The following is a 115343-nucleotide window of genomic DNA, read 5'->3' on the forward strand; positions in this document are numbered from 1 at the left end:
CATTGCCTGGAAAACCCAGGGAAAATTCCGCTCGACCTGATTGAAGTTCGCTCAGGCTCGTATCTGGAAGAGGACGACATTGTGCGCTTCCAGGATCGCTACGGGCGAGTGTAACGCCTTCGCATCATGCCCGGTGGCGCTGTGCCTGCCGGGCCTACGAATGACAAAAATGAAATTGGCCATTACATGGTCAGGGCCAACTGTTGCCTGAAAAAAGGGGTCATCATGGAAAAATTAACCTGTTTTAAAGCCTACGATATTCGCGGCAAGCTGGGCGAAGAGCTGAATGAAGACATCGCATGGCGTATTGGTCGCGCGTATGGCGAATATTTAAAACCGAAAACCATTGTTCTGGGCGGCGATGTGCGTCTGACCAGTGCGTCACTGAAAAGTGCACTGGCAAAAGGGTTGCAGGATGCAGGCGTCGATGTGCTGGATATTGGTCTTTCCGGTACGGAAGAGATCTATTTTGCCACCTTCCATCTGGGCGTGGACGGCGGTATCGAAGTGACCGCCAGCCATAACCCGATGGACTACAACGGCATGAAGCTGGTGCGCAAGGGCGCGCGACCTATCAGCGGCGATACCGGCCTGCGCGACGTGCAGCGTCTTGCCGAAGCGAACGACTTCCCGCCGGTGAACGAGACAAAACGCGGCAGCTACAAACAGATCAACCTGCAAAAAGAGTACATCGACCATCTGCTTGGCTACATCAACGTGGCAAACCTCAAGCCGCTGAAGCTGGTGATTAACTCCGGGAACGGTGCCGCTGGCCCGGTTGTCGATGCCCTGGAAGCGCGCTTTAAGGCGCTGAACGTCCCGGTCACCTTCATTAAAGTGCATAACACCCCGGACGGTAACTTCCCGAACGGTATTCCTAACCCGCTGCTGCCCGAGTGCCGCGATGACACCCGTAATGCGGTGATCGAACACGGCGCGGATATGGGTATCGCCTTTGACGGCGACTTTGACCGCTGCTTCCTGTTTGACGAAAAAGGCCAGTTTATCGAAGGCTATTACATCGTTGGCCTGCTGGCAGAAGCGTTCCTCGAGAAAAACCCGGGAGCAAAGATCATTCACGATCCACGCCTGTCGTGGAATACCGTCGATGTGGTGGCGGCTGCGGGCGGCAAGCCGGTGATGTCCAAAACCGGCCACGCGTTCATCAAAGAGCGGATGCGTGAAGAAGATGCCATCTACGGTGGCGAGATGAGCGCCCACCACTACTTCCGCGATTTTGCTTACTGCGACAGCGGGATGATCCCGTGGCTGCTGGTGACGGAGCTGCTGTGTCTTAAAGGACAGACTCTGGGCGAACTGGTACGTGACCGTATGGCGGCATTCCCGGCAAGCGGGGAGATCAACAGCAAGCTGGCGCTGCCGGCCGAGGCGATCGCCCGCGTAGAGCAACACTTCGCCCTTCACGCGCTGGAAATTGATCGAACCGATGGCATCAGCATGTCGTTCCCGCAGTGGCGGTTCAATCTGCGTTCTTCAAACACCGAGCCGGTGGTGCGCCTGAATGTGGAATCGCGGGCGGATGTCCCACTGATGGAAGCGCGAACGCAGGACATTCTGGCGTTGTTGAATCAGTAAAACTTGCCCCCTCCCAACGGGAGGGGGATCCGATAACAGGAACAACGATGACGAATCTAAGAAAGCGCGAGCGAGCCAGAACGAATGCATCGTTAATCTCTATGGTGCAGCGATTTTCTGACATCACCATCATGGTCGGTGGGTTGTGGGTGGTGTGCCGGATAAGCGGACAGCCATTCTTCTACATGCATTTGCTGATGGCGTTGATTGCACTGGTGGTGTTTCAGATGATCGGCGGGGTAACCGATTTCTACCGCTCATGGCGTGGCGTAAAAATCACCACCGAGCTGCTGCTGTTGATTCAGAACTGGACGTTAAGCCTGATTTTCAGCGCAGGTCTGGTGGCATTTAGCCATGATTTTGACACCCGTCTGGTGACGTATCTTTGCTGGTACGTGTTAACCAGCCTGGGCATGGTGGTCTGCCGTTCCCAGATTCGCTACTTTGCGGGCTGGCTACGTAACCGGGGTTACAACACGCGCTATGTGGCGGTTGCGGGCGATTTGCCGGTAGGACAGGTGCTGCTGGACAGTTTTCGTAAAGAGCCGTGGCTGGGGCTGGAAGGGGTGGGGATCTACCACGATGCCAAACCGGGCGGCGTGCCTGCCGACTGGGCGGGCAACTTCGAGCAGCTGATTGACGATGCGAAGGCGGGCAAAATACACAACGTTTACATCGCCATGCAGATGAGCGATGAGTCGTACATTAAGCATCTGGTGCGTGAGCTGGCGGATACCACCTGTTCGGTGATCCTCATTCCTGACGTCTTTACCTTTAATATCCTGCATTCGCGTATCGATGAAGTGAATGGCGTGCCCGTTGTGCCGCTGTACGATACGCCGCTTTCAGGCATTAACCGCGTGCTCAAGCGCGTGGAAGATATCCTGCTCTCCTCGCTGATTTTACTGCTGATCTCCCCGGTGCTGTGCTGCATTGCACTGGCGGTGAAGCTCAGCTCTCCTGGCCCGATTATCTTCCGCCAGACTCGCTACGGCATGGACGGCAAGCCCATCATGGTGTGGAAGTTCCGCTCCATGAAGGTGATGGAAAACGACAAAGTGGTAACTCAGGCGACACAAAACGATCCGCGCGTGACCCGGGTGGGTAATTTCCTGCGCCGTACCTCGCTGGATGAGCTGCCGCAGTTTATCAACGTCTTTACCGGTGGTATGTCCATCGTCGGCCCACGCCCACATGCGGTAGCGCACAACGAACAGTATCGCTCGCTGATTGAGGGTTACATGCTGCGCCATAAAGTGAAGCCGGGGATCACCGGCTGGGCGCAGATTAACGGCTGGCGCGGTGAGACTGACACCCTGGAAAAAATGGAAAAACGTATTGAGTTTGACCTGGAGTACATCCGTGAGTGGAGTCTCTGGTTCGATATCAAAATCGTCTTTCTGACCATCTTTAAAGGCTTTGTGAACAAAGCGGCGTATTAAGGAACGGTCATGAGTTTACGTGAAAAAACCATCAGCGGCGCAAAATGGTCGGCAATGGCGACCATTGTCATCATTGGCCTGGGGCTGGTGCAGATGACGGTGCTGGCGCGCATTATCGATAATCACCAGTTTGGTCTGCTGACCGTGTCGCTGGTCATTATTGCGCTTGCTGACACGCTGTCTGATTTTGGTATCGCCAACTCGATTATCCAGCGTAAAGAGATTAGCCAGCTTGAGCTGACCACGCTCTACTGGCTGAACGTTGGACTGGGGATCTTCGTCTTTGTGCTGGTGTTCCTGCTGAGTGATGTGATTGCCAGCGTGCTGCATAACCCGGACCTGGCCCCGCTGATGCGCACCCTCTCTTTTGCTTTCGTGGTGATCCCGCACGGTCAGCAGTATCGCGCGCTGATGCAAAAAGAGCTGGAGTTCAACAAGATTGGCATGATTGAAACCAGCGCGGTGCTGGCGGGCTTTACCTTTACCGTGGTGAGCGCGCATTTCTGGCCGCTGGCGTTAACCGCGATCCTGGGTTACCTGGTGAACTCTGCCGTCCGGACGCTGCTGTTTGGCTACTTTGGCCGCAAGATTTACCGCCCGGGGCTGCATTTCTCACTGGCATCTGTGTCGTCGAACCTGCGCTTTGGCGCGTGGCTGACGGCCGACAGCATTATCAACTACGTTAACACCAACCTGTCCACGCTGGTGCTGGCGCGCATTCTGGGGGCCAGCGTCGCGGGCGGTTATAACCTGGCCTATAACGTTGCAGTTGTTCCGCCGATGAAGCTGAACCCCATCATCACCCGCGTGCTGTTTCCGGCGTTCGCCAAAATTCAGGACGACACGGAGAAGCTGCGCGTCAACTTCTACAAGCTGCTTTCGGTGGTGGGGATTATTAACTTCCCCGTGCTGCTGGGGCTGATGGTGGTTTCCAGTAATGTGGTACCGCTGGTCTTCGGTGAGAAGTGGGTAAGCATCATTCCGGTTCTGCAACTGCTGTGCGTGGTGGGGTTGCTGCGCTCTGTTGGCAATCCGATCGGCTCGCTGTTAATGGCGAAAGCGCGTGTCGATATCAGTTTTAAATTCAATGTCTTCAAAACGTTCCTGTTTGTTCCGGCGATTATTGTCGGCGGGCAACTGGCTGGCGCGATTGGGGTCACCCTGGGTTTCCTGCTGGTGCAAATCATCAATACCGTTTTGAGCTACTTCGTGATGATTAAACCGGTGCTGGGCTCCAGCTACCGACAGTACATCCTGAGCCTGTGGCTGCCGCTGTATCTGTCTTTACCGACGTTGGCGGTGAGTTATGGCCTGGGCGTGGTGCTGAACGGCCATCTGCCTTTAGCGGTGCTGCTGGCAGTGCAAATTGCGGCGGGTGCGCTGGCATTCGGCGTGATGATTGTGCTGTCGCGTAATGCGCTGGTGGTGGAGATGAAGCGCCAGTTTTGCCGTAACGAAAAAATGAAAATGCTGCTACGCGCAGGCTAATTTTAGAGGCCATTATGAAATTACTTATCCTTGGCAACCATACCTGCGGCAACCGTGGCGACAGCGCCATTCTGCGCGGTTTATTGGATGCAATTAACACTCTTGAGCCTGAGACAGAAGTGGACGTGATGAGCCGCTACCCGGTGAGCTCTTCCTGGTTACTGAACAGGCCAGTAATGGGCGACCCGCTGTACAGTCAGATGAAACAGCACAACAACGCAGCCGGCGTGATGGGGCGCGTAAAGAAAGTGTTGCGCCGTCGCTATCAGCACCAGGTCTTGCTGTCGCGCGTGACCGATACCGGAAAACTGCGCAACATTGCCATCGCTCAGGGGTTTACCGACTTTGTCCGTCTGCTGTCGGGCTATGACGCCATCATTCAGGTGGGGGGATCGTTCTTTGTCGATCTCTACGGCGTGCCGCAGTTTGAGCACGCGCTCTGTACCTTTATGGCCAAAAAACCGCTGTTTATGATTGGACACAGCGTGGGGCCTTTCCAGGATCCGCAGTTTAACCAGCTGGCTAACTATGTGTTTGGTCATTGCGATGCATTGATCCTGCGCGAATCGGTCAGTCTTGACCTGATGAAACGTAGCGAAATCGACACCTCTAAAGTTGAGCTCGGGGTGGATACCGCCTGGCTGGTGGAAAATCAGAACGAACATTTCCAGGCAAGCTATGCGGTACAGCACTGGCTGGACGTAGCGGCAAAACAGAAAACCGTGGCGATTACCCTGCGCGAGCTTGCTCCTTTTGATAAACGTCTGGGGACGACGCAGGCGGCCTACGAGAAAGCCTTCGCCGGGGTGGTCAACCGCCTGCTGGACGACGGTTATCAGGTGCTGGCGCTCTCTACTTGTACCGGTATCGACAGCTATAACAAAGATGACCGTATGGTGGCGCTCAATCTGCGCAACCTGGTTAACGATCCGTCCCGTTATCACGTGGTGATGGACGAACTGAACGATCTTGAGATGGGCAAGTTGCTTTCTGCCTGCGACCTGACCGTGGGGACGCGCCTGCATTCGGCGATTATCTCCATGAACTTTGGCACTCCGGCGATTGCCATCAACTATGAACACAAATCGGCCGGCATTATGCAGCAGCTGGGAATGCCCGAGATGGCGGTGGATATCCGTCATCTGCTGGATGGCTCTCTCGCAGCGATGGTGGCGGATACGCTGGGGCAACTTCCGGCCATCAATGAACGCCTGGCGGTGGCGGTGAAGCTGGAGCGCGAAAAAGGTATCGGGATGGTGAAATCCGTTCTCGACCGCGTCGGGGAGGGGAAATGAAGGTTGGTTTCTTCTTACTGAAATTTCCGTTGTCGTCAGAAACCTTTGTCCTGAACCAGATAACCGCGTTTATCGATATGGGGTATGACGTTGAGATTATCGCCCTGCAAAAGGGCGATACGCAAAATACCCATGCGGCGTGGACGCAGTACGGGCTGGAAGCCAAAACCCGCTGGTTACAGGATGAGCCGCGTGGGCGGTTGAGCAAACTGCGCTATCGTGCCTGTCAGACGTTGCGCGGTATTCATCGCCCCGCCACGTGGCGGGCGCTGAACATTTCACGCTACGGTGCTGAGTCGCGCAATCTGATCCTCTCGGCAATTTGCGGGCAAACGCCCCGGCCGTATCAGGCGGATGTGTTTATAGCCCACTTTGGCCCGGCAGGTGTTACCGCAGCGAAATTGCGCGAGTTAGGCGTTATTGACGGTAAAATCGCGACCATTTTCCACGGAATTGATATTTCAAGCCATGAGGTGCTGAACCACTACACCCCGGAGTACCAGCAACTTTTCCGCCGGGGCGACATGATGCTGCCGATCAGCGAGTTGTGGGCCGGACGCCTGAAAAACATGGGATGCCCGGGAGAGAAGATCACCGTTTCGCGCATGGGCGTGGATATGGAACGCTTCACCCAGCGCCCGGTCAAGGTACCGGGTAAACCGCTGCAAATCATCTCTGTTGCGCGTCTGACCGAGAAAAAAGGACTGCATGTGGCCATCGAGGCCTGTCGGCAGTTGAAAGAACAAGGGGTGGCGTTTCACTATCGCATTCTGGGTATCGGCCCGTGGGAACGCCGCCTGCGTACGCTTATCGAACAGTATGAGCTTGATGGATATGTCGAGATGCCCGGTTTCAAACCGAGTCATGAAGTCAAAGCGATGCTGGATGAGGCGGATGTCTTCTTGCTGCCTTCCGTAACCGGCACGGATGGCGATATGGAGGGGATCCCGGTTGCGCTGATGGAAGCTATGGCTGTGGGCATCCCGGTGGTATCGACGTTACACAGCGGTATCCCTGAGCTTATCGAACCTGACCACTCAGGCTGGCTGGTTCCTGAAAACGATGCATCTGCACTGGCCGACCGTCTGGCAGCCTTTAGCCATATCGCCCCACAGGAACTGATCCCCGTGCTGCATAACGCGCGGCAGAAAGTAGAGGCTGAGTTCAACCAGCGCGTGATAAACCGCGAACTGGCCTGCCTGTTACACACGCTTTAACGCCGAGGCTGTATGCTGAAAAAAATTACCCGACGCTCATTTATTTCGACTTGCTCTGTGCTGGCCGCTGTCCCGTTGTTCTCTTCTCCGGTGGCAAGGGCTGCCGGCAGCCGTACGGTGAACATCAACCAGTACAACAGTCAGGACTGGATCGCCGCGTTTAAGCAGGCATTTGCCGAAGGCGATACCGTAGTGGTTCCCGCCGGATTAACCTGTGACAACATCAATACCGGCATTTTTATCCCTGCGGGTAAAACACTGCTGATCCGCGGGGCGCTGACGGGCAATGGCCGTGGCCGCTTTGTGTTGCAGGATGGCTGCCAGGTGATCGGCGAAGCGGGGGGGCGCAGCGAGAATATTACCCTGGACGTTCGCGGGTCGAATTGTGTTATCCGCGGGCTGGCGATGAGTGGTTTTGGCCCCGTTACCCAGATTTATATTGGGGGCAAAAAGCCACAAATTATGCGCAACCTTATTATTGATGACATTACTGTGACGCAGGCGAATTACGCTATCCTGCGCCAGGGATTTCATAATCAGGTGGCAGGCGCGCGCATTACCAACAGCCGTTTTAGCCATTTGCAGGGGGATGCTATCGAATGGAACGTGGCCATTAACGACCAGGATATCCTGATCTCTGACCATGTTATCGATAACATCAACTGTACCAACGGCAAGATCAACTGGGGCATCGGCATAGGCCTTGCCGGGAGTACCTATGACAATGATTATCCTGAAAAGCAGGCGGTGAAGAATTTCGTGGTGGCGAATATTACCGGCAGCAATTGCAGGCAATTAGTCCATGTGGAAAACGGTAAACACTTTATTATTCGTAATGTCAAAGCCAAAAATATCACCCCTGATTTCAGTAAAAAAGCGGGAATTGATAATGCCACGGTAGCTATTTACGGCTGCGATAATTTTGTTATTGATAATATTGATATGGTCGATAGCGCTGGTATGTTAATTGGCTATGGGGTAATTAAGGGAGATTATCTTTCGATCCCGCAGAACTTTAAAATCAATGATATTAGCCTGGATAATAGGCAGCTTGATTATAAGTTGCGCGGCATCCAGATTTCATCCGGCAATGCCACCTCTTTTGTCGCCATCACTAACGTCAACATGACGCGCGCCACCCTCGAACTTCACAATAAACCGCAACACCTTTTTTTGCGCAATATCAATGTTATGCAAGAGTCAACTATCGGCCCGGCACTGAAGATGAACTTTGATCTCCGCAAGGATGTACGCGGGAAGTTTATGGCCAAAGAAGAGACGCTGCTGTCTCTGGCAAACATCAAGGCAGTAAATGAGAAGGGGCAAAGCTCGGTAGATATTGACCGGGTTGATCAGCAAATCGTGAATACAGATCGGCTAAATTTTAGGCTGCCACACGGTTAACCCAGCTTTTGCTATTTTGCGATAATTCCTGGTATGAATTCACGCGCTATTCAGAATGCAACTACTGTAATTTGTGATGGTAAAGCGTAATATCACCTGAAGGTTACGGTAAATCATGCTGGCGAAAACAGGTTAAAGAGCTATAATTCGTCAACCATTTTAAGGTGGAAGAAATAATGATTAATTTGAAAGCAGTCATTCCGGTGGCGGGCCTGGGTATGCATATGCTGCCAGCCACGAAGGCAATTCCTAAAGAGATGCTGCCAATCGTTGATAAGCCAATGATTCAGTACATCGTTGACGAAATTGTTGCCGCAGGGATCAAAGAAATCGTTCTGGTGACGCACTCATCCAAGAATGCCGTAGAAAACCACTTCGACACCTCTTACGAACTCGAAGCGCTGCTTGAACAGCGTGTTAAACGCCAGCTGCTGGCCGAAGTTCAGTCTATCTGTCCTCCTGGCGTGACCATCATGAACGTTCGTCAGGCGCAGCCACTGGGTCTTGGGCACTCCATTCTTTGTGCACGCCCTCTTGTGGGTGACAATCCATTTATTGTTGTTCTGCCGGACATCATTCTGGACACCGCAACCGCCGATCCGCTGCGTTACAACCTCGCCGCGATGGTTGCGCGTTTCAATGAAACCGGCCGCAGCCAGGTTCTGGCCAAGCGCATGAAGGGCGATCTGTCTGAATACTCCGTCATCCAGACCAAAGAGTCCCTGGATTCGGAAGGCCAGGTGAGCCGTATCGTTGAGTTTATCGAAAAACCGGATCAGCCACAGACTCTTGATTCCGATCTGATGGCCGTTGGCCGCTATGTTCTGAACGCCGACATCTGGGCTGAACTCGAGAAGACTGCCCCTGGCGCATGGGATCGTGTGCAACTGACTGACGCCATTGCAGAGCTGGCGAAGAAACAGTCCGTTGACGCCATGCTGATGACCGGCGACAGCTACGACTGCGGTAAGAAAATGGGTTACATGCAAGCTTTTGTGAACTACGGAATGCGCAACCTGAAAGAAGGGCAGAAGTTCCGCGAGAGCATTAAGAAGCTGCTAGAAACGCATGACTAAACGACCGTTGTTGATGGCGTAGTAAAACAGGAGACTACCCTGAAATTTCAGTGTGGTCTTTTGTCTTATATAAAGCATACAAACACGATTTCAGATTTTGGCATAAACGCTGCCAAATACCTTATTGTCAATCTCGCCTGCAACCGAACGACACATGTAGCCCGAGATAAATCAATTTCGAATATTGCTTCTGGTAGCGTAAGCCAGGGGCGGTAGCGTGCCTTTTTTACACACAAACCCGTATTGAGCAAAGCAGGAGAAGCAGGATGTTACTTCCAGTGGTGATCGCAGGAGGAACAGGGAGTCGACTTTGGCCGATGTCTCGAGAGTTGCAGCCCAAGCAATTCCTTTCATTCCATCAGGGGGGGTCAATGCTGCAAAACACGATCTCGCGTCTGAATGGGCTGGACGTGGCAGATCCGATTGTCATCTGTAACGAAGATCATCGTTTTCTGGTGGCGGAACAGTTAAGGCAAATGCACAAACTGGCCGGCAACATCATCCTTGAACCTGTTGGTCGTAATACCGCCCCGGCTATCACTCTGGCGGCCTTACATGCGCTGGAAACAGGGGAAGATCCTGTGATGTTAATTCTGGCCGCCGACCATTTGATCGCCGATACCGCTGCATTCCATTCGGTTATTACCGACGCAATTCCTTTCGCCGAAGACGGAAAACTGGTTACGTTTGGCATCGTGCCAACACAGCCTGAAACCGGCTATGGCTATATTCAGCGTGGCGAAGTGCAGCACGCGGGGAATTCAACGGCGTGGAAAATTAAGCGATTTGTTGAAAAGCCCGACCAGGCAACCGCAGTTTCTTACCTCGAAAGCAAAGAGTACCTGTGGAATAGCGGCATGTTCATGTTCCGCGCTTCTGCTTATCTGAACGAAGTGGCGAAGTTTTGTCCGTCGATCCTCGATGCGTGCAAAAATGCCATGCAGCAGCCTGTCAACGATCTCGACTTTATTAAACTCGATAAAGAGATTTTCAACTGCTGCCCTTCCGATTCAATCGATTATGCCGTGATGGAACATACTGAATTAGGCATTGTGACGGCAATGGATGCTGGCTGGAATGACGTGGGTTCGTGGTCCGCTCTGTGGGAAACCTCTGCCCATGATGCGCAGGGTAACGCGCTGATTGGCGATGTATTTACCTATGAAACGCGTGATTGTTATATTCGCAGCGAAGGTAAATTGACGGCGGCGTTAGGGGTTGATGACCTGATTATCGTGAATACCAAAGACGCGCTTCTGGTATCCCATAAAGATAATGTCCAGGATGTTAAAGTTGTTGTTGAACATCTTAAAGCAAATTCGCGAAGCGAATGTCGCGAACATACCACGCGCTATATGCCGTGGGGCCACGTAGAAACCCTGGTCCGTGATGCACGATATAAAGTGAATCGCGTGACTATTATTCCTGGCGGCGAGCTTTCTCTTCAGTTGCATCATCATCGTATTGAGCACTGGGTTGTCCTGACCGGGACGGCATTGATTGGTGTTGAAGGTAACGAAATTTATCTCACTGAAAATGAGTCAACGACTATTCCGGTTGGGAAAAAACATAAGCTATCGAATCCTGGAAAAATAAATCTGGAGATTCTGGAAATACAGTTTGGTAGTTATTTGGGCGAAGATGACGTACTAAGGATTTCGTAATGGAAGATAAAAATAATAACAAGTTAACCTGTTTTAAAGCCTATGATATCCGTGGGAAATTAGGTGAAGAACTTAATGAAGATATCGCCTGGCGTATTGGCCGCGCTTATGCGCAGTGTCTGGGACCAAAGCAGGTTGTCGTAGGCGGCGATGTGCGTCTGACCAGTGAGTCATTAAAGATGGCGCTGGCAGAAGGGCTGATGGATGGCGGTTGCGATGTGCTTGATATCGGGCTTTCCGGAACAGAAGAGATTTATTTTGCCACCTTCCATCTGAACGTTGATGGCGGTATTGAAGTGACGGCGAGTCACAACCCCATCAACTATAACGGGATGAAACTGGTTCGCAGCGGTGCCCGTCCAATCAGTGGTGACACCGGTTTAAAAGACATTCAGCGCCTGGCGGAAGCCAACGACTTTACCTCCCATGAAAGCAAAGGGAGCTACAGGAAGGTCACTATTCTGAATGAGTATGTTGATCATCTGCTGGGCTATGTGAACCTTGAGAATTTCCGTATCAAGCCAATGACGCTGGTCATTAACTCCGGTAATGGTGCTGCGGGCCACGTCATTGACGAAATTGAACGACGCTTCAAAACGGCAGGTTTGCCGGTGGAATTCCATAAAGTTCATAACGACCCGGATGGTACGTTCCCGCACGGCATTCCTAACCCTCTGTTACCTGAAGCGCGCCAGGATACGGCAAATGCTGTTTTAGCCACTCAGGCGGATATGGGCATCGCGTTTGATGGTGATTTTGACCGCTGTTTCCTCTTTGATGAAAAAGCAAACTTCATCGAGGGTTACTATATTGTGGGGCTGTTGGCGGAAGCGTTCCTGAATAAGGAGCCTGGCGCGAAAATCATCCACGACCCGCGACTGACATGGAACACCGTTGATATTGTTGAGACGGCGGGCGGTATCCCAGTGATGTCTAAAACCGGACATGCATTTATCAAAGAGCGTATGCGCACAGAGAATGCGGTCTACGGTGGGGAAATGAGTGCTCACCATTACTTCCGGGAGTTTGCCTACTGCGACAGTGGAATGATCCCGTGGCTTCTGGTCGCTGAACTTGTTTTAACATCCGGTCGCTCACTTGGCTCGTTGGTGAAATCACGTATTGCACGATTCCCTGTTTCGGGTGAAATCAACCGTAAAGTGGCCAATGCCGCAGCGTTAATCGCAGATATCGAAGCCCGTTATGCATCACAGGCGACCAATATTGATTATACGGATGGTCTGAGCATGTCGTTCCCCGACTGGCGTTTCAACATCCGTACGTCTAATACAGAACCGCTTTTGCGCCTCAATGTTGAAACGGATGCCGACTGGGATTTGATGGAAACAAAACGAGATGAGCTGTTAGGGCTGATAAATAGCTAATTATTACAGTGCTTAATCGCGTGGGAAAATAGTAATGATAGAAGTGTTATTAGCAGCGTTAGGTTTAATTTTCTTTTTTGTTTTCCTCGCGCTTCCCTTACACATCAGACTGTTACTGGTGCTGGTGTGCAGCGTTCCGCAGCTATATCTGGTGCAGCTGGGTGGGGCAGATGTCCCACTTGCGTTTTTGATCCCTGCACTGCTCCTGCCCGAGTTTATTATTAATGCAAACCGGTTCTTAGCTAAACCGACGAACATCGCGCTTATGGGGCTGATTTGTATTAGTACATTGAGTCTTGCGTGGTCGGTTGAAAAATCAATGGGCATTCGCGATATTGCTTACTTAACTGAGTTTATCGTGATCTCCAATGCCATCTATGTACTGGCATTAAAAGACCGGATAGCGCTCTATAAAACAATCAATGTGATGATATTTTTTATTTGCTTACAGGCAATTACCGTCATCATATTCAGGTTGAATGAGTCGCTTGAGTTGGCGATAGTCCTTTCTCCGGTAAGCAAATTTACCATGGGGATGAACACACTCCAGGGCCTGCTGGATGGTGTCAGGAATAACTTCTACGATCCGGTTAAGTCTGGCGGTGTATTGTTTGTGAACGCCAACGCAGCGGCATGTTATACGGGTATTTCATCCTTTATGGCATGGGGTATTTATAAAGCGTTGAAGTCCAAAATAACGCTGCTCATGGCGATTCTGCTCTGGGTGACGGTCTTCTTTACCGGGTCAAAAGCTGGCGTGCTCTTTGCCGTACTGATCCCAGCCTTCATTTTCTACCTGAAATTACAACGATCGACAAAGGTGGTTGTTGGCTCGGTTGGAGCCTCTTTCGCCATTATTTTAATTGCCATTAGCATCGTTTTCAGCGTTGTGGAGCAGAGCGGCTTTTTGCAGGAGTCAACCGACACCGCGGAAACGCGCTATCAAATCTGGAACTACGCGTTTAATGCATTTTTAAACAGCCCGCTGATGGGGCAAGGCTTTGGCGGCTGGGAAGTGGATTACAGCAAACACAGTGACTATTTCCTCCCACCCCATAACACCTTGATCTATCTCTGGTCGAAGTCCGGTGTCATTGCCTCCATCATGGGATTAGCGTTTATTCTGGGCAGCATCGGTATTGCATTACGCGCGATCAAAAATGCCAGTGAAGAACAGAAAAATATCGGCTTCTCGTTATTAATGGTGCTCTCCTGGCAGTTTGCCCACGGTTTTGGCGAAAACTTTGGCCTGATTGGTGAACAGCATCAGATGGTGGTATTGGCGGTCATGCTGGGGTTATGTATGGCAGGGAACGTACCGATAACTCGAAAAAATAAGGGACAAGAATGAAAACGGTCGGTATTTTCAGGAACCAGCTATTTAAAGGTTCAGAGGTTTTCATCCAGCAGCAGGCTGAGGCTATTCAGCATTTTGAAAAGTGTTATATCGGTCGGCGCATCATTGGTAAAAAACCTGAAGGCGCAATTGCCTGTGTATTAAATGAACGCGGGGATCTGCAAGGTAAAATGGCTGAGATGCTTAATGCGATCACCACTTCAGCCCTGCCTTATAAATCCGTCCTGAAAGAGCAGCCTTTAGATCTCATTCATGCACATTTTGCGATAGACGGGCTTTACGCGTTGAAGTTGGCACAACAGAAAAGCATCCCACTGGTGACAACCCTGCACGGGTTTGATGTGACTGTCAGCAACAAAGATCTTCTGGCATCGCGTTCGCCTGCATGGATTAACTACCTCATTCATCAACAAAAAGTTAAAAGCCAGGGCGATAAATTTATTTGTGTATCCGATTTCATCGCCCAGCAAGCCCTGCGCCACGGCTTCCCTGAAAATAAGATAGTCCAGCACTATATCGGTATTGATGTCGATAAATACCAGCCTCGTGAAAGAGAAGACGATCAGGGCATCATCCTGCATGTGGCGAGACTGGTTGAGAAAAAAGGGACGGCCGTTTTAATTAACGCCATTAAGCATGTTAAAGCGCAATATGCGGAAGCGAAACTGGTCATCATCGGTGAGGGACCGTTAATGTCAGGCCTGAAGGCGCAGGTTATGTCATTAGGGCTCGAGCAAAACGTGACCTTCACTGGTGCATTACCACACACAGATGTCATGGCATGGATGCGTAGAGCCAGTATGCTTGTTTTACCCAGTATCACGGCCAAAACAGGGGATGCAGAAGGTCTGGGAATGGTACTGCTGGAAGCGGCAGTAACGGGCGTTCCGGTGATTGGTACCCGTCATGGTGGTATCCCGGAAGCCATCATCGATGAGCAGACCGGCTTTTTGGTCACAGAGCGTGATGATAGGCAGCTGGCCGACAGAATTTCCTTCCTGCTGAATGATGAACAAAAACGCGCTGAAATGGGCAGAAATGCACGCAACTTTATCAGCAAAAAATTCAATTTATCGACGCAAACCTTAAAGTTAGAAAAAATTTATCAGGAACTGATTCATGGCTGAAGAAGTTATTATTTTTGCGCGCTCCCTTCCATTCCACCATCTTGGTGGAATGGAAGTCGTGGCATGGGATCTTGCTGTGCAGTTACAGGTAAAAGGGTTCGATGTTAAGGTTGTCACGACAGATTTTGATGCAGACGTTCCCGCTTCAGAACATCTTCCTGAAATCATTAAGATTAAAAATATTCCCAGGGCTGCGTATTCGAAAGGATGGTGGTCTGAAACCGAGAAGTTAGTTGAGCGCTGGAGCAATAAAGAAAATGTCCGCGCGGTAATAAGCATCAGTGCCGGCGCATTTAGTACGCTGAAGCATAAAAAGCTGTTCCCTGACGCGACGTTTATCATGCAGGCGCACGGGACCTCGGTCGGTGAATTCGTTTCCAAACTGAAAACCCGGCAGATTAAAAAAATCCTGTCCAGTGTAAAAAATGTTCTCGGTTTTTACTCAGATGCTAAGCATTATTCCCACTTCGACTGGATTGTGGCGGTGGGTGAAGCTGTCCGGGCTGATTTAACGAATTTCCCGACTCGTCTTGTCTGTGGCAAGAGCAAGGTGGTGAAGATCGAGAATGGCATTGATGAACAGCTATTCTCCGATGAGACATTGCAAAAACGCGCCTTGCGGGAGCAACTGGGCATCGCGCCTGATGCGCTGGTATTTTTGTCTGCTTCTCGTTTGCATGAGCAAAAAGGGGTAGATAAGAACATTGAACTGTTTGCTCTGGTCAACAAACTCAAGCCTGATTCAAAACTGCTGATATGCGGCAATGGTCCCTATGAACCGCAATTGCGTAAGAAAGTTAACGAGCTTTCGTTGACTCAACAAGTTGTGTTTATGGGCGCGAAGACCAGAAATGAATTAGCGACTCTCATGCAATGTGCCGATCTCTTTTTATTCCTGACGAAAAGAGTGGAAGGGTTACCCTTAAACGTGCTTGAAGCCATGAGTGCAGGATTGCCATTAATTATATCTGAACATCTTACATTTACCTCAGGTGAAAAGATTTTCAAATGCAATCCAAATGAAATTCCTACAGGACAAGTGCTTGCTTATATTGATACGGTTAGCAACATGGAAAGAGAATCATATATTCCCGTTAAAAACACACTGAGTTACGCTGTGGGTGAATATATTTCATTATTTCAAAGAATCTCTAAATGAAAAAAGCCATTAGCCAGTTGCTTGGCGGAAATATGCTCTCAAAAGTTCTTGGGTTGGTGCGAGAAGTTTTGATGGCGAAGTTTTTTGGTACAGGTGATATCAACGGGGCTTACCGAATTGCCCAGACTGGCACCTTAGTACCCATCAACTTCATGACAAGCGATAGCCTGAATTCAGCATTTATTCCGTTATATAAAAGGTATCTCACAGAAAACGAGTTTCGTGCGTCAACGTTCAAGTTGTGCATGTTTATGTTCTTTGCTGTGATCTCGCTGCTGTTATTTTTTATTCTGTTCTTCTTGTCTGATTATTGGGTCGGCATTATGGCGCCGGGTATTAATGGTAATGCCCGTGAAATGACCAATGAGTTGTTCAAAATAATGGCGATTTGCTGCCCATTCTATCTCTGTTCTGGGTTGATAAACTACATATCAATGGCGCATGGGGACTATAAACCCATGTCTATGCGTGCCTCTATTCAGAACGTGGGAATGCTGTTAGGGGTCGTTGCCGCCTATTACTATAATAATTATTTATTGCTGGCATGGGGATTCACAGGCAGTTACATCGTCTTTAGCTTTTGGGCGGTGATGAGAGCTAAAAAAGGCAATATTCTCAACCTGCCGGAACGGTTTGAAATGTCGGAAGTTAAGTCGGTGATGAATAGCTTCTGGATAACATTACGTCCATTGCTGTTGCTGCCCTTAATTCTTCAGGGAAACATCACGCTAGAAAGGGCGCTGGCGTCGTTACTCAGTATCGATGTGGTATCTGGTCTGGATTATGCCCGCTTTATTACCGACACCGTCACCTTCATCCTGTCGGTACCTATTGCTTTTGCTGGTTTGCCTGTCTGGTCCTCGCAATCGCCTGAAGTTGTCCGTGAGAAAGTAACGACGATATATAACTGGCTGGCACTGCTTTCGATGAATATGTCCTTCTTCATCTTTGTGTATGCCAGGGACATTGTTGTTCTGCTCTTTATGCGCGGTCAGTTTAATGAACACTCAGTAACCGTAACAACTGACATTATCCAGGGGATGTGTATCGGGCTCTGGGCACAGGTTATCGGCTACATTTTTATTAAAGCACTCAGCGCCCATCTTAATAATAAGCAGGTCCTGATAGTGATGATCGTGGCACTGTTGAGTAACGCGCTGGTAAACCTGGCCACATACAAGATTTGGGGCGCGTTTGGTCTGGGGATCGGTAACTCGATTTATGGGCTGGTCATGTTCGTATGCAGTGCCTGGTATCTTAAAATTGCGAAAGACCTGATACCTGCGGCATTGAAGATTGTGCCAGGGTTGATGATATACACATTACTGATACTGGTTTTAGATCATGTCATTGTTGAACCTGGTAATGTGATGGTCAGATTGCTGGTGAATGGCACATTATTCGTGATGTTTAGTCTGTTATGGGCAATGTTGTTCCCTATGTATCGAGAGGGTATTAAAGGGATTTTCATCAAAAAGGGACTGAGATAACATATTAATCTTATGAAAAACACTACAGACATTAAAGACATCGTCGTCTTATCGACAGCAGACTGGGACAACCCTTTCTGGACGAACAAACAGCATGTTGCCGTGGAGCTGGCAAACCGCGGGCATCGCGTGCTGTATATTGAATCTCTGGGTTTACGCCGTCCAAGCGTGAACAAGAAAGATCTCTCGCGTATTTTCCGTCGGGTATTAAAAGCGATTAAAGCCCCTCGTCAGGTGCGTGACAACATCTGGGTCTGGTCGCCAATATCGATCCCGTTCAATAATTATGCGTTTGTCCGTAAGCTCAACAAGCTGATCCTCAGCAGTGCGCTCAAGTTCTGGTGCTGGCGATTGAAGTTCAAAGATGAAACGCTTTGGACCTATAACCCCCTGACTACCCGTTTTCTTGAACCCAGTGATTTCGGTTACGTTGTCTATCATTGCGTTGATGAAATTAAAGCGCAGCCGGGAATGCCGGTAGATATCCTCCAGGATGCAGAAGAAGAGTTGGTTCGTCGCGCAGATATCACCTTTGTGACCTCCCTGACGCTGCTCAAATCAAGACAGAAATGGAGCGATGAGGTTTATTACTTTTCGAATGTGGCTGACTACAACCACTTTTCTACCGCGCTTGACGAGAATTTGCCTGTACCCGCAGACCTTAGCCAGTTCCCGGAGCCAAGAATTGGTTTCATCGGTGCAATCAGTGGCTATAAGGTTAATTTCTCGCTTCTGGAAGAAATAGCACAGGCGCATCCTGAATGGTCTATCGTGATGATCGGCGACGTCGGGGAGGGGGACCCTAACACCGATGCGACGCAGTTAACCCGTCATAAGAATATTCATCTGATTGGCCCAAGATCGTACCAGCAGCTGCCGGGGTATCTGAAAGGCTTCACGGCGACGTTGTTGCCGAACAATTTGAATGAATACACCGCCTCGATGTTCCCAATGAAGTTCTTTGAATATCTGGCTGCGGGGAAGGCGGTTGTGAGTGTGGACTTAGCGTCATTATGTGACTTTAAAGACTATGTTCGTATCGCGCATACGCCAGCAGATTTTATTTCAGCACTGGAAGATATTACGTCAGGTAACAGGATTTCTGTTGAGAAATGCCAGGAACTTGCCCAGCAGTATACTTACCAGTCACGTACTGAAAAAATGTTTAAGTTAATTGATGAGAAGCGTAATGAAAGTAGCAATCGTTCATGAGTGGTTCAGTTCCTATGCTGGTTCTGAAAAAGTAGTTGAGCAAATTCTGCGTTGCTATCCAGAAGCCGATGTATTTGCCGTATGTGATTTTTTAAAACCAAAAGACAGACATTTTCTGAATAATAAAAAAGTCGCGACGACCTTCATCCAGCGTTTACCTTTTGCCGCTAAAAAATTCCAGTCCTACCTGCCATTGATGCCACTGGCAATCGAACAACTTGATATGTCCGCTTATGATGTGGTGATTTCAAGTAGCCATGCGGTGTCTAAAGGGGTGATCACGGGTCCGGACCAGATCCATGTTTCTTATGTTCACTCACCCATCCGCTATGCGTGGGATTTCCAGCACCAGTACCTGCGTGAATCAGGCTTAAACAAAGGCCTTAAGGGCTGGCTTGCTAAGTATCTGCTCCACAAAATCCGTATCTGGGACTACCGTACCGCCGCGGGCGTAAATCACTTCATCGGTAACTCGCAGTTTATTGCTCGCCGTATCAATAAAGTCTATGGCAGACAAGCTGACGTCATTTATCCGCCAGTGAATACGGATAAGTTTGAATTTAGCGACAGCAAAGAAGACTTTTATCTGGCCGCATGTCGTATGGTTCCTTATAAGCGTGTCGATCTTATCGTCAGCGCGTTTGCCAAAATGCCGGATAAAAAACTCATCGTTATCGGTGATGGTTCAGAAATGGACAAGATTAAGCAACTGGCAACCAGCAATATCACCTTACTGGGTTACCAGGATGACGCGGCTTTGGTGGACTACATGAAGCGGGCAAAAGCGTATGTCTTTGCTGCGGAAGAAGACTTTGGTATCTCTCCTGTAGAGGCGCAGGCAAGCGGCACCCCGGTTATCACTTATGGCAAAGGTGGATGTCTTGAAACCGTTAAGCCACTTGGTAGCGAAAAGCCAACGGGCCTGTTCTTCTTCGAACAAACGGCGGAGTCCATTTGCGACGCTGTGAATACTTTTGAGAAATACGCGGATGAAATTAAGCCGGAAGATTGTCGCGAACATGCGTTGAGCTTCTCTGAGCAACGTTTCCGAGATGAGATTAGCAGTTATGTTGATAACGCCTGGGCTCAATACTCTGAGTCGTTGATTAATACTCAGGCTGCCAGAGTGCAGAACGACTATACTCACCCCGAGAAATAATGACCATGGGCATAAATCGAGTGATTTATGCCAGGGAATGAATAATGAAAAGTAGCGTATTTAAAGATCAAAAGAGAGAGTTTATCTGTCGGATCGCGTTAATGGCGTCCGATTTTTTCTGGCTTAATATTTCTTTAGGTCTGTCTTTTTTAACTATCATGTTTTTTATTGGCGATTTAAATACTTTTATGCCAATTCGTCAGATTGATGTCCGACTGCTGTCGCATTTTATTCTGACTGCATTATGTGTCTTTTGGTTTGGTGTTCGTTTGCGTCATTATGCGCAGAAAAAACCCTTTTGGTCTGAGTTAAAAGAAACACTGCGTACCATTGTCATTTTTTCAGTATTTGACCTGGCGCTGGTTGCGTTCTCCAAGTGGCACTTCTCGCGCTATATCTGGGCCTATTGCTGGATATATGCCATCATTATGGTGCCGGTATCCCGTGAAATAACCAAAGTCCTGTTGAATAAACTGGGCTACTGGAAAAAACGTACCGTAATACTAGGGGCAGGGCGTAATGCCCGTGAAGCCTATTATGCCTTGCAAAGCCATGAAGTCTCTGGTTTCAAAATTGATGCGTTTTGCGATTTTGATGCAACGGCAGATGTAATGGAAGAGTGTCCAGTCATTAAAGATGAAGCCACTCTTCTTACGCAGTACAATGCGTTTTCGACCCAGTTCGTTGTCGCTTGCGATTTTGATGAAAAAGATAAATTTGAAAGTTGGTTACGCTTCTTAGCCAAACATAAATGCCGTAACGTTATTATCATTCCTTCGCTGCGAGGATTCCCACTTTACGGTACCAGTATGTCCTTCATCTTTAGCCATGAAGTATTGCTGTTGCAGGTTCATAATAACCTCTCGAAAGCGACCTCGCGTTTTATCAAACGAACCTTCGATATTGTCTGTACGTTAGGTATTCTTCTTGTCTCATCACCACTGTTTGTCTACCTCTGGTACAAGGTCTCTCGTGATGGCGGCCCGGCTATCTACGCGCACAGCAGAATAGGGCGTCGTGGTGAAAAATTTGATTGCTACAAGTTCCGCTCAATGGATATCAACTCTAAAGAGATCCTCGAAAAGCTGCTTGAAAGCGACGCTGAAGCCCGGGCCGAGTGGGAAAAAGATTTCAAACTTAAGAATGACCCGCGCATTACGGCTATCGGCCGCTTTATTCGTAAAACGAGCCTCGATGAGTTACCGCAGCTATTTAACGTGCTTAAAGGCGAGATGAGCCTGGTTGGCCCGCGTCCGGTTATTCATGAAGAGCTGGAACGTTATGCTGATGATGTTGATTACTACCTGATGGTGAAGCCGGGAATGACTGGGTTATGGCAGGTGAGTGGGCGTAACGATGTTGATTACACCACCCGCGTGTACTTCGACTCCTGGTACGTTAAAAACTGGTCGTTGTGGAATGATATCGTCATCTTATTCAAAACCGTAAATGTGGTTCTGTTCAGAAAAGGTGCTTATTAATTTTCAGCGTAATCCACCGTTGAGAACGGCTGATGTTGGTATCAGCCTGTCATCGTGCACCTTTTGAAGGGAGACGTTATGGCATGGCAGGAAACCCCGGGTTTCTTGCGTTTGCTCCTGAGTCTCCTTTTATTAACTGACTGAAAGTGAATGAAATATGAAAATACTCGTAACAGGTGGCGCAGGATTTATTGGGTCCGCCGTTGTTCGTCATATTATTAACAATACTCAGGATACGGTTTGTGTCGTAGATTGCTTAACCTACGCTGGCAACCTTGAATCCCTGGCATCCGTAGAAAATAATCCTCGTTATTCATTTTCGCGTACGGACATCACAGATGCTAAAGGTATTGGCACACTTTTCAGCGAGTTCCAGCCTGATATCGTCATGCATTTGGCCGCAGAAAGTCATGTCGATCGCTCTATTGATGGCCCGGCTGCTTTTATCCAGACCAACGTGATTGGCACCTTTACGCTGCTTGAAGCGGCGCGTAGCCATTACGCGTCACTGGACGGTAAACAGAAAGACACTTTCCGTTTCCACCATATTTCCACCGATGAAGTATTTGGCGATCTGCACGATGCTGAAGGCCTGTTCACTGAGCAAACGGCTTATGCGCCGAGCAGTCCTTATTCCGCATCAAAAGCAGGAAGCGACCATTTAGTACGTGCATGGAATCGTACTTATGGCTTGCCGGTGGTGATCACCAACTGTTCCAATAACTATGGCCCGTATCATTTCCCTGAAAAACTGATCCCCCTGATCATCCTCAATGCGCTGGCGGGTAAACCTCTGCCGGTTTATGGCAATGGTGAACAGGTCCGTGACTGGTTATATGTCGAGGATCATGCCCGCGCACTTTACAAAGTTGCGACGGAAGGCAAAGAGGGGGAGACATACTGTATTGGTGGTCACAACGAGCGCAAAAACATCGACGTGGTGAAAACCATTTGCGCAATTCTCGATAAGATTATTGATAAAAAGCCCGCGAACATCCTCAGTTTCGCAGAGCTGATAACCTTTGTAGCCGACCGTCCTGGACATGATCTTCGCTACGCCATTGATGCCAGCAAAATTAAGCACGATCTCGGATGGGTGCCGCTGGAAACGTTCGAAAGTGGCATAGAGAAAACGATCAACTGGTATCTGACCCACGAAGGATGGTGGAAGCGGGTGCTCGATGGCTCTTATGCCGGCGAGCGTCTTGGACTGAGCAAATAATCGAGGTATAGCGCGATGAAAGGAATTGTATTAGCGGGTGGGTCAGGGACCCGTCTGTATCCAATCACACAAGGTGTGTCGAAACAGTTGCTACCGATTTACGACAAACCGATGATTTTCTATCCCGTGTCAGTCCTGATGCTGGCCGGGATCCGCGATATTTTAATCATCACCACGCCAGAAGATATGCCCGCTTTTCAGCGTTTAATGAAAGACGGCTCCCAGTTCGGCGTGAATTTCACCTATGCAGTGCAACCTTCGCCAGACGGCCTTGCTCAGGCGTTTATCATCGGTGAGAAGTTTGTTGGCAACGACACGTGTGCTCTGGTGCTGGGGGACAACATCTTCTTTGGCCACGGTTTCAGTAAGAAACTGGAAGATGCAGCCAGCAAAACCAAAGGGGCCACGGTATTTGGGTATCAGGTTCAGGATCCTGAACGTTTTGGCGTGGTGGAGTTTGATGAGCATTACAAAGCCATCTCCATTGAAGAAAAACCGCTGAAACCAAAATCGAACTGGGCTGTGACGGGTCTCTATTTCTACGATAATAACGTGTTAGATATGGCGAAAGAGGTGAAACCTTCTGCCCGGGGTGAGCTGGAAATCACGACCCTGAATCAGATGTATCTCGAACGCGGAGAGCTGGAAGTTGGGCTTCTCGGTCGTGGCTTCGCATGGCTCGACACCGGGAATCACGATAGCCTTATTGAAGCCTCCCAGTACATTCACACCATCGAAAAGCGCCAGGGAATGAAGGTGGCTTGTCTTGAAGAAATTGCATTTCGCAAGAAATGGCTGACGGCAGATGACATCGCTGTTCAGGCTGAAAAACTCAAGAAGACGTCATATGGTCAATATCTGGCAATGTTGATTAAAGAGTAACACCTACCTGCTCACTTATTTGCCCCATTTTCTTCTGTTGATAGCGTTAGCGCACCAAAGGCTATCCATAAGTAACAGGCTTGAGTTAACATCATAGACACATTCAAACTGCATCGCACCGCAGTGATTATCCCCAAGACAGGAGTATGTAATGTCCAAGCAACAGATCGGCGTTGTCGGTATGGCAGTGATGGGGCGCAACCTGGCGCTCAACATCGAAAGCCGTGGTTATACCGTGTCCGTTTTCAACCGCTCCCGTGAAAAAACCGAAGAAGTGATTGCCGAAAACCCAGGCAAGAAACTGGTTCCGTTCTACACGGTTCAGGAGTTTGTTGAATCGCTGGAAACGCCTCGTCGTATCCTGTTAATGGTTAAAGCGGGCGCTGGCACAGACGCAGCCATCGATTCCCTGAAGCCATATCTGGAAAAGGGCGACATCATTATTGATGGCGGTAACACCTTCTTCCAGGACACCATTCGTCGTAATCGTGAACTGTCTGCTGAAGGCTTTAACTTCATCGGTACCGGTGTTTCCGGTGGTGAAGAAGGCGCGCTGAAAGGCCCATCTATCATGCCTGGCGGTCAGAAAGAAGCTTACGAACTGGTTGCCCCAATCCTGACCAAAATCGCAGCTATCGCTGAAGATGGTGAGCCATGCGTGACCTATATCGGTCCGGACGGTGCGGGTCACTATGTGAAGATGGTGCACAACGGTATCGAATACGGCGATATGCAGCTGATTGCAGAAGCATATTCCCTGCTGAAAGGCGGCCTGAACCTGTCTAACGAAGAACTTGCTCAGACCTTCACCGACTGGAACAAAGGTGAGCTGAACAGCTACCTGATCGACATCACCAAAGATATCTTCACCAAGAAAGATGAAGAAGGTAAATACCTGGTTGATGTGATTCTGGATGAAGCAGCGAACAAAGGCACCGGTAAATGGACCAGCCAGAGCTCTCTGGATCTGGGCGAACCACTGTCTTTGATCACCGAATCTGTATTTGCACGCTACATCTCTTCTCTGAAAGAGCAGCGCGTCGCGGCTTCTAAAGTACTGTCTGGCCCGCAGGCGAAACCAGCAGGCGAGAAAGCGGAGTTTGTCGAGAAAGTTCGTCGTGCACTGTACCTGGGTAAAATCGTCTCCTACGCGCAAGGTTTCTCTCAGCTGCGCGCAGCTTCTGACGAGAACAACTGGGATCTGAACTACGGCGAAATTGCGAAGATCTTCCGTGCTGGTTGCATCATTCGTGCGCAATTCCTGCAAAAAATCACCGATGCCTACGCTGAAAATGCCGGTATCGCAAACCTGCTGCTGGCACCGTACTTCAAGAAAATTGCTGACGAATACCAGCAGGCACTGCGTGACGTAGTGGCTTATGCAGTTCAAAACGGTATCCCGGTTCCAACCTTCTCTGCCGCTGTGGCGTACTACGACAGCTACCGTGCTGCCGTTCTGCCTGCCAACCTGATTCAGGCACAGCGTGACTACTTCGGTGCGCATACTTACAAACGTACTGATAAAGAAGGTGTGTTCCACACCGAATGGCTGGATTAATCTGATTTAAACCAGTCTGATAGCCAGGCCCGGTGAAATCCACCGGGCTTTTTTTATCGCTCCGCCCCCTTGTTGACTTGCTTCGTGCAACAAGGCTCTCTCAACGCAGAATAAACCTCTGTATTATCTCACTCCTGTAGCAAGGCATTCGCCTTGACAGCTGATAAACATAAGAGGTAAAAACCTCAACAGTTGTTTATTGCGGTGGTGCGAACGCGCTTCCTGACACTCATACTTGAAGAAGTTGAACGATGAAAATAACAATCTCCGGAACAGGCTATGTTGGTCTTTCAAACGGTATTCTGATTGCGCAGAATCACGAAGTGGTCGCGCTGGATATCGTTCAGGCCAAAGTGGATATGCTTAATCAGAAAGTCTCCCCGATTGTTGACAAGGAGATCCAGGATTATCTTTCCAATAAACCTCTGAATTTCCGCGCAACGACGGATAAAGAAGACGCATACCGCAACGCGGACTACGTCATCATCGCTACGCCAACCGATTACGATCCGAAAACCAACTACTTCAACACCTCCAGTGTCGAAGCGGTGATTAAGGATGTTACGGCGATCAACCCGAATGCGGTGATGATTATCAAATCGACCATTCCTGTAGGCTTCACCAAATCCATCAAGGAAAAGCTGGGTATTGATAATGTCTTCTTCTCGCCAGAGTTCCTGCGTGAGGGAAGAGCGTTATACGATAACCTGCATCCGTCCCGTATTGTGATTGGCGAGCGTTCTGAGCGTGCTGAGCGTTTTGCTGCGCTGCTCCAGGAAGGAGCGATTAAGAAAGATATTGCGGTACTGTTTACCGATTCCACCGAAGCCGAAGCGATTAAACTCTTCGCGAACACCTATCTGGCGATGCGCGTTGCGTACTTCAATGAGCTGGACAGCTATGCCGAAAGCCTGGGTCTGAACACCCGTCAGATTATCGAAGGTGTCTGCCTGGATCCGCGCATTGGCAACCACTACAACAACCCGTCGTTTGGTTATGGTGGTTATTGCCTGCCGAAAGACACCAAACAGCTGCTGGCGAACTATCAGGCTGTGCCAAACAACCTGATCTCAGCGATTGTTGATGCTAACCGTACGCGTAAAGACTTTATCTCTGATTCCATCCTTGCGCGTCGCCCGAAAGTTGTGGGTGTGTACCGTTTGATCATGAAAAGCGGCTCTGATAACTTCCGCGCCTCTTCTATTCAGGGGATCATGAAGCGTATCAAGGCGAAGGGTGTGCAGGTTGTGATTTATGAGCCAGCGATGAAAGAAGATGAGTTCTTCCACTCCCGTGTGGTTCGTGACCTGGATGCCTTTAAGAAAGAGGCGGATGTGATCATCTCTAACCGTATGGCGGATGAGCTGGCAGATGTGGCGGATAAAGTGTATACCCGCGATCTGTTTGGCAGTGACTGATGGTTATTGCAGATAACGCGTAAAAAAATGCCCGGCACTGCCGGGCATTGTTGTTTTTAGACGTTGTAGAAATTGCGATACCAGTCTACAAAATTCTTAACCCCTTCTTTTACCGAGGTTTGTGGCTTAAAGCCAACCACATCCTGAAGGGGTTTGGTGTCTGCGCTGGTTTCCAGCACATCACCTGGCTGTACAGGCATCATGTTCTTTTTCGCTTCGGAGCCCAGGGCTTCTTCGAGTGCGGTGATGTAATCCATCAGCTCAACAGGCGCGCTGTTGCCGATGTTGTAAATATGGTACGGCGCGGAACTTGACGCAGGAGAACCCGTTTCAACAGTCCACTCCGGATTTGGCTTTGGGATGACGTCCTGAAGGCGAATGATACCTTCGACGATATCGTCGATATAGGTAAAGTCGCGCTTCATCTTGCCGTAGTTATACACATCGATACTGTTACCTTCGAGCATCGCTTTGGTAAACTTAAACAGCGCCATGTCCGGGCGACCCCACGGGCCGTAAACGGTAAAGAAGCGCAGCCCGGTGGTTGGCAGACCGTAAAGATGCGAATAGGTGTGCGCCATCAGCTCATTTGCTTTCTTGGTGGCCGCGTACAGAGATACAGGGTGATCCACTGAATCATCGGTAGAGAATGGCATCTTGCTGTTCAGGCCATACACGGAGCTGGAAGACGCATAAACTAAATGCTGAACCTGGTTATGGCGGCAGCCTTCCAGAACGTTAAGGTGCCCAATCAGGTTAGATTCGGCGTAGACATGAGGGTTTTCCAGCGAGTAACGCACGCCTGCCTGAGCAGCCAGGTGAATAACCCGGTCAAACTTCTCTTCAGCAAAGAGTGCAGCCATCCCTTCACGGTCGGCGAGGTCAAGTTTGCGAAACGTAAAATTCTCAGACGCCAAAAGATCCAGTCGGGCTTGCTTCAGGCTCACATCGTAGTAGCTGTTCAGGTTATCAATACCCACAACCTGATGGCCCGCCTTCAGAAGTCGTTCGCTGACGTGAAAGCCAATAAAACCAGCGGCTCCGGTGACCAAAAATTTCATACCAATCCTCTTCAGTAACAAATATCGCGATGCGCTATGCGCAAAAGATGGTGTGCATCATACCGCTAAGTGCCGGGTTAGCAAAACTTCACCAGTCAGCGGATAACTCATAGGATTCTTATAGAAAAATCGTCAGTACAGGATAAACTATACAAATAATATTTTTTTGTGCTTTTTACCTGTTAAGGATTGTATGACGCATAACAACAATAACGTGGTCAGCAGAAGCAATGACCCGGAGCAATTTGATTTACTTGATTTAGTAATGCAACTTTGGCACGGCAAAAAGACAATAGTCACCTGTGTCGTTGTTGCCATCGTACTGGCGGTTATTTACATCTTTGTCGCAAAAGAGAAATGGACCTCCACGGCAATTATCACCCAGCCAGATGCTGCCCAGGTTGCGACATACAACGGCGCGCTGAACATTCTGTATGGCAGTGCTGCGCCATCGTTATCGGATGTTCAGTCACGTGTAATCGGCCGTTTCAACGCGTCAATTTCAGCGCTTTCTCAGGCGCTTGATAACCAGCTGGTTCCTGAAAAATTATCCATTGAACCTGCGGTGAAAGGGCAGGCGCTGCCGTTGGTGATCACTTATGTCAGCAGTACGGCAGAAGGGGCGCAGAAGCAGCTGAATCAATATATTAGCCAGGTAAATGAACAGACAGCAAAAGAGCTGGGCGTTGACCTGAAAGACAACATTACACAGCAGATTTCAGCCCTGAATGACTCCCTCGAAAACCAGCAGAAAGTTGCTCAGGAACAAAAGCAGCTGCGTATTCAGCAGATCTCTGAAGCGTTAAAATTTGCGCAAGCCGCGAAGGTCGTGACACCGCAGATCCAGCAAACCCAGGATGTCACGCAGGAAACGATGTTCCTGCTGGGAAGCGAAGCGCTGCAATCGATGATTGACCACGAATCGACACGCCCACTGGTATTCTCGCCAGCGTATTACCAGACCAAACAGAACTTACTGGATATCGAGAAACTTCACGTTGATCCGTCCACTATCCATGCTTACCGTTATGTCATGCAGCCAGACCTGCCCGTGACGCGCGACAGCCCGAAAAAAGCTATTCTGCTGATTCTGGCGGTGCTGCTGGGTGGGATTATCGGTTCATGCGTGGTGTTGGTTCGTAACGCGTTACGCAGCTACACACCAAAAGCCTGATAAGCAGACAAAAAAAGACCGGGTTTCCCCGGTCTTTTTTTTATTTGTGGCGTTTACGCAGATTCTCAATAACCGCGGTTAAATCGAGATCCTGGTCTTGCAGTAGCACCAGCAGGTGATACATCAAATCCGAGGCTTCGTTAGTCAATTCTTCGCGGTCATGTACGGTCGCCGCCAGAGCCGTTTCTACCCCTTCTTCACCCACTTTCTGCGCAATACGTTTCGTACCGCTGGCGTACAGCTTCGCGGTATACGAGCTTTGCGGGTCCGCCGTTTTGCGTTCCGCTAACAGCTGTTCAAGCTGATACAGGAACAACCACTGGTGGCTAGCATCACCGAAGCAGCTGCTGGTGCCTTTATGGCAGGTCGGGCCAATTGGGTTTGCCAGGATAAGCAGGGTGTCGTTATCGCAGTCCGGCGTAATGCTGACCACGTTCAGGAAATGGCCCGAAGTTTCACCTTTGGTCCACAGGCGCTGTTTGGTGCGCGAGAAGAAAGTGACTTTACCGCTGTCGACCGTTTTAGCCAGCGCCTCCTGGTTCACATATCCCAGCATCAGGACTTCACCTGATACGGCATGTTGTACAACGACTGGCAATAATCCGTCAGTTTTTTCCCAGTCCAGCTGTGCCTGTTGTTGCTCTGTTAACATACCCTTATCTCCACGCCCTGATTTGCCAGGTACGTTTTTAACTCACCAATATTGATAATTTGTTTATGGAATACGGATGCGGCAAGCGCGCCGTCTACGGATACATCGCGGAAGGCTTCCAGGAAGTGTTCCATGGTTCCCGCGCCACCGGAGGCAATCAGCGGCACATGGCACACCGAACGCACTTTTTTCAACTGCTCCAGGTCGTAACCGTTACGTACGCCGTCCTGGTTCATCATGTTCAGTACGATTTCGCCTGCGCCGCGTTTCTGGACTTCCTGTACCCAGTCCAGCGTCTCCCACTGGGTTACGCGGGTACGGCTTTCGTCACCGGTATACTGGTTAACGTGATACTTGCCCGTTGCGTCGTCAAACCAGGTATCGATACCCACCACAATGCACTGCACGCCAAAGCGGTCAGCCAGACGGGTGATTAACTCAGGGTCTGCCAGTGCCGGTGAGTTGATGGAGATCTTATCTGCCCCGAAGGAGAGAATTTTGGCAGCATCTTCCGAAGACTTGATACCGCCAGCCACGCAGAATGGAATATCAATCACTTCCGCCACGCGTGCAACCCAGCTTTTGTCCACAACACGTCCATCGCTGGATGCGGTGATATCGTAAAATACCAGCTCGTCAGCACCTTCATCGGCATAACGTTTTGCCAGAGGGACGATGTCACCAATGATTTCGTGGTTGCGGAACTGCACGCCTTTCACTACCTGGCCGTCACGTACGTCCAGGCAAGGGATTATCCGTTTTGCCAGCATTGAATCGCCTCCGTCACAGTAAATTTTTCTTCCAGTAAGGCGCGTCCAACAATCACGCCGCGAACACCTGTACCGCGCAGAGCGGCGATGTCGGCCAAATCCCCAATACCGCCAGAGGACTGGAAGGCGATCTGCGGATAACGCGCGCAGACTTCGTCGTACAAAGAAACATTCGAACCTGCCAGCGTCCCGTCGCGTGAGATATCCGTGCAAAGGACATGTTTCAGGCCTACTGGCAGATAAATATCAACCAGCTCTTCCAGCGTCACACCGGAGTTTTCCTGCCAGCCGCTGACGGCAACCTGTTTGTTGCCCTGTTCGTCGATACGTACGTCCAGCGCCAGTACCAGCGCATCCGCACCGAAACGGCGGAACCAGCCTTTGACCATTTCGGGGTCTTTGACGGCGGTAGAGCCAACGACAACGCGCGCCACACCCGCTTCAAGCAGGGCCGCAACGTCCTCTTCAGTACGCACGCCACCACCCACCTGAACGGGCACATTCACGCCCGCGACCAGCTTTTTGAGCAGAGGGATCTGGCGTTTCGCCGGGTCCTTCGCGCCTGTGAGATCCACCAGGTGCAGCACTTCAGCGCCCTGAGCGGCGTAATCCTGCAAACGTGGCAGCGGATCATTACCATAGTCACGTTGCTGAGCGTAATCACCCTGGTGGAGCCGGACGACGGTGCCGTCAATTAAATCTAATGCGGGAATAATCATCACATCTCCAGGAAGTTTTTCAGCAACTGCGCGCCTGCGGCGCCAGAGCGTTCCGGGTGAAACTGCACGCCGTAGAAATTGTCTTTCTGAACCGCAGCGGTAAATGGCTCGCCATAGTTGCACTGGGCAATGGTGTATGGGTTGACCGGCATCGCGTAGCTGTGCACAAAGTAGAAATAGGCACCGTCTTCAATGCCGCGAAACAGCCTGTCTCCTGCTTTCGGGTACACACGGTTCCAGCCCATATGCGGCAGTGGCAGACCGTGGTCGATCATTTTCGGCACATCCTGATCGATAATACCCAGCAGGTCGACGCCGTTGTTCTCTGCACTGTGACGACCCAGAAGCTGCATCCCCAGGCAGATCCCCAGCACTGGCTGAGTACAGGCTTTAATCAGGTCAACCAGTTCACGCTCGTGGATCTGATCCATGGCTGCCTGCGCCGTTCCTACGCCGGGTAAAAAGAGTTTGTCTGCGCGTAACACCACGTCCGGATCACGGCTGACCACAGGCTCATAGCCGTGGCGCGAAATAGCCGATTTAACGGAGTTCAGGTTGGCGCATCCGGTATCCAGAATGACCACGTTCATTACAACACTCCTTTAGACGAGGGCAGGGCATCACCTTCCACACGAATTGCCTGACGCAGGGTTCGACCAAACGCTTTGAACAGACTCTCTACGCGGTGGTGGTCGTTCTTGCCTTTGGTTTTCAGGTGCAGCGTCAGACCCATGGTGTAGGAAAGTGAACGGAAGAAGTGTTCAACCATTTCAGTGCTGAGATCGCCTACGCGCTGGTATGCGAAATCTGCTTTGTACTCCAGGTGCGGGCGGCCAGAAATATCCAGCGCACAGCGCGCAAGGCACTCGTCCATTGGCAGAACAAAGCCAAAACGGTTGATACCGCGCTTGTCACCCAGCGCCAGCTTGAGCGCTTCGCCCAGCGCCAGGCCAGTGTCTTCAACAGTGTGGTGATCGTCGATGTACAGATCGCCTTTTACGGCAATTTCCATGCGGAACCCACCGTGGGTGGCAATCTGATCCAGCATGTGATCGAAGAAGCCGACGCCGGTGTGGATCTTGCTGCCGCCTTCACGATCCAGCCACACCTTCACGTCGATCTGCGTCTCTTTGGTATTACGTTCAACGTGGGAGTAACGATCGCGTTTGGTCAGCTGTTCGCCAATCTGCGCCCAGTTGAGATCGCTGCGGTTATAGCGCAGGCCAGAAATACCCATGTTCTCAGCCAGCGTGATGTCGGTGGCGCGATCGCCAATGACATAGCTGTTGGCTTTATCCAGCACGGCTTCGGCCAGGTAACGCTCTACCAGTTTTACCTTCGGCTTACGGCAATCACAGTTATCTGCCGGGAGGTGCGGACAGATCAGCACCTCTTCAAATTCCACACCCTGCGAGGTCAGAATTTGCATCATCAGATTATGCGGGCCGTCAAAATCCGCCTGCGGGAAGCTGCTGGTGCCCAGACCATCCTGATTGGTGATCATCACCAGCTTAAACCCGGTTTTTTGCAGTTTGAGCAATACCGGGATCACATCAGCTTCAAAAGCCAGTTTGTCGAGACGATCGACCTGAAAATCGGTTGGTGGCTCGGCAATAATGGTGCCGTCACGATCGATGAAAAGGTACTTCTGGCTCATACTTTCTCCGCATTCAGGGCGTCAATAACGCGCTGGCTCTCTTCACGGGTCCCCACGGTAATACGCAGGCAACCGCTCAGTGAAGGTTGTTTATTTTGATCTCGTAAGATAATGCCCTGATCCCACAAGGATTTAAATACCGCACTGGAGGCGATAAACCGCACCAGGATGTAATTTGTTTCAGAGTCGAAAACCTGCTCAACGCAGGCTATCTCTCTTAGCGCATTGACCAGATACTGACGCTCATTCAGGATTTGCGCCACTCTGCCGCGCATTGCCTCAAGCCCTTGCGGTGTCAGTGCCTGAGCGGCAATATCCGCAACAGGGGTGGACAGCGGATAAGGGGCAATCACTTTCATCAGCAGGTCGATGACCTCTTTATTGGCCAGCGTAAAACCACAACGCAGGCCAGCAAGGGCAAAGGCTTTCGACAGTGTGCGCAATACGACCAGATGCGGATACTCTTCGAGCCAGCCGGCGAGGGATGCCTGCGGGCAAAATTCGATGTAGGCCTCATCCGCGACAACCAGAGCTTTGCCACGGGTCATCTCCAGCAGCGTACGGATATCCTGTGGGTTGATAATCTGCCCGGTCGGGTTGTTTGGGCTGCACACAAACACTACTTTCACGCCATCGAGGTTTTTCGCAATACTGTCAAGATCCAGCTGCCAGTTGTCCAGCGACAGCACGTTACGACACGCCACGCCGAAGGTTTCTGCGCTCACGCTGTACATGCCGTAGGTCGGCTGGCAGTACATAACGGCATCTTTGCCCGGCTCGCAGAAGGCGCGGATCAGCAGCTCAATGCCTTCGTCGGCGCCACGGCTGACCAGCACCTGCTCAGGTTTTACGCCAGCATAGGCGGCATAGTTCTCAATAACCGCTTTTGGCTGGCACTCCGGGTAGCGGTTCAGCGTTTGCTGAGACAGCTCAAACTTCACCGCCGTCGGGAATTCATTGGCATTCAGCCACACATCGCCGTTACCGCCCAGGCGGCGCGCAGACTGATACGGAGTCAGTCGACGGACATTTTCGCGAGCTAATTCTTCGATGTTCATGCTTGCTCCTTCAGGGCTGCAACGCGCAGCGTAACGGCATTTTTGTGGGCGGTCAGACGTTCTGCGGCGGCCAGGGTTTCAATGGTGGATGCCAGTGATGCAAAACCTTCGCGGGAGAGTTCCTGCACGGTCATGCGTTTCTGGAAATCCGCCAGCCCCAGGCTGGAACAAGTAGACGTATAGCCATAAGTGGGCAGCACGTGGTTTGTCCCGGAGGCGTAATCGCCAGCTGATTCTGGTGACCAGTCACCCAGGAAGACGGAGCCCGCGCTGGTGATGCCATCAACCAGTTCACGCGCGTTGCGGGTCTGAATAATCAGGTGCTCCGGACCGTACTGGTTAGAGATGGCAATACACTGCTCAATACTGTGCGTCACAATCAGGCGGCTGGCGGACAGCGCCTGGCGGGCGGTATCGGCACGTGGCAAATCAGCGAGCTGGCGTTCCACGGCTTCGCCTGTGCGTCTGGCCATGTCGGCGTCCGGCGTCAGCAAAATCACTTGTGAATCAGGGCCGTGTTCAGCCTGAGATAACAGGTCGGACGCCACAAAATCAGGGGTTGCGCCACTATCGGCAATCACCAGCACTTCAGACGGGCCGGCAGGCATATCGATTGCAGCGCCGTCCAGACGCTGGCTGACCTGGCGTTTGGCTTCAGTCACATACGCATTGCCAGGCCCAAAAATCTTATCGACTTGCGGGACAGATTCAGTGCCGAAAGCCAGAGCAGAAATGGCCTGCGCGCCGCCCACTTTAAAGATCTCCTGCACGCCACAGAGCTTAGCGGCATACAGAATTTCATCGGCAATCGGCGGTGGGGAGCAGAGGACCACTTTCTGACACCCGGCAATACGCGCCGGGGTGGCCAGCATTAATACGGTTGAAAACAGAGGTGCCGAACCGCCAGGAATATAGAGCCCCACAGAGGCGACCGGGCGCGTTACCTGCTGGCAGCGCACGCCTGGCAGGGTTTCCACATCAACGATTTGCAGCTTTTGCGCGGTGTGGAAGGTATCGATGTTTTTCACCGCCACAGCCATCGCCTGCTTGATCTCATCACCCAGACGGTTGCTGGCATCGGCAATTTCTTGTTCGGTGACTTTCAGCGCACCAACTTCTGTTTTATCGAACTTTGCGCTGTATTCGCGCAGCGCTTCATCGCCGCGGGATTTGACGTTGTTGAGGATCTCCGCCACGGTGCGAGTAATGCTCTCTGAGGCGGAAATCGCCGGGCGCATCAGCAGTTCACGCTGTTGCTCTTCGGTACACGTATTCCAGTCGATGATTGTGTTAAAGCTCATGGCAATTACTCCATCATCTTCTCAATTGGCAGCACCAGAATAGAGCTTGCGCCCAGTGCTTTCAGTTTTTCCATGGTTTCCCAGAACAGGGTTTCGCTGCTCACCATGTGCATCGCCACACGCTGCTGATCGCCTGCCAGCGGCAGAATGGTTGGGCGTTCAGCGCCAGGCAACAGGGCGATAACTTCATCAAGACGTTCTGTTGGTGCGTGCATCATGATGTATTTTGATTCGCGAGCCTGAATCACACCCTGAATACGGGTCAGCAGTCTGTCGATAAGCTGCTGCTTGGCGCTGTCCATTTCGCCATCGCGCTGGATAAGGCAGGCTTTGGAGCGGTAAATCACTTCCACTTCACGCAGGCCGTTTGCTTCCAGAGTTGCGCCAGTAGACACCAGGTCGCAAATGGCATCAGCGAGGCCAGCGCGTGGAGCAACTTCAACAGAACCGTTCAGCAGACAGGATTTGAACTGCACGCCTTTTTGATCCAGATAACGCTTCAACAGGTGAGGGTAAGAGGTTGCGATACGTTTGCCGTTCAGTGCCGCCGGGCCATCCCATGCTTCATCCGCCGGGGTTGCAAGAGACAGACGGCAACCACCGAAGTCCAGACGACGCAGGGTGAAGTAGCGCGGGTCTTCACCCTGTGCACGGCGGGTCAGTAACTCTTCTTCCAGTACGTTTTCGCCAATGATCCCAAGATCAACGACGCCATCCATCACCAGGCCCGGGATATCGTCATCACGCACGCGCAGAATATCAATTGGCATATTCTCAGCCAGGGCAATCAGGCGCTGAGTGTGCAGGTTGATTTTAATCCCGCAGCGAGCCAGCAATTCGCGTGAATCATCACTAAGACGGCCGGATTTTTGCATAGCTATGCGTAAACGTGAGTTATCTAACATTATTTATTCCTCGTTAACCTGTTTTAACCTGTCTGAATTCAGTCCAAAAAAAAGCCCCCGGAAGAAAATCTTCCGGGGGCTTTCTCTTGCGTTCATGCACCACTGGAAGATCCAAACGTCTTCCAGCACACATCGCCTGAAAGACTAGTCAGGATGATGGTGATGATGGTGAAGTTTAAATTGAACGCGTGTCATAAATTTTCTCGATGAATGCTTATTCATTTGATGCCTTTTAACCTAAACCACTTGTACCGCAGAAAGCAAGGGCTTTTTTTGATCATTAATTCATTTCATATTGATGCTATGAATTGTGTGTTCTGCGGGGCTGGCGTAGCCTTAATACAGATGTAAGAGAGTCAGGAGAAATCACATGAAAAAGGTCGCAATTGTCGGTTTAGGGTGGCTAGGGATGCCACTGGCAATGTCATTAGCAGCGAAAGGCTGGCAAGTGACCGGGAGTAAAACCACTGCAGATGGGGTCGAAGCGGCGCGGATGTGCGGTATCGATGGTATCGAACTGCGTCTGGAACCAGAGCTGGTGTGTGACGCTGACGATCTGGATGTGTTAATGGGCGTTGATGCACTGGTGATAACGCTCCCGGCAAGACGCAGCGGCCCCGGTGAATCATTCTACTTACAGGCGGTGCAGGAGATTGTTGATAGTGCGCTTGCGCACCATGTTCCGCGCATTATTTTTACCAGCTCGACATCGGTGTACGGTGATGTCGATGGCACCGTGAAAGAGAACACTGTGCGCCACCCTGTCACCGCCAGTGGCCGGGTACTGAAAGAGCTGGAAGACTGGCTGCATAATCTGCCCGGTACTCAGGTGGATATTTTGCGTCTGGCGGGGTTGGTAGGGCCCGGGCGTCACCCAGGGCGTTTCTTTGCCGGAAAATCGGCTCCTGACGGGCAACATGGCGTCAATCTTGTGCATCTTGAGGATGTGATCGGCGCAATTGAGCTGTTGTTACAGGCTCCTAAGGGTGGGCACATCTATAATATATGTGCACCCTCTCATCCTTCGCGACGCACATTTTATCCGCTGATGGCGCGCCAGCTGGGCCTGGCTCCACCTGTTTTTGGAGATGCGCAGGGTGAAAGTAAAGGTAAAGTCATTGATGGCAATCGTATTTGTCATGAACTGGGATTTGAGTATCAGTATCCCGATCCGCTGGTGATGCCCATGGAATAACACCATCAGCGGGGGTGGTCGCACGCCGCGTGGGGGCGAACATGAAACCGTTGCTGGATGTTCTTATTATTCTGGATGCGCTGGAAAAAGAGGGGAGCTTCGCGGCTGCATCGGCGAAGCTCTACAAAACGCCTTCAGCGCTGAGTTACACCGTGCATAAACTGGAGAGCGATCTGAATATCCAGCTTCTTGATCGCTCCGGGCATCGTGCGCGTTTTACCCGTACCGGCCAGATGCTGCTGGAAAAGGGTCGTGAAGTCCTGCACACGGTACGTGAACTGGAAAAACAAGCCATTAAGCTTCACCAGGGCTGGGAAAATGAGCTGGTGATAGGCGTCGATGATACCTTTCCTTTTTCTCTTCTGACGCCGCTTATCGAAGCGTTTTATCAGCGCCACAGCGTGACACGGTTAATCTTTATTAATGGCGTACTGGGTGGCTCCTGGGATGCGTTAACGCAGGGGAGAGCGGATATCATTGTTGGTGCATTGCATGAACCGCCTCAACTGAGCGATTTCGGTTTTGCGCGGCTGGGTATTCTGGAACAAGTATTTGCCGTTGCGCCACATCACCCGTTAGCGCAAGAGCCTGAGCCGATTAATCGTCGTACTCTCAGAGGATTTAGGGCTATTGTGGTGGGAGACAGCTCGCACCCTGAATATATGACACCCTCGCAGCAGCTAGATTGCCAGGAAGCGATTACGGTATTCGATTTTAAAACCAAGCTTGAGCTGCAAATAAGCGGGCTCGGATGCGGTTACCTTCCGCGTTATTTGGCGCAACGATATATTGAAAGCGGCGCGCTGGTTGAGAAGCAGGTCGTCGCACAAAGTAATAATGAATCTGTGTGGGTTGGCTGGAATGAACAAACAGCCGGGCTTGCAAGCGCCTGGTGGCGAGCCGAAATTTTAGCAAATAGTGCTATCGCTGCGGTTTACACTCCGCCTGATGTTGATAAATCAACCGGTTAGTGAAAAGAAATTATTGTTGTGCTTCTCAATCTATTGCCTTTTGTGTCAGGAATAGGGCAAAATGCCGCCGCTGCAAACAAATGAATAATCGACGATATAAAAGGCGTCGGTTATTTTTTTTTGCATGTATGAAACGAAACTAAAAACCAAGAGGCCGGGCTTCGTACCGGATAGATATTTACTAAAATCCGACAGTTGTTGTCGCTGAGGAATACAGAAAATGGGGCAATTTTTCGCTTACGTGGCGGTTATCACCGTAAAGGAGATTAACCATGTCGCTTAACGCAACTCCAAAAACCTCTCGCGTGGAATTACGTAAGACACTTACGTTGATTCCGGTTGTTATGATGGGCCTTGCCTATATGCAACCAATGACGCTGTTCGATACATTCGGTATCGTATCAGGCCTTACTGACGGTCACGTTGCAACGGCGTACGCCTTTGCGCTGGTCGCCATTCTCTTTACAGCGCTGAGCTACGGTAAACTGGTTCGTCGTTTCCCGTCCGCTGGCTCTGCCTACACCTATGCTCAGAAATCCATTAGCCCGGCGGTTGGCTTTATGGTGGGCTGGTCATCCCTGCTGGACTATTTGTTCATGCCGATGATCAACATTCTGCTGGCAAAAATTTACTTTGAAGCGCTGGTGCCTTCCGTACCATCGTGGATCTTCGTTGTTGCGCTGGTGGCCTTTATGACCATCTCTAACCTGCGCAGCATCAAGACCGTGGCGAACTTCAACACCCTGATTGTTATCCTGCAAATGGGTATTGTTTCTGTCATTGTTGGCCTGATCATCTACGGTGTGTCCCACGGTGAAGGCGCAGGTACGCTGGCGAGCACGCGTCCGTTCTGGTCTGAAGGTGCGCACGTTGTGCCGATGATTACTGGTGCGACTATCCTGTGCTTCTCGTTCCTGGGCTTCGACGGTATCTCTTCTCTGTCTGAAGAGACGAAAGATGCCGAGCGTGTGATCCCTCGCGCCATCTTCCTGACTGCGCTGATTGGCGGCATCATCTTCATTGGTGCTTCTTACTTCCTGCAACTGTACTTCCCGGATATCTCTCGCTTTAAAGATCCGGATGCGTCACAGCCTGAAATCATGCTGTATGTTGCAGGCAAGACTTTCCAGTGGGGCGTGCTGATCTTCTCAAGCGTAACCGTTCTGGCATCCGGTATGGCGGCGCACGCAGGTGTTTCTCGTCTGATGTACGTGATGGGTCGTGACGGTGTGTTCCCAACCCGTTTCTTCGGCTACGTTCATCCGAAATGGCGTACTCCGGCGTGGAACGTGCTGCTTGTTGGTGCCATCGCTCTGCTGGCCATCAACTTTGACCTGGTAACCGCAACGGCGCTGATTAACTTCGGTGCGCTGGTGGCATTTACCTTCGTGAACCTCTCCGTGATCTCTCAGTTCTGGATCCGTGAGAAGCGTAACAAAACGCTGAAAGACCACTTCAACTACCTGTTCCTGCCGGTATGTGGTGCGCTGACCGTTGGCGCGCTGTGGATTAACCTGGAAGAAAGTTCAATGGTTCTGGGTCTGATCTGGGGCGGTATTGGTCTGATTTATCTGGCTTGCGTAACCAAGAGTTTCCGCAACCCGGTTCCTCAGTACGAAGACGTTGCATAACGACTTGCCAGCAAATCCTTAGGCCCGCGCCAGCGGGCAAAAAAAAAGCCGGAGACATCGCCTCCGGCTTTTTTATACCCGTAACTCAGACTATCTCTTGTGCGTACTGGAACAGGGCTTTTAATAGCGCCTGCTTTTCGGCATCGCCTTCGTACTGGTTATATAACGACTCAAGCTCCTGGGCGTATTGCTGAAGGTACTCTGGTGTAAAGACGTTACGGCGATGCTGGAGCCAGCGTTCTTGCTCCACCTCATCCAGCGTACCGGGATAGTTACGTGCCCGGTAATTAAACATCAGCTTCTCAATGCGCTTGTCAGCGAAGGTGATATCCAGTGCCGGTAAGTTACGCGGTTCGGTATTCAGGACGATATTCATGGCGGTGCGGTCGGCATCACTGAAAAAGCCGTTATACAGTTGCGCATCGACATTATCAGATGCCACAAACGGCTCTGCTTCAGCAAAAATGGCGACGACTTTTTCACGCACCTCTGGGTTTTCACGCAACACTTTGAGGTTATCCAGGCAGTGCTGGCGATTGATTCCGAGGCGCTCAGCATCTTCCGGGCGCAGCGTGTTGGCCTGCGCCAGTACCGGACATTTGTTGATATGCACCAGTTTGACCGGAACCGCGGGCAGGTCGCCCAGTTCATTTTTTGGGGTATACAGTCGCTCGCGCAGTGTATCGCTGTCGAGCTCCAGTAGTGGCGAAATGTCACCGGCCAGATCGACCATAATCACGGCATTGCGATTGTCAGGGTGCCAGGCCAGAGGGGCAATCCAGCTGGTATTCCCGCGCCAGGCACCAAACATCCCGGAAATATGTACCAGCGGTTTCATCTGCGGGACATCAATCAGCGTGGTGAGCTTGTGCTTGCTGCGATGGCTTAACAGATACTCAAACAGGCGCGGCTGTGCGGCCTTCACCAGTTTTGCCATGGCGATAGTGGCGTAAACATCCGCCATCGCATCGTGGGCATTGCTGTGTTCAATGCCATTGGCGCGGGTGAGGTGTTCCAGTCTGAAACTCGGCAAGCCATCGTCGTTTTCCGGCCAGTTGATACCCTCCGGGCGCAGCGCATAGCAGGCGCGCATGATGTCGAGCAAATCCCAGCGTGAATTACGGTTCTGCCAGCTCCAGGCGTACGGATCGTAAAAATTACGGTAGAAGATGTTGCGCGTCACTTCATCATCAAAGCGGATGTTGTTGTAACCCACCACACAGGTATTCGGGACGGTAAACAGAGCGTGGATACGGCGAGCGAAGTCAGCCTCGTTAACCCCTTTATCTCGAGCTTCCTGCGGCGTAATGCCGGTCACCATGACAGCACCTGGCTGCGGCAGGTAGTCATCAGCGGGCTTGCAGTAAAAGACTTCCGGCTCGCCAATGATATTGAAATCTTCATCGGTACGGATGGCGGCAAACTGGGATGGCCTGTCCAGCGCCGGGTGGGTACCAAAGGTTTCGTAATCGTGGAATAAAAATGTTGGGCGCGCGGCAGAGTCAGACACCAGTAATACCATCCTGTTAAAAATTGACGTCACTATGGTAAACGATCGTGATGTACAGACCGAATAAAAAGCGCCCTCTGGCGTGAAATTTGCGAGATGGCTTCAGGTAAAACATGTTGTCTGTCACATTTTTTTGCAATTAAGGCAGGTAACGACATCAGAAGTCCCGTAAAAAGGTCAACGATTTTTAATGACCTGAGGATATACCGTTGAAACGCCGTCTGTTTATTGCTGTTTCTTTACTTGCTTCGAGTATCTCATCTGCGCTGGCTGCCGAACCGCTTGATTTTTCACCGCAGCCACCCGCTATCCAGGCAGGATCCTGGGTACTGATGGATTACACCACTGGTCAAATTTTAACGGCGGGCAACGAACACCAGCAACGCAATCCGGCGAGCCTGACAAAGCTGATGACGGGATATGTTGTCGATCGCGCAATTGATAGTCACCGCATCACCCCGGACGATATCGTCACCGTGGGCCGCGATGCGTGGGCGAAAGGGAACCCGGTGTTTGATGGTTCATCCCTGATGTTCCTGAAACCTGGCGATCGGGTGTCCGTCCGTGACCTGAGCAGAGGCCTGATTGTCGATTCCGGTAACGACGCCTGTGTGGCACTGGCAGACCATGTGGCGGGCGGCCAGCCGCAGTTCGTCAACATGATGAATGACTATGTGCAAAAGCTGAATCTGCGCGATACGCACTTCGAAACGGTTCATGGCCTGGATGCGTCGGGGCAGCACAGCTCCGCCTATGACCTGGCAGTTCTGTCCCGGGCAATCATTCACGGCGAGCCTGATTTTTACCATATGTATAGCGAAAAGAGCCTGACCTGGAATGGGATCACCCAGCAGAACCGTAACGGCCTGCTGTGGGATAAAACCATGAACGTGGACGGGCTGAAAACAGGACATACATCCGGGGCAGGCTTTAACCTGATTGCCTCTGCCGTAGACGGTCAGCGCCGCTTAATTGCGGTGGTGATGGGGGCTGATAGTCCGAAAGGCCGTGAAGATCAGGCACGTAAGTTGCTGCACTGGGGGCAACAGAATTTCGATACGGTGCAGATCCTGCATAAGGGTAAAAAAGTGGGCACAGAGCGTATCTGGTACGGTGATAGAGAGCAGGTAACGCTCGGCACGGATCAGGATTTCTGGCTGGCACTGCCAAAAGCGGAAGTACCAAACATCAAAGCGAAATATGTGCTGGATAAAAAAGAGCTGGAAGCGCCGATAGCTGCGCATCAGCGAGTAGGGGAAATTCAGCTCTACGACCGGGATAAGGTTGTGGCGCACTGGCCGCTGGTAACGCTGGAACGCGTTGATAAAGGTGGCTTATTCTCGCGTCTCGGCGACTATCTGCACCACAAAATCTAACCGCGTAAGTTTACCGCTTTCAGCAGACTGGCAGGGATGCGAGTCTGCTCACATAATAAACACTCCTCATTTGTTGTTCATAGAAAATCTGATTTATAGTGTATAAATATACAGTAATAAACGGAGGCAGCATGGACTACAGCATCAGGCAGCAACAGAAACGTAAAATCGCAGGCTTTCACCTGGTCGGGCCGTGGGAAAAAACGGTCAAACAGGGCTTTGAACAACTGGTCATGTGGGTTGACGGGCGTCAGATTCAGCCGCTGGAATGGGTTGCTGTTTACTACGATAACCCGGATGTAGTACCGGCAGAAAAACTGCGCTGTGACACGGCGGTAACGGTGCCGGAAGATTTTGTCATTCCCGAGAACAGTGAAGGGGTGATGATGACCGAAATTGCTGCTGGCGACTACGCTGTCGCCACTGCCAGGGTCGAGAATTTTGATTTTGCGACGCCCTGGTATCAATTCTTCAACTCTCTTTTGCAGGACCACCACTATCAGTGTGCCCCTAAACCCTGTTTTGAACGCTACCTGAACGATGGCAATGCAGACGGCTACTGGGACATTGAAATGTACGTCGCCGTTGAGCACAAAGCGGGTTAATCCTGGTAAAAGCAGGGTTTTTCAGCCGGGTGTGATCCGCCCGGCTGAAAACACAGTACAATTGTGGTTTGCCGAGCTGCTGGAGAGCGGGTGTGCGTCCCGACAAATCATTAACGCCGTTTGAAATTCGGTTGTACCAACACTATCGCGTTGTGCATGGCTGCCGCATAGCGCTGGCCTTTGTACTGACTTTTGTACTGGTACGCTTGCTGAATGTCCCGGAAGGAACGTGGCCGCTGATCACGCTGGTGGTCATCATGGGACCAATCTCGTTCTGGGGAAATGTCGTCCCACGGGCTTTTGAGCGTATCGGTGGCACTGTTTTAGGCTCTGCACTGGGGCTCATTGCCCTGAAACTGGAACTCATCTCGTTTCCGGTCATGCTGGCGTGGTGCGCCGGCGCTATGTTCCTTTGCGGCTGGCTGGCGCTTGGGAAAAAACCGTATCAGGCACTGCTAATTGGTATCACGCTTGCGGTAGTGGTGGGTGCGCCTGCAGGTGATATGACAACCGCTCTCTGGCGAAGCGGGGATGTTATTCTCGGCTCACTGCTGGCGATGCTGTTCACCGGGATTTGGCCACAGCGTGCTTTCCTTCACTGGCGTATCCAGATGGCAAACTACGTGATGGCTTTTAACCGGGTGTATCAGACCGGTTTTTCCCCTAACCTGGTTGAGCGCCCGCGCCTTGAAAAGCATCTGCAAAAAATCCTCAATGAGGTGGTAAAGATGCGGGGGCTGATTAACCCGGCCAGCAAAGAAACCCACATCCAGAAATCCGTATTCGAAGCGATTCAGACGGTCAGTCGTAATCTTGTCTGTATGCTTGAATTGCAAATCAACGCACACTGGGCTTCTCGCCCCAGCCATCTGCTGATGCTTAACGCACACACGTTGAAAGAGACGCAGCAGATGACGCAACAGACGCTGTTAACCATTGCTCACGCGCTCTATGAAGGGAATCCGCAGCCTATTCTGGCAAACAGCGAACGTCTGAATGAAATTGTTGCCGAGCTGAAGCAACTTATTCACGAACGCCAGAGCGACAATGTGGCTGAAACACCGATCCACGGCTACGTCTGGCTGAGCATGGAGCTGGCGCGCCAGCTTGAACTTTTGTCGCATCTGATCTGCCGGGCGCTGCGCAAATAAAAAGCAGCTATCGCCTTATGTGACGCCTGCTGCTTCGATTCAGCAGCAATTGGGGTTATGATAGCGTTAAACGATATACTCATTGTCATTCGCGACCGCTGTCAGTAAGGTTACTGTTACAACGGTTGCTTTAACGAATCCGAATCTCACATTATCAGGGGTGTAAAAATGGAAACTACCAAGCCTTCGTTCCAGGATGTTCTGGAATTCGTCCGCCTGTTCCGCCGCAAAAACAAATTACAGCGTGAAATCCAGGACGTTGAGAAGAAGATCCGTGACAACCAGAAACGTGTTCTGCTGCTGGATAACCTGAGCGATTACATCAAGCCAGGTATGAGCGTTGAAGCTATTCAGGGCATTATCGCCAGCATGAAGAGCGACTATGAAGACCGTGTTGATGACTACATCATCAAAAATGCTGAGCTGTCCAAAGAACGTCGCGACATCTCCAAAAAGCTGAAAGTGATGGGCGAAATCAAAAACGGTGAAGCAAAAAGCGAGTAATCATTGCTGAACGTGAAAAAGGCTCTCTGGTGACAGAGAGCCTTTTTGTTTTAACTCGCGGCGCGCGGCTGTAATTGATAAATCCACGCCGTAACGTGCTGGCCTTCAAGCGTGGTAACACTGACTTCTACCCGGTCGTAACCCTCTTCAAATTCGTCCAGCATCGGCCAGTGCGTTTCAAGGTTGTCGGAAACAAACAGATAGCCGTCAACGCGCGCGCCGTGTTCATCCAGGACAATCCCCGGGAAATCGGCCGCTGCACCCCATCCGCGTGCGTAAAAGGTGCCTTTCACGTAACCGGGCAGCCATTCGCCACCGATGTTTTCCAGAATATGCGCGTTTGAGTGGCCTGGTTGCAGCGTGCCGTAGACAAACAAAGGGTTCATGCTTCATCACCATTGAACAAGAGAATGGCTTAACATAAGGGGGAACAGCAGGGGCTGCAATAGCTTCGATGGAGGAGGGGCATATTGCCTGGTGCTGAAAAGCAAAAAGCCTGCTTTAAAAGCAGGCTTTTCAGAATGTGGCTCCTCTGACTGGACTCGAACCAGTGACATACGGATTAACAGTCCGCCGTTCTACCGACTGAACTACAGAGGAATCGTTGTGGAGGCTTATCTTAGCGGCGAAAAAAGTTTTGTCAAACCTGATCTTAGGTAAAAATGTTCAATTGCTGAATCTGTCGTCAGTTTGTTGTAATTCCAAACATATTTTTATGGAAAATACTTTGCAGGATGAGCATTTCTCCATCATCATTTGAAATGGAGTTTCAACTTTCTCGCTAAGGTCCATTTTGAACGTCACCGCCCCCATACGCCAGGCGATTATGCGCACGCCCTGGTACGCAAAACGTAAAAGTTATCGTGTTCTCTTCTGGCGTGAAATTACCCCTCTTGCTGTTCCCATTTTTCTGGAGAATACCTGCGTCCTGCTGATGGGGGTGTTAAGCACCTTCCTGGTGAGCTGGCTTGGAAAAGAGGCAATGGCCGGTGTGGGTCTGGCAGACAGTTTTAACATGGTGGTGATGTCTTTCTTTGCCGCGATTGACCTGGGGACAACGGTTGTCGTTGCGTTCAGTCTGGGAAAACTGGATCCCAAACGCGCTCGCGAGGCTGCCAGACAGTCGCTGATGATCATGACCATCTTCTCCGTCATTCTTGCGGCGGTGATCCACTATTTCGGTAAAGAAATTATCGACGTTGTGGCGGGCGAGGCAACGGATGAAGTGAAAGCGCTGGCGCTGACCTATCTGGAAATGACGGTATTGAGTTATCCGGCAGCGGCGATAGCACTCATTGGTAGCGGGGCGTTACGCGGGGCAGGGAATACCAAAATTCCGTTGCTGATTAACGGCGGCATGAACATCCTGAATATCATCATCAGCAGTATTCTGATTTACGGTGTGTTCTCATGGAACGGGCTGGGTTTTGCCGGGGCAGGGCTTGGGCTGACTATTTCGCGTTATATCGGCGCGGCGGCCATTATTGGGGTACTGATGACCGGTATGACGCCGTCACTCCGCCTCTCGCTGAAAAGCTATTTCCGACCGCTCAATTTCGCCATTATCTGGGAAGTCATGGGGATTGGTATCCCGGCCAGTATCGAATCGGTGTTGTTTAACGGCGGTAAGCTGCTCACGCAGATGTTCGTGGCAGGAATGGGGACCGATGTTATCGCGGGGAATTTTATTGCCTTCTCTATCGCCTCACTCATCAACCTGCCAGGTAATGCCCTCGGCTCTGCTTCGACAATTATCACTGGCAAACGGCTTGGAAAAGGGCAGGTAGGGCAGGCTGAACGCCAGTTGCGCCACGTTTTTTGGCTCTCAACCATCGGGCTGACCGCAATTGCGTGGGGTAGCGCGCCTTTTGCCGGGCTGATGGCATCGTTCTACACCCATGAAGAGGATGTTAAAGAGGTCGTTAAGATCCTGATTTGGCTCAACGCCGCATTTATGCCGATCTGGGCGGCCTCCTGGGTGCTTCCTGCCGGGCTGAAAGGTGCGCGCGACGCCCGCTTTGCCATGTGGGTATCGATGCTGGGCATGTGGGGGTGTCGCGTAGTGGCGGGGTATACGCTGGGGATTATGCTGGGAATGGGCGTGGTCGGTGTCTGGCTGGGGATGTTCCTCGACTGGGCTGTGCGCGGAGTTCTGTTCTACTGGAGAATGGTGAGCGGGCGCTGGCTATGGAAATATCCCCGCCAAAAAACCGAAATTGTCGATACCGAATCCAAAGAATGCCTGCCAAATGCACGAAGTGGAGAATAATTCGGCAAACGATCAGAAATCTGCATTCTGCCTTTGACATCATCGGGTAGCATCGATAATATGCGCCCCGTTCACACGATTCCTCTGTAGTTCAGTCGGTAGAACGGCGGACTGTTAATCCGTATGTCACTGGTTCGAGTCCAGTCAGAGGAGCCAAATTTGAAAAGCCTGCTTTTAAAGCAGGCTTTTTGCTTTTTTGCGCCAGCGAAATGTTTTCACCCTCACTGTAACTACCGCGTTCACCCATCGACGCGATTGAACCCCCCAGGTACTGCAAAATCCTCGAAGGTCAGAGCGTTACGGCTCCAGCATCATTCCCTACTTAAACCCAGTAGTCGTCGCGCTATCGGGTTTCCCCCTCCCGCTTGCCCCTCTTATGCATTCCACTACTAAATAGTATGATTACAATCAATAAATATTAACTATCATTCGCAGTAGATTGATCGATACAAGCTATTAATTGCATTCCGTGTGACATTCATCACAAAACAGGGTTGCTCAACGTTTATTATTCACTACATAGCAAAAGCAATAGCTCAGTTACGAAAAAATAATCTCATCGGACGGTAACGTTTTTACTTTTTCAACCTTTTAGGAGGTAATTGTTTTGCCATGGAAAGACCCATCAACAAATGCGTTCTTTAGCTGGATTTACATAATATTATTCGGTGCGTGGGGAGGTCTTGTCAGATATATCCTTGATGTTAAGTCTGGTCAGTCTGGACGAAGTTTATTTACGGCATTAGCACAAATTATTGTTTCAGGTTTTACCGGTGTACTTTCTGGATTGATGTCACAAAGCCTTGGTTCGGTATTTCATACTTCACTTGCGGTTAGTGGCATATCAGGTGCAATGGGCGTTGTTGCCCTTAATTATTACTGGAAAAAAATCTCTGGAGATGACAATGATGAACCATGAATTCAGTAAAACTACTGAAAAAAATCTTAAAGGCGTACATAAAGACCTTTCTGATGTAATGAGAAAAGCATTGAAATTATCACCTGTTGATTTTGGTATTTCAGAAGGGTTAAGAAACCAAAAACGGCAGCTTGAACTATTGGCAGCAGGGAAATCATTAACGTCAAATAGCAGGCATTTAACGGGGCACGCTGTTGATATATTTGCAGTTATAAATGGTACCGCCTCATGGGAGTTTAAACATTACCAAACAATTGCCACAGCAGTGTTTCAGGCTGCGAAGGAGTTGGATGTTGATATTGAATGGGGTGGTAACTGGACGGAAATAAAGGATGGTGTTCATTTTCAGCTCTCAAGGAAAATGTATCCATAATAGCATCTGAAAGTTTCTCACAGATCTTTTATACAGATAATACGGTACACCTGCATTTGCAGGATGATTAGCCACGTCGCTGTTTACACAGCTATTTTGTAAGAGGAGTACTACAATACACATCCATTTTTAATTACTGCTGAAAGTAGTAGGTAAACTATTGCCTATACAAGCAATTACTGTACATATCTAATCAAATAATAATATATGGATATTATTATGTTCTATATGTATGGGTGTTTAATAAAAATCGTATTTTAAATCTTAAATCCAAAAGGAATAAAATCATGACAATTACTTATGTTAAAACTGAACTTGCACCGGCTGACAACCAACTTGCTGCTTATCTTTATTTTACTTCAGATACACCAGTTAGCTACTCTTACACTGTAGCAAAACGGACAACCAGTTCGACTAGCGTAGATTTCACCTATTCCTCGGAGCTGATTTATGGTGTTTCTCAAACCATAAAAATTCCTGTCATTGGTCTTTATGCACAATATGCAAACGACGTTCAGGTTGTGTTTAAGGACGAAACTGGGGCTGAAGTTTTCAATCAACCATTCTCTGTTAGCACGGTGGATCAGGTTTATGATAAATCTGTAATCTTCCATCTCGATATTGAACAAACTGATCCTGCGCTGTTTACATCTGTTTGGGGAAATAGTTGGTTGATGCAATCGACTGGCCGAGGTTACGATCAAAATGGTGACCTGCGTTTTAACTTCTTATCAGTGTATCATCTCCAGCCGCTGAGAATTCACAATGGTTACATCTATACTGGTAGCGATGAAGATATGTCGTGGTATGGTCGTCGCTTTTTCAAAATTGACATTCTCGGTAATGTTATCTTTGAATTCGACATGCGTGATTCAGATGGCAATCACTATTCAAATACTCACGATTTAGTCTGGGACTCAGCTGGCGATATTTATATGTTCGGTAACGATAGTCCTAATCGTATAACCAACACGATGGGGCAAGATTCTTTGGTTCTTAAATTTAACGATCAGACCGGGAAAATGATTTGGGCAAAAAATTACACCAGTGAGTATAGCGGTACTCAAATTTTGAATAACAGTACTCCTAATGATATTCATTTAAACTCACTTTCATGGATTGCAAGTAGCCCAAATAATGATGAAGCAGTTATTGTTCATTCCCGTTCAACGAGTACGACGTTTGGCGTATCTATCGTTGATGGTAGTATCTTGTGGGCGATCGATACCGGGAATTTCAACCCTCAATTCCCGGTGAATCCAGATACTATTCAGATTGATAATTCCGGTATTACTCACTATGAAAATGGTGCTCACACTGTGTGCATTACAAATAATAGTGCATTTGCAGAATATATCGACTCTACCGTGGGGAAATTTGTTTTATCTGTCTTTGATAATAGATCATGTCTTGATGCAGATGGAAATCCTGTTGTACGCCCGATGAATGACGATGCAACAACGGATGCCTATTCAACACCTCCTGCTCGTATTCTGTTCTATGCTGTTGACTTAGCAGCGAAAACGGCTGTGGAAATTCAAGCGCCTATCGAACTGCCAACCACACCTATCGTCCAGTGGACTGATTTTATGGGGGGAGTGTTTGACCATGATGATTACTTTGTTATTTTTACCAACCATGCTCGTTCATTCTTTATCTCTGATGTGAACGGTAACATGATTGCCACCATCTACGATGTAATTTCTCTTCCTGATGGTGCGCCGCAATTCCCAGCAGAGGGCTATCGTGCAAGATTATTTAACGAAACAGAGCTATCTGATCTAATCACTACGGCATCAATTACTGTAAACTAAAGAAACGGTTTATGTATAAAGAACAAGTGCGATTGATCATCCGTTTTAATAAATAATTGATCACATTGCATATATTAAAAGGGTTCATGTATTTGCATGAACCCTTGACGATACAGACCAGGTATTTAGTGCCTGTCTCCACAAGACGATAAGATCACGGGAAAATGCAACATGGCCTCATTATTCTCGGTTTTCATTTTCCTTCATAATCTTACAGTTGTAGTCTTGCGCCAGGGAACATAGTATTTGTGTTACGCGCCCTGCGGATAATTTAGCGCTATGGATAAAATCCGTTTGTTTATATAGCCATTGGATATAGTGCCTACTGGCTGCTAAAGAGAGTGTTTTAGCGTTATTGCTATCCCCATTCGTTAATGAGCAAACCATCTTACGGTTTTTTCCCTGTACCCAAAGCGACCACTGACTTTGCCACCAGCCATGCCGCGTTTTACCCTGAAAATGCCAGGGCATATTCGTATCACTGTCGCTTATATCCTCCTCTATATACCAAAGTTCAGCTTGTCGTTGGCGGAACAGTTTTGCCCAAACAGTAATAACTGCTCCCCGAAGAAAACATTCGTGAGAAATAAGATGTGTCTTTATCTCAGGAAAGAGGATGTTCAGTACCCGAAAATGCCCATGAGCAGCGATAACCGGACGCAGAATAGCACCTTTTGCAATGCGTTTGAGTACAGCACTTCCGTACTGAATTTCATCGAACTGACTGCGATGTAGAAATTGCATCTCGCGCATATCAACGTGTTTTACGATATCACTGTGATCCAAATCAGGCTCAATATTCCCTCGGCAGAGATAACGTAGGGTTTCCCCGGCGGGATGCTGAGTGAAATTAGTGGAAATATGAATAATATTACCTTGAATAGCATCGAAACTTAACAGGACATACAGTTTTTGATCTGCTCTCCTCCCCTGGAACGGCACAATTAAAGATACCGTTTCAATCCGTTCTGGTGATGTTATTTCTCTTAGTAATTGCCGTTTCGGTGTCCAGACTTTTTTGCAGGTTCGGCACTGAACGCGCTGTGTTCCTTGCGGATTATAACCATAGCGAATAGTTTCTTTGCCATAACATACAGGACAAAAATAGCCACTTTCAGAAGCATAGGCACTTAAGTGAGCTGACAACCATTCATTAAATTGATGTGCTTCAAATAGAGGAGGATAACTACCACATGCCCGACAGTGCAATGCCGGATAACCCAGTCGATAGTCCGGCCAACGGTAATCTTCAGATGTCGCTAACCCTAAATTGCGACACCCAAACGTCTTGCAGCTATTAATTGTAAATAAAGTCGACATAAGCCACCAACGATTTCAAGAGGTCGGTGATTTTGAACTATAACGTCGATTTGATTGTGTGAACAGACGCACATATCAATGTCTTTCAGAACGTAAAATACCCGAAATTAATGTGAATGAAGGTGAAAATTATGAAATTAAAAGTGATTGCTACGGGTATTTTGTTGACATTACCATTCTGGGCCTGTGCCAAGGATGTCACTATTATTTATACCAATGATCTCCATGCCCATGTGGAACCTTATAAAGTGCCATGGATTGCTGACGGTAAACGTGACATCGGTGGCTGGGCAAATATCACCACGCTGGTAAAAAAGGAAAAAAGCAAAAACGAAGCTACATGGTTTTTTGATGCAGGTGACTATTTTACCGGCCCTTATATCAGCAGTTTAACGAAGGGCAAGGCGATCATTGATATTATGAATACCATGCCGTTTGATGCAGTCACAATGGGCAATCATGAATTTGATGATGGCTGGGATAATACGTTGATCCAGCTTAGCCAGGCGAAATTCCCCATTGTACAGGGCAATATTTTTTATCAGAACAGCGATAAAGCGTTTTGGGATAAGCCATATACCATTATTGAGAAAGAGGGAGTAAAAATTGGCGTTATAGGCTTGCACGGCGTGTTTGCCTTTGATGATACCGTTTCCGCTACAACGCGCGAAGGTATTGAAGCACGGGATGAGATTAAATGGTTACAGCGTTATATCGATGAACTTAAGGACAAAGTGGATTTGACCGTATTGCTGGTCCACGAAGGCACACCTGCCCGTCAGTCCAGTATAGGAAGCACAGATGTGCGTCGTGCGCTGGATAAGGATATTCAGACGGCAAGCCAGGTGAAAGGTCTGGATATTCTGATTACCGGACATGCGCATGTCGGTACGCCGGAACCGATTAAAGTAGGTGATACGCTAATCCTCTCGACCGACAGCGGTGGTATCGATGTAGGGAAACTGGTACTGGACTACAAAGAGAAGCCACATAGCTTTACGGTGAAAAATTTCGAGCTTAAAACCATATACGCTGATGAGTGGAAGCCGGATCCGCAAACGAAGCAAGTGATTGACCGCTGGAATAAGAAACTTGATGAAGTGGTAGGACAAACGGTGGCGCAGTCGCCGGTTGAATTAACACGTGCATATGGTGAATCAGCCTCACTTGGCAATCTTGCTGCGGACGCTTTGCTGGCCGCTGCAGGTAAAACTACACAGTTGGCTTTAACCAACTCTGGCGGTATCCGCAGTGAGATCCCGTCTGGTGCGATTACGATGGGGGGGGTCATTAGTACATTCCCATTCCCTAACGAGCTGGTCACTATGGATCTTACCGGTAAACAATTACGTAGTCTGATGGAGCATGGTGCAAGTTTAAGTAACGGGGTGCTGCAGGTCTCAAAAGGCGTGGAAATGAAGTACGACAGTAGTAAGCCTGTTGGACAACGAGTTCTGGAACTTACACTTAATGGCAAGGCGACTGAGGATGCGACGGTTTATCACATTGCTACCCAAAACTTCCTTGCTGATGGTGGCGACGGCTTCACCACGTTTACCGAGGGTAAAGCGCGTAATACAAACGGTGGGTATTACGTTTACAACGCAGTGATCGATTACTTTAAAGCAGGTAACACCATTACCGATGAACAACTTACCGGTATGCGCGTTGCTGATGTGAAAAAATAATTTTTTCTGCCGCAATAGTTTCCGAGTGGTGTCATCAGTTGATGAATAATCGGCTTTATTGACTATTTCTTGCCTTTAAAGCCGATATGGAGGCGTTACTGTAAAACAATGAAAACATGCAAATGTCTGCATGAGATCTTGACTGAAATATAATAATTATTCATAAAGTTGAAAGGGTTTTATTATGAAGAGAAGAACTAAGCTTAGTTTGATTGCATTGTGTTTGTCTGCAACATTAACAGCATCAGTTAGCGCAAAGGATGTGACGATCTATTACACCAACGATTTACATGCTCATGTATCTCCAGGGAAAGTTCCCGTCGTCGACAAAGAACGTTTGGTCGGTGGTTTTGCGAACATAGCAACCATCGTTAATGATGCAAAGAAAAAAAGTAAAGATGTATTTTTCTTTGATGCGGGAGATTATTTTACCGGGCCTTATATAAGCACCTTAACCAAAGGTGAAGCAATTATTGACATAATGAATGCAATGCCCTTTGATGCGGTGTCAGTGGGGAATCATGAATTTGACCATGGCGTTGATAATATGGTTAAACAGTTATCAAAAGCGGATTCCCCTATTTTACTGGGTAATGTATTTTATGCCAAAAGTGACAAGCCCGTATGGAATAACCCCTGGACGATTGTCGAAAAAGATGGCGTTAAAATTGGCGTAATTGGTATACATCAGAAATTTGCATTTTATGACACAGTTGCCGCTAAGGCTTACGCTGGCGCAGAGACCCGTGATGAAGTACCTTACATTCAAAAAGGGCTTGATGCGTTAAAAGGCAAGGTTGATATCATCGTATTGCTTATCCATGAAGGTACGCCAGCGCGCCAGTCAAGTTATGGAAATAAAGACGTAGCCAGGATGTTGCAAGCCGATATCGATACCGCAAAGAAATTTAAGGGCATTGATGTGTTAATCACCGGTCATGCTCATGTGGGTACACCTGAGCCAATAAAAGTGAATGACACGCTTATCGTTTCAACGGATGCGTATGGTACCGATATTGGTAAACTTGTATTGAATCTAAACCCGCAGACTAAAAAAATTGATGGCTATAGCGGTAAACTAATCACTATATTTGCAGACGAATATAAACCGGACCCAAAAGTTCAAGCCAGGATTGATGAGTGGAATGCTAAACTGAAAAGTATCACTGACCAAATCATTGGGTCGACAACGACAGCATTCACGCGTTCTTATGGTGAATCGTCACCTGTGGGTAATTTAGTTATTGATGCCATGATGGCTAAAGCGCCAGACGCCGTCGTGGGGTTACAAAACAGCGGAGGGTTGCGTGCTGATTTACCACAAGGTGAGTTAAGTTATGGTGATGTAATTACTACCTTCCCATTTAATAACGAACTTATTGAAATGGATCTCACCGGAAAGGATCTCGTCAATTTAATGGTCCACGCAACTAATCTTACCAATGGAGTTTTGCAAGTCTCAAAAAACGTTCATGTTGAATATGACAGTAAAAAACCATTGGGTGAGCGAATCATTAAATTCACTATTGATAATCAAGCAGTAGATCTAACCAAAACATATCGGGTTGCTACACACTCATTTTGCGCGACGGGTGGAGATGGATTTGACGCGTTCTTAAAAGGAACGAATATCAAAACGATCAACAGTACAACTTCTGCTGAGTCAATCATGGATTATGTCAAGACTCATAATCCATTGAAACCCGATCTTGAGATGAGAGTGGTCGACGTAAGTATGGCTAAATAGACTCAATAATATACTTCCTATAAATGAATAAATTTTATCCACATACCTCTGTGGAAGGAATCTCTACTTATGCAAAAAATAACAAATATATTATCAGGTGTATTTATACTGTTACCCACGGCAGCATTGGCAGACTCTGTAAGTAATGAATATTTATCAGACTGGTGGCATCAAAGCATTAATGTGGTTGGAAGCAACTCAACTCGCTTTGGGCCACTAAAAAGAGCAGACTTATATCCAGAGTATCGTGCCTGGGCTCATGTGGATTGGTTTGATTTCTACGGTTACGCAGACTTACCTAAGTTTTTTGGTATAGGCAATGATAATGATATCGGTATTTGGGACAATGGTTCTCCATTTTTTGCAGAGATAGAGCCGCGTTTTAGCATCGACAAGTTAACAGGACTCGATCTAAGCTTCGGTCCATTTAAAGAATGGTATTTTGCCCACAACTATATCTATGATGCAGGTTCCAACGCAGGGCAGCGACAGAGTACCTGGTATATGGGGCTAGGAACAGATATTGATACGGGGCTACCGATGACGTTATCTGCAAACATCTATGCCAAATATCAAGGGAACAATTACAATGCTGCCAACGAAAATGAGTGGGATGGATATCGCTTCAAGGTAAAATATGTCATACCTCTTACAACAATATTTGGTGGCAAACTAAGTTATGTCGGTTTTACCAATTTTGATTTTGGTTCAGACCTAAAAGATGAATCAGGCGGAGAGCAACAATTTTACTCGCGTACAAATAGTTCGATAGTGTCCACCAACGTGCTCAGCCTGGTTTATCCTCACTGGAACTACGGTGCAACCCTTCGTTATTTCTATCATGGCGGGCAATTTGATGAAGGTAGTAAAGCATTTAACAGCGATGGAAATATCACCACTATAGATTCAACAGGGTGGGCATACTATTTAACTGTCGGTTACGCTTTTTAATATAACTGCCGGGTAAGGCAAAGCCGCCACCCGGCATCAAAACAACAGCACCCTACCGGGTAACGCGAATCGGCGCCGTCGCCTCAAACAGCCACGGCCGTGCATCGCTGTCTACCCGCGGCGATAACACATCGCGAACCTGCTGGTGGTACTCGTCCAGCCACTGTTTTTCCTGCTCGTTCAACAAATGCAGCTCAACCTGGCTCAGGTCAATCGGGATCAGGGTCAGAGAGGCAAATTTACAGAAGCCCGGGCGGCTCTCGACAATTTCCACCTGGTTTTCAATACGAATACCGTGGCTGTCAGCCAGATAGTAACCAGGTTCAATGGTCATGATATTTCCTGCCACCAGCGGCCACGGGTTAACCTTCTTCGCTAAACGATGCGGGTTCTCGTGGATAAGCAGCTGATGGCCCACTCCATGTCCGGTACCGTGATCGTAATCCAGACCCATTTCCCACAGCGGGCGACGCGCAAATGCATCCAACTGGTGCCCCTGAGTCCCGGACGGGAATTGCAGCGTAATCAGCGATAAAAAGCCTTTCAGCACGGCGGTGTAGTGCAAACGCTGCTGTGGTTCAACTTTGCCCCATGCCAGCGTGCGCGTAGCGTCCGTGGTGCCGTTGCGGTACTGACCGCCGGAGTCATTCAGGTAAAAATGGTCATGACCAATAGGCTTGTTGCTGGTTTCACTTGAGTGGTAATGGCACATCGCCGCATTGCTGGACGAAGCAGAAATAGTGGCAAAACTCTGTTCGATAAAACCTGGCTGACGCTCGCGGAACACCAACTGCTGTGCCTGAACATCCAGTTCCGTCAGCGGTTTGCCCGCGGCAACGCGTTGTGGCACTTCGCGTGACAGCCAGGCCAGGAAATTCACCCACGCCGCGCCATCCTGATGATGGCAGTCACGGTATCCGGCAAGCTCAGTTGGATTTTTTCCGGCCTTCATCAGGGTGATTGGGTCAGTCTGCCAGACAATTTCCCCCTGTGGCTCAATGGCAAAACGCAATGCCACAGGCGCAGAATCGGCGTCGACCAGAACGCGTTTACCCTTTGAAATCTGCTGACAACGCCCGATAAAAGCATCCTGCGGTGAAAGCGTGAAAGCCTCTTTTACCGCGTCGGGGAGTTCGCTCAGCTTGTTGTCGTTAACAAACCACTCAACAGCACCGTCACGGTTGAGCAGGGCAAATGAGAGGGGAACCGGGCTGGTCGGAATATCAGAACCGCGCACGTTCAGTAGCCAGGCGATGTTGTCCGGCAGCGTAATGGCCAGATAATCCGCATTTTTCTCAGCGAGGATCTTCGCAACACGCTGGCGTTTATCGGCGCTACTCTCGCCGCTTACCGCATCCGGCATCTCGCGGATAAGCCCCGCAGGTGCCGCAGGGCGGCCTGCCCATAGCGTATCGAACGGAGAAGTCTTCAGCGGCACCAGCTCGCACGGCGTGGCTGACAGCTGCTGATAGTCTGAATTAGTCATCAACAGCGCCTCAAAACCAATGCGCGTCCCTTCCTTAATGTTTTGCGCCAGCCATTGTGCCAGCGGCTCGTTGTGCAGATGGTGGATCTCAACGTCGTCCAGATTGACCTGAACGCGCGCCTGGACCTGATAGCGGCCATCAACGAACAGTAGCGCTTTGTCTTTCAGTACCAGCGCCAGCCCGGCGGAGCCGTCAAAGCCTGTCAGCCAGGCCAGTTTTTCGTCGTACGGCGCGCAGTACTCGCTTTGCCAGGCATCGGCACGTGGGACGATCATCCCGTCGAGATGGTTTTCTTCCAGCCACTGACGCAGTGCAGCGAGCGATGATGTGGTGTGCATTGTTTTTCCTTTTTGTTATTAGCGGAACGGCGGCTCGTTGAAGGTACGCAATTTGCGGGAGTGCAGTTTATCGCCTTCCGCACGCAGTAAATCGATGGCGCGAATGCCGATTTGCAGGTGTTCGGAAATCGCGCCTTCATAGAAACGATTTGCCTGGCCGGGAAGTTTGATTTCCCCGTGTAGCGGTTTATCAGACACACACAGCAGCGTGCCGTAAGGAACGCGGAACCGGTAACCCTGTGCGGCGATGGTGGCGCTTTCCATATCGATAGCCACCGCGCGGCTTAAGTTGAAACGCAGCGCAGAGGCAGAGTAGCGCAGCTCCCAGTTGCGGTCATCGGTGGTGACAACCGTGCCGGTACGCAGGCGTTGTTTAACTTCTTCGCCCGGCATCCCGCTGACCTCTTTGGTGGCGTCGTACAGCGCGCGCTGGACTTCGGCAATGCTTGGGATCGGGATATCGGGCGGCAGTACCGCATCCAGCACGTGATCGTCACGCAGATAGGCATGAGCCAGTACGTAATCGCCAATCAACTGGCTTTCACGCAATCCGCCGCAGTGGCCAATCATCAGCCAGACGTCCGGGCGCAGCACCGCCAGATGGTCACAGATGGTTTTGGCGTTAGAGGGGCCAACGCCGATGTTGATCAGCGTGATCCCCTGGCCGTCAGCGGTGATCAGATGCCAGGCAGGCATCTGGTGCTTTTTCCATGCCAGGTCGGAAATGGCCTGCTCGGGGGCTTCGGTTTCGGCCGTGATCCAAATTCCCCCCGCGCAGGAGAGCGCGATATACGGGCTATCCGGGTCAAGGATTTGGCTGCAACCCCAGCGAACAAACTCATCTACATAGCGGGTGTAGTTGGTAAACAACACGAAAGGCTGGAAATGCTCCACTGGCGTGCCGGTGTAGTGGCGCAGGCGGGCCAGTGAGAAATCCACGCGACGGGCATCAAAATGCGAAAGCGGGGAATACTCAGCCGGGTGATAAATACCATCCGCGGTTTCATCGCCAATCTGCGACAACTCTGTGGTCGGGAAGTGACGCGTCAGCCCCGCACTCATTGAACGGTCAAGAGTCAGCGCAGAGCCGTCAATCACATAGGGATACGGGATTTCATGACGAGAGGGTTCAACACTGATGTGCGCACCGTAATCCTGGAACAGCAGCGTGAGCTGTTCTTCAAGGTAAGGGCGGAACAGGGCAGGGCGGGTGACGGTAGTGGTGTAGCAGCCTGAGTGCGTAAAGCGCGCATAGGCACGGGTTTTTGGCGTGCTGGTGGCGCTTCCGTCCCAGGTGACGGAGAGTGCTGGATAAACAAAAAGGCCATTGCTTCTGGCCTTATCGTCGGGAAGTTTTCCGTTTTCAATGTACTCACTAATGGCGCTGCGCAACGCGTTAACAGACTGTTCGTACAGCGCATCGAGTTTTTCCAGTGCCTGAGCCGGGGTCAGGCTGGAGCCCTTATTATTCATCTCTGTCTCCTTGTTCCACAGGTGTGCGGCTACACCCGATAGTATGTCACAGGAGTGTGAAACAAAAGTCGGTATTCAGGGATATGACAAAAGGCTGCCGCAACAGCCCTGACACGTAAAACAGCGGCGGAAGCAACGGCTTCCGCCTGGGGATCAAGGGTGAGAGGTCTCTTTCATCAACAGGGCTGTTGCCGCCGAAACCAGGCAGCCACCCAGCAGATAAATTGCCACGCTGTGCCAGTTACCCCCGGAAAAGGTGACCAGCGCGGCAGCAATAAACGGGGTAAACCCACCGCCCACCACGCTCGCAACCTGATACCCTACGCCAGCACCGCTATAGCGATAACTCGCGCCGAACAGTTCGGTAAACATGGGCTGCTGCACGCACACCACCATGTCATGCGCGATATTTGCCAGCATGATGGCAAAAAAGACGATCCAGAAGACTGACTGTGCTTCCAGTGCCATAAAGAATGGCCAGGCGCTAAGCGTACCAATCAGCGCGCCAGTGATATAGACGCGGCGGCGGCCAAACCGGTCGGCCAGCCAGGCAAAGCAGGGGATAGTCAGACAGCTTATGCCACCCACCAGCAGCCCGATATTCAGGAACAGCTCGCGCGGTAACCCCAGATTCTGCGTCGAATAATTAAGGGCGAAAGCGGTGACGATATACATGGTCAGCAGCTCGCACAGACGCAGGGCAATAATTTTCAGAAAAGCGCCAGGGTGCTGGGCAAGTGCTTCCATCACGGGCAGTCGTTTTTTAACCACCGGTTTCTCCTGCTGCTGCTGCTTCTCAAATTCCGCAGATTCCTCCATGCCGTTACGCACCCACAGTGCCGCTATCACCAGAACGATGCTGAAGATAAAGGGAATACGCCATCCCCAGCTCAGGAACTGCTCGTCGGTAGTCAGTTGGCTAATCAGCGATACCAGCCCGGTTGAGAGCAGCAGGCCAACGCCATACCCCACCTGCACACCGCTGCTGTAAAACGCTTTCTTATTCTTAGGCGCACTTTCCACAGACAACAGCGCAGCCCCCCCCCATTCACCGCCAACGGCGAAACCCTGAATCGCACGCAGGATGACCAGCAGAACGGGTGCCCACCAGCCAATAGAGGCAAATGACGGCAGGATACCGATAAGCGCGGTGGCACCGCCCATCATCCACACGGTGAGCATCAGCATCCGCTTGCGCCCGAGACGATCGCCAAAGTGGCCGAAGATCACGCCGCCGAGAGGGCGGAACAGAAATCCCACGCCGAACGTGGCAAACGCGGCCAGTGTGCCCATCGCAGGGCTAATCTGGGGGAAGAATTCACGGTTAAATACCAGGGCGGCAGTGATGCCATAGAGCAGAAAATCATACCAGTCGACGACGGCCCCTGCGAAGCTACCGAGAGCGGCGCGGCGGGCACGATTGAGCGAAGGTGTCTCCTCATTAGGGCGTGCGGAGGTGAGGGTGGAGTCCATAGTTGTCCTGTCTGTACTGATTTTAATTATTGGTATAAGAAAAGGTTACTCACATTGCATCCGTCATATTGGCGGAACATATGAGACTACCGCGACAGGGGGCATGAGGAAACTGATTTTATTTCCTGATGATTCACAAAAAGTGCCCATAATGAGGCGCTGCGGGACGGTAAGAACAATAAAAAAGACTATACTTATCTGATACGTGGAACGACTGAGGAAGGGATTATGCGTCGTGTAAGTTTGTTTGGTTGTATTGCTGCTTTAATGGTCAGTCAGAGTGCGCTGGCGTTAAGTTACCCGTTGCCCCCAGAAGGAAGCCGGCTGGTGGGGAGCACGCAGGTTATTACCGTTCCACATGGCAGTACCTTGCCGCTTGAAGCGTTTGCTGCGCAATACGATCAGGGGCTCAGCAATATGCTGGAGGCCAACCCGGGCGCGGATCCGTTTTTACCCAGAGCAGGTTCACAACTTATTATTCCCCAGCAGCTGATCCTGCCAGATACGGTACGGGAAGGGATTGTGGTGAATGTGGCAGAGATGCGTCTGTACTACTACCCACAAGGCGGTAACACCGTTGAGGTGCTGCCTATTGGGATTGGCCAGGCCGGACGTGAAACACCGCGTAACTGGGTGACATCCGTGCAACGTAAACAGGTGGGGCCGACCTGGTCGCCGACACCGAATACGCGCCGGGCCTATGCTCAGGAAGGCAAAACCCTGCCAGCCTTTGTGCCCGCCGGCCCTGATAATCCGATGGGTCTGTATGCCATTTATATTGGCAGAATGTATGCAATACATGGCACGAATGCCAATTTTGGTATCGGGCTGCGCGTGAGCCAGGGCTGCATTCGTCTGCGCAACAATGATATCAAATACCTGTTCGACCAGGTTCCGGTCGGGACGCGCGTTCAGATAATCGATCAGCCGGTCAAAATGACCACCGAACCGGATGGCAGTCGCTGGCTGGAAGTGCACGAGCCGTTGTCGCGTAATCGTGCGGAATTTGAATCAACAAATAAAGTGCCGCTGCCTATCTCCTCTGCCATGCGTGCAGAGCTTAACAATGAGGGGGCTGCCAGCGTGCTGGAACGTCGCTCCGGGATGCCAGTGAAGATTGGACCCTGACGTTGCGGATAGCTTCTGTAGGCCGGGAAAGGTGAAGCCGCCACCCGGCAGTTTTACAGAACGCAGAAAAGCAAAAAGCCTGCTTTAAAAGCAGGCTTTTCAAATTTGGCTCCTCTGACTGGACTCGAACCAGTGACATACGGATTAACAGTCCGCCGTTCTACCGACTGAACTACAGAGGAATCGTGTGAACGGGGCGCATATTATCGATGTCAGTTACCCTTGTCAAAGGGTGGATCACCACCTTTTGATCGTTTGCTGACAAAATCAGCAAAGTGGTGTTTTTGACAACGGGTTGCACCGTTATAGTGCAAACATACCCCTTATGGGGCAGATCCTAAACCGCTGTTTCGGTAATAAAACTGACACTGACGATTAGATTTCCTTATTTTCAGGCGTTTAGCAGACATATCAGACCTCTTATAAAAACTGGCATTCATATTGCAAAAACCTCTTCAACAATTAGAGCCAGTACCGGCACTGCATTATCGAACAGGGGGCAAAATGAACTTAAGACGACTGAAATACTTCGTAAAAATCGTCGATATCGGCAGCCTGACCCAGGCCGCGGAAGTGTTGCATATCGCGCAGCCTGCGCTGAGTCAGCAGGTGGCCACTCTGGAAGGTGAGATGGATCAGCAACTGTTGATCCGTACAAAGCGTGGCGTGACGCCAACCGAAGCCGGCAAGATCCTTTATACCCACGCACGTACGATTCTGCGCCAGTGTGAACAAGCACAACTGGCTGTGAATAACGTGGGCCAGACGCTGAGCGGACATGTCTCTATTGGGCTGGCGCCAGGCACTGCCGCTTCTTCTATTACCATGCCGCTGTTGCAGGCAGTACGCTCCGAATTACCTGACGTGCTGGTTTATCTGCACGAAAACAGTGGTTCGGTGCTGAATGAAAAACTGCTGGGCGGGCAGCTGGATATGGCTGTGCTGTATGATCGCTCCCCGGTTGCCGGTATCACCAGCCAGCCGCTGCTGAAAGAAGATCTGTACCTGGTGGGAACCCGTGATTGCCCGGGGCAGAGCATTGACCTGACCGCCGTCGCGGAGATGAATCTCTTCCTGCCGCGTGATTACAGCGCCGTGCGTGTCCGTGTGGATGAAGCGTTTTCTCTGCGCCGTCTGACGGCAAAAATCATCGGTGAAATCGACTCAATCTCCACGCTGACGGCTGCCATTGCCAGCGGAATGGGGGTTACCGTGTTGCCAGAATCAGCGGCTCGCTCACTGTGCACCGCAGCGAATGGCTGGATGGCGCGGATCACGACACCATCCATGAGCTTACCGCTGTCGCTGAATATGTCCGCGCGGGGCTCTTTGTCGCCGCAGGCGCAGGCAGTAAAAGAGATCCTGATGTCTCTGGTGAGCAAACCGTCGCTGGAAAACCGCGAGCTGCAACTCGTAAGCTGATATTCCATAAAAGCATAAGATGCTGGTTTTTATTATTTGTTCTGCGGGTCAGCTAACTCTAACAATAGAGCTATGTCAGATGCGCCGGAGTGAATCGTGAATTTCCAGCAACTTAAAATTATCCGTGAGGCAGCGCGGCGGGATTACAACCTGACCGAAGTTGCCAACATGCTTTATACCTCTCAGTCCGGCGTCAGCCGCCATATCCGCGAGCTGGAAGAGGAGCTTGGGATTGAGATCTTTATTCGTCGTGGTAAGCGTCTGCTTGGTATGACGGAGCCCGGTAAAGCGTTACTGACCATCGCTGAGCGAATTCTCAACGAGGCCAGTAACGTTCGCCGCCTGGCCGATCTCTTCACCAACGACGCTTCCGGTGTGCTGACCATTGCCACTACCCACACCCAGGCACGTTACAGTTTGCCGCCGGTGATTAAAGCGTTTCGCGAACTTTTCCCTGATGTGCGTCTGGAGCTTATCCAGGGTACGCCTCAGGAAATTGAAGTATTGCTGCAAAACGGCGGGGCAGATATCGGGATTGCGAGTGAGCGTCTGAGTAACGATCCGCTGCTGGTGGCCTTCCCGTGGTTCCGCTGGTATCACAGTCTGCTGCTGCCGGTTGACCATCCGCTTAATCAGGTTTCGCCGCTGACTCTCGAAGAGATCGGCAAATGGCCGCTTATTACCTATCGACAAGGGATTACCGGGCGTTCACGTATTGATGAGGCGTTCAACCGCAAAGGGTTGACGCCGGACGTGGTGCTGAGCGCGCAGGACTCCGACGTGATCAAAACCTATGTTGAGCTGGGGCTGGGGATCGGCCTTGTGGCGGAGCAGTCCGGCGGTGAGCGTGAGGTGGGAAATCTTGTGCGCCTCGATACCCGTCATCTGTTCGATGCCAACACCGTCTGGCTCGGCCTGAAACGCGGGCAGCTACAGCGAAACTATGTGTGGCGGTTTATCGAGCTATGCAATGCGGGGCTGTCGGTGGATGAGATCAAACGCCAGGTGATGGAGCCAGAAGAAGTGGCGATTGATTATCAGATTTAGCCAGATTAGGGTTCACCAGGCCGGGTAAAGCGAAGCCGCCACCCGGCAGTTTTACGGAACGCAGAAAAGCAAAAAGCCTGCTTTAAAAGCAGGCTTTTCAAATTTGGCTCCTCTGACTGGACTCGAACCAGTGACATACGGATTAACAGTCCGCCGTTCTACCGACTGAACTACAGAGGAATCGTGTGAACGAGGCGCATGTTAATGGCCTCTCTAATTTGTGTCAACACTAAAATTAACATGCTGATTCAAATGATTAATTAAGCTTCAAAATGTTGTTTTAGTGTACTTGAGTGGATGAATTGCCACCATACTCGCTATTTTTACGTAAACGCTGTAACGGATCTTGCTGGTAAAAATGGCAAAAGCGCTGCCACAGGGCCGGGAAACGCGGTGCAAAAAGCTCGGGGGCGCTGAAAAAATACTCCGACAGCACGGCGAAACACTCCGCAGGATCGGTAGCTGCATAGGCATCGATGCTGGCGGCGCTCTCACCAACCAGATCAATTTCATCCTGAATATTATCCATCGCCGCGTGCAGGTCGTGTTCCCATCCCGCCACTTCGCGTAAGGGTATCAGCGGTACGCCGCTAGCCCGGTCGCCGTTGCGGGTATCAAGCTTATGCGCCACTTCATGAACAATAAGGTTAAACCCGGATGCATCGAAAGAGTCCTGGATATCCATCCAGTTGAGGATAATTGGCCCTTGCTGCCAGCTTTGCCCCGACTGCACGACACGCTGGTTATGCACCAGCCCGATATCATCCTGCCATTCGTCATCAACAACAAACGGCGCCGGGTAAATCAGCACCTCGTGGAATCCATCGAGCCACTCGATGCCGAGTTCCAGAACCGGTAAGCAGAAGAGCAGGGCGATACGCGAACTTTTCAGCGCATCCAGTTCAAATCCCTGAAGTGCAACCAGGCGTTTTTGCTGCAAGAAACGATCGGCAAGCTGAACCAGTCTTGCCTGGTCGTCCGGCGGGAGATTAGCCAGTAGAGGGATAGCCAGCGCTTCATCCCAGGGCAGCGCCGTATTTCGACCTGCATCATTCGATTTCCAGGGCCACTTAATCATCGCTTTGCTCGCAAACTCGTTACTTGAACAAAATTGGAAGGTCAGGTCTGTTAACATGCCAAACAATCCGGCATGGTGGCAACCACCAAAACAGGGTTGCCAGAGCGTCTGAACGGATTTGTGTTGATAACCAGAGTAGAGGTTACGCTACCGGAAGGATAAATTCCCCTCTCTTTGCCAGTGTTGCTTCAAACTTATCAGCCTGATCCTGTCTCACGTTACGATGCCTTTTTTATCATGTCATCTGCTGGTTAGCACCCAATTTTATCCCTTTGAGTTCACACAATTAGCAACAAGCGAAGGGGACTTTTATATGAAAGCGATGGGAATAAAAAAGCCTGCGGGAGCAGGCTTTTGAATAGTGCAGTCTGTTTTACCAGGTTACGCGATGGTGCTTAACGCTGCGTACAACCCGCGCACTGTTTGTTCTGGATCTGCTGGAAGAAGTCATTACCTTTGTCATCCACCAGAATGAACGCCGGGAAGTTTTCCACTTCGATTTTCCAGATAGCTTCCATGCCCAGTTCCGGGTACGCCACGCATTCCAGGCTCTTAATGCTGTTTTGCGCCAGTACCGCTGCCGGGCCGCCGATGCTGCCGAGGTAGAAGCCACCGTGTTTGTGGCAGGCATCGGTCACCTGCTGGCTGCGGTTACCTTTTGCCAGCATGATCATGCTCGCGCCATGCGATTGCAGTAAATCCACGTACGAGTCCATTCGGCCAGCGGTGGTTGGGCCTAACGAGCCGGAGGCATAGCCTTCAGGTGTTTTCGCCGGGCCTGCATAGTAGATCGGATGATCTTTTACGTATTGCGGCAGTTCTTCGCCATTGTCGAGCAACTCTTTCAGTTTGGCGTGGGCGATATCGCGCGCCACGATGATGGTACCGTTCAAAGACAAGCGTGTAGACACTGGATGAGCAGAAAGCTGTGCCAGGATCTCGGTCATTGGCTTATCCAGGTTAATGCTGACCACCTCGCCTTCGCCCTGCTGGCGGAGTGCATCAGGAATGTACTGGCCTGGGTTATGTTCCAGTTTTTCAATCCAGATACCGTCGCGGTTGATTTTCGCTTTGATGTTACGGTCTGCGGAGCAAGAGACGCCCATGCCAATTGGGCAAGAAGCACCGTGACGCGGCAGGCGGATCACGCGGATATCGTGGGCGAAGTACTTGCCGCCAAACTGCGCGCCAAGCCCCAGGTTTTGCGCTTCCTGCAACAGTTCCTGTTCGAGCTGAATATCGCGGAACGCCTGGCCGTGTTCGTTGCCTTCAGTTGGCAAACCATCGTAGTAACGGGTGGACGCCAGCTTCACGGTTTTCAGGGTGCTTTCAGCAGAAGTCCCGCCGATAACGAAGGCAATATGATAAGGAGGACAGGCCGCTGTACCCAGGGTACGCATCTTCTCGACCAGGTAATTTTTCAGTTTCGCCGGGGTGATCAGCGCTTTGGTTTCCTGGTACAGATAGGTTTTGTTGGCTGAACCGCCGCCTTTTGCCATGCACAGGAATTTGTACTCGTCGCCATCAACGCTATAAAGATCGATCTGCGCAGGCAGGTTGGTACCGGTATTCACCTCTTTATACATATCCAGCGCGGCATTCTGTGAATAACGCAGGTTGTCTTCAATATAGGTGTTATACACGCCCTGGCTGAGTGCGGCCTCATCGCCGCCGCCGGTCCAGACGCGCTGGCCTTTTTTACCCATAATGATTGCCGTGCCGGTGTCCTGGCAGGTTGGCAATACGCCTTTGGCGGCGATCTCTGAGTTACGCAGGAATTGCAGCGCGACGTACTTGTCGTTTTCGCTCGCCTGTGGATCGTTCAGGATAGCGGCGACCTGCTTCTGGTGAGACGGGCGCAGCATAAAGGCGGCATCGTGGAAGGCCTGCTGTGCCAGAAGAGTCAGGGCTTCAGGCTCAACTTTGAGGATTTCCTTTCCATCGAACTCACTAACAGAAACGTGCTCTTTGGTCAGCAGATAGTATTCGGTATCGTCGTGCGCGAGAGGGAAGGGGTTCTGGTAGTAAAAGGGTTTGTTTGACATAACTTGCTCCACAAAAATTAAACCGCCGGAGGATTGGTCCGGCGGTCAGAAATCAGAACATCATGGACATCCACGGATAACCAATCAGCAGCAGGGCTGCCAGGAAGATGGCACCGAAGATAGTGCCCAGGCGCCAGTAGTCTTTGGTTGGCAGGTAACCACTACCGTAATAAATCGGGCTTGGGCCAGTACCGTATGGGGTGATGATCCCCATGATACCCAGTGACGTCACCATCAGCAGGACAAACACTTCCATATTCATGCCCGGAATGGTGGAGGCGATGGTCAGCATCGCTGGCAACAGAGCCGTGGTGTGCGCGGTGGTGCTGGCAAACAGGTAGTGCAGCAGATAGAACGCCAGCAGCAGAACGATAGTTGCAACACCCGGAGAGATGCCGCTCATCAGCTGGCCACCTTCTTTACCCAGCCAGCTGATAAAGCCGGTTGAGGAAAGTCCATCGGCCAGTGCGACCAGGGTGGCAAACCAGACGAAGGTGTTCCATGCGGCTTTGTTACCGGTGATGTCGTTCCATTCCAGTACGCCAGTCCACAGCATCAGACCCACGATTAACAGGGCAGCCATTGCCGGTTCGATCCACGCAGCAGCGAAGATCCACATCAGCAGTGCACAGCACACGAACACCAACAGCAGGATTTCATTACGGGACAGTTTGCCCAGTTTTTCCAGTTCACGGCTTGCCCACAGCGGCACTTCGTCGTTCACTTTGACTTCTGGTGGGTAGAACCAGTAGGCCAGCAGTGGCATCACCATAATCAACAGCACGCCCAGCGGCAGGAAGGCGATGAACCAGGTACCCCAGGAGATGTTAATCCCTACGGTGCTTTTCACCAGCGCCAGCGCCAGCAGGTTAGGTGCCAGAGCAGAAAGGAACATAGAACTGGTGATACAGGCCGCAGTGATCGCCACCCACATCAGGTACGAACCAATTTTACGCGCGCTTGGGTCATTAGGTTTTGAACCATACAGCGGCGGCAGGTTAGCGATGATAGGGTAGATTGTGCCGCCGCTACGTGCGGTGTTGGATGGCGTAAACGGTGCCAGCAGCAAGTCCGCGAATGTGATGGCGTAACCGAGCGTCAGGCTGCGACGGCCCAGATACTTCACCAGAATCAGCGCCAGACGGCGACCGAAGCGGGTTTTGTCATAACCTGCTGCAAACATGAAAGCACCGAAAATCAGCCAGACGGTCGAGTTACCGAAACCGCTCACCGCCCATTTAAAGGAGGCGCCCGCCAGTTTGAATTTAGGGTCGGCCAGTTGTTCAGGGCTAAAAAGCACCCACTGGCTGCACAGGGCAATAGCCACGACACCCGTCAGGCCGATAACGGCGCCTGGCAGGGGTTCGAAGATTAACCCCACGATCACGCCCACAAAGATAGCGAAGTAGTGCCATGCATAAGGTGGCAACCCTTCAGGAACGGGAACAAACAGAAGCAGCACGGCAACGATAATTGGCAGAGCCATCATCAGCAGACGTTTTGCGTTTCCGTCTGTTGCCTTACTCGCCACCGGGGGCGTTACAGCAGTTTTTGTATTCATAATTTCACGTCTTAAGTTGTCAAAAATTCGGTTTATGCAGAAATGACAAATTCGCTTTCTTTAGTTTCTTTGCTTTTTTTAGTTATTAAAGGTGCGTTTTTGTAATTTCATTAATAACGACTCAACGCATTTCTGGATGCGTTAAATTAAAAAATGATGATGTTTATATATTGCGCCTTTGGATGCCAGGTCTGTTGATCGCGATCAATAAAATAGAATCGCAGGAGTATTTTTAATCTTTCGCAAATAACCCTATAGAGCTATGTGGATATTATTGGTTTTATTATTTAAATTGTTTCTTTTTGATAACATTCGAGATGGGTTATTTTGGTTATTTTGTTGTTTTTGTTGGGTTTTATGTGTGTTGCTCAGGTGCTGATTGGTAAGTGAAAGGTTAACGGTGTTTAAATTATTGTGAATAAAGTAATTTATATTACTAACACCAATGTGTTATTAATGTTACCGAAGGGATTAAATAGTTTTATAACTAACGTAATAGCTTTAGAAACTAAAAAAATCATTATATTAATATCATGACATCGGCATAAAAAATCGAAATAAAACTGAGCCCGATAACGAATTCTTAAATTTTAAAGTTTGGAGTTTCTATTATGAGTACTAACGAACGCATCCTTAGCCCTTTCACTCTGCCAAACGGTACTGAACTTAAAAACCGCTTATTAATGGCTCCGATGACAACCTGTACCGGCTATTACGATGGTACGGTAACCAGCGAGTTGGTGGAGTACTATCGGGCACGCTCCGGCAGCATCGGTACCATCATTGTTGAATGCTGCTTTATCGACGATCTTGGGCTTGCCTTCCCGGGCGCTATCGGTATCGATAACGACGAAAAAATCGCCGGCCTGGCAAAAATCGCCGAGGCGATCAAATCCAATGGTTCTAAAGCGCTTCTTCAGATTTACCACGGCGGCCGTATGGTCGACCCAAAACTGATCGGCGGGCGTACACCGGTTGGGCCGAGCGCAGTTGCCGCGCCGCGCGAGGGCGCCGCAACCCCGGTTGCCCTGACCACCGAAGAAGTGGAAGGCATGATCGGCAAGTTTGGTGAAGGCGTACGTCGTGCGATTCAGGCGGGTTTTGATGGCGTCGAAATCCATGGTGCAAATACCTACCTGATCCAGCAGTTTTACTCCCCGAACTCTAACCAGCGTACTGACGAGTGGGGTGGCAGCCGCGATAACCGCGCGAAATTCCCGCTGGCCGTACTGGAGATAACCCATAAAATGGTACGCCAGTACGCGGATGACGCGTTCATTATTGGCTACCGTTTCTCGCCTGAAGAGATGGAAGTCCCTGGCATCCGTTTTGATGACACCATGTACCTGCTGGAAAAACTGGCGGCCCGTGGTGTGGATTATCTGCACTTCTCCGTGGGGGCAACGCTGCGCCCGTCAATTGTCGACACGCAAGACCCAACCCCACTTATCGAAAAATACTGCGCGATGCGTTCCGACACGCTGGCACAAATCCCGGTCATGGGCGTGGGCGGTGTGGTGAATGCCGCTGATGCTAATAACGCCATAGACAAGGGTTACGATCTGATTGCCGTTGGTCGTGCGACCATCGCGTATCCTGACTGGACCGACCGTATTGCTGCCGGTGAAACCCTTGAGCTGTTTATGGACAGCACCCAACGCGAAGCGCTGAGCATCCCGGAACCGCTGTGGCGCTTCTCGCTGGTGGAAGCGATGATCCGCGATATGAGCATGGGCGAATCAAAATTCAAACCGGGCATGTTCGCTGAAAAAGTGCAGGACGATGTAAACGAGTTGATGATTAACGTCAGCCTCGAAACGGACCGTATTGCGGACATCGAACTGGCGTTCGGCCCGAGCCAGGACGTGGAGTTTGTAACCAGTTTTGAAGAGATCCGCTCCCGTATTCTGGATGCCAACACCCCGCATGTGGATGCCATCACTGGTGCCACCAGCCAGAGCGAAGCGGTGAAAAAAGCTGTTTCCAAAGCAATGCTCAAATCCAGCAAAGCACTGGCAGCGGAAGAAGGTGCCGACCCAAACGAAACCAAATCTGTTGATGTGGTGGTTATCGGCAGCGGTGGCGCAGGCCTGGCGGCGGCGATTCAGGCGCATGATGAAGGTGCGAGTGTACTGATTGTCGAAAAAATGCCAACCATCGGCGGTAACACCATTAAAGCGTCTGCCGGGATGAACGCAGCGGAAACCCGCTTCCAGCGTGTGAAAGGCATTCAGGACAGCAAAGAGCTGTTCTACCAGGAAAGCCTCAAAGGCGGCGGCAACAAGAACAACCCGGAACTGCTGCGTCGCTTTGTGGAAAACGCGCCAGAGGCGATCGAATGGCTGGCAACCCGCGGCATCATGCTCAACGACATCACCACCACCGGTGGGATGAGCATTGACCGTACTCACCGTCCGAAAGATGGTTCTGCGGTGGGCGGATATCTGATAAGCGGCCTGGTGCGTAACGTCACCAAACGCAACATCGACGTGATGCTGGATACCTCCGTCAGTGACATCATTTTCGAAAACGGCGAAGTGACCGGTGTACGCCTGACAACCGAGGATAACGAAACCGTCACCGTGGCCACCAAAAGCGTAATTGTCGCCACCGGCGGCTTCAGCGCCAACAGCCAGATGGTCGTGAAATACCGTCCGGATCTGGAAGGTTTCGTGACCACTAACCATAAAGGTGCAACAGGTGGCGGTATCGCGCTGCTGGAGCGTATCGGCGCTGGTACTGTTGATATGGGCGAAATTCAGATCCACCCGACCGTTGAGCAGAAAACCTCTTACCTGATTTCCGAATCCATCCGTGGTGGCGGTGCGATTCTGGTGAACCAGCAGGGGAACCGCTTCTTCAATGAAATGGAGACGCGCGATAAAGTCTCTGCCCAGATTATTGCCCTGCCTGAAAAATACGCTTACATCGTCTTTGATGAGCATGTCCGTGCGAAAAACAAAGCTGCTGATGAGTATATCGCCAAAGGTTTCGTCACCAGTGCCAGCTCACCAAAAGCCCTGGCTGAAACCTTAGGAATGGATTATCACGCTTTCCTGGCAACGCTCGAACGCTATAACGGCTTTGTTGAAAAACAGCACGATGATGACTTCGGCCGTACCACCGCACTGCGTGCGCCAATCAACGAAGGGCCATTCCATGCCATTCAGATTGCGCCGGGCGTACACCATACGATGGGTGGCGTAACCATCAACACCGAAACCTGTGTGCTGGACAACGACTACCAGGTTATCCCGGGGGCATTCGCCGCAGGTGAAGTGGTTGGCGGTATCCACGGTGGTAACCGTATTGGGGGGAACGCAGTGGCAGATATCATTATTTTTGGTACGCTTGCCGGACATCAGGCAGCGATGCGTTCGAAAATGTAATGGCCTCATGCCCGGTAGCTCTGTGCTTACCGGGCATGAAACGTACAAATGGCACCTGACCCGTAGGCCGGATACGCGTTGCGCATCCGGCATGTCAACCAAGGAGCCCTGTCCATGCCGTCTGCCAATCGTGTCTACAGTTATTCCGCCGTGCTGATGGGTTCGCCCATCCTTCTGAAACTTTTTTCCCACGACGAGGCGCTTGCCTCCCGCGTTTTCCGTTTAATCAAACAGTATGAAGATTTGCTCACCGTAAACCGCGCGCAATCTCAGGTGATGGATATCAACCATGCGGCCGGGCGTCACCCGGTTTCCGTCAGCCAGCCTGTATTTGAACTTATTCGCTGCGCAAAAGCCGCCAGCCTGTACCCGGGAAGTGCCTTTAATCTGGCGATCGGCCCGCTGGTGAAACGCTGGAAAATTGGTTTTAAGGGCGACACCGTACCACCAGCTGACGACATTGCTTCACTGCTTTCGATTACCCGGCCCGAAGATGTCCTGCTTGATGAGGCAAACAGCAGCGTATGGCTGGCCAAAGCGGGAATGGAAATTGACCTGGGTGCCATCGCCAAAGGGTATATCGCCGACAGGGTGCGCGATTACCTGCGTAAAGAGGGCGCAGACCTGGGGCTGATTAACCTGGGCGGCAACATCCAGACGCTGGGATCGCCGGAAGGCGGCTGGAGCGTGGGGCTGAAAAAACCGTTTGCCGCGGATGAACTGATTGGCTCGATGGACGTCGAGAATATGTCCGTTGTGACTTCCGGAACGTATGAGCGTTACTTTGAGCAAGACGGTAAACGTTATCACCATATTCTTGACCCGCACACCGGTTATCCGCTGGATAATGAGCTGGACAGCGTGACGATTGTTTCAAAGAACTCTATCGACGGCGATATCTGGACTACGCTGATGTTTGGCATGGGGATTGAGAAGGGCTGCGTGGCGTTGCGGGCGCGGCCTGACATTGAAGCCATCTTCGTCACGAAAGCGAAAGAGGTGGTTTTCTCATCTAAACACCTCTTCCGCTTTACCTTGCTGGATAACGATTACCGCGTTACTGACAGTACTGTCTGAGCAGGCCAATCTGTTCCGGCTGGAGCCGGTAGCGATACACCGGACGCCCCGTTGCGCCGTAGTGAATGCTGGTGAACAGAATGGTGATTTGCGCCAGCCAGATGAGGTATTTGCGGCACGACACCCGCGAAATATTCACTGCGTTTGCCAGGTCGTCGGTTGAAAACTCCATATCCGGGTGGCCGTCGATCCACTGACAAATGGTGCGCAACGTCTGTGGAGTTAAACCTTTCGGCAGACGCTTGCTGTCTGCCAGTTCCGGCGCGCCACCATGCAGCAGCCGATCAACATCCGCCTGTTCATAATACTGGTGCGATCCCATCAGGCTGTGTTTCGCCTTCCAGCCATTCAGCGCCTCTTCAAAACGCGGGAACTGGAACGGTTTAATCAGGTAATCCACCACGCCGTAATGCATGGATGTCTGGATCGTCACCGCATCGGATGCTGAAGAGATCATGATGACGTCAATCTGGCGACCAGATGCGCGAATGACAGGCAGGAGATCCAGCCCGTTATCCTGCTGCATGTAGACGTCCAGCAGCACCAGATCGATAGGCTGAGCCGGATTATTAATATACGCCTCGGCCTGGTTGAGCGTGGAGGCGACGCCGCAGCAGCTAAATCCTTCAACGCGGTTAACATACAGACGGTTGAGGTCGGCTACCATGGCATCATCATCGACAATTAATACATTTATCACGCGATATTCCTCTCGCTATCCCAGGGGATCTGAACAAAAAATTGGGTAAAAACGCCAGGTTCCGACTCGACGGTGATGTCTCCGCCGAGGTTGTGGATCTGCTGGCGAGCAAGGAACAGCCCAACACCACGGTTTTCACCTTTCGTTGAGTAGCCTTTATTAAAAATATCTTCCAGCCGCACGGGGTCAATTCCGGGGCCGTCATCGCTAACTTCACAGCTGAGCCAGCCATTCTGGTAGTGCAGTAGCAGGCTAATTTCGCCTTCGCGCTGGCCCGTCATCGCATCCAGTGCATTTTCAATCAAATTACCGAGCACGGTAATGAGCACCGCGACCTGTTCTTCGTTGGTGCAATCCGGGAGCAGACACTCATCGGCCAGGGTCAGGGTAAAACCGGCCTCCTTGGCGCGATTAATTTTGCCCAGTAAAAAGCCCGCGATCACCGGGGACTTAATCTTGCCCTGAATCGCGCCGATGTCAGTCTGGTAATTTTGCGCGGTCTGGATAATGTACTCTTCCAGTTTGTCGTAACGCTTCATGTGCAGCAAACCCAGGATAACATGCAGCTTATTCATAAACTCGTGGGTATGGGAACGCAGGGCATCGACGTAGTTGACCATGCCGTCAATGCGTTGCATCAACTGGCTGATTTCAGTCTTATCACGGAAAGTGCTGATGGCCCCAATCACCTGATTCTGGCTCTTAACAGGCACCATATTACAGAGCAGCAAACGGCCGTTGCAGCTGATCTCCTGATCCTGACGGGCAACCCCGGTTTTTGACACCTCTCTCAGGCTTGCCAGCAGAGGGGAGTGGGGTGGTTCACCCGAGTTTTCAGCGGATTGACCCGATGGCAGCAGCAAAATCTGCCGGGCTGCGTGGTTTATCATCGTGACCCGTCCGTGAATGTCGACGGCGACAACTCCTTCACGCAAGGACTGTAACATCGCCTGACGTTGCTCAAACAGCGCGGAGATTTCATAAGGCTCCAGACCAAACAGAATACGCTTCAGGACGCGGACCAGGCCCCAGATCCCAAGAGAGCTCATCAGGATACTGAACAGGATGGTCCAGAGGGCATTTTGCCGCCCGCGCGTGATTTGCTCTTCAACTTTATTGAGTGAAATCCCCACCACGACAACGCCAATCTGTTCGTGTTGCGCATCATAGATGGGGGTAAACACACGCAGCGCCTCTGCGAGTACGCCCCGATTGACGGAGACATTCTCTTTTCCCTCCAGCGCCGGGGTCAGGTCATCCCCGATAAAATGTAGCCCTAAGAGCGCTTCGTTCGGGTGAGAGTACCGAATCCCCCGCATGTCGGTCACGACCGTGAACAGCAGATCGTTGCGCTGCGTGATGGCCTGCGCAATGGGCTGAATGATATCGGCCTGCGGCGGTTGCATCAGCCCGCGCTTGACCTCCGGGCTGTCGGCCAGCGTTCTGGCAATCCCCAGGGCGGTATCTTTAACATCATCGCGCGTTGCCCTGGTGATTTGCACAGAATAGAGCGCGAACACGACCAGCAGTACCGATCCGATAATGGCGCAGACCATCAGGGTGACCAGTGTGTTCAGCTTCATGGGGCGCTTGCGCGTCAGGGGAAAAGGCTGCAAATCGCTCATCAACACTCCGCGATGAATAAGAAAGGGCTAATTATCGCCGATGACGGGCGTTTCTTAAAGCTATGTAAAACTTGCCTTTGCTCCTCTTTTCGTGAACCTCCTCGCATGTCATCTATATAAAACCCTTTATAGTGTGTGTGAACTCATAATAAGGAGGCTGTTTATGAGCACTATGCTTACCGGTTCAGTCAAGGAAAGACGGCATTCCAGCACGATCAACATTGATAGATTATCCACGCTGGACATGCTGCAAGTCATTCACCAGGAAGACGCAAACATCTCCTCTGCCATTACCCCATTTTTAAACACCATTGCCCGCGTGGTTGATAACGCTGCGGCAACCCTGAGCCATGGCGGCCGCCTGGTGATTGTGGGGGCGGGGCCTTCCGGGCGGGTAGCAGAACAGGCGGCGAAAGAGTATGCACCAGGCAAGCATCCCGTTATTGCCCTTACGGCGGGTGACGGCGCCGGAAATTATGAACGGGGTGTGGCCGAACTCCAGGCAATCAAATTTGGCGAGCACGATATGATGTTGGCCCTGACCGTCAGCGGTAAAACGCCGTGGGTGTGGGGAGCAATGCGACACGCCTGGTCGTTGGGGTCGCCGCTGGCGGTCATCACCAGCGATGCGCAAAGTGAAGCGGCACAGCTGGCGAGCATGGTGATCGCACCTGAGCTGGGCGCTGATGTGGTGGCGGGTTTTAGCAACACTAAAGCCGGGATCGCCCAGAAAATGATCCTTAATATGGTGACCACCGGTCTGGCGGTTCGTAGCGGGCGCGTTTACAGCAATCTGCGGGTGGATCTTGAAGCCAGTAGTACCAAATGGACAGAACGGCAAATTGCAATCGTGATGGAAGCGGGCGGCTGTACCCGGGCGGTAGCGAAAGCCGCGCTGGAAAGCTGCAATCACAACTGTAAAACCGCCGTGCTGATGGTGCTGACCGGCCTGGATGCGTGGAATGCCCATGAACTGCTTTCACAGAATAATGGATTTATTCGGGTGGCCTTGCAGGAAGCGCCTTAATCACTAAAGCGTGAGACAAAAAAGCCCGCAAGAAGCGGGCTTTGGTGTTTTTGGGGGATTAGAACTGGTAAACCATACCGATACCCACAACGTCATCAGTGCTGATGCCGTTGGCGCTGTAGAAGGCATCGTCTTCATCCAGCAGGTTAATTTTGTAATCAACGTAGGCTGACATGTTTTTGTTGAAGTAGTAGGTTGCTGCTATATCGGTGTATTTCACCAGGTCTTTGTCATTCCCGAACGCGGAGTTCAGGTCTTTACCTTTAGACATCAGGAAAGCAACGGATGGACGCAGACCAAAGTCAAACTGGTATTGAGCCGTGATTTCGACGTTCTGGGTTTTGTTTGCAACGCCGAAGTCACCGTAAGGGGTCATGTTACGGGTTTCTGCGTACATGGCGGCCAGGTAGATATCGCGAGCATCGTACTTCAGGCCAACGGTCCAGACGTCAGCTTTGTCACCACCAGCGTTGGTGTTACGCACCTGTTCGTTGGTTCGGTCAGAAGAGGCATATGCAGCACCAGCGCTGAAACCTTCTGCGAAATTATAGGTAGAGGAGATACCCCAGCCATCGCCGTTCTGGAAACGAACGCTGCGGCCGTTGTTGGTGCCTTCCTGGTTGTTTGAAGGGCTTTCGTTATTGCCCTGGTATTGAATGGCAAAATCCAGACCTTCAACGGCACCGAAGAAATCGGTATTACGGTAGGTAGCCACACCGTTAGCACGGCCAACCATAAAGTTGTCAGTCCAGGTGTAAGTATCACCACCGAACACTGGCAGCATATCGGTCCAGGATTCGACATCGTATACCACGCCGTAGTTACGGCCATAATCGAATGAGCCGTACTCTGCATACTTCAGGCCCGCAAATGCCAGGCGGGTAAAGGCATTAGCACCTGAGTTTTCAGTATTGTTAGCGTATGATTTGTATTCCCACTGGCCGTAGCCCGTAAGTTCGCTGTTGATTTGGGTTTCGCCTTTGAAACCAATCTGCACATAAGTCCCGTCACCGTCATCACCGACGTTGTCGGAGAAGGTATGGCGAGCGTCTACTTTGCCGTAGAAATCAACTTTATTACCGTTTTTGTTGTAAATTTCAGCCGCATTTGCTGCGCCTGCGATTAACATTGCGGGTACAAGAATTGCCAGAACTTTTCTTTTCATTATATATTCCCTATAAATATAGATTCTATGAATATACGTAATCACCCTCCGTAATTACAGCGTCGATACTATTCTATGTGATGTGAAATTCGTTCAAAAATAAATGTAATTAAATGATTGTTTTTATTTCAATATATTTCTATTTATCTCTTTATTTTTCAAATATATGAGTGCTGGAAAAGTATTTTCATGAGTTATGCTTATATTTTCATGGTGTTATGTGTTGTCTGTGAGTTGCGGTTATTGATTTTGTAAATGAGTTAGAACGAATTTTGGGCTTTGGTATTTGTATTTTGTATGTATTTATTCGAGGTTTTAAAACACGTTCATTAAATATCTCATTGAAATAAATGGCTATAAAAAATAGGTGATGGAAGAAAAACGTTTTCTGCTGTAATTGTATTTTACGCAAACGATTTAAATGAAGGGGAATCGGAATTTGTGCCTTCACCATGCAAAGTGGCAAGCGCGGTGTGGGAAATTTGTCTGAGATCAACTTAACGCAAACTGAGGTGCAGAAAGTGCCGCCAGAGCCAGCATTCAGCGAAAAAATGTGATAAAAATCACAAAAACGAATGTGCGATGTGAAATCGGTAACGTAGCGACCGTGAAACTGGGGTTGAGAATGGAACAAAAAAACGATCGTAGCCTGGGAGGCAAACTGGCCCTGTGGGTGTTCTATGCATTTTGTGGATATTTCATGTGGGCCATGGTCCGCTATGTGTGGGTTGTCAGTAAAATTCCTGCCGTGTCGTGTGCCGTTGTGGAGGGCGATTTAGGGTCAACCAGCGGTAAATGGCTTGGCGCATTCCTGGGGTTTTTAGTTCTGGGTGCTGTTGGCCTGATTCTGGGTGGGATTGCCTGGTACACGCGTCCCCGTGCCGACAGGCCGTGATAGCCGTACGGAAAGTTGCTATTGTAGCCGTTTTGGCGACAGGACAAGATTATGGAACTTGCGCAGTGGCAACGCCGCTTCGAAAGCTGGCTGGAGCAACATCATTCTACCGATGATACCGCACATGATATCTCGCACTTTCGCCGGGTCTGGCTGACGGCGCAGAAGATGATGGTGAACGAGGCCGTCGATCCGCTGGTGGTGCTCACCTCATGCTATTTCCATGACATTGTCAGCCTGCCAAAAAATCACCCTGAACGCAGCCAGTCCTCAGCGCTTGCGGCACGCAAGGCACGCCAGATCCTGGCGGACGATTTCCCTGATTTTCCGCCAGAGCGCTACAGTGCCGTGGAACATGCAATAGAAGCGCACAGCTTTAGCGCCGGGATCGCGCCTCGCACTCAGGAGGCGAAAATTGTCCAGGATGCTGACAGGCTTGAAGCACTTGGCGCCATTGGCCTGGCGCGTGTTTTTGCCGTATCGGGGGCATTAGGCGTGCCATTGTTTGATGCTAATGATCCCTTTGCCGATTCACGTACGTTGAATGACAAAGCCTTTGCACTGGATCATTTCCAGACCAAACTGCTGCGTCTGCCCGAAACCATGCAAACGGAAATCGGGCGCGACATGGCACGTCACAATGCCGATTACCTGATTCAGTTTATGGCGAAACTGAGCGCCGAATTACAGGGCGACTGCCTGGGTGTCGACAGCCAGGTGCAGAGCCGCTTCCGTCGCAGTTTGCAGGCCTGAACTGTGGTAATCTGTTTCCAGTCTTTATTGTCCGGTTAAAAGAATGCAGGAAAATCGATCAGTGACTGAACCCGCGCCAGCGCAGGCGGCGAAATCTACGGTAGCTGTGCAGGCATTACTGCGTCAGTTGCTGGATATCTATGATGCAAAAAGCCTGGCAAACCAGCTGGAGGCTTACGGTGAAAGCCACTGGAGCCCGGCAATACTGAAAAGACTGCTGACCAGCGAGCGGGCGGGGCATCGTCTGAGCGACGGCGAATATCGCTATCTGCAAAATTTGCTTCCGCGCCCTCCGGCTGCACACCCGAACTATGCTTTCCGTTTTATCGATCTCTTTGCCGGTATCGGCGGTATCCGGCACGGTTTTGAAGCCATTGGCGGCCAGTGCGTGTTTACCAGCGAATGGAACAAACATGCCGTGCGCACCTATAAAGCGAACTGGTATTGCGATCCTGCCAGCCACCAGTTTAATGCCGATATCCGCGAAGCGACCCTGAGCCATAAAGACGGTGTAACCGATAAAGACGCTGCTGAACATATACGCCAGACCATCCCGGAACATGATGTGCTGCTGGCGGGCTTCCCGTGCCAGCCGTTTTCGTTAGCCGGGGTGTCGAAGAAAAATGCGTTAGGACGCGCCCACGGCTTTGCCTGCGACACCCAGGGGACGCTGTTTTTTGATGTGGCCCGTATTATTGATGCCCGCCGTCCGGCCATTTTTGTGCTGGAAAACGTGAAGAATTTAAAGAGCCACGATGGCGGGAAAACCTTCCGTATCATCATGCAAACGCTCGATGACCTTGGTTACGATGTGGCGGATTCACAGGATATGGGAGCCGACGATCCGAAAATTATCGATGGCAAACATTTCCTGCCGCAACATCGTGAGCGCATTGTGCTGGTGGGATTCCGTCGCGACCTTAATCTGAAGGGGGATTTCACCCTGCGGGATATCCCGTCTTTGTATCCGGCGCGTCGTCTAACCGTTGCTGAACTGCTGGAGCCTGCTGTGGACGCGAAGTTCATCCTGACGCCAGTGCTGTGGAAGTACCTCTATCGCTATGCCAAAAAGCACCAGGCCAAAGGTAATGGCTTCGGCTTCGGTATGGTTAACCCGAAAGAGCCGGGCAGTGTGACCCGTACTTTATCGGCCCGCTATTACAAAGATGGCGCAGAGATCCTCATCGACCGTGGATGGGATAAAACACTGGGCGAGAAGGATTTTGACGACCCGCAGAACCAGCTTCACCGGCCGCGCCGTTTAACTCCACGCGAGTGCGCCCGGCTGATGGGTTTTGAAACACCGCAAGGGTATAACTTCCGTATTCCGGTGTCCGACACCCAGGCGTATCGTCAGTTTGGTAACTCGGTGGTAGTTCCGGCGTTTGCTGCGGTAGCAAAATTGCTGGCATCACGCATCAGACAGGCCGTTGCGCTTCGTGAGAGTGAGACCGTCAATGACGGATGTGCACAATAAGGCCACCCGCAGCAAAAATATGCGTGCCATCGGCACGCGTGATACCGCAATCGAAAAACGGCTGGCAGGGTTGCTGACTCAGGCAGGGTTTGATTTTCGGGTTCAGGATGCCGCGCTTGCGGGGCGTCCTGATTTCGTTATCGATCTCTACCAGTGCATCATCTTTACCCACGGTTGTTTCTGGCATCACCACAACTGCTATCTGTTCAAAGTGCCTGCTACCCGCACCGATTTCTGGCTGGACAAAATTTGCAAGAATGTGGCGCGCGACACGCGCGATATCGGGCTGCTTATCTCGCAAGGATGGCGGGTGCTGGTGGTGTGGGAATGCGCATTACGCGGCAAAATGAAGCTGGATGATGCAGGGCTTACCGAGCGTCTGGAAGAGTGGATCTGCGGCGGCGGTCAGGCCGCGCAGATAGACACTCAGGGCATTCACCCTTTTACAGTTTATCCGCCTCACAAGGCGTCACCACAGGTTTAGCGGGCAGCAAATACTTGCCTAATGTCACCAGCACAACCGCCATAATAATCACCCCTAACGCCAGCCATTCAACTGGCGACAGTGTCTCGCCCGCGAATCCCGTTCCCAGCAATACGGCCACAACCGGGTTGACGTAGGCATAGCTGGTTGCCACGGCAGGCGAAACATTACGGATCAGGAACATATATGCGTTGATGGCGATAATGGAGCCAAACAGAGCCAGATACCCTACGGCCAGGAAACCTGATAAATCCGGCATTGCTGTCAGTTTTTCACCTGAAATCATGGAGGCGATGAACAGCACAACACCTGCCGCGAGCATCTCAATCGCACCTGCCATCATGCCGGACGGCAATTCGATGCGGGAGCCATAAACGGAACCGAACGCCCAGCTCATAGAGCCAATCAGAATAAGAATTGCCCCCCACGGATTTCCGCTCAGATTGCCGCCGCTGTTAAGCAGAATAATCCCCGCAAGCCCGATACCAATTCCCATCCATTCCAGTTTACGGGTCCGGATACCGAAAAGACGACTAAAGCACAGCGTAAACAGCGGCACTGTGGCCACGACCACCGCAGCGATGCCGGATGGCACATTCTGGTGTTCTGCCACGGTTACAAAACCATTACCCACGGCCAGCAACAGTACGCCAATCAGGGCCGCATTTAACATCGGGCGCAGAGGCGGGAGTTTATGCCCACGCAGCAATAAAAAGGCCGTCAGCAGCACGCCCGCCGAGAGAAAACGCGTACCCGCCATCATCAGGGGGGGCCAGCTTTCCACACCGATACGAATGACAAAATAGGTGGAACCCCAGATGATATACAGTGAAAAAAGCGCTCCAAGGAGCGGTAACAGGTGCCGGAAACGCATAGTCCCTCACGACGAAATAAAAAGGTCGCTGATAGTAAACGTGAAAACTATCTCGCTGGCGAGCCCTTTAATTGTGTAGTTGATGTGAATTTTTTGTTGACTTGAGGTGCCTGTTCCAGGGTTTTGGCTTTTGCTCCATACTATTCACTTAATTACCAAAAAAAGAAGGATAGAGATTTTGGCAGGAAGTAGCTTGTTAACATTGCTGGACGATATTGCCACCTTGCTGGATGACATTTCGGTCATGGGAAAACTGGCGGCAAAAAAGACCGCCGGCGTCCTGGGGGATGATTTATCGCTGAATGCCCAGCAGGTGACCGGGGTGCGGGCAAACCGTGAATTGCCGGTTGTCTGGGGCGTGGCAAAGGGATCGTTTATTAACAAAGTGATCCTGGTGCCGCTGGCGCTGCTGATTAGTGCCTTCATTCCGTGGGCCATTACACCGCTATTGATGGTGGGGGGGGCGTTTCTCTGTTTTGAGGGCGTGGAAAAGGTCCTGCATTCATTTGCGTCCCGAAAAGAAAATGAGACGCCACTGGCGCGCCAGCAACGTCTGGAGGCGCTTGCCGCTCAGGACCCGACGGCTTTCGAGCGCGATAAGATCAAAGGCGCCATTCGTACCGACTTTATTCTGTCGGCGGAAATCGTGGCGATTACGCTCGGGATTGTCTCTGAATCGCCGCTGCTTAATCAGGTGCTGATCCTCTCTGGTATCGCGATTCTGGTGACCGTGGGGGTGTATGGTCTGGTGGGGATTATCGTCAAACTGGACGATATGGGCTACTGGCTGGCCGAGAAGTCGAGCGTTATTGCGCAGACAGTTGGTAAAGGGTTACTGGTGCTGGCGCCGTGGCTGATGAAAATATTATCGGTTGTGGGTACCCTGGCTATGTTCCTTGTGGGGGGCGGGATTGTGGTACACGGCATTGCGCCACTTCACCACGCTATTGAACAGTTTGCCTCGGGACAAGGAGCCATTGCGGCGGCGGTTGTACCGACTCTGGTAAATCTGGTACTGGGATTTATCATCGGTGGCGTGGTGGTCGCGGTGGTAAAACTGGTCGAAAAGATGCGTGGAACGTCGCACTAATTGTTACCTTCTCAGGGATGCAAAAAGGCCATTCCTCGTCTAAATTGAAACAGTTTCACCCTGATACAGGAGGCAGGTATGGTCTTTTTGGTCAGTGATGAAGTTAAGCCCAAGAATGGCGGTCCACGCATGATTGTCACCGGATATTCCAGCGGAATGGTGGAGTGTCGGTGGCATGATGGTTACGGTATCAAGCGGGAGGCTTTTCGTGAGGACGAGCTATTGCCTGGTGAAGGCCGGCAAAAGCGCGACAAGGCTTAATCACGTAACGCCCGGCCTCGCCGGGCGTTTTTACAGATAAGCAGGTAAATCGTACTGCACGTTTCTGCGCCAGGGTTGGGGCGGAGACTGTAGAGTGGCAATCAGGGAGTGTGTGTGCAGCGCGATACCTATGTGGTGAAACAAACTTTTCTGCAATGGCTGCGCAAACGCAGCAATCCCCGCTTGATCGTTAATCTCTGTTTTCTGGTGGTGTTAGTCTTTTCCACCCTCCTGACCTGGCGTGAAGTGGTGGTGCTTGAGGGGGCGTATGTCTCCAGCCAACACAATCACCTGGAAACGGTCGCGACGGCGCTGGACAGACAATTGCAGTTCAGCGTGGATAAACTGCTTTTTTTCCGCCACGGTATGCGTGATGCGCTCCAGCTCCCACTGGCTTTCGGCGTATTACATGAAGCCGTTCAGCGTTTCGAAGACCTGCGTAACATCCCTTCCTGGCAGCTCGCGGTTGATAAAGACCGCACGCTACCGATAAATGGCGTGTCGGATGCGTTTGTAGAGAAAACCACGCTCCTGAATCGCGATGACGATCTGTTGAATAACGAACTCTCTGCAGCGCTTGAAGTAGGGTATTTGCTGCGTCTTGGCTCCTCGTCGACGCGTCAGGAAGAGCGGGTTGTGTACGTTTCTCGTGCCGGATTTTATCTCTCAACGGACACCGTCTCCCACACGGAAGATATCGTTCCTCGCTACTATCAACTGGTGACGCAGCCGTGGTTTGTACAGCAATCTGAGCGCGCGAATCGCGCGCGCGCGGTGCGTTGGTTTATCTCCCCGCCGTCCTCCTGGACCGGTGGGGAGCAGGCAATTACCGCCAGCGTGCCCATCTATTTCGACCATTACTGGTACGGCGTTGTGGCGATGGATTTTTCCTTCTCTACCATGAAGCGTCTCCTGAAAGATGCGACGTCCGATCAAACGGAAGGGGAGTACCAGCTTTACGATACCCGGCTCAATCTGATTGCCACTTCAGCGCCCACCGCGGGCAACATTAACCATTTTGACGAACGCGAGCTGGCGCAGATAGCCTATGATATCGAAAGCGATACTGAGGGCGGGATCCGCCTGGGTAGTCGCTTTGTGAGCTGGGAACGGCTGGATCACTTTGATGGCGTTGTTCTGCGCGTTCATACGCTGCATGACGGTGTACGGGGTGATTTTGGCAGTATCAGCATTGTTCTTGCGTTGTTGTGGGCGCTCTTTACCGCCATGCTGTTGATCTCCTGGCTGGTGATCCGTCGGATGGTCAGTAACATGTATGCGCTTCAGCACACCTTGCAATGGCAGGCGTGGCATGACCCGTTGACTCGTCTGAATAATCGCGGTGCACTCTTCGAACGCGCAAAAATACTGGCGAAGAGCTGTTCTCAGCAGTCGCTGCCATTCTCGGTTATCCAGATCGATCTCGATCACTTCAAAAACATTAATGACCGCTTCGGCCATCAGGCCGGGGACCGGGTGTTATCACATTCGGCGGGGCTGATTGCCAGCGCGCTTCGTACCAACGATGTCGCCGGACGCGTGGGTGGAGAGGAGTTCTGTGTGGTACTGCCGGGTATTGCCCTGGAAGAGGCGGCAGAGATAGCAGAGCGCATTCGGTCACGCATCAACAGCAAAGAGATCCTGGTGAAAAAAAGCACCACTGTGCGCGTCAGCGCATCACTTGGCGTGAGCTGTGCGCAGGAAAAGGGCAACTACGACTTCGAGCAACTTCAGTCTATAGCGGATGCCCGGTTGTATCTGGCAAAACAATGTGGGCGTAATCAGGTAGTGTGGGACGATCAGGATAAGAAGTGATCCAGCCCCTCGTGCCAGCCAGCAGGGCCGGGGAGTCTGGTGTGATACACCCGCGCGGGATTATCATCTTTAAGCTGTACACCCTGGCGGTTGATCCCTTTGACTATCACGGCGAAATCAACGCTGTCCAGAAGCGGGGCATCATTGGGACCATCACCCAGGCCCAGCGTGGTGGGTGTTATCCCTTCAAGCACGCGGTATTGTTCAATTAACCAGATTACCGCCCGATCTTTCCCTTCACGCGCATCCAGTATGTGCCAGAAGCGGGCACCCTGAACAAACTTCAGCCCCCGACGGGCGAGATCATCTTCAAAGCGTACCATTTGTTCATCGCTGTCGCGCCAGATAAGCGTAACGGAAGCCTCATGCCGGCGCGCCAGCGTTGCACGGGCGCGGTTAAGGCCGGTCCACTCGCCGATGACGCGCTCGTCGACATCGTCAAAGGTGGTGAATTTGTAGCCCTCTTGCTGGCGGAGTTGTTCGATGAAGTGGCGAATGTTGCTATGCGAAATGCCTTTTATCAGCCGGGGAGCCGCAGGGTGCGCTTCCCAGCGAACATCCAGTTGTATCACCGCGCCGTTTTCAGCAATGAACGGTAATCCTTCAAGACCCAGATCCTGCTGGATAGCAATAACCTCCGCTGCCGTTTTACTGCTACAGAGAATGACCGGGATCTGATAGTCCTGGAGCCTGTCCAGCCAGGGCATCGCGGGTTGCCAGTCGTAGGTATGGATATCCAGCAGCGTACCGTCGAGGTCAGTAAAGACCAGCAGGGTGTCCTGTAGTGAAGGCATAACAACTCCTGATAAAGGATTAGCTATTTTTTAAGAATATTCCTAAAAAAGAGCCATGTGTCGAATGGTTTTGTTATGGAACCGATACCGTTAAACCCGCTGGCGGCGCATGTTGGTACACATAACTCAAACGAACATTGTTACTAAGGAATATTTATATAGAGAATATTTGCTTGTCATACAAAATTGTTGGGGATAGTGTGGATGGCACATCAGATTTCCTGGTGTAACGAATTTTCAAGTGCTTCTTGCATAAGCAAGTTTCATCCCGGCCATCCCCATGACCGGGATTTTTTTCGCGTTAACGGTTTATTTCCGTCACGCTAAAGTCGTGAATATCAAGCTCAAAGGCTTCGGCGAGCTCGCGATAGGTATGGTAATCCCGCCCGTTTACCATGACTCGCGTAGGGTCGTCTTCCCTCCGGCGAACTTCACTCTCACTGATTTCATTAATGGCGGCGAGCAGGGCATCGACATTCACATCGATATCGCTCTTCTCATTTCCGGTCTTCATTACTTACACCTCCTTCAACCCGTCCACTCTTAAGTATAGACCGCACACAAAAACGCCATTCGCGCCAGGCGCCGATGTGAGTTTTTGAGATTTGTTCTACACTGGCTCAAAACCACAGGAGGAATGTATGAAGGTCAACGATCGGGTAACTGTCAAAACGGACGGTGGGCCGCGCCGCCCAGGCGTCGTGCTGGCAATAGAAGAGTTCAATGAAGGCATCATGTACCTGGTGTCGCTGGAAGACTACCCGCTCGGTATCTGGTTCTTTAACGAACTGGGGCATCCGGATGGGATTTTTGTGGAAACGGTGGAATAATCGCGCGTCGGGCAGCACTCTGCGTGCCCGGCAAATGCAAAAATCTCTGGCCAGGCCAGAGATCAAAGGTAGAGTACGAAAGATAAAAAGCGGGTTAGCGCATGTTAACGAAAATCCCGTTCGTCACATTATCGGTCAGGCGGACGACGTGGTAGATCACTTGCTTATTATGCGTTTTAATTTTCCTTTTAATATTTCCTTTATGTGACGATACCGTTTTGGCTTTGATATTCATTTGGTCAGAAATCTGAATTGTCCCTTGCCCTGCCATCCACATTTTTAACATACTTGATTCAGTTCTGCTTAATGATAGGGTCGGTAAGTTAACCGCTCCTACATTCTTAACTTCTTTATTCAAATAATCGCCCAGAATGTCATCCAGCGACTCTGGTTTAATCGACTTAGAACTGATCAATAAATTGTTACGGACTAACAAATATTCATCGAAATGGATATTTGCGATCGCCATAAAAACAATAAACAGAGTTTTAGGATGCTGATTAATGATTTGCTTTATTTGCTGACTGTTGGCTGGGTCGTGAATGAAACAGTCCTCATTAATAAACACCACGCCTGGCTTGAGTTCGTCACAAGCGGCTGCAAGTTCGTCAACGGTGTGTGCATCGTTGATGTCCCTCTTTCTTACCCCTCTGCTTGCCAGGTACCCGGTTAACCCTAGCCGGGTGTAACTGCATAAATCCATAATGATCGTTGACATGGCATACCCTCACTCAATGCGTAACGATAATTCACCATCTGCCTGAGAGCTCATAAACAGCCATACGGGATGGAAAAACATAATAAACCTGTGAGCATGACAAAGACTTTCAGGCGGACTCACTATCCCGTAAAGTTACGTATAATTTGCCAGGAATCATCTTAAAGTAAAGTAAATATTAAGTATTGTGAGTTGCTTAGAAACAATTAAACCGCGTCAGATATATCCTGGAAGATGTTTTACGAGTTTTATTTTAGGAATATCCTCAGAAAGACAATGTAAACATTGCGGGTTATTATTTACGTGGTAGTTCACTGACAATATCTGCTAACAGGTTGAATATCTCGCTGAATAAATGTTCACAGAACGGAGCGATAAGTGGCATGAGTAATGACATTAATAAAAGGCCGACCATAAGCGTCACCGGGAAGCCAATGACAAATACCGATAACTGTGGTGCCATTCTGTTCAGTAAACCTAATGACAGGTTAACGGTGAGCAGCAACGTAATGATCGGCAGCGCCAGCATCAGCCCGTTCAGGAAAATAAGCCCGGCGGCACGCGTCAGCGCCAGGAACGCATTACTGTTGACCGGCGACTCGCCAATCGGCAGCGTGTGGAAGGTATCCACCAGCATCGAGATCAACCACAGATGTCCGTTGAACGACAGGAACAACAGCATTGCCAGCAGGTCGATGATACGGGCCAGTACCGGCATGTTCAGGTGACTACCCGGGTCAACAAAGGTCGCGAAGGATAAGCCCATTTGCAGGCCGATCAGCTCGCCCGCGGTACGAATCGCCGCAAAGGCAAGTTGCATGGTAAAGCCAACGGCAACGCCAATCATCACCTGCTGCATGGCAACCCACAGCGCATTTGCTGACACAATCGGGATATTCACTGGCGGCAGCGAAGGGGCAACAATGATGGTAATGATGATGCCCAGCCCTACTTTGACCCGTTTGGGGACAGACTTTTCGCTAAGAATGGGGGCAGTTGAGATAAGCGCCATGATGCGAAGCATTGGCCAGAAGTAGACTCCCAGCCACTGAACCCACTGATCGCTTGTGATGTGCAGCATCGTTATCTCAGCCGATAATGTACGGCAGATTGGTAAACAAGTTACGCATGTAGTCCAGCAGCAAATTCAGCATCCACGGCCCGGCAATGATCATCGCCACGAAGACCGCGATAATTTTCGGAATGAACGACAGCGTCATTTCGTTAATCTGGGTGGCGGCCTGCAAAATACTGATGATAAGACCCGTCACCAGTGAAACAAGCAGCAGTGGAGCGGCAACGGCAATCGCGACTTTCATCGCCTCCGTGCCCATCATCATGACCGATTCTGGCGTCATTGCGCGTACCTTAACTGTAGAAACTCTGTGCCAGCGAACTGACCAGCAATTGCCAGCCATCAACCAGCACAAAAAGCATGATCTTAAAGGGCAGGGCAATGGTTGCCGGCGGCACCATCATCATACCGAGCGCCATCAACACGCTCGCGATCACCAGGTCGATGATCAGGAACGGAATAAAGATGGTAAAACCAATCTGGAAAGCGGTTTTTAGTTCGCTGGTAACATAAGCGGGCAGCAGAATGCGCATCGGCACGGCTTCTGGCCCCTGCAATTCGCCGGTGTTCGCCAGGCGTGCAAATAAGGCCAGATCCGCTTCACGGGTCTGACGCAGCATAAATTCACGCAGCGGTTGCGCGCCTTTCTCAAGCGCATCCTGCATTGAAATCTTGTCTTCGCTGAAGGGCTGATAGGCGTCGGTATAAATCTTGTCGATAACCGGCGACATAATGAAAAAGGTTAAAAACAGGGCTAAGCCCAACAGCACCTGGTTAGGTGGTGCGGATGGCGTACCCAGCGCATTTCGCAGCAGACCAAAGACGATAATGATGCGGGTAAAGCTGGTCATCATCAGCAGGATTGCCGGGATAAAAGTCAGCGAGGTAATGAACACCAGTGTCTGAACGGGAAGCGACCAGCTTTGACCGCCGCCAGCGAGCGGAGTGGAGACCAGACCAGGTAGTTGCGCGTAAACGGAAGGCGCAAACAGGGCGATGCCCGCAAGCGTAAGGGATAACAAACGGCGCATCAGGATCTCCCGGAACGCTTAAGCAAACTCTTCATGACGGACTGAAAATCCGCTGGGGGTTCTGCATTCGCTTCAGCCGTATCCGGCGCAGGCGGCAGTTTATGTAATACATTGATGTTTGTTGCGGTAACGCCCAGCACCAGCCGCGCGTCTTCAACATCGACAATGACCACGCGTTCGCGTGGCCCAAGCGTGGTGCTGGCGCTGACCTTAATGCCTCGCCCGGCGGCGGTTTTACCCGCCAGACCAAAGCGTTTAGCAATCCAGGCGACGATAAGAATAAAGGCAATAACACCAAACAGCGCGCCGCTCACCTGGAGCAGGGGCGAACCGGGTACGGCTGAAGGCTGCGATACTGTTGCCTCGGTTTTCATTCTTAACGGCTCAGACGACGCATACGTTCAGACGGGGTGATGATGTCGGTGATACGCACGCCGTATTTATCGGCCACCACCACAACTTCACCCTGGGCAATCAGATAACCGTTGATCAGAATATCCAGCGGTTCACCGGCCAGGCCATCCAGCGCCACCACGGAACCCTGCGTCAGGCGCAGAAGTTCTTTAATGGTCATGCGGGTACGGCCCAGTTCAACGGTCAACTTGACCGGGATATCCATAATCAGGTCGATATCCTGCAATGTGCCGCTGACATCGCCGCCGCCTAACTGCTGGAAGACCGCATCCGCCGCGCTTTTACTCGGGGTGGATTGTTGCTCGTTTAACGCGTCAGCCCACAGATCGTCCAGTGCTCCGCTGTTTTCATCGGACGGATTGTTCATGTCACTCATTTGGGCTGTTCCTCATTCAGCGAATTCAATATCGGGTTGATCAAGTGCTCAACGCGTAATGCATACTGGCCGTTTACCGTGCCGTACTGGCTTGTCAGCACAGGCACGCCATCGACATGGGCAATAATGCGGTCGGGTTTTTCTATCGGCAGAACATCGCCGGGTTGTAATTTCAGGATCTGGGATAACCGCAGCGGGATATCGGCAAAACTCGCGATCAGCTCAAGCTGAGAGTGTTGAACCTGGCGCACCAGGTTTTCACGCCAGTTCTGATCTTCGTGGCGTGAGTTCTCCAGCGGAGGGTTCACCAGCAGCTCGCGCAGTGGTTCAATCATGCTGAACGGCAGGCAGATGTTGAACTCACCGGTCAGGTTGCCGATCTCGACATGGAACGGGGTGTTAACGACGATATCGTTCGGCGATGTGGTGATATTGGTAAATTTCACCTGCATCTCGGAACGGACGTACTCCACATCCAGCGGGTTAATCGCTTTCCACGCGTCGCTATAGGACTCCAGCGCTAGCTTCAGCATCCGGTTGATAACGCGCTGCTCGGTGTGGGTAAACTCGCGTCCCTCAACTTTCGTCGGGAAACGGCCATCGCCACCAAACAGGTTATCAACCGCAATGAAGACCAGGCTTGGCGAGAACACAACCAGCCCGGTGCCGCGCAGCGGTTTCAGATGAATAAGGTTAAGGTTGGTTGGCACCGGCAGGTTGCGGGCAAACTCATGATACGGCTGAATGCGGATCGCACCGACGGTGATATCCGGGCTACGACGCAGCAGGTTAAACAGCCCCATACGGAACTGACGCGCAAAACGTTCGTTGATGATCTCCAGCGCCTGAAGACGCTCGCGCACCACGCGACGCTGGGTATTCGGGTCATAGGGACGAATATTGTCATCGCCACTCAGACCCGGTTGCGGATCATCACTCTTATCGCTGTCGCCGTTAAGCAACGCATCGATTTCTGCCTGAGAAAGAATACTGTCGCCCATGTCGTTACCGCAGAATGAAGGCTGTATACAGAACGTCAGTGACTTCCTGCTTAGGTTGACCATTTACCAGCGGCGTGGCCAGCGTTTGTTTAATGGCATCTACCAGCTTCTGCTTACCGTCATCGGTGGCGAGCGTGGAAGCATCCTGACGAGAGAACAGCAGCAGAAGACGGCTACGCACTTCAGGAAGGTAATCGTTCAGACGAGAACGGGTGGCTTCGTCTTTCAGGCGCAGCGTGATGCCAACATAAAGCACACGATCCGCATCACCCAGGTTAACGGTGAAGGTATCCAGTGGGAAGAATACCGGGGCCGGTGGTGGTGGTGGTTCGGCTTTGGCCGTAGCAGAGGAAGGTTCCTGCTGCATACGCCAGTAACTATAGCCCGCGGTAGCGCAGGCGGCGAGCGTGATCAACACCAGCAGCGGGATCCAGATGGAACGCTTACTTTTTTTGGTTATAGCGGAGTCAGTCATCTGATACGAGCTTCCTGTTTCGGTACAGCTTAATAAGGTGATTATCCCGTGTCCGCCTTATCTCAAAGCGTGGAAAAGACGGGGATAATCACGCTACCTCTGGCGTTTAGGCAAAGATGTCTACAGCGCTGTTTCCACGCGCGGCGGATTGCAGTGCAGCAGGGGCTGTCAGTAACTCGTCGCTCTCTTCATTAAAGCCGCCTTGCTGGCCGGAACGCGAGGCCTGCTGTTGCTGCTGTGATGAAGACTGCTGCTGGCCTGAGAAGCTCTCGCTGCTGACGCTGCTTTGTGAAAGCTGAATACCGTTCTCAGCAAGCGAAGTACGCAGAACCGGCAGCGCTGCTTCCAGTGCCGCACGTACGTGGCTGTGCGCAGACACCATCTGCAACTGCGCCTGGTTATCATCAATCTTAATCGAAATTTGTACCTGGCCCAGATCTTCCGGGTGCAGGCGCAGCTCAGCCGTTTGTTGCCCTTGTCTGGTGAACAGGGTGATGTGCTGGCTCAGCGTCTGCTGCCATTCGCTGGTGCCAAGCGGCTGGCTCAGTACCGGCGCGGTAGCGACCGTAGCGGCTGGCTGTGAGGTGGCCTGGCTGCTGACGATCGGCGCAAGCGTTGCCGTTGGGCTGGTTGAAGAGGACTGGCTTGCCAGGTCCTGCTTTTCAGCGGTAACGGCTACGGCGGGCGTCAGTGGGGCGTTAGCGGCTGAAGCATCAGCGGTTTGTTGCTGAGGTGCGTACTGAAGCGGAGTTTGCGCTTTTTCATGAGCCGCCGGGGCCGTCGTCAGGGCCGGTTGTTGCCCGGTGCTGGCTTGCGCCAGTGAAGTGCCTGCCAGCACATTCTCCGCCAGGCCCTCAGTGCTGACGGCCTGGGTAGTTACCGCGGTTGCGGTCTGCTGGTGTGGCAGCATCGCCATCAACGCGCTTAATCCGGCCAGCTCTTCTTCGTTCAGGTCGGTTTTGGTGTCATCTTTGGCGGCCGTTGATGTCAGGCTTTTCAGGGCATCGCTGTGGGTTGCAGGCATTAGCCCGGATACCAGGCTTTGAAGCGCGGTGGATTGCGCGGTTTCATCCCCGGTGAGCGTGTCCTGGCGTGACAACAGATCGGCAATTTTTGCCTGAAGGGTGGTATCGCCGTCTTTATCCTGTGCGACTTTTGCCAGCTTGCTGCCGGCCGCTTTCAGGTCGGCAAGGGTCAGCGGCGCATCTTTACCCTGACCGGTCGCATCCGTCAGGGCGCCAGCCAACAGGGAGAGAAAATCTTGCGCACCGTCGGTGCCTTTTCCCGTCTGCGTGCCGGCTGACAGGTCACTGTCGGTCATCAGCAGTTGTTGCAGTGTGATCATTCAGGTTTCCTCATTGATGCGCGCTGTGCAAACTCATCCATTTTTTTCTGATCCAGTCGGTTCTCGGCGAGGGTTGTTGCAGCCACCTGCCGGTCCTGCAAGGTTTGCCATGCCTGGAGCCGCTGTTTTTTCTCACGCCAAAAATTCAGCGCCGTATCGACTTTTTGGGTCCACTGGTTAAGTTGATGGCGATGCTGTTCAATCGCCTTTTCGAGCGTCTGGATAAACTGCTGATAGTTAATCCAGCGCTGGCTACCAATGCCCTGCGTCATGTCGGTATTGAGGTTGGTGCGATATTCATGCTGATAGTCGATCAACATCTTCAACTGTTCTTCAGCCTGCTGGCACCCGCGTCGCATTGCGCCAAGCTGCAATGCGGCATCATCAACTTCTTTTTCTGCCAGATCTTTTAGCGTTGATAACGCGCTATTTTGCGCCATGACCTTCGCCCTCCACCTGTATTACACCTGCGGGAAAATCAGCTCCAGAGCCTGAATCGAATCGTCCCAGTCGGCGCGTTCAAAAATACCTTGTTGCAGGAATGCCTCCAGATGCGGCCACAGAGCAATCGCTTTGTCGAGCATCGGGTCGCTGCCTTTGGCATACGCCCCTACGCTCACCAGATCACGGTTACGCTGGAAGCTGGAAAGCAGTTGTTTGAAGTTACGCACGCGGGCGTAATGCTTCTCTGTAATCAGTGCCGTCATCGCACGGCTAATCGATGCTTCAATATCGATAGCCGGATAGTGCCCGGCTTCGGCCAGACGACGCGATAACACTATGTGGCCGTCAAGGATTGCACGCGCGGAGTCGGCAATTGGGTCTTGCTGGTCATCGCCTTCGGTCAGAACCGTGTAAAACGCGGTAATCGAACCGCCACCGGTGATGCCGTTACCGGCACGTTCAACCAGTGCTGGCAGCTTGGCAAACACTGAAGGTGGATAGCCTTTGGTGGCTGGTGGTTCGCCGATAGCCAGCGCAATTTCACGCTGCGCCATCGCATAACGGGTCAGGGAGTCCATGATCAGCAGCACGTGCTGCCCGCGGTCACGGAAATCCTCGGCAATACGGGTGGCATAGGCTGCACCCTGCATACGCAGCAGGGGCGAAACATCCGCCGGGGCGGCGATCACCACCGAGCGTGCGCGGCCTTCTGCACCCAAAATATTTTCAATAAAGTCTTTTACTTCACGACCACGTTCACCGATAAGCCCCACGACGATGACATCGGCCTGGGTGTAGCGCGCCATCATGCCGAGCAGTACCGATTTACCCACGCCGGAACCGGCGAACAGGCCCATACGTTGCCCGCGCCCAACGGTGAGCAAGGCGTTAATCGGGCGCACACCGGTATCAAGTACATGCTCGATAGGGGTACGTTGCAACGGGTTAAATGGCTGAGTAATCAGCGCCCCGGTTTCGGTGGTGTCAGGAGAGGGGAGGCCGTCGAGCGGCTTGCCGCTCCCGTCCAGCACACGGCCTAACAGCGCCGGGCCAAGCGGCAATTGTTTACCACTTTGCAGGCCATCGCCTGAGTTGTTTTTTGCATAGACGCGCGCGCCGGGCAGAATGCCTTCGACCTCTTCAAGCGGCATCAGGAACAGACGCTGGCCGTTAAAACCAACGACTTCACTTTCCACTTCGCGTGTTTCGTTCCTGTCCTGACGTTCGATAACGCAAGTGGCGCCCAGCGGAAGCTGCAAGCCCGTGGCTTCCAGCACCAGGCCTGTCGCGCGGGTCAGACGTCCATAACGACGAACAGATGGCAGTTGCGCCATCTTCGTTTCAAAGTTATCAAGGGTGGTAAGCCAGCGAGTGAGCCGTGCGGTCATCAGATGACTCCCGGTGCCGCCAGGCGGCACAGTTCCTGCCAGCGGGTGGCGACGCTGGCATCCAGATCGCCCTCATCCGCAGAGACTTTGCAGCCGCCGTGGTGTAAGGACGGATCGCCGCGCAGACGCCAGCCGTGCAGGCTGAGCGTGGCACCGAGGCTCTCTTCCACACGCTGTAAATCGTCAGGATGAACGCGCAGCTGCGGTTTGCCGCTGAACAACGGCTCCTGCTGAAGCAGACCCTGAATTTGTTTGATCAGCGCCGAGTTATCTACCGTTGGCGTCTGGCCAATCACCTGACGTGCGGCTTCAAGCGCCATCTGCATCAGGCGTGAGGCAATCACGCTGTCGAGCGCATCGAGGGTGTGCTGGAATTCGCTGACCAGTTGCTGCATCCGGGCATGAAGCGGCGCCTGTTGCTGGCGCGCCTGTTCAATACCTTGCTCTAACCCTTTCGCCAGACCTTCCTGGTAACCCTGCTCCTGACCTTTCTGCCGTCCTTCATTTAAACCCGCGTTATAACCCTGTTCGTGCGCCTGCATTTGCATCTGCGCCAGCATCTGCGCGCGTTGCTCTTCTTCGCTGAGCGCAGGGGGTTCTGTGCCAGTATCGCCCTCGTCGGGCGATATCATAGCCGGGGTAAACTCGGAAAGAGGAGGGGCCAGATCGTCGGGCGTCCAGCGCTTCCACGGCAGCTCATTAGACATACGTGTCTTCTCCGCTGCCAATCACCATCTCGCCGGTTTCTGCCAGACGACGAACAATAAGCAGGATGGCTTTCTGTTCGTTTTCCACCTGAGACAGACGCACCGGGCCACGGTTGGCAAGGTCGTCGCGCAGGATATCGGCCGCACGCTGAGACATGTTGCGCAGGAACTTCTCGCGCAGTGGCTGTTCGGCGCCTTTGAGGGCGATAAGCAGCGATTCGGAGTCCACTTCCTGAAGCAGGCGCTGGATGCTGCGATCGTCCACTTCGACCAGGTTTTCGAACAGGAACATCTCGTCGATAATTTTCTGTGCCAGCTCGCCGTCGAATTCGCGAACCGCCGTAATAACCGCTTCTTCCTGCTGCGTTTTCATCAGGTTGATGATCTCTGCCGCCGTTCTCACGCCGCCCATTTTGCTGCGCTTGAGGTTCTGGCCATCGAGCAGGCTGTTCAGGACTTCAGTCAGTTCTGCCAGTGCTGCCGGCTGGACACCACCAAAGGTGGCGATACGCAGCATAACGTCGTGACGCAGGCGCTCTTCGAACAGCGCCAGAATATCGGCCGCCTGGCCACGTTTGAGGTGAACCAGGATGGTAGCGATAATCTGTGGGTGCTCGTCGCGAATAAGGTCGGCGGCACTCTGCGGCTCCATAAAGTTGAGCGTCTCGATACCGCTGGCGGTATCGCGGGTTTCCAGAATATCTTCCAGCAGGCTGGCGGCGCGTTCTTCGCCAAGCGCCTTGACCAGCACAGAGCGCAGGTATTCGTTGGCGTTGACATTGAGCGCGGCAAACTGCTCGGCTTCCTGCTCAAACTCAGCTAACACTTCGGTCAGCTGTTTATTGGAGATCTGACGAACGTTCGCCATTGCCGCACTGAGAATTTGCACTTCCCGCTGGGAGAGGTGTTTGAACACCTCTGCCGCGCGGTCTTCGCCAATGGTCATCAGCAGGATGACGCTTTTATCGGTACCTGTAAGCGTATTACTCATGTTCGTTACCCATCCAGCCGCGGATGACCAGCGCGACGACGCGCGGATCGTTATCTGACATTTCGCGAATACGTTGACTCATTACCTCAGCACCCATGCGCTGATTAGCACGGCGCTGCTGCATTTGTTCGTCTTTGCTCAGGCGAACTTCAACGGCTTCTTCTACTTCCTGACGCGTACTCATGAGTTCCTGAGCGGCTTTGGCTTCTTCCGCGCGGCGCGTTAGCTGCGGACGAATCGCTTTACGCCACAGCAGCCACGCGACAATCAGAACCAGCAGCCAGCGACCGGCAGACATCAGCTGATCGATAAACGCCTGCTGTTGCCAGAACGGCAGTTCGCCACCTGTTTCATCAACCGAGTTAAACGGTGAGTTCACCACGTTGAGGGTATCGCCACGCTTCTCGGAGTAACCCATGGCTTCACGGGTCAGGTCTTCGATCTGCTTCATTTGTTCTGCGGTCAGCGGCAGCGGTTTGCCGTCTGGCAGCGTTTTGTAGTTCACAACCACGGCAACTGAAAGACGTTGAACATCGCCCACGTTCAGCTTGGTGTGGCGAATGGTACGGTCGACTTCGTAGTTGGTTGTTTCATTACGGCTGCTGGTACGCGGGCCAGAAGACGTGCTTGAAGAGGTCGTTTGCTGATTAGTTTGCTGACCGTTCTGCTGGTTTGCTGGCGGAGTAGAAATTGGTGCAGCGTTAGCCGGGGCAGGCTGGTTAGACAGCGCGCCTGGTACGCCACCCGGGTAAGGACCACCGACTTGTTCGTTTTCATTAACCTGGCGAGAACGCATCACGGCCTGAGCAGGATCGCCATTCGGGCTGTACTGTTCTTCTGTTTGTTCTTTATTCGCGAAGTCAATCTGAGCGGTAACCTGCGCATGGACGTTGGAATTCCCCACGACCGGGCCAAGAATGGCTTCGATACGACGTTGCAGCCGGCCTTCGACATCGGCGGCATATTTCAGCTGTGCATCATTTAAATCGCGACCTGCGCTGTTGTTCTGCGTCAGCAAGTGGCCACTCTGATCAACCAGGGTAACGTTACCTGGCGGTAAACCGGCAACAGCGCTGGATACCAGATGTGTCACCGCGCTGATTTGCCCCTCATCCAGCGCGCGGCCAGGTTCGAGGTTAACAGTCACAGAAGCAGACGGGGATTTTTGTTCACGAACAAAGAGAGAAGGTTTTGGCATGGCGAGGTGCACACGGGCGCTTTTCACCGGGCCTAATGTTTCAATGGTGCGGGCCAGTTCACCTTCCAGCGCACGCTGGTAGTTAACCTGCTCGCTGAACTGGCTGATACCGAATTTTTCCTGATCCAGCAGTTCAAAACCTACCGCGCCGCCTTTTGGCAGACCCTGCTGCGCGAGACGCAGGCGCAGTTCGTGCACTTTATCCGCCGGAACCTCAAGCGCACCGCCATTATCGGCGAAGCGATAAGGGATGTTCATCTGGGTAAGTTGGGTGACGATGGCACCGCCATCCTGGTCAGAAAGATTACTGTAGAGCGTGCGGTAGTCAGGGCTTTTCGCCCACAAGACCATCGCAACAATAATCGCAATTGCGGCAGCGCCTGCCACGATCAACGGGATTTTAGGATTCGCGCGAAGGCGGTTCATCCACTCTAGTGATTTAGTCTGCGGCGCTGTCGATGCTGTCGCACTCATTGCGCACCTCTTAAATCCTGGTGGGTTACGTTATTCGTGTAGAGAAACAAAACTGACTCCCGGGTCGGCAAACACGACAAAAGTTCCATACTGATGGCCCTGCCATTATTTGATGATTCGGGATTTTCTATGCGTCAAATAACCTGGTTTTTTCACGCTATTTACCGCCTTTATCTTATTGACAAGCTGTTAGTCTTGTCCGCGTAAAAAACCATCCAGGGGAGAGTCATGGCTATACAGGGCATTGAAGGGGTGATCAGTCAGTTGCAGGCAACGGCGATGACGGCCCGTAATCAGAACGTGGCAGAAGAACAGCCGACCATCAGCTTTGCGGGACAACTGCACGCCGCTCTTGACCGTATCAGCGATACCCAGACCGCTGCGCGTACGCAGGCGGAGAAGTTCAGTCTTGGTGAACCAGGCGTGGCGCTTAACGATGTGATGACCGATTTGCAAAAAGCGTCTGTGTCGTTGCAGATGGGGATCCAGGTAAGGAATAAGATGGTTTCTGCGTACCAGGAAGTGATGGGGATGCAGGTTTAGGTTATCTAACCTAATGATATTTATATTTATTAACCATCCGATCCTACTGCGTGGGGCATGGATGGGGCAAACTCACTCAATTTCTGGTTGAGGATGAGTACCTGGTCCTGATTGTTTTCTGACATCCTGGAGCCGTACACCCGGTAAACCATTTGCGCATCTGTGTGGCCCATTTGCTTCGCGATGAAGTTAGGGTTGGCACCTGCTGCTAATGACCAACATGTATACGTGTGTCTGGACTGGTATGTTCTGCGATAGCGAATCTCGGCGCGTCGCATTGCCGCCTCCCTTGACTGGTTAATCGACCCTACAGCGTAATGATACCCGGTACGGCGATTACGTGAAGCTATCTGCGGGTTGAACATGAATGTGCGCGGATGCACATCGGTGCAGCCATACTCGCGCAGTTTAACCTCGACCTGATACTGTTTAGCCAGGCGTGTTAATTCAGCCTGGTTTTTCAGCACGTCTATAGCTGGCTGAATGAGGTTGATGATGCGATCCGTTCCAGTCTCTGTTTTCGGAAGGGGGAACTCATTCGTTAACGTGTGGTTTCGACGAATAATCTTCGCGCCGTGACCTGCTTCAGAACTTTCAACTCTACCAAAGTATTTCCCTATCTGTGGAGCTGTGTTGCAACAGAAAGACGAAGTAATCGACGGCGTAACTATAAACGAAGGGGTATGTGACGACAGTGGTTTTGAAACTCCTGTTGTGTGAAATAAGAAGGAGGCATTTAGCCTCCTTTCTCCTTAAGCTGTAGCAGGTTGAAATTTTTTAGATGTTCTAAGTACCTTTCTTGTCGGTTTTTCAATAAGATAATATGACGCGGTAGCAATTATGATTATCATCATTAATGATAAGAATGTTGAGGCATCGCTTCTATATTTTGCATCCCTAATTGCGAAGCTAACAAAGTCATTAATATAACCTTTATATAATGACAGTACAAGAATGTGACATATATACATAGAATAAGATATCACTCCAAGGAAGTGTATTGGCTTACATGAGATGGCTTTGCTAATAATTGAATCTTTCGCTCCGAGAGAAGGGATCAACAAAGCAAAAAGAACAATCGTTAAGACATCTAAGCCTGATGTTGAGAGGCTAGCAATAATGGCAAAGCTAATAATTATTGTTGTAATATTAGCCTGGACAACGCTAAATGATTTCTGCATGTAATGAAATAGCTTCCATGACGCAACACCAAGAGTGAAGCCAGCCATGCATCGCAGTACTGGGCCGACGTTGTCATGAGATGCAACATCCATTCTCCCGCTATATCCGTGCTGAAGCCAGTCTATTGATAACTCCTTGCTATATGCCAGAACCGCCAATATTAATACACTTGTAACAATAGCAAGTAATGTAAACAGTTCCCCTCTATTAAATATAGACATGCAAAGGAACGGGAAGGTTAAATAAGTAGCAAGCTCAACGCTGACAGACCGATATAAGGTGATGCTAGCCCCCAGTTCTGTATTAAAAGCAAGTTAGATATTAGCGGGATAGGTGAGAAGTTTACTTTTTCAGTAAGAAATATCATAAAATAAAACACCCAGAAAGCATAAACAGGCCAAATTCTTGAAAAGCGGTGATTCATAAAAACTAAATAATTGGTGGCACTAAGAGACTGGATGAACTGTTTTTTGTATGTGTAAGTCATTATGAAGCCACTCAATACAAAAAATAGGTCTACTGCAATGTAACCATTTTTTATGAACTGAATTTTAGTAGAATAGTGCATTATGTGATACAGGATAACGTAAACTGCCGCAATTCCACGAATTCCTGTTAATGATTTTATTTCACCATTCATTGAAAAAACATTCCTTATTGCTGTAATTTTTATTTGGTTTTTTTAAAAAAACAAACGCACTATTTTGAATCATAGTATAGCTCTTTCTAATTAAAAATTCACTCATCAAAGCGTAACAGTGTCAGTATCCCAGCTTTAGTTCCACGCCCTTTTTTGAGAGTTCCGGTTTTCAGCCATCAGCCAGCGCTATGTCATATCCCATGCTTCATTCAGTGTTCTGAATAGGTAAAAATCCAGGATTTCTGTACAGTATGTCCAGTTGGAACGTTCGATAAACGCATTTTGTGTAGGCTTATCAGGCTTGATAAATTCAAGCTGCACGCCATATTCTGCACCCAATTTTGCCAGCGCCAGTGAGACCGGTTCTGGCCCATTGTCCATCCGCATCTCCGCGGTTTACCACGATCCTGTCTAGCACTCTCACGACCCGCTACACCGGGATATTCAGGTCAATTTCGATCGCCAGTGCTTCGCGGTTAAACTAATCCATCACATTGAAGGTCCCGAAGCGTCTGCCCCAGACCAGCGCGTCGCGCATAAAATCGATGGACCATCTATGGTTTAACGCTTGCGGCATCGCAGTGGTGCTGGATTACGCATTGGTAGCCGCTGTTTTCTCTTACGACGAAAATTCAGTTTCAGCAGGCAGTAAATCTGGTGAATGCGTTTATGGTTCCAAGTATTGCGCTGCCTGAGAAGCAGGTGGAACAGCTTCTTAAAACCATAGCGCGGATAGCGTTCTGCCAGTTCAGTCAGTGCATGGATCACCGGTTCATCACGCCGGGTATCGGGCTGATAAAAATACACCGTCCTGCTCAGCGAAAACGTCCTGCAGATCTGGCCTAAACTTATAACAAATTGCGCCGTCAGATAGCTGATGAGTTCACGCTTTATCGCTGGTTTATAGCTTTTTTCAATGACATCATTAAGTGTCTGGCACTCAAGGCTTTGATCAGCAAACCTCTGTCTGAGGCGTCGGCTTTCATCCTCCAGATCTTTCATCTTTTTGATTTCAGAGGCTTCCATACCGCCATATTTTGCTTTCCAGTTAAAGTATGAGGCTTAAGAGATACCGGTTTCACGGCAGACATCCTTGACGGTACGTCCGGTTTCGACGGACTTTAGAACGGCAATAATCTGGTGCTCGGTGAATCGGGTTTTACGCATTGCGATCTCCTCAGTGGACATAATCAGTATGTCGGACGATCTCTAAAAGTGAATGGGTCGTTTTGCCGGGATACTTACAGTTTGACCCCTTATACAGTCTATATTTTTGGTGAGCTAAAAATTATAAGGGCATGATCTTTTATTTTAGATTATCATCTTTGAAATTACAGACTAAACGGTGAACAATAATGCGTAACAATGCATTGGATGCAGCTAAACTTGTTGCTTGTTTTTTTATAATTGTAGTGCATGTGGGAAACTATCCTGAGATGTCAGCGAATTTTGGGGAACTGTTCAGAGTTTCTTCACGATGGGCATTGCCATTCTTTTTCCTTGCATCAGGTTATCTAATGGGACTTCCTGAAAGGGATGACCTAGGGAAAAAGCTAAACAAACTTGTATCAATATTGTTTTATACCTCTCTTCTGTATATTCCTATCCTTTACAGAATGGTTGGCGGAGATCTGGAGCGTGTTATAGGGAAGGTCTTCTCAAATGATACTCTCCATGGTGGTACGTTCTTTCATCTGTGGTTTATAAATGCGCTAATTCTTGGGGTGATACTAACCAATTACATGCTTAAGAATGTCAAGGTACAAGCAGCATTGGCAATTGCGGTGAGTATAATCTTAGGCTGTTGGTTTGGTGATTTAATAAAATCATTAGGATATAAAATTTATATTTTCTACGTGCTTAGAACATTAATTGCTTTTTCACTTGTCTACATTGGGTATTTGTTTGCGAAAAAATCTTTATTAGAAGGTATTAGCACTAAAATATCACTGCTTGTATTAATTATTGGTTTAGGACTTATGGTATTAGAAGTCTATTTTATGAATAAATTATTTAATGCCGATATGATTGAAAGACAATTCCCATTGTTGTGCGTGCCTGTTTGCATAGCGCTGTTATCTCTTTGTGTTAATTCAAAACTCAAAGATAACTGGATTTCAAAATTGGGAATGAATTATTCTTTGGGTGTGTATCTTATTCATCCTTTTGTTTTATATATCATGCTTCATGACGTTGGTGGGATTTTTGAAAGTAACTCACTGGTGAAACTTTTTACAAGTTTTATCGTTTCAATTTTTATTCTCTCGTTTATGAGAAGAGCAGTTCCGTTTGCTTATAAAAAGTTGAATGGAATAAATGTTAGATAAAAATGCCCACTTATGTGGGCACTGGTTTTACATAGGCATATCAAATTGTTTATTTAATGCTTTGTCAGGAATAATTTCAATTTGAATGTTTTTATTGATAATACCATTGGATTTTAGTGTCTCAGAAATGGCCTTTCCTCGTGTGATTGGGAATGGCCAGTTATCATTATTATCCCCTTTGGGTACATAAAGAATCATACTTCTCTTGTTTTCATTTTCTGCTGCCTTAACTTGGGCAATGATACTTTGACCAATTGCATTTGCAACCTTAAAAGAGACATTCCCATTATGAGACTCTCGCAGCGAATTATTTTGCCCGGTCGTAATATTTACAAGGCATAGTAAAAGGATAGCGGAAATATAATGAAGTAAAAAGAAGCGTGTTAGTAAATAACCTAAACCAAGACTGGCTGCAATGATCATAAACATAAACAACCCCCACATTGCTGCTGGCCTGGTTGCATATCCGGGGCTTGCTTTAGCGCAGATGAGTAGTAGTCCAATCGAGGTAATGATTCCAGAAAGTACTACGACCCAAAAAACGTACCTCTGAGTAGAATGAGTGACTTCATTTCTTTTGAAAATATAATTAAATAAACCTGCTGCTACTCCTATCATTATAATAGAAAGGAATAGAGTATCTGTTAGGCTAAGTAGAGACCATAATGATTTGGCTGCCGCAGAAATTTCAAGATGATCTTTCGCCATTCTATCTGCACGGCCACCATTCATTTCATAAATTGCGGAGATTAGCCAAGCGATTAGGGTCAAAACATGCAAAGGATGTTTTTTTATGGTGCTAATAAAGTTGAATTTTAATTTTAATAAACTAAATAATATTACTGCACCGCAGACTACAGCAAGGAAAATGCTGGCAAATATATTTGAGAAAATGCAAAGGTAAATTAATAAAAGTGTGATTATCTTTAAAGTGCTTTGTCCTTTAAAAAATGTATCTAAGCTGTCAGATTTCCTTATCAAGAAAAGAGACATAATGCCATTAAGTAAAGCCGGGATGATATAGTGATAATAACAAGTAATGTTCTGTTCCCAGAGCATGTAAGGGCTGTTGTTATTATTCAGTGTTCTAAACATGCCAAATAGACAAAGGAAATAGAAAGAAACTAAAATAAAGCTCGTGTATTCGCTAAATATTACTTTTTCTCGGTATAACATATACAGTTGGTAAAGAAAAGCTACAGCCAAAGTTGCAATCAATATGGCTGTGGTATATGCGATGGCTTCAAAAAAATTGAAGCCAAACAATATCATTATGGATGAGGCTATGTTACCAAAAAAAGGAAATGAAATTTCTGGTAATACCTTTATTGGGTTGAAGCCATTCCACTCTGGAATGGCCGGACGTCCAGTAGATAGGTTAATCCAGTCATCACCTGAAATAACGGTTACAGGATGGATTGTTGTGAAAAAAACAGCAGTTGAGATGAATATGAACAAAAAGTACAATCCTTTTCTTAGATCTTCTTTGTTCATTAAATATTTATTCATTTTATTCTCTTTTTTTTTGCAAGTTAATTCATTTTTTTCAGAATATAGCGTGGGCGGTTTTTCACCTCGACGTAAATTCTACCAATATATTCGCCGAGGACACCAATTCCTATTAACTGAACTCCACCAAGGAATAAGACAGAAACAAGCATCGACGGATAACCACGAACCGGGTTTCCGAATGCGAGTGTGTCAACAATCATCCATGCGCCGTACAGGAATGCAATCCCGGCCACGAGTAGCCCGATGTAAGTCCACATACGCAGTGGGAAGGTAGAGAAACTGGTAATACCTTCAAGCGCCAGGTTCCACAATTTCCAGCCATTAAATTTTGAATTACCTGCCACGCGTTCAGCACGGGCATAGTCGACGACACCTGTAGTGCCACCTACCCAGCTCAAAACACCTTTCATAAACAGATTACGTTCGGGCATTTTTTTGATGTTATCGACGACTTCACGCGACATTAAGCGGAAATCCCCCACGTTTTCTTCGATTTGTGGATTGCTGATTTTATTGTGAAGTTTGTAGAACCACTCGGCTGTTTTGCGCTTTAATCTGCCATCAGTAGAACGGTCTGTGCGTTTAGCCAGAACCATATCCGCACCTGCCTGCCATTTTTCAATCAAGTGAGGAATGACTTCTATTGGATCTTGTAAATCAACATCTATAGGCACTATCGCATCCCCGGTCGCGTGGTCTAAACCTGCAAACAGCGCTGGCTCTTTCCCAAAGTTACGGGTAAATGAGAGTGCTACAACCAGGGGATCTGCAACTGCCAATGTTCTGATGATAGATTCTGTGGCATCTTTACTGCCGTCATTAATAAAGACGATCTCTATTGCGTGTTGCTTTAACGCTTCAAATTCCCGCACGGCCTTATAAAAAAGGGGAATAGCATCTTCTTCATTGAAGACTGGAACAACCAGGGAAATTTTCATTTCGCATCCCTAAAGACAATGAATTTTGAATAGATGAAACCGCATACGAGACTGATGGCGGAAAACTCAATCAGGGTGATGAGTGGGTTGATGTTGTAGTGATCCGAAATTTTGCCTGAGACAAAACTGAGTAAACCCATAAAGCCAACAAACAGAAGGTAGCCTTTACCCGTCGCTGTCGCTTTGAAGGTAAATCTGGCATTGGCGAAGAAAGAGAATGTGACAGCAATAAGGAAAGCAATGACATTGCTGATCGCCTGACCATATTCAAAAACGGATACGAGAAGACCAAATATTATCCAGTGTATCCCTGTGTTAATAACACCTACGGAAATGTAGCGCGAAAAAAGTTTAATCATTATAGGTATCAGTTAATTCTTAAAGTTGGAGGAGTTTACCACTTACGCTTTTTCTGATCGAGTCTCATAGTTAGCAGTTCCACCTTAGGTATAAGTGTGTGCCAGAAAAGCCTTAGTTTGCTTACTATCTTCCACTGGCACCCTCAACGCTTTAATGCCACAATCTTTTTTTCTTCGCACACAGGAAAGATGATGAAAAAAATAGCAATTGCTGGCGCGCTGCTGGCGTTGACCGGGTGTGTTCAGGTGGATAACTATCAGGATGTCATCAAGCATCCGGTTCCAAAGCATCTGGCGGGGTACTGGCAGTCGAAAGGGCCGCAAAGCAAAATGGTGAGCCCGAAGGCGATTGCCACGCTGGTGGTAACGGAAGAGGGCGATACGCTGGATTGCCGTCAGTGGCAGCGCGTTTTGGCTGTGCCGGGGAAAATCATGTTGCGTTCAGACAGCTATTATAACGTGACCAGTAAACTGGATATCTATCCGCTTGAACGTGATGGTTCAACGCTGGAGTACGATGGCCTGGAACTGCAAAAGGTTGACCGTCCTACCGTGGAATGCGCAGATTACCTGAGCAAAAATCCGCTGGAGAGTAAGCTGCCTTAAGCGTTGTTGCCGGGTATCGGCTCTGCCTTACCCGGCCTATAAATCACCGCTGATTTTTACAGAACATCCTCCATCACCCACACGCTAACGCTTCCGCCGTTGCAGGTGAAAATCCCTTCACCGTCTGCTGCCGTTGTGACGGTTTCTTCGCGATTGCCCAAAAAATCACGCCAGGTTTTATTCCCGTAGTTCTCGCCCAGACACAGGGTTTTCTCCCCATCATCACCGTTAGACAACACCACCACACAGCCAGGATAGTCTTCCGTCCCGCTACGGCTAAACGCAATACAGTTTGGATGATCAAAGAACAGCGTCTGAATACCGTGGGCAAATCGCTGGCGCGCCAGAATAAGCTCGTGCAGTTGTTCGATAACCGGCATATCAATATGATAAGTCTCGCCATCACCGCCCACATCGTCATAGCTTGCGCCGAATAAATCCGGGTAGAACACGCTCGGTACGCCGTTTTCACGCAGTAATATCAGGGCGTAGGCCAGCGGTTTAAACCAGGATTCAACCGGTGCTTCCAGGGCCTGCAAGGGCTGGGTGTCGTGGTTTGCAACCAGAGTAACGGCATGGAAAGGGTCACTCTCAACCAGCGTGTCGGTAAAAATCTGGCTCATATCATAATCACGCCCCTGGCGTGAGGCCTCGTGAAATTTCATTTGCAAAGGCGCATCAAACAGCATGGTTTTGCCGTCAACCTGGTCGATGTAATTCTGCAATTTATCCACTTCATGAGACCAGTATTCCGCCACAATAAAGAGGGAGTGCGTGGCTACCTCCTGGACGTGCTCAATCCACTCTTTGTAAAACCAGGCCGGAATATGTTTTACCGCGTCCAGACGAAAACCATCGCACTGGGTTTGCTCCATGACCCAGCGTGCCCAGTATTTTATCTCTTCGGTCACGGCATGATTACGAAAGTCGATATTCTCGCCCATCAGGTAATCAAAATTACCCAGCTCATCATCAACCTGGTCATTCCAGCCTTCACCGCTGTAGTCATTAACGATTTTAAAGATGCCGTCATGATCGGGATTTTCAATGTGGTCAACGCCACTGAAACATTTAAAATCCCAGATAAATTGCGAATATTCACCCGCGCGGGCAGGGAAGGTGTAACGGGTCCAGGCTTCGCAGTTAATGATTTCATCGTCAATTTGCGTGCGGTCCTGTTCGTTTACACACTGAACGTGAATAAGCTCTTTCTCATCTGCCCCCATTTTATGATTCACCACCACGTCCAGCAGCACGGCGATATCGTTGCTTTTTAACGCGGCGATAGCTTCCAGCAACTGTGCTTTGTCGCCATATTTGGTGGGAACAGATCCTTTTTGATCAAATTCACCGAGGTCAAAGAGATCATAAGAATCATATCCAACAGAAAATCCGCCCGATGCCCCTTTATAAGCCGGGGGCAGCCAGACCATATTGATGCCGATTTCGTTAAGATTGGGGGCTAAAGCTGTCACTTCTTGCCACAATTCACCGCCAGCGGGGTAATACCAGTGAAAGCATTGCAGTAAGGTTGGATTGCGCATGTACCATCTCCATGAGGTCGCGAAACTCAAGTATGGGATAGGTCGCGCAGAAATGCCTGGCGAACGAAGCGAGAAACGCTCGTTCGCCAACTGATGGCTAATTTAAATCGAAATTGCTTTGCGGAACCAGAACATGACCGCCCTGGTTGCTGTAGGTAGAAAGAACTGACTTTTGCATAGAATTTTGACCAACCAGCTTTGCCAGTTCATCCATTCTGTTTTGCAGCAGCATTTTGACCTGGCTTTCGTTGTCCAGGATCACCCGCAGGGTAGGTCGAAGTTGTTCCTGCACTTGTGAAGAGGGCTGAATTTCTTCTGTGAGTTGAGCCAGCGAGTGCACCGCATTAACATAATCGGTTTCACAGGCGATCAGTTCATCCCATAAGCCCTGACGAGCAAGGCGCAGCATCATCTGACTTTGATCCAGGAGCTGCTGATAAAGGGTGTAGAGTTGCGGTGCATTACTCATTAGACGGCGTCCTGAATCAGTTGTGGCGAACCGGCAACTTCCTTCCACCCGTCAGCGATATTGCGCAGCAAGTTTTCCACCTCTTCGATGGCACTGGCGTCGTTATTCACGTTGGCGTGCAGTAGGCGTCTTACCATATAGGCATAAAGTGCGATCAGGTTTTGTGTCAGCTCATCACCATTATTTTCGACCAGGCCAACCTTCAGCCCATTCTCGATAATGTTGATGGCCTTCGAAAGCGCCAGTCCTTTAGCCGGGATATTGCCGTCCTGCAAGAACAGACGCGCGCGTACCAGCGCGCTGAGGGCTCCATCAAATAGCATGATAACCAGCTGATGCTGGCTGGCGCTCATCACCGCGCTTTCAACCTCTATTTTTGCGTAGGCTTGCGTGCCTTTTGCGCCGTACATGTTATCCCCCTCGGGTGTGATTAGCTTTTGCTACTGGACGATGAAGTATCGAACTGCTGAGTCAGGTAGCTGCTGGTGTTATTCAGTGACGTCATCAGTACGTCCAGCTGGGTAAACTGGGCCTTGTACTGTGCCACGGTGGCATCAATACGCGTGCTTACAGCGTTGTACTGGTCGGTCAAATTGTTCAGCGTTTTACTGACGCCATCTTTTGCAGCCTGAATGATGCCTTTCGTTGAAAGCCAGTCAGTCAGTTTGGTCGCCATGGTGGTGGTGATGCCGGTCGTTTTACCGTCACCCACAACCAGATCTTTCACGGCCGATGGGTTGTTTGTCAGGGCAGTTTCCAGTTTGGTGCTATCCAGCGACAATTTACCTGTCGATGGATCACTGGTAATGCCAAGCTGGGTTAAAGATTTATATGACGTTCCGCCCGCAGAGTTTGTGAGCAGGCTTTTCAGCTGAGTCTGAATAGTACGCAGCGTGCTGTCGCCAAGCAGTGCGCCGTTGCTGGAATCCTGTGAGCTGGTGCCCGCATCAACGGCAGTATATTTGGTTAACGACGCAAAGCTGTCCTGAAGGGTGTTATAGGCATCTACCCAGGCTTTCAGTGCAGTTTCCGCTTTAGACGTATCTTTTGAGATAGTCAGCGTCTGGTTGCCGGAGGTGACGTCATTCAGGTTCAGCGTGATATCTTCCAGCGCATCACTGATGGTGTTGCTGCTGTTTTCGATATCAACGTTATTCACTTTCAATTTTGCGTTTTGCGCAGTCACACTTTCGGTCATGCCGTTGCTGGCATCAGTGCTGGTGCCGTTGTAACCCATAAAGGATTGCAGGGCGCTGTCACCGCTTACGCTGACGCTTACCGCATTATCAGAACCGGTTTCGGTAGAGGTGATAGACAGACGATACTGACCATTGCCGACGTTGATAATACTGGCTGTTACGCCGGCATCCGCCTTGTTGATGGCATCACGAATGCCCGACAGCGACGAGTTCGCAGCGCTGATATCCACACTCACCGGGTCTTTTCCGTTGCCCGCGGTAAAGGTGATTTTGCTGTCGGCCGAGGCGATAGCCGTTTTGGTATCGGTCTGCGTGCTTTTGGTTGTCAGCGTCTGGGCTTGTGCCAGCTGTGACACGCTAATGGTGTATTTACCCGCAATAGCGCTACCGGTTGTGGTGGCGCTAAACGCAGTGGAGCTGCTCGACGTGCTGGTTGCAGTAAACAGGTCGGCTTTATTCAGCGCGGTGTTTGCCGTCTGGAATGCTGACACAGCGCTACTTAAGGTGCCGTAAGCGCTCAGCTTGGCTGTATAAGACGACTGCTGATTTGAAATCGGGGTCAGCTGCGTTTTTTCTGCGGCTGTCAGGCTGTCCAGAATATCGCTTAATTGCAGACCCGAGCCCACACCCAGCGTTGAAATACTTGCCATATTTATTCCTTAATGTATCGACACGTAGAACGAATACTGGGGTTATCGGCCTCATCAGGGGAAAGTTTACGGTTAATTCTTTTTTTTTAATGGCGGGAATAACGCTAATAGAGAAGAGTATTTCTGTGGCTAAAAAAAATAACGAGATCCTGAAAAAAAATCTAAAGGTTGTTTTGGACCAGACGATAACACCTTTGACGGCGATGAAGCCGAAGGGTGGAAACCCAAATCTAACCAAACAGATTTGATGAACAACAGGAAACGAAATCATGGCACAAGTCATTAATACCAACAGCCTCTCGCTGATCACTCAGAACAACATCAACAAGAACCAGTCTGCTCTGTCTTCTTCTATCGAGCGTCTGTCTTCCGGTCTGCGCATCAACAGCGCTAAAGATGACGCTGCGGGCCAGGCGATTGCTAACCGCTTCACTTCTAACATCAAAGGTCTGACTCAGGCTGCGCGTAACGCAAACGACGGTATCTCTCTGGCACAGACCACTGAAGGCGCACTGTCTGAAATCAACAACAACTTACAGCGTGTTCGTGAACTGACTGTTCAGGCAACTACCGGTACTAACTCCGATTCTGACCTGTCTTCAATCCAGGACGAAATCAAATCCCGTCTGTCTGAAATCGACCGCGTATCTGGTCAGACTCAGTTCAACGGCGTGAACGTACTGGCTAAAAACGGTTCTATGGCGATTCAGGTTGGCGCGAACGATGGCCAGACCATCAACATCGACCTGCAGAAAATCGACTCTTCTACTCTGGGCCTGGGCGGCTTCTCTGTTTCTAACAATGCACTGAAACTGAGCGATTCTATCACTCAGGTTGGCGCAAGCGGCTCTCTGAAAGATGTTGACCTGAGCGCAGTTGCAACTTCTCTGGGTGTGGACGCAAGCACCCTGACTCTGCACAACGTGCAGGACTCTACCGGTGCAGCGACTGCAACTTACGTTGTATCTTCTGGCTCCGATAACTATGCAGTATCTGTTGCTGATGCTACCGGTGCAGTTTCCCTGAACACTGCAAACGTTACTTACACTGATGCAAACGGTGGTACTGGTACTCTGACTGGCGTTGCAGTTAAAGTTGGTGCTGATGCTACTGGTGCTGCTCAAGGTTACACCGAAGTTCAGGGTAAAAACTACTCCCTGAGCGCAGCTTCTATTGTTAACGGTGGCGCAGGCGGTACTACTGGTGTTGCTGAAGCAGTGACCCTGAACACCGCTGGCGAGTTCACTGGTGTTTCTACCGCAGATCCACTGGCTCTGCTGGACAAAGCTATCGCTTCTGTTGATAAATTCCGTTCTTCTCTGGGTGCGGTACAGAACCGTCTGAGCTCTGCTGTAACCAACCTGAACAACACCACCACTAACCTGTCTGAAGCGCAGTCCCGTATTCAGGACGCCGACTATGCGACCGAAGTGTCAAATATGTCTAAAGCGCAGATCATCCAGCAGGCTGGTAACTCCGTGCTGTCCAAAGCTAACCAGGTTCCTCAGCAGGTTCTGTCTCTGCTGCAGGGCTAATCGCCTGATTACGCACAAACCCCGCTTCGGCGGGGTTTTTTTCCGCTCGAATTCATTCGTAACCCCCAAATAACCCCTCATTTCACCCACTATTCACCCAATTAAAACCCCTGCAGAATCGGATAATCATGCCGATAACTCAATTAACGCAGGGCTGTTTATCGTGAATTCACTCTATACCGCTGATGGTGTAATGGATAAACACTCGCTGTGGCAGCGTTATGTTCCGCTGGTGCGTCACGAAGCATTGCGCCTCCAGGTGCGTTTGCCGGCGAGCGTGGAACTGGACGATCTGCTACAGGCGGGCGGTATCGGGTTATTGAATGCAGTTGACCGATACGACGCTCTGCAAGGAACGGCATTTACGACTTACGCAGTACAGCGTATTCGTGGTGCGATGCTGGACGAGCTGCGCAGCCGTGACTGGGTGCCGCGCAGTGTTCGCCGCAACGCACGCGAAGTGGCACATGCGATGGGGCAGCTGGAACAGGAACTGGGACGCAACGCGACGGAAACTGAAGTAGCGGAACGTCTTGGCATTGCTGTTGAAGAGTATCGTCAGATGTTGCTCGATACCAATAATAGCCAACTCTTCTCTTATGATGAGTGGCGTGAAGAGCATGGCGATAGCATCGAGCTGGTAACAGATGAACACCAGCAAGAAAACCCGTTACACCATTTAATGGAAGGTAATTTACGCCATCGCGTAATGGAAGCTATTGAAGCTTTACCAGAACGTGAACAACTGGTGTTGACCCTCTATTATCAGGAAGAGCTCAACCTCAAAGAGATTGGCGCTGTTCTTGAAGTGGGCGAGTCGCGGGTCAGCCAGCTGCACAGCCAGGCCATTAAGCGCTTACGTACTAAGCTGGGTAAGTTATAGGTGATTGATTCACCTGAGAAATGCCGCACAACGTATTGACAACCAGGAGTTATCATGACGGTGCAGCAATCAAAAAGACGGCCTCTAAGCCGCTACCTGAAAGACTTTAAACACAGCCAGACGCATTGCGCCCACTGTAATAAATTACTCGACCGTATCACGCTGGTTCGTCGTGGCGAAATCGTTAACAAAATTGCGATCTCTCGCCTCGACACGTTGATGGATGAATCAGCATGGTTTGAAGAGCAAAAAGAGTGGGTGGCGCTTTGCCGTTTCTGTGGCGATTTACACTGCAAAGAGCAAAGCGACTTCTTCGACATTATCGGCTTCAAACAATTCCTGTTTGAACAAACGGAGATGAGTCACGGCACCGTGCGCGAATATGTGGTTCGCCTGCGTCGCCTTGGCCAGCATCTGACCGTGCATAACATTTCTCGTGATCTGCTTAAGACCGGCTATCTTGATGAAAATCTGGAGCCGTGGTTGCCTGCAACCAGCACCAATAACTACCGCATTGCACTGCGCAAGTACGCGCAATATAAGGTACAAATGCCGGGTGTGGGGAAGCAGAAAGTCCACGCAGAGACAACTTCTGATATATATTAAAAAAGAATAAGATGTAGCGTAGCCGCCTTTGACGTTGCAGGCGAATTCACTACACTACTCAAAAATTCCACTATATCGGGGTAATTATGAAATTAGCACTTCTGGGTCGTCAGGCGCTGATGGGTGTAATGGCAGTTGCGCTGGTCGCTGGCATGAGCGTGAAAACGTTCGCGGCGGAAAATCTGCTGAATAAAGTCAAAGAACGCGGCACGCTGTTGGTTGGGCTGGAAGGAACCTATCCTCCGTTCAGCTTCCAGGGCGATGACGGAAAACTGACCGGTTTCGAAGTGGAGTTTGCCGAAGAGCTGGCGAAACATCTTGGCGTGAAAGCATCGCTCAAACCGACCAAATGGGACGGGATGCTGGCATCGCTGGATTCTAAACGTATCGACGTGGTGATTAACCAGGTGACCATTTCTGATGAGCGTAAGAAGAAGTATGACTTCTCTACGCCATATACCGTGTCGGGCATCCAGGCGCTGGTGAAGAAAGGTAACGAAGGCAGCATCAAAACTGCTGCTGACCTGAAAGGTAAAAAAGTGGGTGTTGGTCTGGGGACGAACTACGAAGAGTGGTTGCGCCAGAACGTGCAGGGCGTTGATATCCGTACCTATGATGATGACCCAACTAAATACCAGGATCTGCGTGTTGGTCGTATCGATGCCATCCTGGTTGACCGCCTGGCGGCGCTGGATCTGGTGAAGAAAACCAACAACACCCTGGCCGTAGCGGGTGATGCGTTCTCTCGTCAGGAGTCAGGTATTGCGGTGCGTAAAGGCAACGACGATCTGGTGAAAGCCATTGATGCGGCCATCGCCGACATGCAAAAGGATGGCAGCCTGAAGGCGCTCTCCGAGAAGTGGTTCGGTGCTGACGTCACGAAATAAGTCGTTGGCTGTAAAAAAAAGGCGCTTTTAAAAGCGCCTTTTTTATTTCTTACGCGTCTGCGTGCATAATAAAAAGTATCTATTAAAGACAGCGTTACCGGAGGATCCATGTCACTGCAAAATTTAACGCGCTTCCCACGCCTGGAGTTCATTGGCGCACCCACGCCGCTGGAGTATTTACCGCGATTTTCTGATTATTTAGGGCGCGATATTTTTATTAAACGTGACGATGTGACGCCAATGGCGATGGGCGGCAATAAGCTGCGCAAGCTGGAGTTTTTGGCCGCAGATGCGCTGCGCGAAGGGGCGGATACGCTGGTGACCGCCGGGGCGATTCAGTCCAACCATGTACGTCAGACGGCAGCCGTGGCGGCAAAACTGGGCCTGCATTGTGTCGCTCTGCTGGAAAACCCAATTGGCACGCGCGCAGAAAATTACCTGACCAACGGTAACCGCCTGCTGCTGGACTTGTTTAATACCCAGGTCGAAATGTGTGATGCGTTGACCAACCCGACGGCACAGCTTGATGAGCTGGCTACGCGCCTGGAAGCGCAGGGTTTTCGTC

The 115343-nt window shown here is 50.5% G+C and carries 106 protein-coding genes, 4 tRNA genes, 3 pseudogenes and 1 other annotated feature (2 of these 114 cut by a window edge); of the genes and pseudogenes, 60 read left to right on the forward strand and 53 right to left on the reverse strand.

Annotated features, from left to right (window positions below; all coding sequences use genetic code 11):
* From cpsB to ugd, 21 genes are all read left to right on the forward strand, one after another.
* Positions 1 to 114, forward strand: partial view of a mannose-1-phosphate guanyltransferase gene (gene cpsB, locus ACS603_RS00245; RefSeq protein ID WP_182061681.1) — the final stretch only. 1323 nt of this gene lie to the left of the window's left edge; only the last 114 of its 1437 coding nucleotides appear in the window; the start codon falls outside the window, past its left edge; it ends in the stop codon at positions 112 to 114.
* Positions 115 to 225: 111 nt separating this feature from the next.
* Positions 226 to 1596: a colanic acid biosynthesis phosphomannomutase CpsG gene (gene cpsG, locus ACS603_RS00250; protein ID WP_182061680.1), complete on the forward strand. Its 1371-nt coding sequence runs from the start codon at positions 226 to 228 to the stop codon at positions 1594 to 1596.
* 47 nt (positions 1597 to 1643) lie between these two features.
* Positions 1644 to 3038 (forward strand): undecaprenyl-phosphate glucose phosphotransferase, encoded by a 1395-nt coding sequence (gene wcaJ, locus ACS603_RS00255; RefSeq protein ID WP_315686133.1) that lies wholly within the window; start codon positions 1644 to 1646, stop codon positions 3036 to 3038.
* Between the two features lie 9 nt (positions 3039 to 3047).
* Positions 3048 to 4526, forward strand: a complete 1479-nt coding sequence (wzxC, locus tag ACS603_RS00260; protein WP_474943558.1) for a colanic acid undecaprenyl disphosphate flippase WzxC — start codon at positions 3048 to 3050, stop codon at positions 4524 to 4526.
* 14 nt (positions 4527 to 4540) lie between these two features.
* Positions 4541 to 5821: a colanic acid biosynthesis pyruvyl transferase WcaK gene (wcaK, locus tag ACS603_RS00265; RefSeq protein WP_474943559.1), complete on the forward strand. Its 1281-nt coding sequence runs from the start codon at positions 4541 to 4543 to the stop codon at positions 5819 to 5821.
* On the forward strand, positions 5818 to 7038 hold the full coding sequence (wcaL, locus tag ACS603_RS00270; RefSeq protein WP_182061676.1) for a colanic acid biosynthesis glycosyltransferase WcaL: 1221 nt from the start codon (positions 5818 to 5820) through the stop codon (positions 7036 to 7038). Before wcaK ends, wcaL begins: the two co-directional genes overlap by 4 nt.
* Before the next feature lie 12 nt (positions 7039 to 7050).
* Positions 7051 to 8442: a colanic acid biosynthesis protein WcaM gene (wcaM, locus tag ACS603_RS00275; RefSeq protein WP_182061675.1), complete on the forward strand. Its 1392-nt coding sequence runs from the start codon at positions 7051 to 7053 to the stop codon at positions 8440 to 8442.
* 176 nt (positions 8443 to 8618) lie between these two features.
* Complete coding sequence (gene galF, locus ACS603_RS00280) at positions 8619 to 9518, forward strand: GalU regulator GalF (RefSeq protein ID WP_446493523.1); 900 nt, start codon at positions 8619 to 8621, stop codon at positions 9516 to 9518.
* A gap of 266 nt (positions 9519 to 9784) precedes the next feature.
* Positions 9785 to 11182 (forward strand): mannose-1-phosphate guanylyltransferase/mannose-6-phosphate isomerase, encoded by a 1398-nt coding sequence (locus ACS603_RS00285; RefSeq protein WP_474943560.1) that lies wholly within the window; start codon positions 9785 to 9787, stop codon positions 11180 to 11182.
* Positions 11182 to 12567: a phosphomannomutase CpsG gene (cpsG, locus tag ACS603_RS00290; protein ID WP_474943561.1), complete on the forward strand. Its 1386-nt coding sequence runs from the start codon at positions 11182 to 11184 to the stop codon at positions 12565 to 12567. Before ACS603_RS00285 ends, cpsG (ACS603_RS00290) begins: the two co-directional genes overlap by 1 nt.
* Before the next feature lie 187 nt (positions 12568 to 12754).
* Entirely contained in the window at positions 12755 to 13918 is a 1164-nt protein-coding gene (locus tag ACS603_RS00295) for an O-antigen ligase family protein (protein WP_474943562.1), read from the forward strand.
* Complete coding sequence (locus tag ACS603_RS00300) at positions 13915 to 15051, forward strand: glycosyltransferase (RefSeq protein WP_474943563.1); 1137 nt, start codon at positions 13915 to 13917, stop codon at positions 15049 to 15051. The genes ACS603_RS00295 and ACS603_RS00300 overlap by 4 nt, the downstream gene beginning before the upstream one ends.
* The gene (locus ACS603_RS00305; protein ID WP_474943564.1) at positions 15044 to 16210 is read left to right on the forward strand and encodes a glycosyltransferase family 4 protein; all 1167 of its coding nucleotides are present in this window, start codon (positions 15044 to 15046) and stop codon (positions 16208 to 16210) included. The genes ACS603_RS00300 and ACS603_RS00305 overlap by 8 nt, the downstream gene beginning before the upstream one ends.
* Positions 16207 to 17700: a lipid II flippase MurJ gene (locus tag ACS603_RS00310; RefSeq protein ID WP_446493517.1), complete on the forward strand. Its 1494-nt coding sequence runs from the start codon at positions 16207 to 16209 to the stop codon at positions 17698 to 17700. The genes ACS603_RS00305 and ACS603_RS00310 overlap by 4 nt, the downstream gene beginning before the upstream one ends.
* A gap of 12 nt (positions 17701 to 17712) precedes the next feature.
* Complete coding sequence (locus ACS603_RS00315; RefSeq protein WP_474943565.1) at positions 17713 to 18912, forward strand: glycosyltransferase; 1200 nt, start codon at positions 17713 to 17715, stop codon at positions 18910 to 18912.
* Positions 18890 to 20071: a glycosyltransferase family 4 protein gene (locus tag ACS603_RS00320; RefSeq protein WP_474943566.1), complete on the forward strand. Its 1182-nt coding sequence runs from the start codon at positions 18890 to 18892 to the stop codon at positions 20069 to 20071. The genes ACS603_RS00315 and ACS603_RS00320 overlap by 23 nt, the downstream gene beginning before the upstream one ends.
* 44 nt (positions 20072 to 20115) lie before the next feature.
* Positions 20116 to 21552 carry an undecaprenyl-phosphate galactose phosphotransferase WbaP gene (gene wbaP / locus ACS603_RS00325; protein ID WP_474943567.1) on the forward strand — a complete coding sequence of 479 codons (1437 nt, stop codon included), beginning with the start codon at positions 20116 to 20118 and terminating at the stop codon, positions 21550 to 21552.
* 157 nt (positions 21553 to 21709) lie between these two features.
* Positions 21710 to 22774, forward strand: coding sequence for a dTDP-glucose 4,6-dehydratase (rfbB, locus tag ACS603_RS00330; protein WP_446493513.1), 1065 nt, complete (start codon positions 21710 to 21712; stop codon positions 22772 to 22774).
* 15 nt (positions 22775 to 22789) lie between these two features.
* Positions 22790 to 23656, forward strand: a complete 867-nt coding sequence (rfbA, locus tag ACS603_RS00335; RefSeq protein ID WP_259830243.1) for a glucose-1-phosphate thymidylyltransferase RfbA — start codon at positions 22790 to 22792, stop codon at positions 23654 to 23656.
* 151 nt (positions 23657 to 23807) lie between these two features.
* Complete coding sequence (gene gndA / locus ACS603_RS00340; RefSeq protein ID WP_182061663.1) at positions 23808 to 25214, forward strand: NADP-dependent phosphogluconate dehydrogenase; 1407 nt, start codon at positions 23808 to 23810, stop codon at positions 25212 to 25214.
* Between the two features lie 251 nt (positions 25215 to 25465).
* Positions 25466 to 26632, forward strand: a complete 1167-nt coding sequence (ugd, locus tag ACS603_RS00345; protein ID WP_182061662.1) for a UDP-glucose 6-dehydrogenase — start codon at positions 25466 to 25468, stop codon at positions 26630 to 26632.
* Positions 26633 to 26688: 56 nt separating this feature from the next.
* On the opposite strand, the gene ACS603_RS00350 is transcribed toward ugd, so the two are convergent.
* Entirely contained in the window at positions 26689 to 27693 is a 1005-nt protein-coding gene (locus ACS603_RS00350; protein WP_474943568.1) for an NAD-dependent epimerase, read from the reverse strand.
* 193 nt (positions 27694 to 27886) lie between these two features.
* Here ACS603_RS00350 and wzzB point away from each other — a divergent pair, with 193 nt between their 5' ends.
* Positions 27887 to 28867 carry an LPS O-antigen chain length determinant protein WzzB gene (gene wzzB / locus ACS603_RS00355; RefSeq protein ID WP_474943569.1) on the forward strand — a complete coding sequence of 327 codons (981 nt, stop codon included), beginning with the start codon at positions 27887 to 27889 and terminating at the stop codon, positions 28865 to 28867.
* 40 nt (positions 28868 to 28907) lie between these two features.
* Here wzzB and hisIE read toward each other — a convergent pair whose 3' ends face one another.
* From hisIE to hisL, 9 genes are all read right to left on the reverse strand, one after another.
* A complete protein-coding gene (gene hisIE / locus ACS603_RS00360) occupies positions 28908 to 29519 on the reverse strand; it encodes a bifunctional phosphoribosyl-AMP cyclohydrolase/phosphoribosyl-ATP diphosphatase HisIE (RefSeq protein WP_182061659.1) in 612 nt (203 codons plus the stop codon).
* On the reverse strand, positions 29513 to 30289 hold the full coding sequence (gene hisF / locus ACS603_RS00365; protein ID WP_474943570.1) for an imidazole glycerol phosphate synthase subunit HisF: 777 nt from the start codon (positions 30287 to 30289) through the stop codon (positions 29513 to 29515). Before hisF ends, hisIE begins: the two co-directional genes overlap by 7 nt.
* Positions 30271 to 31008: a 1-(5-phosphoribosyl)-5-[(5-phosphoribosylamino)methylideneamino]imidazole-4-carboxamide isomerase gene (gene hisA / locus ACS603_RS00370; RefSeq protein ID WP_474943571.1), complete on the reverse strand. Its 738-nt coding sequence runs from the start codon at positions 31006 to 31008 to the stop codon at positions 30271 to 30273. Before hisA ends, hisF begins: the two co-directional genes overlap by 19 nt.
* A complete protein-coding gene (gene hisH / locus ACS603_RS00375) occupies positions 31008 to 31598 on the reverse strand; it encodes an imidazole glycerol phosphate synthase subunit HisH (RefSeq protein WP_182061656.1) in 591 nt (196 codons plus the stop codon). Before hisH ends, hisA begins: the two co-directional genes overlap by 1 nt.
* Complete coding sequence (gene hisB / locus ACS603_RS00380) at positions 31598 to 32665, reverse strand: bifunctional histidinol-phosphatase/imidazoleglycerol-phosphate dehydratase HisB (RefSeq protein WP_182061655.1); 1068 nt, start codon at positions 32663 to 32665, stop codon at positions 31598 to 31600. The genes hisH and hisB overlap by 1 nt, the downstream gene beginning before the upstream one ends.
* Positions 32662 to 33723 (reverse strand): histidinol-phosphate transaminase, encoded by a 1062-nt coding sequence (gene hisC / locus ACS603_RS00385; RefSeq protein WP_474943572.1) that lies wholly within the window; start codon positions 33721 to 33723, stop codon positions 32662 to 32664. Before hisC ends, hisB begins: the two co-directional genes overlap by 4 nt.
* Positions 33720 to 35024 (reverse strand): histidinol dehydrogenase, encoded by a 1305-nt coding sequence (hisD, locus tag ACS603_RS00390; RefSeq protein ID WP_182061653.1) that lies wholly within the window; start codon positions 35022 to 35024, stop codon positions 33720 to 33722. Before hisD ends, hisC begins: the two co-directional genes overlap by 4 nt.
* 5 nt (positions 35025 to 35029) lie before the next feature.
* On the reverse strand, positions 35030 to 35929 hold the full coding sequence (gene hisG / locus ACS603_RS00395) for an ATP phosphoribosyltransferase (protein ID WP_014070900.1): 900 nt from the start codon (positions 35927 to 35929) through the stop codon (positions 35030 to 35032).
* A gap of 45 nt (positions 35930 to 35974) precedes the next feature.
* Positions 35975 to 36098: a sequence feature (His leader region), on the reverse strand.
* Positions 36074 to 36124 carry a his operon leader peptide gene (gene hisL / locus ACS603_RS00400; RefSeq protein ID WP_112010712.1) on the reverse strand — a complete coding sequence of 17 codons (51 nt, stop codon included), beginning with the start codon at positions 36122 to 36124 and terminating at the stop codon, positions 36074 to 36076. It overlaps the preceding feature by 25 nt.
* Positions 36125 to 36299: 175 nt before the next feature.
* On the opposite strand from hisL, the gene ACS603_RS00405 reads away from it, so the two are divergent.
* The 4 genes from ACS603_RS00405 (at position 36300) to ACS603_RS00420 (ending at position 39726) form a co-directional block, all read left to right on the forward strand.
* Entirely contained in the window at positions 36300 to 37124 is an 825-nt protein-coding gene (locus tag ACS603_RS00405; RefSeq protein ID WP_182061652.1) for an SDR family oxidoreductase, read from the forward strand.
* A gap of 41 nt (positions 37125 to 37165) precedes the next feature.
* The gene (locus ACS603_RS00410) at positions 37166 to 38095 is read left to right on the forward strand and encodes a LysR substrate-binding domain-containing protein (RefSeq protein WP_315686118.1); all 930 of its coding nucleotides are present in this window, start codon (positions 37166 to 37168) and stop codon (positions 38093 to 38095) included.
* 220 nt (positions 38096 to 38315) lie between these two features.
* Complete coding sequence (gene yoeI, locus ACS603_RS00415; RefSeq protein ID WP_128738933.1) at positions 38316 to 38378, forward strand: membrane protein YoeI; 63 nt, start codon at positions 38316 to 38318, stop codon at positions 38376 to 38378.
* Positions 38368 to 39726, forward strand: a complete 1359-nt coding sequence (locus tag ACS603_RS00420; protein ID WP_182061650.1) for an APC family permease — start codon at positions 38368 to 38370, stop codon at positions 39724 to 39726. The genes yoeI and ACS603_RS00420 overlap by 11 nt, the downstream gene beginning before the upstream one ends.
* An 85-nt stretch (positions 39727 to 39811) precedes the next feature.
* Here ACS603_RS00420 and sbcB read toward each other — a convergent pair whose 3' ends face one another.
* A complete protein-coding gene (gene sbcB, locus ACS603_RS00425; RefSeq protein ID WP_474943628.1) occupies positions 39812 to 41248 on the reverse strand; it encodes an exodeoxyribonuclease I in 1437 nt (478 codons plus the stop codon).
* Between the two features lie 197 nt (positions 41249 to 41445).
* Here sbcB and dacD point away from each other — a divergent pair, with 197 nt between their 5' ends.
* The 4 genes from dacD to ACS603_RS00445 all read left to right on the forward strand — a co-directional run bounded on the left by dacD (position 41446) and on the right by ACS603_RS00445 (position 44872).
* Positions 41446 to 42612, forward strand: coding sequence for a serine-type D-Ala-D-Ala carboxypeptidase DacD (gene dacD / locus ACS603_RS00430; protein ID WP_474943573.1), 1167 nt, complete (start codon positions 41446 to 41448; stop codon positions 42610 to 42612).
* 131 nt (positions 42613 to 42743) lie between these two features.
* Positions 42744 to 43217, forward strand: a complete 474-nt coding sequence (gene sbmC, locus ACS603_RS00435; RefSeq protein WP_395677914.1) for a DNA gyrase inhibitor SbmC — start codon at positions 42744 to 42746, stop codon at positions 43215 to 43217.
* Between the two features lie 92 nt (positions 43218 to 43309).
* A complete protein-coding gene (locus ACS603_RS00440) occupies positions 43310 to 44368 on the forward strand; it encodes an FUSC family protein (protein WP_182061644.1) in 1059 nt (352 codons plus the stop codon).
* Between the two features lie 168 nt (positions 44369 to 44536).
* Positions 44537 to 44872 (forward strand): DUF496 family protein, encoded by a 336-nt coding sequence (locus tag ACS603_RS00445; RefSeq protein ID WP_008499467.1) that lies wholly within the window; start codon positions 44537 to 44539, stop codon positions 44870 to 44872.
* Between the two features lie 50 nt (positions 44873 to 44922).
* Here ACS603_RS00445 and ACS603_RS00450 read toward each other — a convergent pair whose 3' ends face one another.
* The gene (locus ACS603_RS00450) at positions 44923 to 45258 is read right to left on the reverse strand and encodes a gamma-glutamylcyclotransferase family protein (protein WP_474943574.1); all 336 of its coding nucleotides are present in this window, start codon (positions 45256 to 45258) and stop codon (positions 44923 to 44925) included.
* Between the two features lie 138 nt (positions 45259 to 45396).
* Positions 45397 to 45472 (reverse strand) — tRNA-Asn (locus ACS603_RS00455).
* A gap of 226 nt (positions 45473 to 45698) precedes the next feature.
* On the opposite strand from ACS603_RS00455, the gene emmdR reads away from it, so the two are divergent.
* The 5 genes from emmdR to ACS603_RS00480 all read left to right on the forward strand — a co-directional run bounded on the left by emmdR (position 45699) and on the right by ACS603_RS00480 (position 50247).
* Positions 45699 to 47141 (forward strand): multidrug efflux MATE transporter EmmdR, encoded by a 1443-nt coding sequence (gene emmdR / locus ACS603_RS00460; RefSeq protein ID WP_315686108.1) that lies wholly within the window; start codon positions 45699 to 45701, stop codon positions 47139 to 47141.
* Positions 47142 to 47221: 80 nt separating this feature from the next.
* A tRNA-Asn gene (locus ACS603_RS00465) sits at positions 47222 to 47297 on the forward strand.
* Between the two features lie 451 nt (positions 47298 to 47748).
* Positions 47749 to 48060, forward strand: a complete 312-nt coding sequence (locus ACS603_RS00470) for a phage holin family protein (RefSeq protein WP_259349665.1) — start codon at positions 47749 to 47751, stop codon at positions 48058 to 48060.
* A complete protein-coding gene (locus tag ACS603_RS00475; protein WP_182061641.1) occupies positions 48047 to 48433 on the forward strand; it encodes a M15 family metallopeptidase in 387 nt (128 codons plus the stop codon). The genes ACS603_RS00470 and ACS603_RS00475 overlap by 14 nt, the downstream gene beginning before the upstream one ends.
* 287 nt (positions 48434 to 48720) lie before the next feature.
* The gene (locus ACS603_RS00480; RefSeq protein ID WP_182061640.1) at positions 48721 to 50247 is read left to right on the forward strand and encodes an aryl-sulfate sulfotransferase; all 1527 of its coding nucleotides are present in this window, start codon (positions 48721 to 48723) and stop codon (positions 50245 to 50247) included.
* 180 nt (positions 50248 to 50427) lie between these two features.
* On the opposite strand, the gene ACS603_RS00485 is transcribed toward ACS603_RS00480, so the two are convergent.
* Positions 50428 to 51567 carry a cytoplasmic protein gene (locus tag ACS603_RS00485; RefSeq protein ID WP_474943575.1) on the reverse strand — a complete coding sequence of 380 codons (1140 nt, stop codon included), beginning with the start codon at positions 51565 to 51567 and terminating at the stop codon, positions 50428 to 50430.
* A 131-nt stretch (positions 51568 to 51698) separates the two neighbouring features.
* Between ACS603_RS00485 and ACS603_RS00490 the strand changes: the two genes are divergently transcribed.
* The 3 genes from ACS603_RS00490 (at position 51699) to ACS603_RS00500 (ending at position 55953) form a co-directional block, all read left to right on the forward strand.
* Positions 51699 to 53255, forward strand: a complete 1557-nt coding sequence (locus tag ACS603_RS00490; protein ID WP_474943576.1) for a bifunctional metallophosphatase/5'-nucleotidase — start codon at positions 51699 to 51701, stop codon at positions 53253 to 53255.
* A gap of 184 nt (positions 53256 to 53439) precedes the next feature.
* Positions 53440 to 55002: a bifunctional metallophosphatase/5'-nucleotidase gene (locus tag ACS603_RS00495; RefSeq protein WP_474943577.1), complete on the forward strand. Its 1563-nt coding sequence runs from the start codon at positions 53440 to 53442 to the stop codon at positions 55000 to 55002.
* A gap of 69 nt (positions 55003 to 55071) precedes the next feature.
* Entirely contained in the window at positions 55072 to 55953 is an 882-nt protein-coding gene (locus ACS603_RS00500) for a nucleoside-specific channel-forming protein Tsx (protein ID WP_474943578.1), read from the forward strand.
* 52 nt (positions 55954 to 56005) lie between these two features.
* On the opposite strand, the gene ACS603_RS00505 is transcribed toward ACS603_RS00500, so the two are convergent.
* From ACS603_RS00505 to shiA, 3 genes are all read right to left on the reverse strand, one after another.
* Entirely contained in the window at positions 56006 to 57778 is a 1773-nt protein-coding gene (locus tag ACS603_RS00505; RefSeq protein ID WP_474943579.1) for an aminopeptidase P family protein, read from the reverse strand.
* Positions 57779 to 57796: 18 nt separating this feature from the next.
* Positions 57797 to 59251, reverse strand: coding sequence for an AMP nucleosidase (locus ACS603_RS00510; RefSeq protein WP_474943580.1), 1455 nt, complete (start codon positions 59249 to 59251; stop codon positions 57797 to 57799).
* 153 nt (positions 59252 to 59404) lie between these two features.
* Positions 59405 to 60724: a shikimate transporter gene (shiA, locus tag ACS603_RS00515; protein WP_315686101.1), complete on the reverse strand. Its 1320-nt coding sequence runs from the start codon at positions 60722 to 60724 to the stop codon at positions 59405 to 59407.
* 228 nt (positions 60725 to 60952) lie between these two features.
* Here shiA and ldtA point away from each other — a divergent pair, with 228 nt between their 5' ends.
* The gene (ldtA, locus tag ACS603_RS00520; RefSeq protein WP_182061632.1) at positions 60953 to 61852 is read left to right on the forward strand and encodes a L,D-transpeptidase; all 900 of its coding nucleotides are present in this window, start codon (positions 60953 to 60955) and stop codon (positions 61850 to 61852) included.
* Between the two features lie 106 nt (positions 61853 to 61958).
* Here ldtA and ACS603_RS00525 read toward each other — a convergent pair.
* Positions 61959 to 62034, reverse strand: a tRNA-Asn gene (locus ACS603_RS00525).
* Between the two features lie 322 nt (positions 62035 to 62356).
* Between ACS603_RS00525 and nac the strand changes: the two genes are divergently transcribed.
* Together nac and cbl are read left to right on the forward strand one after the other, a co-directional pair.
* Positions 62357 to 63274 (forward strand): nitrogen assimilation transcriptional regulator NAC, encoded by a 918-nt coding sequence (gene nac, locus ACS603_RS00530; RefSeq protein WP_315686096.1) that lies wholly within the window; start codon positions 62357 to 62359, stop codon positions 63272 to 63274.
* A gap of 96 nt (positions 63275 to 63370) precedes the next feature.
* Entirely contained in the window at positions 63371 to 64321 is a 951-nt protein-coding gene (gene cbl, locus ACS603_RS00535) for an HTH-type transcriptional regulator Cbl (protein WP_182061631.1), read from the forward strand.
* 104 nt (positions 64322 to 64425) lie between these two features.
* On the opposite strand, the gene ACS603_RS00540 is transcribed toward cbl, so the two are convergent.
* The 4 genes from ACS603_RS00540 to ACS603_RS00555 form a co-directional block, all read right to left on the reverse strand.
* Positions 64426 to 64501: transfer RNA gene (locus ACS603_RS00540), tRNA-Asn, on the reverse strand.
* A gap of 100 nt (positions 64502 to 64601) precedes the next feature.
* Entirely contained in the window at positions 64602 to 65399 is a 798-nt protein-coding gene (gene mtfA / locus ACS603_RS00545) for a DgsA anti-repressor MtfA (protein WP_315686095.1), read from the reverse strand.
* Between the two features lie 395 nt (positions 65400 to 65794).
* A complete protein-coding gene (gene fumA, locus ACS603_RS00550; RefSeq protein WP_182061600.1) occupies positions 65795 to 67444 on the reverse strand; it encodes a class I fumarate hydratase FumA in 1650 nt (549 codons plus the stop codon).
* A 52-nt stretch (positions 67445 to 67496) separates the two neighbouring features.
* Complete coding sequence (locus tag ACS603_RS00555; RefSeq protein ID WP_220458423.1) at positions 67497 to 69005, reverse strand: anion permease; 1509 nt, start codon at positions 69003 to 69005, stop codon at positions 67497 to 67499.
* A gap of 611 nt (positions 69006 to 69616) precedes the next feature.
* Between ACS603_RS00555 and ACS603_RS00560 the strand changes: the two genes are divergently transcribed.
* The gene (locus ACS603_RS00560; protein WP_474943581.1) at positions 69617 to 72394 is read left to right on the forward strand and encodes a flavocytochrome c; all 2778 of its coding nucleotides are present in this window, start codon (positions 69617 to 69619) and stop codon (positions 72392 to 72394) included.
* Positions 72395 to 72508: 114 nt separating this feature from the next.
* The gene (locus tag ACS603_RS00565; RefSeq protein WP_474943582.1) at positions 72509 to 73471 is read left to right on the forward strand and encodes an FAD:protein FMN transferase; all 963 of its coding nucleotides are present in this window, start codon (positions 72509 to 72511) and stop codon (positions 73469 to 73471) included.
* On the opposite strand, the gene dcuR is transcribed toward ACS603_RS00565, so the two are convergent.
* Positions 73452 to 74171, reverse strand: a complete 720-nt coding sequence (dcuR, locus tag ACS603_RS00570; protein ID WP_182061597.1) for a two-component system response regulator DcuR — start codon at positions 74169 to 74171, stop codon at positions 73452 to 73454. The genes ACS603_RS00565 and dcuR overlap by 20 nt on opposite strands.
* Positions 74168 to 75796, reverse strand: a complete 1629-nt coding sequence (locus ACS603_RS00575; RefSeq protein ID WP_182061596.1) for a sensor histidine kinase — start codon at positions 75794 to 75796, stop codon at positions 74168 to 74170. Before ACS603_RS00575 ends, dcuR begins: the two co-directional genes overlap by 4 nt.
* Positions 75797 to 75959: 163 nt before the next feature.
* Between ACS603_RS00575 and ACS603_RS00580 the strand changes: the two genes are divergently transcribed.
* On the forward strand, positions 75960 to 76823 hold the full coding sequence (locus ACS603_RS00580) for an N-acetylmuramic acid 6-phosphate etherase (RefSeq protein WP_182061595.1): 864 nt from the start codon (positions 75960 to 75962) through the stop codon (positions 76821 to 76823).
* Positions 76824 to 76881: 58 nt separating this feature from the next.
* Here ACS603_RS00580 and ompC read toward each other — a convergent pair whose 3' ends face one another.
* Positions 76882 to 77988: a porin OmpC gene (gene ompC / locus ACS603_RS00585; RefSeq protein ID WP_474943583.1), complete on the reverse strand. Its 1107-nt coding sequence runs from the start codon at positions 77986 to 77988 to the stop codon at positions 76882 to 76884.
* Between the two features lie 625 nt (positions 77989 to 78613).
* Between ompC and drpB the strand changes: the two genes are divergently transcribed.
* The 4 genes from drpB to ACS603_RS00605 all read left to right on the forward strand — a co-directional run bounded on the left by drpB (position 78614) and on the right by ACS603_RS00605 (position 81597).
* The gene (gene drpB / locus ACS603_RS00590) at positions 78614 to 78883 is read left to right on the forward strand and encodes a cell division protein DrpB (protein ID WP_182061593.1); all 270 of its coding nucleotides are present in this window, start codon (positions 78614 to 78616) and stop codon (positions 78881 to 78883) included.
* Between the two features lie 51 nt (positions 78884 to 78934).
* On the forward strand, positions 78935 to 79636 hold the full coding sequence (locus ACS603_RS00595; RefSeq protein ID WP_182061592.1) for a phosphohydrolase: 702 nt from the start codon (positions 78935 to 78937) through the stop codon (positions 79634 to 79636).
* Between the two features lie 61 nt (positions 79637 to 79697).
* Positions 79698 to 81113, forward strand: a complete 1416-nt coding sequence (locus ACS603_RS00600; protein WP_474943629.1) for a DNA cytosine methyltransferase — start codon at positions 79698 to 79700, stop codon at positions 81111 to 81113.
* Positions 81094 to 81597 carry a very short patch repair endonuclease gene (locus ACS603_RS00605; protein WP_474943584.1) on the forward strand — a complete coding sequence of 168 codons (504 nt, stop codon included), beginning with the start codon at positions 81094 to 81096 and terminating at the stop codon, positions 81595 to 81597. Before ACS603_RS00600 ends, ACS603_RS00605 begins: the two co-directional genes overlap by 20 nt.
* Here the strand turns inward: ACS603_RS00605 and yedA are convergent.
* Positions 81557 to 82471: a drug/metabolite exporter YedA gene (gene yedA / locus ACS603_RS00610; protein ID WP_182061589.1), complete on the reverse strand. Its 915-nt coding sequence runs from the start codon at positions 82469 to 82471 to the stop codon at positions 81557 to 81559. The two genes, ACS603_RS00605 and yedA, sit on opposite strands and share 41 nt — an antisense overlap.
* A gap of 178 nt (positions 82472 to 82649) precedes the next feature.
* Between yedA and ACS603_RS00615 the strand changes: the two genes are divergently transcribed.
* The 3 genes from ACS603_RS00615 to dgcQ all read left to right on the forward strand — a co-directional run bounded on the left by ACS603_RS00615 (position 82650) and on the right by dgcQ (position 85637).
* Complete coding sequence (locus tag ACS603_RS00615) at positions 82650 to 83561, forward strand: DUF808 domain-containing protein (protein ID WP_409050240.1); 912 nt, start codon at positions 82650 to 82652, stop codon at positions 83559 to 83561.
* 78 nt (positions 83562 to 83639) lie between these two features.
* Positions 83640 to 83822, forward strand: coding sequence for a YodC family protein (locus ACS603_RS00620; RefSeq protein WP_014070867.1), 183 nt, complete (start codon positions 83640 to 83642; stop codon positions 83820 to 83822).
* A gap of 114 nt (positions 83823 to 83936) precedes the next feature.
* Positions 83937 to 85637: a cellulose biosynthesis regulator diguanylate cyclase DgcQ gene (dgcQ, locus tag ACS603_RS00625; protein WP_474943585.1), complete on the forward strand. Its 1701-nt coding sequence runs from the start codon at positions 83937 to 83939 to the stop codon at positions 85635 to 85637.
* On the opposite strand, the gene ACS603_RS00630 is transcribed toward dgcQ, so the two are convergent.
* Together ACS603_RS00630 and yodD are read right to left on the reverse strand one after the other, a co-directional pair.
* Positions 85622 to 86431 (reverse strand): mannosyl-3-phosphoglycerate phosphatase-related protein, encoded by an 810-nt coding sequence (locus ACS603_RS00630; protein ID WP_474943586.1) that lies wholly within the window; start codon positions 86429 to 86431, stop codon positions 85622 to 85624. The genes dgcQ and ACS603_RS00630 overlap by 16 nt on opposite strands.
* Before the next feature lie 301 nt (positions 86432 to 86732).
* Positions 86733 to 86945, reverse strand: coding sequence for a YodD family peroxide/acid resistance protein (yodD, locus tag ACS603_RS00635; RefSeq protein WP_014070864.1), 213 nt, complete (start codon positions 86943 to 86945; stop codon positions 86733 to 86735).
* Positions 86946 to 87072: 127 nt separating this feature from the next.
* Between yodD and dsrB the strand changes: the two genes are divergently transcribed.
* A complete protein-coding gene (dsrB, locus tag ACS603_RS00640) occupies positions 87073 to 87261 on the forward strand; it encodes a protein DsrB (protein WP_182061586.1) in 189 nt (62 codons plus the stop codon).
* 94 nt (positions 87262 to 87355) lie between these two features.
* Here the strand turns inward: dsrB and rcsA are convergent, their stop codons facing one another.
* From rcsA to fliF, 14 genes and pseudogenes are all read right to left on the reverse strand, one after another.
* Positions 87356 to 87979: a transcriptional regulator RcsA gene (gene rcsA / locus ACS603_RS00645; protein ID WP_182061585.1), complete on the reverse strand. Its 624-nt coding sequence runs from the start codon at positions 87977 to 87979 to the stop codon at positions 87356 to 87358.
* Positions 87980 to 88267: 288 nt separating this feature from the next.
* Positions 88268 to 89060, reverse strand: a pseudogene (gene fliR / locus ACS603_RS00650) (flagellar biosynthetic protein FliR); the annotation flags it as partial.
* A gap of 7 nt (positions 89061 to 89067) precedes the next feature.
* The gene (gene fliQ, locus ACS603_RS00655; RefSeq protein ID WP_182061583.1) at positions 89068 to 89337 is read right to left on the reverse strand and encodes a flagellar biosynthesis protein FliQ; all 270 of its coding nucleotides are present in this window, start codon (positions 89335 to 89337) and stop codon (positions 89068 to 89070) included.
* Positions 89338 to 89347: 10 nt separating this feature from the next.
* On the reverse strand, positions 89348 to 90085 hold the full coding sequence (fliP, locus tag ACS603_RS00660) for a flagellar type III secretion system pore protein FliP (RefSeq protein ID WP_014070859.1): 738 nt from the start codon (positions 90083 to 90085) through the stop codon (positions 89348 to 89350).
* A complete protein-coding gene (fliO, locus tag ACS603_RS00665) occupies positions 90085 to 90459 on the reverse strand; it encodes a flagellar biosynthetic protein FliO (RefSeq protein ID WP_182061582.1) in 375 nt (124 codons plus the stop codon). Before fliO ends, fliP begins: the two co-directional genes overlap by 1 nt.
* 2 nt (positions 90460 to 90461) lie before the next feature.
* The gene (gene fliN, locus ACS603_RS00670; protein WP_028019594.1) at positions 90462 to 90875 is read right to left on the reverse strand and encodes a flagellar motor switch protein FliN; all 414 of its coding nucleotides are present in this window, start codon (positions 90873 to 90875) and stop codon (positions 90462 to 90464) included.
* A complete protein-coding gene (gene fliM / locus ACS603_RS00675; protein WP_182061581.1) occupies positions 90872 to 91876 on the reverse strand; it encodes a flagellar motor switch protein FliM in 1005 nt (334 codons plus the stop codon). The genes fliN and fliM overlap by 4 nt, the downstream gene beginning before the upstream one ends.
* Before the next feature lie 4 nt (positions 91877 to 91880).
* Positions 91881 to 92351, reverse strand: coding sequence for a flagellar basal body-associated protein FliL (fliL, locus tag ACS603_RS00680; RefSeq protein WP_014070855.1), 471 nt, complete (start codon positions 92349 to 92351; stop codon positions 91881 to 91883).
* Between the two features lie 106 nt (positions 92352 to 92457).
* A complete protein-coding gene (gene fliK, locus ACS603_RS00685; RefSeq protein ID WP_474943587.1) occupies positions 92458 to 93696 on the reverse strand; it encodes a flagellar hook length control protein FliK in 1239 nt (412 codons plus the stop codon).
* The gene (gene fliJ, locus ACS603_RS00690; RefSeq protein WP_182061579.1) at positions 93693 to 94136 is read right to left on the reverse strand and encodes a flagellar export protein FliJ; all 444 of its coding nucleotides are present in this window, start codon (positions 94134 to 94136) and stop codon (positions 93693 to 93695) included. The genes fliK and fliJ overlap by 4 nt, the downstream gene beginning before the upstream one ends.
* Positions 94137 to 94157: 21 nt before the next feature.
* Positions 94158 to 95528, reverse strand: coding sequence for a flagellar protein export ATPase FliI (gene fliI, locus ACS603_RS00695; RefSeq protein WP_182061578.1), 1371 nt, complete (start codon positions 95526 to 95528; stop codon positions 94158 to 94160).
* Positions 95528 to 96235 (reverse strand): flagellar assembly protein FliH, encoded by a 708-nt coding sequence (gene fliH / locus ACS603_RS00700; protein WP_182061577.1) that lies wholly within the window; start codon positions 96233 to 96235, stop codon positions 95528 to 95530. Before fliH ends, fliI begins: the two co-directional genes overlap by 1 nt.
* Positions 96228 to 97226 (reverse strand): flagellar motor switch protein FliG, encoded by a 999-nt coding sequence (gene fliG / locus ACS603_RS00705; RefSeq protein WP_182061576.1) that lies wholly within the window; start codon positions 97224 to 97226, stop codon positions 96228 to 96230. The genes fliH and fliG overlap by 8 nt, the downstream gene beginning before the upstream one ends.
* Entirely contained in the window at positions 97219 to 98898 is a 1680-nt protein-coding gene (gene fliF / locus ACS603_RS00710; protein WP_474943588.1) for a flagellar basal-body MS-ring/collar protein FliF, read from the reverse strand. Before fliF ends, fliG begins: the two co-directional genes overlap by 8 nt.
* A gap of 228 nt (positions 98899 to 99126) precedes the next feature.
* Here fliF and fliE point away from each other — a divergent pair, with 228 nt between their 5' ends.
* Complete coding sequence (gene fliE / locus ACS603_RS00715; protein ID WP_182061574.1) at positions 99127 to 99441, forward strand: flagellar hook-basal body complex protein FliE; 315 nt, start codon at positions 99127 to 99129, stop codon at positions 99439 to 99441.
* Positions 99442 to 99470: 29 nt separating this feature from the next.
* Here the strand turns inward: fliE and ACS603_RS00720 are convergent.
* The 4 genes and pseudogenes from ACS603_RS00720 to ACS603_RS00735 all read right to left on the reverse strand — a co-directional run.
* A pseudogene (locus ACS603_RS00720) lies at positions 99471 to 100016 on the reverse strand (integrase); the annotation flags it as partial.
* Between the two features lie 177 nt (positions 100017 to 100193).
* Complete coding sequence (locus ACS603_RS00725) at positions 100194 to 100844, reverse strand: acyltransferase family protein (RefSeq protein WP_474943589.1); 651 nt, start codon at positions 100842 to 100844, stop codon at positions 100194 to 100196.
* Positions 100845 to 100861: 17 nt separating this feature from the next.
* Entirely contained in the window at positions 100862 to 101263 is a 402-nt protein-coding gene (locus ACS603_RS00730) for an acyltransferase family protein (protein ID WP_474943590.1), read from the reverse strand.
* A 189-nt stretch (positions 101264 to 101452) separates the two neighbouring features.
* Positions 101453 to 102430: pseudogene (locus ACS603_RS00735) on the reverse strand (IS3 family transposase); the annotation flags it as partial.
* Positions 102431 to 102618: 188 nt separating this feature from the next.
* Between ACS603_RS00735 and ACS603_RS00740 the strand changes: the two are divergent.
* Entirely contained in the window at positions 102619 to 103590 is a 972-nt protein-coding gene (locus ACS603_RS00740) for an acyltransferase family protein (protein WP_474943591.1), read from the forward strand.
* A gap of 27 nt (positions 103591 to 103617) precedes the next feature.
* Here the strand turns inward: ACS603_RS00740 and ACS603_RS00745 are convergent, their stop codons facing one another.
* Genes ACS603_RS00745 through ACS603_RS00755 form a run of 3 tightly spaced genes read right to left on the reverse strand, consistent with a single transcriptional unit; the run spans position 103618 to position 106399 of the window.
* A complete protein-coding gene (locus tag ACS603_RS00745; RefSeq protein WP_474943592.1) occupies positions 103618 to 105099 on the reverse strand; it encodes a hypothetical protein in 1482 nt (493 codons plus the stop codon).
* 23 nt (positions 105100 to 105122) lie between these two features.
* The gene (locus tag ACS603_RS00750; RefSeq protein WP_474943593.1) at positions 105123 to 106040 is read right to left on the reverse strand and encodes a glycosyltransferase family 2 protein; all 918 of its coding nucleotides are present in this window, start codon (positions 106038 to 106040) and stop codon (positions 105123 to 105125) included.
* Complete coding sequence (locus tag ACS603_RS00755) at positions 106037 to 106399, reverse strand: GtrA family protein (RefSeq protein ID WP_474943594.1); 363 nt, start codon at positions 106397 to 106399, stop codon at positions 106037 to 106039. Before ACS603_RS00755 ends, ACS603_RS00750 begins: the two co-directional genes overlap by 4 nt.
* Before the next feature lie 192 nt (positions 106400 to 106591).
* On the opposite strand from ACS603_RS00755, the gene yedD reads away from it, so the two are divergent.
* Positions 106592 to 107005 carry a lipoprotein YedD gene (yedD, locus tag ACS603_RS00760; protein ID WP_182061572.1) on the forward strand — a complete coding sequence of 138 codons (414 nt, stop codon included), beginning with the start codon at positions 106592 to 106594 and terminating at the stop codon, positions 107003 to 107005.
* 56 nt (positions 107006 to 107061) lie between these two features.
* Here the strand turns inward: yedD and amyA are convergent, their stop codons facing one another.
* The 4 genes from amyA to fliD form a co-directional block, all read right to left on the reverse strand.
* Positions 107062 to 108549 carry an alpha-amylase gene (amyA, locus tag ACS603_RS00765; RefSeq protein WP_474943595.1) on the reverse strand — a complete coding sequence of 496 codons (1488 nt, stop codon included), beginning with the start codon at positions 108547 to 108549 and terminating at the stop codon, positions 107062 to 107064.
* Positions 108550 to 108646: 97 nt separating this feature from the next.
* Positions 108647 to 109018: a flagella biosynthesis regulatory protein FliT gene (fliT, locus tag ACS603_RS00770; protein ID WP_182061570.1), complete on the reverse strand. Its 372-nt coding sequence runs from the start codon at positions 109016 to 109018 to the stop codon at positions 108647 to 108649.
* Positions 109018 to 109428 carry a flagellar export chaperone FliS gene (gene fliS, locus ACS603_RS00775; protein ID WP_182061569.1) on the reverse strand — a complete coding sequence of 137 codons (411 nt, stop codon included), beginning with the start codon at positions 109426 to 109428 and terminating at the stop codon, positions 109018 to 109020. The genes fliT and fliS overlap by 1 nt, the downstream gene beginning before the upstream one ends.
* A 20-nt stretch (positions 109429 to 109448) precedes the next feature.
* Entirely contained in the window at positions 109449 to 110867 is a 1419-nt protein-coding gene (fliD, locus tag ACS603_RS00780) for a flagellar filament capping protein FliD (RefSeq protein WP_315686082.1), read from the reverse strand.
* A gap of 269 nt (positions 110868 to 111136) precedes the next feature.
* On the opposite strand from fliD, the gene ACS603_RS00785 reads away from it, so the two are divergent.
* The 5 genes from ACS603_RS00785 to dcyD all read left to right on the forward strand — a co-directional run.
* Positions 111137 to 112402, forward strand: coding sequence for a FliC/FljB family flagellin (locus ACS603_RS00785; protein WP_474943596.1), 1266 nt, complete (start codon positions 111137 to 111139; stop codon positions 112400 to 112402).
* A gap of 163 nt (positions 112403 to 112565) precedes the next feature.
* The gene (locus tag ACS603_RS00790) at positions 112566 to 113285 is read left to right on the forward strand and encodes an RNA polymerase sigma factor FliA (protein WP_014070758.1); all 720 of its coding nucleotides are present in this window, start codon (positions 112566 to 112568) and stop codon (positions 113283 to 113285) included.
* A 54-nt stretch (positions 113286 to 113339) separates the two neighbouring features.
* Complete coding sequence (fliZ, locus tag ACS603_RS00795; protein WP_182061566.1) at positions 113340 to 113891, forward strand: flagella biosynthesis regulatory protein FliZ; 552 nt, start codon at positions 113340 to 113342, stop codon at positions 113889 to 113891.
* 86 nt (positions 113892 to 113977) lie between these two features.
* A complete protein-coding gene (tcyJ, locus tag ACS603_RS00800; RefSeq protein WP_182061565.1) occupies positions 113978 to 114778 on the forward strand; it encodes a cystine ABC transporter substrate-binding protein in 801 nt (266 codons plus the stop codon).
* A 108-nt stretch (positions 114779 to 114886) separates the two neighbouring features.
* On the forward strand, positions 114887 to 115343 hold the start of the coding sequence (dcyD, locus tag ACS603_RS00805; RefSeq protein ID WP_474943597.1) for a D-cysteine desulfhydrase. The gene runs 530 nt beyond the window's last position; 457 of the gene's 987 nt are visible here — the first part of the coding sequence; the start codon lies at positions 114887 to 114889; the stop codon falls past the right edge of the window.

Source organism: Enterobacter sp. Li2LvB3, assembly GCF_056156645.1.

Excerpts from the sequence above, each read along its gene's own strand:
- rcsA (WP_182061585.1), bottom strand. The coding sequence starts at position 87,979 with ATGTCAACGATCATTATGGATTTATGCAGTTACACCCGGCTAGGGTTA.
- ACS603_RS00740 (WP_474943591.1), top strand. The coding sequence starts at position 102,619 with ATGCGTAACAATGCATTGGATGCAGCTAAACTTGTTGCTTGTTTTTTT.
- wcaM (WP_182061675.1), top strand. The coding sequence starts at position 7,051 with ATGCTGAAAAAAATTACCCGACGCTCATTTATTTCGACTTGCTCTGTG.
- ACS603_RS00310 (WP_446493517.1), top strand. The coding sequence starts at position 16,207 with ATGAAAAAAGCCATTAGCCAGTTGCTTGGCGGAAATATGCTCTCAAAA.
- cpsG (WP_182061680.1), top strand. The coding sequence starts at position 226 with ATGGAAAAATTAACCTGTTTTAAAGCCTACGATATTCGCGGCAAGCTG.
- yedD (WP_182061572.1), top strand. The coding sequence starts at position 106,592 with ATGAAAAAAATAGCAATTGCTGGCGCGCTGCTGGCGTTGACCGGGTGT.
- ACS603_RS00620 (WP_014070867.1), top strand. The coding sequence starts at position 83,640 with ATGGTCTTTTTGGTCAGTGATGAAGTTAAGCCCAAGAATGGCGGTCCA.
- fliI (WP_182061578.1), bottom strand. The coding sequence starts at position 95,528 with ATGACCGCACGGCTCACTCGCTGGCTTACCACCCTTGATAACTTTGAA.
- wcaL (WP_182061676.1), top strand. The coding sequence starts at position 5,818 with ATGAAGGTTGGTTTCTTCTTACTGAAATTTCCGTTGTCGTCAGAAACC.
- fliK (WP_474943587.1), bottom strand. The coding sequence starts at position 93,696 with ATGATCACACTGCAACAACTGCTGATGACCGACAGTGACCTGTCAGCC.
- gndA (WP_182061663.1), top strand. The coding sequence starts at position 23,808 with ATGTCCAAGCAACAGATCGGCGTTGTCGGTATGGCAGTGATGGGGCGC.
- fliH (WP_182061577.1), bottom strand. The coding sequence starts at position 96,235 with ATGTCTAATGAGCTGCCGTGGAAGCGCTGGACGCCCGACGATCTGGCC.
- ACS603_RS00450 (WP_474943574.1), bottom strand. The coding sequence starts at position 45,258 with ATGAACCCTTTGTTTGTCTACGGCACGCTGCAACCAGGCCACTCAAAC.
- fliG (WP_182061576.1), bottom strand. The coding sequence starts at position 97,226 with ATGAGTAATACGCTTACAGGTACCGATAAAAGCGTCATCCTGCTGATG.
- hisG (WP_014070900.1), bottom strand. The coding sequence starts at position 35,929 with ATGTTAGATAACTCACGTTTACGCATAGCTATGCAAAAATCCGGCCGT.
- wcaK (WP_474943559.1), top strand. The coding sequence starts at position 4,541 with ATGAAATTACTTATCCTTGGCAACCATACCTGCGGCAACCGTGGCGAC.
- fliD (WP_315686082.1), bottom strand. The coding sequence starts at position 110,867 with ATGGCAAGTATTTCAACGCTGGGTGTGGGCTCGGGTCTGCAATTAAGC.
- ACS603_RS00485 (WP_474943575.1), bottom strand. The coding sequence starts at position 51,567 with ATGTCGACTTTATTTACAATTAATAGCTGCAAGACGTTTGGGTGTCGC.
- shiA (WP_315686101.1), bottom strand. The coding sequence starts at position 60,724 with ATGGACTCCACCCTCACCTCCGCACGCCCTAATGAGGAGACACCTTCG.
- ACS603_RS00285 (WP_474943560.1), top strand. The coding sequence starts at position 9,785 with ATGTTACTTCCAGTGGTGATCGCAGGAGGAACAGGGAGTCGACTTTGG.
- hisH (WP_182061656.1), bottom strand. The coding sequence starts at position 31,598 with ATGAACGTGGTCATTCTGGATACCGGATGCGCCAACCTGAACTCCGTT.
- ACS603_RS00500 (WP_474943578.1), top strand. The coding sequence starts at position 55,072 with ATGCAAAAAATAACAAATATATTATCAGGTGTATTTATACTGTTACCC.
- fliL (WP_014070855.1), bottom strand. The coding sequence starts at position 92,351 with ATGACTGACTCCGCTATAACCAAAAAAAGTAAGCGTTCCATCTGGATC.
- fliT (WP_182061570.1), bottom strand. The coding sequence starts at position 109,018 with ATGAGTAATGCACCGCAACTCTACACCCTTTATCAGCAGCTCCTGGAT.
- ACS603_RS00605 (WP_474943584.1), top strand. The coding sequence starts at position 81,094 with ATGACGGATGTGCACAATAAGGCCACCCGCAGCAAAAATATGCGTGCC.
- ACS603_RS00580 (WP_182061595.1), top strand. The coding sequence starts at position 75,960 with ATGAGCACTATGCTTACCGGTTCAGTCAAGGAAAGACGGCATTCCAGC.
- ACS603_RS00315 (WP_474943565.1), top strand. The coding sequence starts at position 17,713 with ATGAAAAACACTACAGACATTAAAGACATCGTCGTCTTATCGACAGCA.
- hisB (WP_182061655.1), bottom strand. The coding sequence starts at position 32,665 with ATGAGCCAGAAGTACCTTTTCATCGATCGTGACGGCACCATTATTGCC.
- fliO (WP_182061582.1), bottom strand. The coding sequence starts at position 90,459 with ATGAAAACCGAGGCAACAGTATCGCAGCCTTCAGCCGTACCCGGTTCG.
- fumA (WP_182061600.1), bottom strand. The coding sequence starts at position 67,444 with ATGTCAAACAAACCCTTTTACTACCAGAACCCCTTCCCTCTCGCGCAC.
- sbmC (WP_395677914.1), top strand. The coding sequence starts at position 42,744 with ATGGACTACAGCATCAGGCAGCAACAGAAACGTAAAATCGCAGGCTTT.
- ACS603_RS00560 (WP_474943581.1), top strand. The coding sequence starts at position 69,617 with ATGAGTACTAACGAACGCATCCTTAGCCCTTTCACTCTGCCAAACGGT.
- ACS603_RS00320 (WP_474943566.1), top strand. The coding sequence starts at position 18,890 with ATGAAAGTAGCAATCGTTCATGAGTGGTTCAGTTCCTATGCTGGTTCT.
- cpsG (WP_474943561.1), top strand. The coding sequence starts at position 11,182 with ATGGAAGATAAAAATAATAACAAGTTAACCTGTTTTAAAGCCTATGAT.
- hisA (WP_474943571.1), bottom strand. The coding sequence starts at position 31,008 with ATGATTATTCCCGCATTAGATTTAATTGACGGCACCGTCGTCCGGCTC.
- ACS603_RS00505 (WP_474943579.1), bottom strand. The coding sequence starts at position 57,778 with ATGCACACCACATCATCGCTCGCTGCACTGCGTCAGTGGCTGGAAGAA.
- tcyJ (WP_182061565.1), top strand. The coding sequence starts at position 113,978 with ATGAAATTAGCACTTCTGGGTCGTCAGGCGCTGATGGGTGTAATGGCA.
- ldtA (WP_182061632.1), top strand. The coding sequence starts at position 60,953 with ATGCGTCGTGTAAGTTTGTTTGGTTGTATTGCTGCTTTAATGGTCAGT.
- ACS603_RS00305 (WP_474943564.1), top strand. The coding sequence starts at position 15,044 with ATGGCTGAAGAAGTTATTATTTTTGCGCGCTCCCTTCCATTCCACCAT.
- ACS603_RS00555 (WP_220458423.1), bottom strand. The coding sequence starts at position 69,005 with ATGAATACAAAAACTGCTGTAACGCCCCCGGTGGCGAGTAAGGCAACA.
- ACS603_RS00755 (WP_474943594.1), bottom strand. The coding sequence starts at position 106,399 with ATGATTAAACTTTTTTCGCGCTACATTTCCGTAGGTGTTATTAACACA.
- wzzB (WP_474943569.1), top strand. The coding sequence starts at position 27,887 with ATGACGCATAACAACAATAACGTGGTCAGCAGAAGCAATGACCCGGAG.
- dsrB (WP_182061586.1), top strand. The coding sequence starts at position 87,073 with ATGAAGGTCAACGATCGGGTAACTGTCAAAACGGACGGTGGGCCGCGC.
- ACS603_RS00475 (WP_182061641.1), top strand. The coding sequence starts at position 48,047 with ATGATGAACCATGAATTCAGTAAAACTACTGAAAAAAATCTTAAAGGC.
- amyA (WP_474943595.1), bottom strand. The coding sequence starts at position 108,549 with ATGCGCAATCCAACCTTACTGCAATGCTTTCACTGGTATTACCCCGCT.
- ACS603_RS00595 (WP_182061592.1), top strand. The coding sequence starts at position 78,935 with ATGGAACTTGCGCAGTGGCAACGCCGCTTCGAAAGCTGGCTGGAGCAA.
- wzxC (WP_474943558.1), top strand. The coding sequence starts at position 3,048 with ATGAGTTTACGTGAAAAAACCATCAGCGGCGCAAAATGGTCGGCAATG.
- ACS603_RS00480 (WP_182061640.1), top strand. The coding sequence starts at position 48,721 with ATGACAATTACTTATGTTAAAACTGAACTTGCACCGGCTGACAACCAA.
- hisD (WP_182061653.1), bottom strand. The coding sequence starts at position 35,024 with ATGAGCTTTAACACAATCATCGACTGGAATACGTGTACCGAAGAGCAA.
- ACS603_RS00630 (WP_474943586.1), bottom strand. The coding sequence starts at position 86,431 with ATGCCTTCACTACAGGACACCCTGCTGGTCTTTACTGACCTCGACGGT.
- fliQ (WP_182061583.1), bottom strand. The coding sequence starts at position 89,337 with ATGACGCCAGAATCGGTCATGATGATGGGCACGGAGGCGATGAAAGTC.
- fliP (WP_014070859.1), bottom strand. The coding sequence starts at position 90,085 with ATGCGCCGTTTGTTATCCCTTACGCTTGCGGGCATCGCCCTGTTTGCG.
- ACS603_RS00405 (WP_182061652.1), top strand. The coding sequence starts at position 36,300 with ATGAAAAAGGTCGCAATTGTCGGTTTAGGGTGGCTAGGGATGCCACTG.
- ACS603_RS00495 (WP_474943577.1), top strand. The coding sequence starts at position 53,440 with ATGAAGAGAAGAACTAAGCTTAGTTTGATTGCATTGTGTTTGTCTGCA.
- fliJ (WP_182061579.1), bottom strand. The coding sequence starts at position 94,136 with ATGGCGCAAAATAGCGCGTTATCAACGCTAAAAGATCTGGCAGAAAAA.
- nac (WP_315686096.1), top strand. The coding sequence starts at position 62,357 with ATGAACTTAAGACGACTGAAATACTTCGTAAAAATCGTCGATATCGGC.
- rfbA (WP_259830243.1), top strand. The coding sequence starts at position 22,790 with ATGAAAGGAATTGTATTAGCGGGTGGGTCAGGGACCCGTCTGTATCCA.
- fliF (WP_474943588.1), bottom strand. The coding sequence starts at position 98,898 with ATGAGTGCGACAGCATCGACAGCGCCGCAGACTAAATCACTAGAGTGG.
- sbcB (WP_474943628.1), bottom strand. The coding sequence starts at position 41,248 with ATGGTATTACTGGTGTCTGACTCTGCCGCGCGCCCAACATTTTTATTC.
- wbaP (WP_474943567.1), top strand. The coding sequence starts at position 20,116 with ATGAAAAGTAGCGTATTTAAAGATCAAAAGAGAGAGTTTATCTGTCGG.
- ACS603_RS00300 (WP_474943563.1), top strand. The coding sequence starts at position 13,915 with ATGAAAACGGTCGGTATTTTCAGGAACCAGCTATTTAAAGGTTCAGAG.
- ACS603_RS00730 (WP_474943590.1), bottom strand. The coding sequence starts at position 101,263 with ATGAATGGTGAAATAAAATCATTAACAGGAATTCGTGGAATTGCGGCA.
- hisF (WP_474943570.1), bottom strand. The coding sequence starts at position 30,289 with ATGCTGGCAAAACGGATAATCCCTTGCCTGGACGTACGTGACGGCCAG.
- mtfA (WP_315686095.1), bottom strand. The coding sequence starts at position 65,399 with ATGATTAAGTGGCCCTGGAAATCGAATGATGCAGGTCGAAATACGGCG.
- ACS603_RS00350 (WP_474943568.1), bottom strand. The coding sequence starts at position 27,693 with ATGAAATTTTTGGTCACCGGAGCCGCTGGTTTTATTGGCTTTCACGTC.
- ACS603_RS00750 (WP_474943593.1), bottom strand. The coding sequence starts at position 106,040 with ATGAAAATTTCCCTGGTTGTTCCAGTCTTCAATGAAGAAGATGCTATT.
- ACS603_RS00725 (WP_474943589.1), bottom strand. The coding sequence starts at position 100,844 with ATGTCTATATTTAATAGAGGGGAACTGTTTACATTACTTGCTATTGTT.
- ACS603_RS00565 (WP_474943582.1), top strand. The coding sequence starts at position 72,509 with ATGCCGTCTGCCAATCGTGTCTACAGTTATTCCGCCGTGCTGATGGGT.
- fliZ (WP_182061566.1), top strand. The coding sequence starts at position 113,340 with ATGACGGTGCAGCAATCAAAAAGACGGCCTCTAAGCCGCTACCTGAAA.
- ACS603_RS00420 (WP_182061650.1), top strand. The coding sequence starts at position 38,368 with ATGTCGCTTAACGCAACTCCAAAAACCTCTCGCGTGGAATTACGTAAG.
- yodD (WP_014070864.1), bottom strand. The coding sequence starts at position 86,945 with ATGAAGACCGGAAATGAGAAGAGCGATATCGATGTGAATGTCGATGCC.
- emmdR (WP_315686108.1), top strand. The coding sequence starts at position 45,699 with ATGCGCACGCCCTGGTACGCAAAACGTAAAAGTTATCGTGTTCTCTTC.
- ACS603_RS00445 (WP_008499467.1), top strand. The coding sequence starts at position 44,537 with ATGGAAACTACCAAGCCTTCGTTCCAGGATGTTCTGGAATTCGTCCGC.
- fliS (WP_182061569.1), bottom strand. The coding sequence starts at position 109,428 with ATGTACGGCGCAAAAGGCACGCAAGCCTACGCAAAAATAGAGGTTGAA.
- ompC (WP_474943583.1), bottom strand. The coding sequence starts at position 77,988 with ATGAAAAGAAAAGTTCTGGCAATTCTTGTACCCGCAATGTTAATCGCA.
- yedA (WP_182061589.1), bottom strand. The coding sequence starts at position 82,471 with ATGCGTTTCCGGCACCTGTTACCGCTCCTTGGAGCGCTTTTTTCACTG.
- drpB (WP_182061593.1), top strand. The coding sequence starts at position 78,614 with ATGGAACAAAAAAACGATCGTAGCCTGGGAGGCAAACTGGCCCTGTGG.
- fliE (WP_182061574.1), top strand. The coding sequence starts at position 99,127 with ATGGCTATACAGGGCATTGAAGGGGTGATCAGTCAGTTGCAGGCAACG.
- hisC (WP_474943572.1), bottom strand. The coding sequence starts at position 33,723 with ATGAACATCGAAGAATTAGCTCGCGAAAATGTCCGTCGACTGACTCCG.
- ACS603_RS00745 (WP_474943592.1), bottom strand. The coding sequence starts at position 105,099 with ATGAATAAATATTTAATGAACAAAGAAGATCTAAGAAAAGGATTGTAC.
- wcaJ (WP_315686133.1), top strand. The coding sequence starts at position 1,644 with ATGACGAATCTAAGAAAGCGCGAGCGAGCCAGAACGAATGCATCGTTA.
- ugd (WP_182061662.1), top strand. The coding sequence starts at position 25,466 with ATGAAAATAACAATCTCCGGAACAGGCTATGTTGGTCTTTCAAACGGT.
- ACS603_RS00510 (WP_474943580.1), bottom strand. The coding sequence starts at position 59,251 with ATGAATAATAAGGGCTCCAGCCTGACCCCGGCTCAGGCACTGGAAAAA.
- ACS603_RS00785 (WP_474943596.1), top strand. The coding sequence starts at position 111,137 with ATGGCACAAGTCATTAATACCAACAGCCTCTCGCTGATCACTCAGAAC.
- ACS603_RS00410 (WP_315686118.1), top strand. The coding sequence starts at position 37,166 with ATGAAACCGTTGCTGGATGTTCTTATTATTCTGGATGCGCTGGAAAAA.
- hisIE (WP_182061659.1), bottom strand. The coding sequence starts at position 29,519 with ATGTTAACAGAGCAACAACAGGCACAGCTGGACTGGGAAAAAACTGAC.
- ACS603_RS00575 (WP_182061596.1), bottom strand. The coding sequence starts at position 75,796 with ATGAGCGATTTGCAGCCTTTTCCCCTGACGCGCAAGCGCCCCATGAAG.
- fliM (WP_182061581.1), bottom strand. The coding sequence starts at position 91,876 with ATGGGCGACAGTATTCTTTCTCAGGCAGAAATCGATGCGTTGCTTAAC.
- galF (WP_446493523.1), top strand. The coding sequence starts at position 8,619 with ATGATTAATTTGAAAGCAGTCATTCCGGTGGCGGGCCTGGGTATGCAT.
- ACS603_RS00490 (WP_474943576.1), top strand. The coding sequence starts at position 51,699 with ATGAAATTAAAAGTGATTGCTACGGGTATTTTGTTGACATTACCATTC.
- fliN (WP_028019594.1), bottom strand. The coding sequence starts at position 90,875 with ATGAGTGACATGAACAATCCGTCCGATGAAAACAGCGGAGCACTGGAC.
- rfbB (WP_446493513.1), top strand. The coding sequence starts at position 21,710 with ATGAAAATACTCGTAACAGGTGGCGCAGGATTTATTGGGTCCGCCGTT.